This window comes from Lysobacter sp. H23M47, from assembly GCF_015209765.1.
Classification (GTDB): domain Bacteria; phylum Pseudomonadota; class Gammaproteobacteria; order Xanthomonadales; family Xanthomonadaceae; genus Novilysobacter; species Novilysobacter avium.
In genome coordinates, this window is record NZ_CP063658.1 from 1,134,904 (window position 1) to 1,250,246 (window position 115,343).

The 115,343-nt window shown below is 65.9% G+C and carries 99 protein-coding genes and 2 tRNA genes (2 of these 101 only partly in view); 43 read left to right on the forward strand and 58 right to left on the reverse strand.

Annotated elements, in window-relative coordinates; genetic code table 11:
* From INQ43_RS05205 to rnd, 4 genes are all read right to left on the reverse strand, one after another.
* Positions 1-1,363, reverse strand: the 5' portion of a protein-coding gene (locus tag INQ43_RS05205; protein ID WP_194037318.1) for a TldD/PmbA family protein. 272 nt of this gene lie to the left of the window's left edge; the window shows 1,363 of its 1,635 coding nt (coding positions 1-1,363); its start codon is at positions 1,361-1,363; its stop codon lies beyond the left edge, outside the window.
* 19 nt (positions 1,364-1,382) lie between these two features.
* Positions 1,383-3,017 carry a TldD/PmbA family protein gene (locus INQ43_RS05210; protein WP_194037319.1) on the reverse strand — a complete coding sequence of 545 codons (1,635 nt, stop codon included), beginning with the start codon at positions 3,015-3,017 and terminating at the stop codon, positions 1,383-1,385.
* 300 nt (positions 3,018-3,317) lie between these two features.
* Positions 3,318-3,393, reverse strand: a tRNA-Ala gene (locus tag INQ43_RS05215).
* A gap of 41 nt (positions 3,394-3,434) precedes the next feature.
* Positions 3,435-4,520 carry a ribonuclease D gene (gene rnd / locus INQ43_RS05220; protein WP_194037578.1) on the reverse strand — a complete coding sequence of 362 codons (1,086 nt, stop codon included), beginning with the start codon at positions 4,518-4,520 and terminating at the stop codon, positions 3,435-3,437.
* A 222-nt stretch (positions 4,521-4,742) separates the two neighbouring features.
* Between rnd and INQ43_RS05225 the strand changes: the two genes are divergently transcribed.
* Complete coding sequence (locus tag INQ43_RS05225; protein ID WP_228062627.1) at positions 4,743-6,581, forward strand: SUMF1/EgtB/PvdO family nonheme iron enzyme; 1,839 nt, start codon at positions 4,743-4,745, stop codon at positions 6,579-6,581.
* A gap of 34 nt (positions 6,582-6,615) precedes the next feature.
* Positions 6,616-7,533 carry a M48 family metallopeptidase gene (locus INQ43_RS05230; protein ID WP_194037320.1) on the forward strand — a complete coding sequence of 306 codons (918 nt, stop codon included), beginning with the start codon at positions 6,616-6,618 and terminating at the stop codon, positions 7,531-7,533.
* Between the two features lie 9 nt (positions 7,534-7,542).
* On the opposite strand, the gene phaR is transcribed toward INQ43_RS05230, so the two are convergent.
* From phaR to gluQRS, 3 genes are all read right to left on the reverse strand, one after another.
* Positions 7,543-8,031: a polyhydroxyalkanoate synthesis repressor PhaR gene (gene phaR, locus INQ43_RS05235; RefSeq protein ID WP_043958875.1), complete on the reverse strand. Its 489-nt coding sequence runs from the start codon at positions 8,029-8,031 to the stop codon at positions 7,543-7,545.
* Between the two features lie 83 nt (positions 8,032-8,114).
* Positions 8,115-8,855 carry an acetoacetyl-CoA reductase gene (phbB, locus tag INQ43_RS05240; protein WP_194035393.1) on the reverse strand — a complete coding sequence of 247 codons (741 nt, stop codon included), beginning with the start codon at positions 8,853-8,855 and terminating at the stop codon, positions 8,115-8,117.
* A 101-nt stretch (positions 8,856-8,956) separates the two neighbouring features.
* A complete protein-coding gene (gene gluQRS, locus INQ43_RS05245) occupies positions 8,957-9,883 on the reverse strand; it encodes a tRNA glutamyl-Q(34) synthetase GluQRS (protein ID WP_228062628.1) in 927 nt (308 codons plus the stop codon).
* 122 nt (positions 9,884-10,005) lie between these two features.
* Here gluQRS and htpX point away from each other — a divergent pair, with 122 nt between their 5' ends.
* The gene (gene htpX, locus INQ43_RS05250) at positions 10,006-10,908 is read left to right on the forward strand and encodes a protease HtpX (RefSeq protein ID WP_194035395.1); all 903 of its coding nucleotides are present in this window, start codon (positions 10,006-10,008) and stop codon (positions 10,906-10,908) included.
* A gap of 81 nt (positions 10,909-10,989) precedes the next feature.
* Here the strand turns inward: htpX and INQ43_RS05255 are convergent, their stop codons facing one another.
* The gene (locus INQ43_RS05255; protein WP_194037322.1) at positions 10,990-13,068 is read right to left on the reverse strand and encodes an EAL domain-containing protein; all 2,079 of its coding nucleotides are present in this window, start codon (positions 13,066-13,068) and stop codon (positions 10,990-10,992) included.
* Positions 13,069-13,169: 101 nt separating this feature from the next.
* The gene (gene epmB / locus INQ43_RS05260) at positions 13,170-14,222 is read right to left on the reverse strand and encodes an EF-P beta-lysylation protein EpmB (RefSeq protein ID WP_194037323.1); all 1,053 of its coding nucleotides are present in this window, start codon (positions 14,220-14,222) and stop codon (positions 13,170-13,172) included.
* 112 nt (positions 14,223-14,334) lie between these two features.
* Here epmB and efp point away from each other — a divergent pair, with 112 nt between their 5' ends.
* From efp to INQ43_RS05290, 6 genes are all read left to right on the forward strand, one after another.
* Positions 14,335-14,901, forward strand: a complete 567-nt coding sequence (efp, locus tag INQ43_RS05265; RefSeq protein ID WP_194035398.1) for an elongation factor P — start codon at positions 14,335-14,337, stop codon at positions 14,899-14,901.
* Positions 14,901-16,238 carry a TRZ/ATZ family hydrolase gene (locus INQ43_RS05270; RefSeq protein ID WP_194037324.1) on the forward strand — a complete coding sequence of 446 codons (1,338 nt, stop codon included), beginning with the start codon at positions 14,901-14,903 and terminating at the stop codon, positions 16,236-16,238. Before efp ends, INQ43_RS05270 begins: the two co-directional genes overlap by 1 nt.
* 19 nt (positions 16,239-16,257) lie before the next feature.
* A complete protein-coding gene (ubiG, locus tag INQ43_RS05275; protein ID WP_194037325.1) occupies positions 16,258-16,980 on the forward strand; it encodes a bifunctional 2-polyprenyl-6-hydroxyphenol methylase/3-demethylubiquinol 3-O-methyltransferase UbiG in 723 nt (240 codons plus the stop codon).
* 2 nt (positions 16,981-16,982) lie between these two features.
* Positions 16,983-17,651 carry a phosphoglycolate phosphatase gene (locus INQ43_RS05280; RefSeq protein ID WP_194035401.1) on the forward strand — a complete coding sequence of 223 codons (669 nt, stop codon included), beginning with the start codon at positions 16,983-16,985 and terminating at the stop codon, positions 17,649-17,651.
* Positions 17,648-18,403 (forward strand): squalene/phytoene synthase family protein, encoded by a 756-nt coding sequence (locus INQ43_RS05285; protein ID WP_194037326.1) that lies wholly within the window; start codon positions 17,648-17,650, stop codon positions 18,401-18,403. The genes INQ43_RS05280 and INQ43_RS05285 overlap by 4 nt, the downstream gene beginning before the upstream one ends.
* A gap of 196 nt (positions 18,404-18,599) precedes the next feature.
* Positions 18,600-20,276, forward strand: a complete 1,677-nt coding sequence (locus tag INQ43_RS05290) for a diguanylate cyclase (protein ID WP_194037327.1) — start codon at positions 18,600-18,602, stop codon at positions 20,274-20,276.
* Positions 20,277-20,291: 15 nt separating this feature from the next.
* On the opposite strand, the gene INQ43_RS05295 is transcribed toward INQ43_RS05290, so the two are convergent.
* From INQ43_RS05295 to yidD, 3 genes are read right to left on the reverse strand one after another with little or no spacing between them, the layout of a single operon-like run.
* Entirely contained in the window at positions 20,292-21,182 is an 891-nt protein-coding gene (locus INQ43_RS05295; RefSeq protein ID WP_194037328.1) for a M23 family metallopeptidase, read from the reverse strand.
* Positions 21,179-22,531 (reverse strand): dihydroorotase, encoded by a 1,353-nt coding sequence (locus INQ43_RS05300; RefSeq protein ID WP_194037329.1) that lies wholly within the window; start codon positions 22,529-22,531, stop codon positions 21,179-21,181. Before INQ43_RS05300 ends, INQ43_RS05295 begins: the two co-directional genes overlap by 4 nt.
* A gap of 26 nt (positions 22,532-22,557) precedes the next feature.
* Entirely contained in the window at positions 22,558-22,779 is a 222-nt protein-coding gene (gene yidD, locus INQ43_RS05305) for a membrane protein insertion efficiency factor YidD (RefSeq protein WP_200889942.1), read from the reverse strand.
* Positions 22,780-22,985: 206 nt separating this feature from the next.
* Here yidD and dksA point away from each other — a divergent pair, with 206 nt between their 5' ends.
* On the forward strand, positions 22,986-23,996 hold the full coding sequence (gene dksA / locus INQ43_RS05310) for an RNA polymerase-binding protein DksA (RefSeq protein WP_194037580.1): 1,011 nt from the start codon (positions 22,986-22,988) through the stop codon (positions 23,994-23,996).
* A gap of 90 nt (positions 23,997-24,086) precedes the next feature.
* Here the strand turns inward: dksA and INQ43_RS05315 are convergent, their stop codons facing one another.
* Together INQ43_RS05315 and cysS are read right to left on the reverse strand one after the other, a co-directional pair.
* On the reverse strand, positions 24,087-24,530 hold the full coding sequence (locus INQ43_RS05315; RefSeq protein ID WP_194037581.1) for a SufE family protein: 444 nt from the start codon (positions 24,528-24,530) through the stop codon (positions 24,087-24,089).
* Positions 24,531-24,580: 50 nt separating this feature from the next.
* Positions 24,581-26,005 carry a cysteine--tRNA ligase gene (gene cysS, locus INQ43_RS05320; protein ID WP_194037330.1) on the reverse strand — a complete coding sequence of 475 codons (1,425 nt, stop codon included), beginning with the start codon at positions 26,003-26,005 and terminating at the stop codon, positions 24,581-24,583.
* Positions 26,006-26,123: 118 nt separating this feature from the next.
* Here cysS and INQ43_RS05325 point away from each other — a divergent pair, with 118 nt between their 5' ends.
* The 7 genes from INQ43_RS05325 to argH all read left to right on the forward strand — a co-directional run bounded on the left by INQ43_RS05325 (position 26,124) and on the right by argH (position 33,950).
* Entirely contained in the window at positions 26,124-26,612 is a 489-nt protein-coding gene (locus INQ43_RS05325) for a hypothetical protein (protein ID WP_343221405.1), read from the forward strand.
* 293 nt (positions 26,613-26,905) lie between these two features.
* Entirely contained in the window at positions 26,906-27,937 is a 1,032-nt protein-coding gene (locus INQ43_RS05330; protein ID WP_194037331.1) for an N-acetylornithine carbamoyltransferase, read from the forward strand.
* Positions 27,934-29,133, forward strand: a complete 1,200-nt coding sequence (locus tag INQ43_RS05335; protein WP_194035408.1) for an argininosuccinate synthase — start codon at positions 27,934-27,936, stop codon at positions 29,131-29,133. The genes INQ43_RS05330 and INQ43_RS05335 overlap by 4 nt, the downstream gene beginning before the upstream one ends.
* Positions 29,123-30,217 (forward strand): acetylornithine deacetylase, encoded by a 1,095-nt coding sequence (locus tag INQ43_RS05340; RefSeq protein WP_194037332.1) that lies wholly within the window; start codon positions 29,123-29,125, stop codon positions 30,215-30,217. Before INQ43_RS05335 ends, INQ43_RS05340 begins: the two co-directional genes overlap by 11 nt.
* Positions 30,218-30,275: 58 nt before the next feature.
* Positions 30,276-31,658 (forward strand): acetylglutamate kinase, encoded by a 1,383-nt coding sequence (locus tag INQ43_RS05345; RefSeq protein ID WP_194037333.1) that lies wholly within the window; start codon positions 30,276-30,278, stop codon positions 31,656-31,658.
* Positions 31,655-32,608 carry an N-acetyl-gamma-glutamyl-phosphate reductase gene (gene argC / locus INQ43_RS05350; RefSeq protein ID WP_194037334.1) on the forward strand — a complete coding sequence of 318 codons (954 nt, stop codon included), beginning with the start codon at positions 31,655-31,657 and terminating at the stop codon, positions 32,606-32,608. Before INQ43_RS05345 ends, argC begins: the two co-directional genes overlap by 4 nt.
* 25 nt (positions 32,609-32,633) lie before the next feature.
* A complete protein-coding gene (gene argH / locus INQ43_RS05355) occupies positions 32,634-33,950 on the forward strand; it encodes an argininosuccinate lyase (RefSeq protein ID WP_194037335.1) in 1,317 nt (438 codons plus the stop codon).
* Here the strand turns inward: argH and INQ43_RS05360 are convergent.
* A complete protein-coding gene (locus INQ43_RS05360; RefSeq protein WP_194037336.1) occupies positions 33,941-35,125 on the reverse strand; it encodes a glutathionylspermidine synthase family protein in 1,185 nt (394 codons plus the stop codon). The two genes, argH and INQ43_RS05360, sit on opposite strands and share 10 nt — an antisense overlap.
* Positions 35,126-35,129: 4 nt before the next feature.
* Positions 35,130-35,672 carry a DUF1190 domain-containing protein gene (locus tag INQ43_RS05365; RefSeq protein ID WP_194037337.1) on the reverse strand — a complete coding sequence of 181 codons (543 nt, stop codon included), beginning with the start codon at positions 35,670-35,672 and terminating at the stop codon, positions 35,130-35,132.
* A gap of 406 nt (positions 35,673-36,078) precedes the next feature.
* Between INQ43_RS05365 and proB the strand changes: the two genes are divergently transcribed.
* The 3 genes from proB (at position 36,079) to INQ43_RS05380 (ending at position 41,582) form a co-directional block, all read left to right on the forward strand.
* Positions 36,079-37,224 carry a glutamate 5-kinase gene (proB, locus tag INQ43_RS05370; RefSeq protein WP_194037338.1) on the forward strand — a complete coding sequence of 382 codons (1,146 nt, stop codon included), beginning with the start codon at positions 36,079-36,081 and terminating at the stop codon, positions 37,222-37,224.
* A gap of 52 nt (positions 37,225-37,276) precedes the next feature.
* Entirely contained in the window at positions 37,277-38,551 is a 1,275-nt protein-coding gene (locus INQ43_RS05375) for a glutamate-5-semialdehyde dehydrogenase (RefSeq protein ID WP_194037339.1), read from the forward strand.
* Between the two features lie 148 nt (positions 38,552-38,699).
* Positions 38,700-41,582: a VWD domain-containing protein gene (locus INQ43_RS05380; RefSeq protein ID WP_194037340.1), complete on the forward strand. Its 2,883-nt coding sequence runs from the start codon at positions 38,700-38,702 to the stop codon at positions 41,580-41,582.
* 36 nt (positions 41,583-41,618) lie between these two features.
* Here INQ43_RS05380 and INQ43_RS05385 read toward each other — a convergent pair whose 3' ends face one another.
* The 14 genes from INQ43_RS05385 to INQ43_RS05450 form a co-directional block, all read right to left on the reverse strand.
* On the reverse strand, positions 41,619-43,985 hold the full coding sequence (locus INQ43_RS05385; RefSeq protein WP_194037341.1) for a xylulose 5-phosphate 3-epimerase: 2,367 nt from the start codon (positions 43,983-43,985) through the stop codon (positions 41,619-41,621).
* A 67-nt stretch (positions 43,986-44,052) separates the two neighbouring features.
* Positions 44,053-45,270 carry an acetate/propionate family kinase gene (locus INQ43_RS05390; RefSeq protein ID WP_194037342.1) on the reverse strand — a complete coding sequence of 406 codons (1,218 nt, stop codon included), beginning with the start codon at positions 45,268-45,270 and terminating at the stop codon, positions 44,053-44,055.
* 2 nt (positions 45,271-45,272) lie between these two features.
* The gene (locus INQ43_RS05395; RefSeq protein ID WP_194037343.1) at positions 45,273-46,565 is read right to left on the reverse strand and encodes a sorbosone dehydrogenase family protein; all 1,293 of its coding nucleotides are present in this window, start codon (positions 46,563-46,565) and stop codon (positions 45,273-45,275) included.
* Positions 46,562-46,996, reverse strand: a complete 435-nt coding sequence (locus INQ43_RS05400; protein ID WP_194035421.1) for a DUF2231 domain-containing protein — start codon at positions 46,994-46,996, stop codon at positions 46,562-46,564. Before INQ43_RS05400 ends, INQ43_RS05395 begins: the two co-directional genes overlap by 4 nt.
* Positions 46,997-47,117: 121 nt before the next feature.
* Positions 47,118-47,510 carry a cupin domain-containing protein gene (locus INQ43_RS05405; protein ID WP_194035422.1) on the reverse strand — a complete coding sequence of 131 codons (393 nt, stop codon included), beginning with the start codon at positions 47,508-47,510 and terminating at the stop codon, positions 47,118-47,120.
* A gap of 93 nt (positions 47,511-47,603) precedes the next feature.
* Positions 47,604-47,954 (reverse strand): tRNA-binding protein, encoded by a 351-nt coding sequence (locus tag INQ43_RS05410; protein ID WP_194035423.1) that lies wholly within the window; start codon positions 47,952-47,954, stop codon positions 47,604-47,606.
* Positions 47,955-48,048: 94 nt separating this feature from the next.
* Entirely contained in the window at positions 48,049-50,463 is a 2,415-nt protein-coding gene (locus INQ43_RS05415) for a CocE/NonD family hydrolase (protein ID WP_228062629.1), read from the reverse strand.
* Between the two features lie 420 nt (positions 50,464-50,883).
* The gene (locus INQ43_RS05420; RefSeq protein WP_194037344.1) at positions 50,884-51,369 is read right to left on the reverse strand and encodes a shikimate kinase; all 486 of its coding nucleotides are present in this window, start codon (positions 51,367-51,369) and stop codon (positions 50,884-50,886) included.
* A 116-nt stretch (positions 51,370-51,485) separates the two neighbouring features.
* Positions 51,486-52,094: an HAD family hydrolase gene (locus INQ43_RS05425; RefSeq protein ID WP_194037345.1), complete on the reverse strand. Its 609-nt coding sequence runs from the start codon at positions 52,092-52,094 to the stop codon at positions 51,486-51,488.
* A 149-nt stretch (positions 52,095-52,243) separates the two neighbouring features.
* Positions 52,244-52,582, reverse strand: a complete 339-nt coding sequence (locus INQ43_RS05430; protein ID WP_194037346.1) for a hypothetical protein — start codon at positions 52,580-52,582, stop codon at positions 52,244-52,246.
* A 57-nt stretch (positions 52,583-52,639) separates the two neighbouring features.
* Positions 52,640-53,092: a hypothetical protein gene (locus INQ43_RS05435; RefSeq protein WP_194037347.1), complete on the reverse strand. Its 453-nt coding sequence runs from the start codon at positions 53,090-53,092 to the stop codon at positions 52,640-52,642.
* A gap of 59 nt (positions 53,093-53,151) precedes the next feature.
* Positions 53,152-53,463, reverse strand: a complete 312-nt coding sequence (locus INQ43_RS05440; RefSeq protein ID WP_194037348.1) for an immunity 53 family protein — start codon at positions 53,461-53,463, stop codon at positions 53,152-53,154.
* A gap of 770 nt (positions 53,464-54,233) precedes the next feature.
* The gene (locus tag INQ43_RS05445) at positions 54,234-54,464 is read right to left on the reverse strand and encodes a hypothetical protein (protein WP_343221406.1); all 231 of its coding nucleotides are present in this window, start codon (positions 54,462-54,464) and stop codon (positions 54,234-54,236) included.
* 576 nt (positions 54,465-55,040) lie between these two features.
* Positions 55,041-55,439 carry a hypothetical protein gene (locus tag INQ43_RS05450; protein ID WP_194037349.1) on the reverse strand — a complete coding sequence of 133 codons (399 nt, stop codon included), beginning with the start codon at positions 55,437-55,439 and terminating at the stop codon, positions 55,041-55,043.
* Positions 55,440-55,765: 326 nt separating this feature from the next.
* Here INQ43_RS05450 and INQ43_RS05455 point away from each other — a divergent pair.
* The 3 genes from INQ43_RS05455 to INQ43_RS05465 all read left to right on the forward strand — a co-directional run bounded on the left by INQ43_RS05455 (position 55,766) and on the right by INQ43_RS05465 (position 59,304).
* A protein-coding gene (locus INQ43_RS05455; protein WP_194036671.1) for an IS3 family transposase occupies positions 55,766-56,880 on the forward strand; the annotation gives its coding sequence in 2 pieces (ribosomal slippage) (positions 55,766-56,018 and positions 56,018-56,880; 1,116 coding nt in all).
* Between the two features lie 66 nt (positions 56,881-56,946).
* Positions 56,947-57,804, forward strand: coding sequence for a transposase (locus INQ43_RS05460; protein ID WP_255518490.1), 858 nt, complete (start codon positions 56,947-56,949; stop codon positions 57,802-57,804).
* 385 nt (positions 57,805-58,189) lie between these two features.
* Positions 58,190-59,304 (forward strand): IS3 family transposase gene (locus INQ43_RS05465; RefSeq protein WP_194036671.1). Its coding sequence is split into 2 segments (ribosomal slippage): positions 58,190-58,442 and positions 58,442-59,304, totalling 1,116 coding nucleotides; the frame shifts between segments, so codons are not numbered across the junction.
* Positions 59,305-59,313: 9 nt separating this feature from the next.
* Here the strand turns inward: INQ43_RS05465 and INQ43_RS05470 are convergent.
* From INQ43_RS05470 to INQ43_RS05480, 3 genes are all read right to left on the reverse strand, one after another.
* Entirely contained in the window at positions 59,314-59,529 is a 216-nt protein-coding gene (locus tag INQ43_RS05470) for a hypothetical protein (RefSeq protein WP_194037351.1), read from the reverse strand.
* A 501-nt stretch (positions 59,530-60,030) separates the two neighbouring features.
* A complete protein-coding gene (locus INQ43_RS05475; RefSeq protein WP_194037352.1) occupies positions 60,031-60,333 on the reverse strand; it encodes an antibiotic biosynthesis monooxygenase in 303 nt (100 codons plus the stop codon).
* Positions 60,334-60,440: 107 nt separating this feature from the next.
* Complete coding sequence (locus INQ43_RS05480; protein ID WP_194037353.1) at positions 60,441-61,112, reverse strand: hypothetical protein; 672 nt, start codon at positions 61,110-61,112, stop codon at positions 60,441-60,443.
* 199 nt (positions 61,113-61,311) lie between these two features.
* Between INQ43_RS05480 and INQ43_RS05485 the strand changes: the two genes are divergently transcribed.
* On the forward strand, positions 61,312-62,271 hold the full coding sequence (locus INQ43_RS05485) for an IS110 family transposase (RefSeq protein WP_194037354.1): 960 nt from the start codon (positions 61,312-61,314) through the stop codon (positions 62,269-62,271).
* 1,017 nt (positions 62,272-63,288) lie between these two features.
* Here the strand turns inward: INQ43_RS05485 and INQ43_RS05490 are convergent.
* The 4 genes from INQ43_RS05490 to INQ43_RS05505 all read right to left on the reverse strand — a co-directional run bounded on the left by INQ43_RS05490 (position 63,289) and on the right by INQ43_RS05505 (position 65,063).
* Entirely contained in the window at positions 63,289-63,540 is a 252-nt protein-coding gene (locus tag INQ43_RS05490; RefSeq protein WP_194037355.1) for a hypothetical protein, read from the reverse strand.
* A gap of 123 nt (positions 63,541-63,663) precedes the next feature.
* The gene (locus INQ43_RS05495; protein ID WP_129135519.1) at positions 63,664-64,179 is read right to left on the reverse strand and encodes a GNAT family protein; all 516 of its coding nucleotides are present in this window, start codon (positions 64,177-64,179) and stop codon (positions 63,664-63,666) included.
* Between the two features lie 75 nt (positions 64,180-64,254).
* Positions 64,255-64,662, reverse strand: coding sequence for a hypothetical protein (locus INQ43_RS05500; protein ID WP_194037356.1), 408 nt, complete (start codon positions 64,660-64,662; stop codon positions 64,255-64,257).
* 324 nt (positions 64,663-64,986) lie between these two features.
* Positions 64,987-65,063 (reverse strand) — tRNA-Pro (locus tag INQ43_RS05505).
* A 136-nt stretch (positions 65,064-65,199) separates the two neighbouring features.
* Between INQ43_RS05505 and hisS the strand changes: the two genes are divergently transcribed.
* Positions 65,200-66,582 (forward strand): histidine--tRNA ligase, encoded by a 1,383-nt coding sequence (gene hisS, locus INQ43_RS05510; RefSeq protein WP_194037357.1) that lies wholly within the window; start codon positions 65,200-65,202, stop codon positions 66,580-66,582.
* Entirely contained in the window at positions 66,579-68,465 is a 1,887-nt protein-coding gene (locus INQ43_RS05515) for an aromatic amino acid lyase (protein WP_194037358.1), read from the forward strand. Before hisS ends, INQ43_RS05515 begins: the two co-directional genes overlap by 4 nt.
* Before the next feature lie 6 nt (positions 68,466-68,471).
* Here the strand turns inward: INQ43_RS05515 and INQ43_RS05520 are convergent, their stop codons facing one another.
* Complete coding sequence (locus INQ43_RS05520) at positions 68,472-70,346, reverse strand: diguanylate cyclase (RefSeq protein ID WP_194037359.1); 1,875 nt, start codon at positions 70,344-70,346, stop codon at positions 68,472-68,474.
* Positions 70,347-70,516: 170 nt separating this feature from the next.
* Here INQ43_RS05520 and INQ43_RS05525 point away from each other — a divergent pair, with 170 nt between their 5' ends.
* The 10 genes from INQ43_RS05525 (at position 70,517) to INQ43_RS05570 (ending at position 79,984) form a co-directional block, all read left to right on the forward strand.
* Positions 70,517-70,840, forward strand: coding sequence for a YerC/YecD family TrpR-related protein (locus INQ43_RS05525; RefSeq protein ID WP_194037360.1), 324 nt, complete (start codon positions 70,517-70,519; stop codon positions 70,838-70,840).
* 96 nt (positions 70,841-70,936) lie between these two features.
* Positions 70,937-71,848 (forward strand): ATP phosphoribosyltransferase, encoded by a 912-nt coding sequence (gene hisG / locus INQ43_RS05530; RefSeq protein WP_194035439.1) that lies wholly within the window; start codon positions 70,937-70,939, stop codon positions 71,846-71,848.
* The gene (gene hisD, locus INQ43_RS05535; protein WP_194037361.1) at positions 71,845-73,173 is read left to right on the forward strand and encodes a histidinol dehydrogenase; all 1,329 of its coding nucleotides are present in this window, start codon (positions 71,845-71,847) and stop codon (positions 73,171-73,173) included. The genes hisG and hisD overlap by 4 nt, the downstream gene beginning before the upstream one ends.
* Positions 73,170-74,285 (forward strand): histidinol-phosphate transaminase, encoded by a 1,116-nt coding sequence (gene hisC, locus INQ43_RS05540; RefSeq protein ID WP_194037362.1) that lies wholly within the window; start codon positions 73,170-73,172, stop codon positions 74,283-74,285. Before hisD ends, hisC begins: the two co-directional genes overlap by 4 nt.
* A 5-nt stretch (positions 74,286-74,290) precedes the next feature.
* On the forward strand, positions 74,291-75,364 hold the full coding sequence (hisB, locus tag INQ43_RS05545; RefSeq protein WP_194037583.1) for a bifunctional histidinol-phosphatase/imidazoleglycerol-phosphate dehydratase HisB: 1,074 nt from the start codon (positions 74,291-74,293) through the stop codon (positions 75,362-75,364).
* The gene (hisH, locus tag INQ43_RS05550) at positions 75,361-75,978 is read left to right on the forward strand and encodes an imidazole glycerol phosphate synthase subunit HisH (RefSeq protein ID WP_194037363.1); all 618 of its coding nucleotides are present in this window, start codon (positions 75,361-75,363) and stop codon (positions 75,976-75,978) included. Before hisB ends, hisH begins: the two co-directional genes overlap by 4 nt.
* 75 nt (positions 75,979-76,053) lie before the next feature.
* Positions 76,054-76,851: a 1-(5-phosphoribosyl)-5-[(5-phosphoribosylamino)methylideneamino]imidazole-4-carboxamide isomerase gene (gene hisA / locus INQ43_RS05555; RefSeq protein ID WP_194037364.1), complete on the forward strand. Its 798-nt coding sequence runs from the start codon at positions 76,054-76,056 to the stop codon at positions 76,849-76,851.
* Positions 76,845-77,624 (forward strand): imidazole glycerol phosphate synthase subunit HisF, encoded by a 780-nt coding sequence (hisF, locus tag INQ43_RS05560; protein WP_194037365.1) that lies wholly within the window; start codon positions 76,845-76,847, stop codon positions 77,622-77,624. The genes hisA and hisF overlap by 7 nt, the downstream gene beginning before the upstream one ends.
* Positions 77,611-78,228, forward strand: coding sequence for a bifunctional phosphoribosyl-AMP cyclohydrolase/phosphoribosyl-ATP diphosphatase HisIE (gene hisIE, locus INQ43_RS05565; protein ID WP_194037366.1), 618 nt, complete (start codon positions 77,611-77,613; stop codon positions 78,226-78,228). The genes hisF and hisIE overlap by 14 nt, the downstream gene beginning before the upstream one ends.
* 73 nt (positions 78,229-78,301) lie before the next feature.
* Positions 78,302-79,984 (forward strand): calcineurin-like phosphoesterase C-terminal domain-containing protein, encoded by a 1,683-nt coding sequence (locus INQ43_RS05570; RefSeq protein ID WP_194037367.1) that lies wholly within the window; start codon positions 78,302-78,304, stop codon positions 79,982-79,984.
* 18 nt (positions 79,985-80,002) lie between these two features.
* Here INQ43_RS05570 and mtnC read toward each other — a convergent pair whose 3' ends face one another.
* The 6 genes from mtnC to serA all read right to left on the reverse strand — a co-directional run bounded on the left by mtnC (position 80,003) and on the right by serA (position 86,231).
* A complete protein-coding gene (gene mtnC / locus INQ43_RS05575) occupies positions 80,003-80,710 on the reverse strand; it encodes an acireductone synthase (RefSeq protein ID WP_194037368.1) in 708 nt (235 codons plus the stop codon).
* Positions 80,707-81,264, reverse strand: a complete 558-nt coding sequence (locus INQ43_RS05580) for an acireductone dioxygenase (protein ID WP_194037369.1) — start codon at positions 81,262-81,264, stop codon at positions 80,707-80,709. Before INQ43_RS05580 ends, mtnC begins: the two co-directional genes overlap by 4 nt.
* The gene (locus INQ43_RS05585; protein ID WP_194035449.1) at positions 81,261-81,896 is read right to left on the reverse strand and encodes a methylthioribulose 1-phosphate dehydratase; all 636 of its coding nucleotides are present in this window, start codon (positions 81,894-81,896) and stop codon (positions 81,261-81,263) included. The genes INQ43_RS05580 and INQ43_RS05585 overlap by 4 nt, the downstream gene beginning before the upstream one ends.
* Before the next feature lie 52 nt (positions 81,897-81,948).
* Positions 81,949-83,301, reverse strand: a complete 1,353-nt coding sequence (locus INQ43_RS05590; protein WP_194037370.1) for a sodium-dependent transporter — start codon at positions 83,299-83,301, stop codon at positions 81,949-81,951.
* 26 nt (positions 83,302-83,327) lie between these two features.
* Positions 83,328-84,812 (reverse strand): Na+/H+ antiporter NhaC, encoded by a 1,485-nt coding sequence (gene nhaC, locus INQ43_RS05595; RefSeq protein WP_194037371.1) that lies wholly within the window; start codon positions 84,810-84,812, stop codon positions 83,328-83,330.
* A gap of 180 nt (positions 84,813-84,992) precedes the next feature.
* Complete coding sequence (gene serA / locus INQ43_RS05600; RefSeq protein WP_228062630.1) at positions 84,993-86,231, reverse strand: phosphoglycerate dehydrogenase; 1,239 nt, start codon at positions 86,229-86,231, stop codon at positions 84,993-84,995.
* A gap of 128 nt (positions 86,232-86,359) precedes the next feature.
* On the opposite strand from serA, the gene INQ43_RS05605 reads away from it, so the two are divergent.
* The 3 genes from INQ43_RS05605 to INQ43_RS05615 all read left to right on the forward strand — a co-directional run bounded on the left by INQ43_RS05605 (position 86,360) and on the right by INQ43_RS05615 (position 90,220).
* On the forward strand, positions 86,360-87,760 hold the full coding sequence (locus INQ43_RS05605) for an FAD-binding oxidoreductase (protein WP_194037373.1): 1,401 nt from the start codon (positions 86,360-86,362) through the stop codon (positions 87,758-87,760).
* 90 nt (positions 87,761-87,850) lie between these two features.
* Positions 87,851-88,171: a DUF2388 domain-containing protein gene (locus INQ43_RS05610; RefSeq protein WP_194037374.1), complete on the forward strand. Its 321-nt coding sequence runs from the start codon at positions 87,851-87,853 to the stop codon at positions 88,169-88,171.
* A gap of 102 nt (positions 88,172-88,273) precedes the next feature.
* Positions 88,274-90,220 carry a DUF4105 domain-containing protein gene (locus INQ43_RS05615; protein WP_228062631.1) on the forward strand — a complete coding sequence of 649 codons (1,947 nt, stop codon included), beginning with the start codon at positions 88,274-88,276 and terminating at the stop codon, positions 90,218-90,220.
* A gap of 105 nt (positions 90,221-90,325) precedes the next feature.
* On the opposite strand, the gene yeiP is transcribed toward INQ43_RS05615, so the two are convergent.
* The 6 genes from yeiP to INQ43_RS05645 form a co-directional block, all read right to left on the reverse strand.
* Positions 90,326-90,892: an elongation factor P-like protein YeiP gene (yeiP, locus tag INQ43_RS05620; RefSeq protein WP_194037375.1), complete on the reverse strand. Its 567-nt coding sequence runs from the start codon at positions 90,890-90,892 to the stop codon at positions 90,326-90,328.
* A complete protein-coding gene (locus tag INQ43_RS05625; protein ID WP_194035456.1) occupies positions 90,889-91,182 on the reverse strand; it encodes a hypothetical protein in 294 nt (97 codons plus the stop codon). The genes yeiP and INQ43_RS05625 overlap by 4 nt, the downstream gene beginning before the upstream one ends.
* Entirely contained in the window at positions 91,182-91,952 is a 771-nt protein-coding gene (locus tag INQ43_RS05630) for an SDR family NAD(P)-dependent oxidoreductase (protein WP_194035457.1), read from the reverse strand. Before INQ43_RS05630 ends, INQ43_RS05625 begins: the two co-directional genes overlap by 1 nt.
* A gap of 136 nt (positions 91,953-92,088) precedes the next feature.
* A complete protein-coding gene (locus INQ43_RS05635; RefSeq protein ID WP_194037376.1) occupies positions 92,089-92,976 on the reverse strand; it encodes a hydroxymethylglutaryl-CoA lyase in 888 nt (295 codons plus the stop codon).
* Positions 92,973-94,976, reverse strand: a complete 2,004-nt coding sequence (locus INQ43_RS05640; protein WP_194037377.1) for an acetyl/propionyl/methylcrotonyl-CoA carboxylase subunit alpha — start codon at positions 94,974-94,976, stop codon at positions 92,973-92,975. The genes INQ43_RS05635 and INQ43_RS05640 overlap by 4 nt, the downstream gene beginning before the upstream one ends.
* 41 nt (positions 94,977-95,017) lie before the next feature.
* On the reverse strand, positions 95,018-95,800 hold the full coding sequence (locus tag INQ43_RS05645) for an enoyl-CoA hydratase-related protein (RefSeq protein ID WP_194037378.1): 783 nt from the start codon (positions 95,798-95,800) through the stop codon (positions 95,018-95,020).
* Positions 95,801-95,924: 124 nt separating this feature from the next.
* Here INQ43_RS05645 and INQ43_RS05650 point away from each other — a divergent pair, with 124 nt between their 5' ends.
* A complete protein-coding gene (locus INQ43_RS05650) occupies positions 95,925-97,847 on the forward strand; it encodes a cytochrome c/FTR1 family iron permease (RefSeq protein WP_194037379.1) in 1,923 nt (640 codons plus the stop codon).
* A 4-nt stretch (positions 97,848-97,851) separates the two neighbouring features.
* On the opposite strand, the gene INQ43_RS05655 is transcribed toward INQ43_RS05650, so the two are convergent.
* Both INQ43_RS05655 and INQ43_RS05660 read right to left on the reverse strand, forming a co-directional pair.
* Positions 97,852-100,530: a serine/threonine-protein kinase gene (locus INQ43_RS05655; RefSeq protein WP_194037380.1), complete on the reverse strand. Its 2,679-nt coding sequence runs from the start codon at positions 100,528-100,530 to the stop codon at positions 97,852-97,854.
* 64 nt (positions 100,531-100,594) lie between these two features.
* Positions 100,595-101,203 carry an ECF-type sigma factor gene (locus tag INQ43_RS05660; protein WP_194037381.1) on the reverse strand — a complete coding sequence of 203 codons (609 nt, stop codon included), beginning with the start codon at positions 101,201-101,203 and terminating at the stop codon, positions 100,595-100,597.
* Positions 101,204-101,442: 239 nt separating this feature from the next.
* Here INQ43_RS05660 and INQ43_RS05665 point away from each other — a divergent pair, with 239 nt between their 5' ends.
* Positions 101,443-104,745 carry an ESPR-type extended signal peptide-containing protein gene (locus INQ43_RS05665; RefSeq protein WP_194037382.1) on the forward strand — a complete coding sequence of 1,101 codons (3,303 nt, stop codon included), beginning with the start codon at positions 101,443-101,445 and terminating at the stop codon, positions 104,743-104,745.
* A gap of 184 nt (positions 104,746-104,929) precedes the next feature.
* Here the strand turns inward: INQ43_RS05665 and INQ43_RS05670 are convergent, their stop codons facing one another.
* The 4 genes from INQ43_RS05670 to INQ43_RS05685 all read right to left on the reverse strand — a co-directional run bounded on the left by INQ43_RS05670 (position 104,930) and on the right by INQ43_RS05685 (position 109,065).
* Positions 104,930-106,540, reverse strand: coding sequence for a carboxyl transferase domain-containing protein (locus INQ43_RS05670; protein WP_194037383.1), 1,611 nt, complete (start codon positions 106,538-106,540; stop codon positions 104,930-104,932).
* A 136-nt stretch (positions 106,541-106,676) separates the two neighbouring features.
* The gene (locus tag INQ43_RS05675; RefSeq protein WP_194035466.1) at positions 106,677-107,156 is read right to left on the reverse strand and encodes a hypothetical protein; all 480 of its coding nucleotides are present in this window, start codon (positions 107,154-107,156) and stop codon (positions 106,677-106,679) included.
* A 195-nt stretch (positions 107,157-107,351) separates the two neighbouring features.
* Positions 107,352-107,729 carry a hypothetical protein gene (locus INQ43_RS05680; protein WP_194037384.1) on the reverse strand — a complete coding sequence of 126 codons (378 nt, stop codon included), beginning with the start codon at positions 107,727-107,729 and terminating at the stop codon, positions 107,352-107,354.
* A 160-nt stretch (positions 107,730-107,889) separates the two neighbouring features.
* On the reverse strand, positions 107,890-109,065 hold the full coding sequence (locus INQ43_RS05685) for a thiolase family protein (RefSeq protein WP_194037385.1): 1,176 nt from the start codon (positions 109,063-109,065) through the stop codon (positions 107,890-107,892).
* Positions 109,066-109,306: 241 nt separating this feature from the next.
* On the opposite strand from INQ43_RS05685, the gene INQ43_RS05690 reads away from it, so the two are divergent.
* Positions 109,307-112,150: an autotransporter serine protease gene (locus INQ43_RS05690; protein ID WP_194035469.1), complete on the forward strand. Its 2,844-nt coding sequence runs from the start codon at positions 109,307-109,309 to the stop codon at positions 112,148-112,150.
* 88 nt (positions 112,151-112,238) lie between these two features.
* Here the strand turns inward: INQ43_RS05690 and INQ43_RS05695 are convergent, their stop codons facing one another.
* Positions 112,239-113,411 carry an isovaleryl-CoA dehydrogenase gene (locus tag INQ43_RS05695; protein ID WP_194037386.1) on the reverse strand — a complete coding sequence of 391 codons (1,173 nt, stop codon included), beginning with the start codon at positions 113,409-113,411 and terminating at the stop codon, positions 112,239-112,241.
* 92 nt (positions 113,412-113,503) lie between these two features.
* The gene (locus tag INQ43_RS05700; protein WP_194037387.1) at positions 113,504-114,601 is read right to left on the reverse strand and encodes a Glu/Leu/Phe/Val dehydrogenase; all 1,098 of its coding nucleotides are present in this window, start codon (positions 114,599-114,601) and stop codon (positions 113,504-113,506) included.
* Between the two features lie 274 nt (positions 114,602-114,875).
* Between INQ43_RS05700 and INQ43_RS05705 the strand changes: the two genes are divergently transcribed.
* A protein-coding gene (locus INQ43_RS05705; protein ID WP_194037388.1) for a methylmalonyl-CoA mutase family protein crosses the window boundary here: on the forward strand, positions 114,876-115,343 show its beginning. The gene runs 3,201 nt beyond the window's last position; 468 of the gene's 3,669 nt are visible here — the first part of the coding sequence; the start codon lies at positions 114,876-114,878; its stop codon lies off the right edge, out of view.

Below are 115,343 nucleotides of genomic sequence, written 5' to 3' on the forward strand. Positions count from 1 at the left end.
GCTGGTCGATGGAGTAGGAGCCACGCCCGAAGATGTAGATCCCGTCGTCGATGTCCTTGATCATCTGCGCCGGCGAAAGCTCGGACTTGCCGGCCGCCAGCGAGACGTTGGGCATGCGCTGGAACTGCACGCTCGACCACGAGTCGGCGTAGGAGCAGCCGTGCGAGCATTCTTCGTCGATGATGTGGGCCTGGTCGCGGGTGGCCTGGTAATTGACCAGCACGCCGTCCTCGACGAGGTTCCAGCGCTTCGCCGCCACGCCCTCGTCATCGAAGCCGATCGCGCCGAGGGAGTGCGGCTGGGTCCGGTCGGCGACGAAGGTCACCTGGTCGCTGCCGTAGCGGTAATCGCCCGAGCGCCACTTGTCGAGCGTGGCGAAACTGGTGCCGGCGTAGTTGGCCTCGTAGCCGAGCACGCGGTCCAGTTCCAGCGGATGACCGACCGATTCATGGATGGTGAGGAACAGGTTGCTGGGGTCCAGCACGAGGTCGTATTTGCCCGGCTTGACGGACGGTGCCTTCAGCTTCGCCCTGGCGTCGCGCGCGGCAGCCGCGGCGTCGGCGACGATGTCGTAGGAATCCGAATACATCACCACGCCGCCGGGCAACTCGAAGCGGTGCTGCGACTTCGGGTCGAGGAACTCATAGCCCATCCCCATCGGCGAGGACAGCCCGTCGCGGCTGCGGAACTTGCCGCTGGCCTTGTCGATCGCGGTGACGGTGAAGGGCGTCCAGATGCGATGGATGTCCTGGTCGATGTAGGAGCCATCGGTGGAGGCGAAGTATTTCTGTTCGTTGACCTGGAACATCCGCGAGGCGACGAAGCTCGCACCGGCCGCGGTCGCCGCGGCATTGGCGGACATCAGCAGCTCGACCTTGTCCTTGATCGGTACTTCCATCGCGTTGCGCTGGATCGGCGTCGCCCAACTGACCTCGCCGACCCCGCGCGTCGGCGCCAACTGCACGGGTTCGGTGATCGTGCCGGCATTGGCCTTCGCGATCGCCAGCGCCTGCCGGGTCGCCTCGGCTACCGCATCGGTACCGAGCTGGTTGGTGGCGGAAAAACCCCAGGCGCCATTGGCCAGCACGCGGATGCCGACGCCGGTCGACTCGGTATTGACGACGTTCTCGACCTTGTCTTCGCGGGTCGTGATGAACTGGCGCAGGTAGCGGCCGATGCGCACGTCGCAATAGCCCGCGCCGCCGGCTTTGGCGGTATCCAGCGCGGTGTCGGCCAGGCGCTTCTTCAAGGCGGCATCGATACCGCCGGTCAGCTCCTCGGCGGCAATGGCCCGGCCGAACGCGGGCAGCAACAGCAGCCCGAGCCCTGCGCTGGAGGCCTTGAGGAAATCGCGGCGGTGCATCATCGCTCGTGCCCTTCCATCAACCCAGGTTGCGCGCGGTGTTGATCACGTTAACGCCGTTGAAGCGTGCGGTGCTGGAGCCATGGGATACCGTCGACACCTGCGAGGGCTGGCCCTTGCCGTCAAAGAACGACCCGCCGAAGCGGTAGTCGCTCTTGTCGCAGACCGCCGCGCAGGAATTCCAGAACTCCGGCGTCTGGATCTGGTAGGCGACGTCCTCGAGCATCCCGGTGATCCTGCCGTCCTCGATCTCATAGAACAGCTGGCCGCCGAACTGCGCGTTGTAGCGTTGCTGGTCGATCGAGAACGAGCCGTCGCCAATGATGTAGATGCCTTTCTCGACGTCCTTGATCATGTCCGCGACGCTGAGTTTTGCGTTGCCCGGGGCCATGGACACGTTGGGCATGCGCTGGAACTGCACGCTCGACCACGAGTCCGCGTAGGAGCAGCCGTGCGATGCGTCCTCGCCCAGCAGGTGGACCTGGTCGCGGGTCGCCTGCAGGTTCACCAGCTTGCCGTCCTTGATCAGGTCCCAGCGGCGGGTCTTTACGCCCTCATCGTCGTAGCCGACCGCGCCCAGGCTTCCGGGCTGGGTCTTGTCGGCGAAGATGTTGACGTTCTTGCTGCCGTACTGGAACCGGTCGCGGACCTTGTCCAGGCTGACGAAGCTGGTGCCGGCGTAGTTGGCTTCGTAGCCGAGCACGCGGTCCAGCTCGAGCGGATGGCCGACCGATTCGTGGATGGTCAGCCAGGTGTGCGAGGGGTCGAGCACCAGATCGTATTTGCCGGGCTTGACCGAAGGTGCCTTGAGCTTCTCCAACGTCTGCTTGGCGGCAGCGATCGCGTCGGCGCGCATGTCGTAGGACTGGCCGTAGGCGGTGACGCCGTTGGGCAGCACGAAGCGGCCCGAGGCGTCGCCGTCCAGGTATTCAAAGCCCATGCCCATCGGCGCTGACAGGCCGCTGCGGGTGCGGAACTTGCCGCTGGCCTTGTCGATCGCGGTGACCGTCATCGGCGCCCAGATCCGATGCACGTCCTGGTCGATGTAGGAGCCGTCGGTGGAGGCGAAATACTTCTGCTCGTTGACCAGGAACAGCATCGAATTGACGAAGCTGGCCCCCGCGCCCATCGCGTCGGCATTGACGCCCAGCAGGAGGTCGGCCTTTTCCTTGAGCGGCACGGCCATCGCATTCTTGCGGATGGGCGTCTTCCAGCTCACCTCGCCGAGTCCGGGCGTGGGGGCCAGGATTACCGGAGCCGTCTGCGTCTTCGCGTTGGCCTTGGCGATGGCCGTCGCCTGCCTGGCCGCCTCGGCGACACCCGCCGCGCCCATGTCGTTGGTCGCCGCGAAACCCCAGGCACCATCGGCGATGACCCGCACGCCGATGCCGGTGGATTCGGTATTGACCACGTTCTGGACCTTGTCCTCGCGGGTGATCACGAACTGGCGAAGGTAGCGGCCGATGCGGACATCGCAGTACGACGCGCCGCTGTCGGTTGCCGCCTGCAACGCCGTGTCGGCGAGCGATTTTTTCATCGCCACGTCGAGCGCAGGATCCAGAAGTGCCTCCGCTGCGATGGCGTGGCCCCATCCGGGGATCGCCAGACCGGCGACGCCGAGGCTGCTGAGAGTGAGAAACTGCCGTCTATCCATCGTTCATGCGCCACTGGTGTGCTCGACCCGCTTTGACGAACGCAAAGCGTTGGAGACAGGAGGGAGAACTGCGTGAATCGACTGTGGTGAGGAGTCCGGAAGGCGTCAAGTGACCTTCGGCACATCCAGCGGGACAGATCCCGATCCGGCGTGACTTGGCCTCATCACGCAAACAAACCACCGTCATTCGGACAGGAAGCCGGGTGACCCGTCTGATCCCGGTTGATGGCCCACACAGCAAAAAGCCCTGCACCGGTGGCAGGGCCTTTTACCGTCCCGGATGCGATCCGGACTGTTTCATGGTGGAGCGGAGGGGGATCGAACCCCTGACCTCCACGATGCGAACGTGGCGCTCTCCCAGCTGAGCTACCGCCCCATGAAATCGGAGCCAAGTCTAACGGCGCGGCGACGCCAGCGCTAGTGTTTCCCCTCCAGCAATGGCGTCAGCGCCGGCTCCAGCGCTTCCTGCCGCCAGCCGGCAAGCGCGTCTGGCCACTCGCCGTGGTCAAGCAGGCTTTCCAGGTGCTTGCGCGAGGCGAGCACGCCGGCCGGCAGGTCGAGTTCGACACTGAGCTTCGCGACGGCGTCCTGCAACGCGCGCAGGCGTGTTTTGTCGCGCTTCTCCGCCAGTCGCGCATCCGGTGCGTCCGCTTCGTCGTCGACAGGGGTGCGTAAGGCATTCCATATGATGTCGGTCAGTTTGCGCGGTGCCTTGGGATGGCCGTCGAGCAAGTCCTGCAGCGCTGCAGTGCCGGTGGGCTGCTCCCGCGCGACCAGCAAGGCCAGCTCGTTGTCGAGGATCCAGCCCCGCGGGCGGTCGGTCTCGCGTGCGTAGCGGTCGCGCCAGCGCAACAGCCGGATCGCGCTGCGTTGGGCATCGGGATCCAGGAACTGCGAGCCGCGCAGGGACAGGTGCGGCCAACGCTCCAGCCCGTCGGCATCCGCGTTGGCAAGCGTGCGCTCCGCGTCCGCAGCGAGCCAGTCGCGGCGGCCCTGCTTCTGCAGCATGCTTTCCAGCACATCGTGCAATTCGAACAGATGGCGGACGTCGTCGGCGGCGTATTCCAGCTGCGATGCCGACAGCGGTCGGCGCAGCCAGTCCGAGCGTGTCTCGCCCTTGGCCAGCGGCACGCCGGTGATGCTTTCCACCAGCTTCTGGTAACCCATGCCGCCGCCCACCCCGGTCAGCGAGGCCGCCAGCTGGGTATCGAAAAGCGGGCGCGGCAGCGCATCACACGCGTGCTTGAAGGCGACCAGGTCCTCGCTGGGGCTGTGCATGATCTTCAGGATCGTCGTATCGGCCAGGATCGCGGCGAGTGCTTCATTGATGCCCGGCGCCAGGCTGTCCACCAGCAGGATCTCGAGCTGTCCGTCGCGCTCCAGCGCGATCTGCACCAGCGCCAGTTTCGGCCAATAGGTGCGTTCGCGGATGAATTCGGTGTCCACCCCGATGCGCCGGGGTCCGTGGGCGAGGCTGGCGCTGAGCTGCTCGGGAGAGTCGATCCAGACGGGAGATGAGTCGGTGGGATGAGGCTTGGCGTTCTGGGAATCTGTCACGTGGAGTAGGCCGGAGACGGGAGTTGCCGGGAGCGGCGACAATAGCCTACTTTCAGCGTGCCCTTATCGGCGCGCCCCACCGCGACAGCCCACGGGCGAGGAGGACGATTGCGCAACCCAGTGCCAGCGGCATCGTCGCGCGCGAAGGGGGTGAAGGCTCGACTTGCAGTGAAAGCTTTGCTGTTGGTGGCCGTCCTGATCGGCTCGGCATGCTCGCGCTCCGGTGACGGTACATCGGTCGACCGTACTGCTCCGAGCGGGTCGGTTGCGACCGCCCCGGTGGTCACCATCGGCCCCGACGAGGCCGTGCCTGAGGTCGTGGTGTGGGAAGCGCCCGCCATCGATGTGGATGAGGAAAACACCGGGGAGCTGAAGGAGCTGGCTCGCGTCGCGCTGGAGGAAGGGCGTCTTTTTGGTGGCGAGGCCGATGCCATCCCGCTGTATCTCGCCCTCCGCCAGACGGCGCCGGAGGATGCCGAAATCCGCCAGGGCCTCGGCGATGCGCTCGACGCCCTGGTCGTCAGCGCCGGCGAGGCGCTTGCTGCCGTGGAAGATGATCCATCCGGCTTGCGCCAGGCACAGGAGGTCGGCTCGGTCGTCCGCGTCGTCGCTCCGGAGGATCCCCGGGTCATTGCCTATCTCGACCAGCTGCAGACGGTCGAGCGCGCCCAGGAAGCCAGCCTTCGCGGAGAGCGTGCACTGAACCAGGGCGATATCGGCGAAGTTGGCGATGGAGGAGCGATCGGCTGGTTCCGCCAGTCACTGGAGCTTCGGCCGCGAAATGCGCGGGCCTCCCAGGGGCTGGCCGCCGCGGAGAGCGCGCTCATCCGGCGCGCCGAAAAAGCGGCGGAAGACGATGACTACAACGCTGCAGAGACCTGGCTGGACCGCGCCGCAGAGGTCAGGCCTGACATGGGGACCGTGGATCGCGCACGCGGGCAGATCAACCGCGTGCGGCTCGCCCGCATCGGCAGCCTGCGTGACCAGGGCATCGCGGCCTTGAGCGCTGAAGGTGGCGTGGATGTCGCGCGCGGCCATCTGGCCAACCTCCTGCGCATCGCCCCGGAAGGCAACCCGGCAGCCGTGGAGCTGCGTGAGCGCATCGAGCTGGCCAGCCACTACGGCCTTTTCAGGCCGGGCCAGGTGTTCACCGAAGGGCTCCGACTGGGTGGGCGAGGGCCGGAGATGGTGGTGATCCCTCACGGTGGGTTCCGCATGGGCGCAAGCGAGGATGACGCGGCAGCCACGGATGCGGAGCGACCGGCGCGCAGCATACGCTTTGATCGCGGACTGGCCGTCGCGCAGCACGAAGTCACCGTCGCCGAGTTCCGTCGCTTCGTCACCGCCACCGGGCACACCACGCGTGCGGCGCGGCGCGGCTATTCCACTGTCTATGACGAACGCAGTGGCAACCTGGTGCGCCGCAACGGCGTGGACTGGCGACACGACTACACCGGGCGGCCGGCGGCGGATCAATTGCCTGTGATCCACGTCAGCGCCGGCGATGCCGATGCGTATGCCGAGTGGCTGGCCGATCAGACCGGGCATCGCTACCGGCTTCCGAGCGAGGCCGAATTCGAGTACATGTTGCGTGCGGGCAACCCGGGTCCTTATCCGTGGGGAGAAGGTTCGCCTCCGCCCGGCAGCGGCAACTACACCGGTGCCCTGGACGAGTCGCCCAGCGGTCGGCATTGGCGCAATGCTTTCCAGGATTACGGCGACGGTGCCTGGGGCCCCGCGCCGGCAGCAAGCTTCGCACCCAACGGCTACGGCCTGTTCGATATTGCCGGCAACGTCAGCGAGTGGGTCGGAGACTGCTGGCACGGGAGCTATCGGCGGGCGCCGTCATCGGCCAAGGCCTGGGTCAATCCCGGCTGCCGCGAGCGTGTGGTTCGCGGTGGTTCCTGGGCCAGCTCGCCGGAGCAGACCCGTTCCTCGTGGCGCCTGGGCAGTGACGCGAACACCACAAACGCGCGGGTAGGCTTCCGCGTGGTGCGCGAGATCTGAGCCGGCTGCACCCCGGCCCCTTTGAGGAAACACGATGAACACCGATCGCATGGGAAATCGGCCCGGACCCGGGCGCCGCCGCGGTGTGGGCGTCCGCTGGTGGATCCTGGTGGCGTTTGCTGCCTTCGCCGCATGGCAGTGGTTTGGCTCGGCCGAGACCGATCCATACACCGGCGAGACCGCGCATTACGGCGTCAGCACCAGTGAAGAGGTCGACCTGGGTGCGCAGGCGTACCGCCAGGTGCAGGCGGACGCGCAGGGCCAGGGGGCACTATTGCCGCCGGATGCGCCGGCCAGCCGCCAGATCCGGGAGATCGCCAACCGCCTGATCGAAAAGGTGCCGCAGGTGACCGCGGATCTCGCCGCGCAGAACCAGCAGCAGGCGCCTACCACCTACAAGGACTTCCAGTGGGATGTGAGCGTGATCCAGTCCGACGAGGCGAACGCTTTCTGCCTACCGGGCGGGAAGATGGCCGTCTACACCGGCCTGATGCCGATTACCCAGACCGAGGACGCGATGGCGGTCGTGATGGGGCACGAGATCGCCCACGCGTTGCTGCGGCACGGCTCGCAGCGAATGGCACAGCAGAACCTGGTGCAGATGGGCCAGATCGCGGCGAGCATGGCCGTGGACGGCATGGATCCGCAGCAGCAACAGGCGGTGATGGCTGCACTGGGCGCCGGCGCGCAATACGGGCTGATCCTGCCGTACGGTCGCAACCACGAAACCCAGGCAGATGAAGTCGGTCTGATGCTCGCTGCGGCGGCCTGCTACGACCCCCGTGCGGCGGTGCCGTTGTGGGAGCGGATGTCGAAGCTGGGGGGTGGTTCGCGCCCACCGGAATTCGCCTCCACCCATCCGGATCCGGACAACCGCATCCAGACCTTGCAGGGGCTCATGCCGCAGGCGGTGGGGTTCTACGAGAAGTACTGCGGCGGCGCGCTGCAGTAGGGGCTGTGATCAGGAATCCGACGGCTCGTCGGTCTTGCGCTCCGACCTGGGCGCCTGGCCGACGCTGGCCGAGAAGTTCTTCTGGAACTCTTTCCACAGGGTCATGTTGCGCTCGGTGAGCTGATTCATCATCGTCCACGGCGTCTGGCCCAGGACGTTGCCCATCTGCTTGCGGAACTGCTGCTGCTGGTCCAGAAACGCCTGCATCGACTGCTCCAGGTAACTGCCCATGTAGCCCTGCAGCGAGTCGCCATAGAAACGGATGATCTGGCTCAACAGCTCGGTGGAGAGCATCGGCTCTCCATCCTGCTCGTGCTCGGTGATGATCTGCAGCAGCACCTGGCGGGTGAGGTCATCGCCCGATCGCGCATCCACCACCTCGAACTCCTCGCCATCGACGATCAGCTGGCGCACATCCTCGATAGTGATGTAGCTCGAGATGCGGGTGTCGTAGAGACGCCGGTTGGGATACTTCTTGATGACACGCTTGGATGACATCGACAGGTCGCCTGCAGCAATGATGCCCCGCAGCATGGCGGAGCAACCGGAGCCTTGCAACATCGCCAGAGGTGCAGGCGAGGTTACCAACCCATGTATTGGCCACCGTTTGCCGACAGGTTCGCGCCGGTGATCCAGCCGGCCTCCTCGGGGATGAAGAAGCTGACCGCGTAGGCGATTTCATCGGGCGTACCGAGCCTGCCGGTGGGGATCTGGGCGATGATCTTCTCGCGGATTTCCTCCGGTACCGCCATCACCATCTCGGTGCCGATGTAGCCTGGCGATACCGTATTGACGGTGATCCCCATCCGCGCGTTTTCCTGTGCAAGCGAGATCGTGAAACCGTGCATGCCTGCCTTGGCCGCGGCGTAGTTGGCCTGCCCGTACTGGCCCTTCTGACCGTTGATCGAGCTGATCTGGACGATGCGGCCCCATTTGCGCTCACGCATACCTTCGATGACTGCGCGGGTGATGTTGAAGCACGAGTTGAGGTTGGTGCAGATCACCTCGTCCCATTGCTGCGACGTCATCCGGTGGAACGTGGCGTCGCGCGTGATGCCGGCGTTGTTGACGAGGATGTCGACCGGCCCGAGCTGTTTCTCGATGTCCCGGACCATGGCGGCGCCCTGCTCCGGGCAGGACACGTCGCCGGCGGCGAGGACGACGTCATACCCTTCTGCCTTCATCTTTTCCTGCCAGGCGCGTCCACGGGCCTCGTCGCGGTAGTTGGTCGCCACCTTGTGCCCCATCTTGCTGAGCCGCTTGACGATTGCGGTACCGATTCCGCCGGTACCTCCGGTGACCAGGGCGATGCGTTGCGACATGGTGTTCTCCTAGATGAGGGCCGGTGGGCTTCCGGGTGGGGCCAGGCGGGTGATGGCTGGCCCGGTGTTGTCGGAGTGGGGCCCTAAGGTGTATCAGAGCGTCAGCGTTTGTGCGAGGTCGCCGCCGGTTCACTCCGTGCTGGTTTGACCGGGATCCGGCCAGGTTCAAAGTTCGCGACGGCCTGTTCCAGGAGCGTCTCCACGTCGGCGGCGTCGAGCAGGCACGCGACATCCTGGCCCAGCATCCTCCACGCGCTGCGCAACGCGGGAATCGGGTCGGAAGGGTCCAGTGGGTGGGCCCGCTCGGACTTGGAGAGCTTCCTCCCGGCCGCATCGAGCAACAGCGGCAGGTGGGCGTAGCGTGGGGTCGGCAGACCCAGGGCACGTTGCAGGAGGATCTGGCGCGCGGTGGATCCGATCAGGTCCGCGCCCCGGACCACGTCGGTGATGCCCTGCGCTGCGTCGTCCACCACGACCGCCAGCTGATAGGCCCAGCATCCATCCGAGCGGCGGATGACGAAATCGCCGACCTCGCGATGGACGTCCTGCTGTACGTGTCCGCGGATCCGGTCGGTGAAGGAGATCGCGCTGTCATCGGCGACACGGAAGCGGGTCGCCGGGTCGCGCCGGTCCGATCGTGCCACGCAGCGGCGATGGATTCCCCCGACCGCGGCCAGTTGACTGCGGCTGCAGTGGCATTCGAAGGCGGCCCCGGCGTCGAGCAATTTTTCCAGTGCCTGCTGGTAGAGCGGTTCGCGGTGCGACTGGTATACGACCGGCGCGTCGGGGCGCAGCCCGAAAGCGCTCAACGCCGAGAGTTGCGCGGCGGCGGCGCCGGCGACTTCGCGGGTGCGGTCGACGTCCTCGATGCGGACCAGCCATTCACCGCCGGCCGAGCGGGCGAGCAGCCAGCTTCCGAGCGCGGACAGCAGCGAGCCCGCATGCAGTGGCCCGGTGGGTGAGGGCGCGAAGCGGCCGCGGTAGCCAGTTCGCGGCACGACCGCGCGCGGGTCCGGTCGGTCGGTCACCAAGTGCGCACAGTCCGGGTCTGACGCCATGGTGTCTCAGGATCGCTGGCTATTGAATTTGGCCTGAGCGTGCCACAGATTGCGGTACGGCTGCGCAACCCGCGCAGGTAAGGAAAGTGTCGATGTTCAAGCGGATCGGGTTGTTCCTGGCCACCAACCTGGCGGTGATGGTGCTGTTGGGCGTGGTATTGAGCGTGTTGCAGGGCGTTTTTGGCATCCGGCTGGGTGACAACGGCACCTTGCTGGTGTTCGCGATGATCTTCGGCTTTGGCGGTTCACTGATCTCGCTGATGATTTCCAAATGGGCGGCCAAGCGCTCCACCGGGGCACAGGTGATCGAGACGCCGCGCAACGAGGCCGAGCAGTGGCTGGTTGCCACGGTGCGCAGGCAGGCCGAGGCTGCCGGGATCAAGATGCCGGAGGTCGCGATCTATGAGGCGCCGGAGATCAATGCCTTCGCCACCGGACCGACCCGCAACAATTCGCTGGTGGCGGTATCCACCGGTCTGCTGGGCTCCATGAGCCGCGACGAGGCGGAAGCGGTGCTTGCGCACGAGGTCAGCCACGTTGCCAACGGCGACATGGTGACGATGGCGCTGGTGCAGGGCGTGCTCAACACGTTCGTGATCGTCGCGGCCCGCATCGTCGGACGCATCGTCGACAGCTACCTGAGCGGCAACCGCGAAAGCAGCGGCGTGGGCTTTGGCTACTACATCACCGTGTTCGTGCTGGACATGGTGTTTGGCCTGCTGGCGAACATGATCGCGATGTGGTTCTCGCGCTACCGCGAGTTCCGCGCCGATGCCGGCGGCGCCAGCCTGGCCGGTCGGGACAAGATGATTGCCGCGTTGCAGAAGCTCGGCCAGAACAACGGCGTCAATACCTTGCCCAATCAGGTGGCCGCGTTCGGGATCAGCGGCGCGGTCGGCCATGGCATGCGCCGCCTGCTGCTCAGCCACCCGCCGCTGGAGGAGCGAATCAACGCCCTGCGGGCGCGGGCGGACACGGTGCGCACGGTGGCCTGATCGACTCTTTTCAGCAAAAGGAAAACCCGCCATCTGGCGGGTTTTTCTGTTTGACCGCTTTGCTCCAGCGGCTGGGACCTCTCAACCGAAGGTGTAGTCCATCTCCGGCCCGGCGGCGGCAAGGAACTGGCCCTGCGCGTAATCGATTCCGGCAGCGAACAGCACGCTCATGCTGGCCGCGTCCTGGACGAATTCGGCGATCGTCTGTGGCCCGGTCTCGCGCGCCTTCGCTGCGATCTCGCGGATCCGTGCCTGGTATTCGGGGTTGGCCGGCAGGTCTTCCATATAGCTGCGGTCGAGCTTGAGGAACGCCGCGTCAAAGTGGCTCAGCAACTGGAAGGAGTTCAACCCGCTGCCGAACTGCTCCAGGCCTACGCGCACCCCGAGCCTGGCCATCTGCTGCTGGAAATCCTTGGCGGCCTTGAGGTGGGTGAATACCTTCGACTCGGGCAACTGCAGGACCAGCAGGGCGCCATCGGCCTCGAACTTGGCCAGACGTTCGGCGACGTGCTGGGCCAGGCTGTCGTCCTGCAGGGACACCTCACTGATGCGCACCATGAGGGTCGTGCGGTGACCGGCCTTCATGCGCGCGCCGATCGCATCGATGGCCTTGCCCACCACCCAGCGATCGATCTCCCACAACAGTCCGTGTTCCTCGGCAATGGGCAGGAACGCGGGCGGCGGCACCAGCTCGCCGTGTTCACCGAGCATGCGCAGGTAGGCGTCGTAGATCTCGATCGGCTCGCCGTGCAGGCCGATCAGCGGCTGGTAGTGCAGGGTGAAGCGGTCCCCGTCGATGGCGTCGCGGATCCGGGTGACCCAGGCCTCGATCCGCTCCTGCTCGGCACGGTCGACCGCTCCGGGGTCGAAGATGTCTATACGGTTGCCACCAACGGCCAGGTTGGCCTGCACGGTTTCATGCGCCTTGCCCAGCACTTCGGTGACGCTGGCGATCTTCTGCCCGATCTGGACGCCGCCGATGCTGACGGTGGCGGTGAGCGAATGCGCCTCGGTCTCCAGCACATGGTTGGCGAAGGCCGCGCGGATCGACTCGGCCAGCGCGGTGGTGTCGTGGTAGTCGCTGTCCGGGCGCAGGACGGCGAACTGGTGTTCGCCGAAGCGCGCGGCAATGTCGTTTTCGCCCAGCGCGCTCTGCAGCCGCTTAGCGCACGCGCCGATCAACTCATCGGCGGCGTCCAGCCCGATGTCCTGCAGCAGGTGGGCGTAGTGGTCGGGCTCGACCAGCAGGAAACCCTGGCGGCCCGCATCACGGGCGGCATCGGTAACCGCATCCTCCAACGTGCGCAGGAAGCTGGCACGATTCAGCAGGCCGGTGACCTGGTCGCGATGGCGCAGCTCCTCCACCTCGCGCGCCAGCTCCGGATCCAGCTCCTGGCGGCGCAGCACGACCTGCTGGCAGGCCTCGCCTTCGTAGCTGGCGGAGGTGAACTCCATCACCGCCGGGAAGCCGGTGCCGTCCAGCGTGCGCGCTTCGATCTCATGGCGCGGCGGCGGTGCCTCACCCTTGCCCAGCCGCTTCAACAGGTCGCGGAATTCGTCGATGTGCTGCGGCGCAATCAGGTCCAGCAAGGACATCCCCTCGATGTCCTCGAAGGACTCGAAGCCGAAGATCTCCAGGTAGGCGCTGTTGGCGCGGATGTGCATGCCCTCGTGCACGTAGGCGATCGGGTCGCGCGAGGAGTCGATCAACGCGTCGCAGCGGCGCTCGGTTTCGCGCACCTGCGATTCGAGCCGGCGCAGCGCGCGCCGGGCTTCCAGGTCACTCCACTCGCGGCGGATCACCGCTTCCATGTGCGCGGGCTGGTCACGCAGCACGGTGGCGTGGATTCCCAGGTTGCTCATCTCCAGCATCTGTTCGGCATCCATGGTCTCGACCATGGCCACCATCGGCAGGTCCTTGCCGCTGCTGCCCACCTGGGCAACCACCTGTTCCAGCGGGATCGCTTGCGAGCTTCGAGCCACCAGCAGCAGGTCCATGGGTTGGGTGGCGAGCAGCCCGGCGAGTGCGTCGGCGGTCTCCGGGCGGCTGGGACGCACTGCGATCCCGCTGTTGCGCAATGTGTTGGCGATGGCCTCGGCATCGTCGACGCTGTCGTCGACGATCATCAGGCGCAGCGTCTTGTCCTTCCCCAATTGCATGTGCATTCCTTCCCGGTGCTTGGAGGGCGAGTATCGCGCAAGAGTGTCACCCAAGACTTGCGTTGGGTCACTTCGTGCCTCCTGGCGTCCGGCGGACCGTGCTACCCAGCTTCCCAGCGGTCTCCGTCCATCACCGCAGCCAGGGGGCGTTTGCCGCTATCGCCGGCCACCTCGCGCACGAGGCGCGGGACCAGATAACCCGAGAGGCGCGTGGCCAGCTGGGCGTGCAGTTGCAGGGCGCGGTCATCGTCCACTTCGAAATGCGCGGCACCCTGCACGCGGTCCAGCTGGTGCAGGTAATAGGGCAGCACGCCTGCGGCGAACCCGCGCTCACTCAGGGCCGCCAGCGCATCCACCGAGTCGTTGACGCCGCGCAGCAGCACGGCCTGGTTGAGCACCGTGGCGCCGGCGCCGCGCAGTCGAGCGACCGCCGCGTCGACGCTTTCGTCGAACTCGTTGGCGTGGTTGGCGTGCAGCACGACCGCGACCGGCCAGGGCAGGTCGGCGAGCCATTGGACCAGTTCCGCATCGACCCGTTCGGGCAGCACCACCGGCAGCCGGGTATGGACGCGCAGGCGACGGATATGCGGAATGTCCGCCAGCGCGTCGGTGAGCGCGGCGAGTTTCGCGGTCGACAATGACCAAGGATCGCCGCCGGAAAGGATTACCTCGTTGATGTCCGGGTCGGCGGCGATCGCCGCGACCGCATCGCCCCAGCCTCCGATCGACGCGTTCTGCTCGGCGTAGGGGAAGTGGCGGCGGAAGCAGTAGCGGCAATTGATCGCGCAACTGCCGGTGGCGACCAGCAGGGCGCGGCCGAGGTACTTGCGGATCACCCCGGTGCCGGCGTTGGCCGGGCCGTCGCCCACGGCGTCCAGGCTGAACGCCGGACTGGGCTGCATCTCCGCATCCAGCGGCAGCACCTGACGCAGGAGGGGGTCGTGCGGATCGCCGCGGCTCATGCGAGCGATGAACCCGCGCGGCACGCGCAGCGCAAACTGGCTTGCTGCGGCGTCGCTGATGCCCAAGCGGTCAGGGTCCAGGCCGAGCAGCCCTGCCAGCTCGCGCGGATCGCGCACCGCGTCGCGCCACAACTGTTGCCAACGTTGCGGCGCGGGGTCTGGCTGTATGGGCGAGGGGCCTGCGGTTATCATTCGTATCCAGATTTGCCTGCAACCGGTCCACCGGGTGCAGCCGTCCATTCTAGCGGGCCGTCACACACGCGGCCCCGGCACCCGGCTTTCCACCACACTCCAGGAGTTCCCGATGGCCACCTATGGCTTGAACGACGTCAAGAACGGCCTGAAGATCCTCATCAATAATGAGCCTTGCGTCATTACTGATACGGACTTCATCAAGCCCGGCAAGGGCCAGGCTTTCACCCGCGTGAAGTACCGCAGCATCAAGACCGGGCGTACCCAGGAAGTCACCATGAAGGCGACCGACTCGCTGGAAGGCGCGGACGTGATGGATACGGACATGCAGTTCCTCTACACCGACGGTGAGCACTGGCACTTCATGGATCCGGAGTCGTTTGACCAGGTCCAGGCCGACAAGAATGGCGTGGGTGATGCGGCCAAGTGGCTCAAGGGCGAGGAAGACTGCGTCGTGACCCTGTGGAACGGCAACCCGATCTTTGTCTCGCCGCCCAACTTCGTCGACCTGAAGATCGTCGAGACCGATCCGGGCGTGCGTGGTGATACCTCCGGCGGCGGCGGCAAGCCGGCAACCCTGGAGACGGGCGCCGTCGTGCGCGTGCCGTTGTTCGTGGCCCAGGACGAGATCATCAAGGTCGACACGCGCTCCGGCGAATACGTCAGCCGGGTCAAGTAATGAGCGATACCGCGCCGCGCGAATGCGACCTGCTGATCGAGGCGGGCTGGGTGGTCCCGGTCGCACCCGGCAATGACGTGCTGGTGGATCACGCCGTCGCCATATCCAACGGCGCGATCGTCGGGTTGTTGCCGACGGCCGAGGCCAGGCAGCGTTTCCGCGCACGCGAAACGGTGGCGCGACCGGGCTCGGTGCTGATCCCCGGCCTGGTCAACGCGCACACGCACAACCCGATGACGCTGCTGCGCGGCATCGCCGATGACCTGCCCCTGATGGTGTGGCTGCAGGAGCACATCTGGCCCATCGAGGGCGAGGTCATCGGTCCGGAGTTCGTCGCCGACGGAGTGACCCTGGCCGTGGCGGAGATGCTTCGAGGCGGTACCACCTGCGCCAACGAGAACTACTTTTTCCCCGACGTGCAGGCAGCGACGTACCAGAAGCTCGGCTTCCGCGCGCGGGTCGGCCTGCCGGTCATCGATTTTCCCACCGCCTGGGCGAAGTCGGATGGGGAGTACTTCGATCGCGCCATCGATGTCCATGACCAGTGGCGGGATAACGCACTGGTGACGATGGCCTTCGTTCCGCACGCCCCCTACACCGTCTCCGATGCCAGCTTCGAGCGGATCCGGATGCTGTCCGACCAGCTCGACATCCCGGTGCACCTGCACACGCACGAGACCGCGCACGAGGTCGAGGAGTCGCTGCAGAAGTACGGCCAGCGTCCCTTGGCCCGCCTGGAACGGCTCGGCCTGGTCAATGACCGACTGATCGCCGTGCACATGACCTCATTGACCGATGCCGAGATCGGCCTGTGCGCCGAGCGCGGCGTCAGCGTGGTGCACTGCCCCGAATCCAACCTCAAGCTGGCATCCGGTTTCTGCCCCGTCGGCAAGCTGGAGCAGGCCGGCATCAACATCGCCATCGGCACCGACGGCGCGGCGAGCAACAACGATCTGGACATGTTCGGCGAGATGCGCACCGCCGCGCAGCTGGCCAAGGCCGTCGCTGGAGACGCGACCGCATTCAGTGCCGTCAGCGCGTTGCGGGCCGCGACCCTGGGCGGTGCGAGGGCGATGGGGCTGGAGGACAGCATCGGCTCGATAGAGGTGGGCAAACGTGCCGACCTGGCGTGCGTGGATCTGCAGCAGATCGAAACCCAGCCGCTGCACGACGTCGTCTCCCAGCTGGTGTATGCCACCGGCCGCCATCAGGTCACCGATGTCTGGATCGACGGCAAGACGCGCATGCAGCAGCGCGAACTGGTCGGCATGGATTGCCAGGCACTGATTGCCAACGCGCGCCAATGGCGCACCCGGATCGCCGCGATCCAAGCTTGAACACCCGGAGTTCCACCCGATGAGCACCACCGACAGCGTGCGCGATGACAACTTCAGCCAGGCCGAGCTGGACAAGTTCGGCGCTCTGGCCAGCCGCTGGTGGGATCCGCAGGGCCCGCAAAAAGCCCTGCACGCGCTCAATCCGCCGCGCCTGGCCTATGTGGCCAAGAGGGCGGCGCTGGCGGGGAAGCAGGTGCTGGACATTGGTTGTGGCGGCGGTTTGCTGAGCGAAGCCCTGGCAGGCGAGGGCGCACACGTCACCGCCATCGACCTGGCGCCCGAACTGATCAAGGTCGCCCGCCTGCATGCGCTGGAAAGTGGCGCGGAAGTAACCTACCGCCTGCAGTCGGCCGAGTCGCTGGCCGCCGAACTGCCCGGTCATTTCGATGCGGTCACCTGCATGGAGATGCTCGAGCACGTGCCCGATCCGGGCGCGGTCATCGAGGCCTGCGCGACCCTGCTCAAGCCCGGCGGCCAGCTGTTCCTGTCCACGCTCAACCGCACGCCGGCCGCGTTCGCGCTGGCGATCGTGGGCGCGGAGTATGTCGCCGGCGTGTTGCCCAAGGGCACCCACCGCTACCGCGACTTCATCAAGCCCTCCGAGCTGGGCAGCTGGCTGCGCGCGGCAGGACTGCAGCTGGAGGACGTCAGCGGCCTGATGTACGAGCCCTGGCGCAACGCCGCCCGCCTGACCAGCCGGACCGGGGTCAACTATCTGGCCGCTGCGCGCAAGGCGGCTTGAACGTGTTGTTCCCCAAGGTGGTCCTGTTCGACCTCGACGGTACCTTGCTGGACAGCGCGCCGGACATGCTGGCGACGATCAACGGCATGCGCGCGGCGCGCGGACATCAAGCGATGACGCTCGCCGAACTGCGTCCGCACGTTTCCAAGGGCGCCCGCGCCATGGCCGCAGCGGCGTTTCCAGAGGTTGATGCGGACGAACGGGAGAGCTGGATCCCGGAGTTCCTGAGTCGGTACGAGCAGGAGCTGGGACTGCATGGCGCTCCGTTCGACGGCATCGAGGCGGTGCTGGGAACGCTGGAGTCGGCCGGCACGGTCTGGGGCATCGTGACCAACAAACCCGAGTACCTGGCGCAGCGACTGATTCCCATGCTCGGCTGGCAGGAGCGCTGCGCGGTGCTGATCGGCGGCGACACCCTGGCTACCCGCAAGCCCGACCCGCTGCCGCTTGTGGTTGCCGCCGAGCGGATCGGCGTGCCCGCTGAGTCGTGTATCTACGTGGGCGATGACGAGCGCGACATCATCGCCGCGCGCGCCGCCGGGATGCCGTCGGTGGTGGCGCTGTGGGGTTACCGCCTGGATGGTGACGACCCGGCCGGGTGGGGGGGAGATGTCTTGCTGCGCGACCCGCATTCGCTCGCCGATCCGTCCAGCTGGCCGGCGATCCGATGAGCGACTCAGACAACGCCCCGGGTGATGAGCGTCCTGCCGACGCGCGTGATGATGGTTCGGCCGCGCTGGCCGACTTCCTCGCAAAGTGGCGCGGCCGGTGGCCCGAGTGGAGCATCGCGGAGGTATTCGTTCCCGCCGACCAGCGCGACGTAGCCCTAGCGTGGGCGACCTTGCAGCAGGAACTGGTCGACGCGGCCTGGGGCGGGTCCGACCCGATTCCCGGCAAGGCCAAGCTCGGATGGTGGCAGGAAGAATTGAGCGGCTGGACCCGGGGCGCACGCCGCCATCCCCTGGCCACCGTGCTCCAGGCCTTTCCGGCGCCGTGGCAATCGCTGGCGCATGCGCTGCCGGCACTGGCCGACGCGCGCGAACGACCGGCGAACGTCGCCGCCGCGTTCGATAGGCTGGCACCTTTCGCAAGCGCCGTGGCCCAGGTGGACAATGCCCTGTTTGATACGCGCGCCGTTCCCGGCGACGAGCGGGTGGTTGCGGCGAACCTGCTGCACTGGCGGATGGCCCACGAGGGCGACGGCGGCGTACCTCTGGACATGCTCGCCCGCGCCGCCGATGGGGATCCGGTCGCCGTGTGGGCAGCAGAGCTTCGCCGGCAATGGCCCACCACCCGCTCGGGCGCCCCTGTGCGACGGATCTGGTCGGCACTCGCTCGTGAGAGGCTGGCGACCCATGGTGCGACCGCGCCCTTGCCCGCGGTAAAGACGCTCTGGACCGCGTGGCGATCGGCCCGAGATTGAGCGGGGCGCGCATCCGCGTGAATCTCCTCCGCGCGTATCTCCTCGCGCCGCCCCGCGTTTGACGTTTTCGTGTGTTATTCGCCGTATTTGCCGGCTATGCTTCGGATCAGTGCGCGGGGGGCGTATGACACGATCGAAATCAACGGCGCAGTCGTACGGACTTCGGGGTTCGGTGACGCGAAGGCTGGCGGCGATCTTGCTGTTTCTGCTCCTGCCCGGCGTCGTGCTGGCGATCGCCGACGAGTCGCGAAGCGCGCCGCCGACCGGAACGCTGGCGCACGTCACGGTATCCCGCCTGGACCCCGAACCGGACGCTGCCGGCGTCATCGGCGGCGCGCTGGATGCCGAATTTGCACCCGTTGTCGGCGGCACGATCCACGAGTTCACACCGCGGCCGCGCTGGTGGAAGATCACCGCGGACCGATCGGTAAGTGCGAAGGAGCATCCGCAACTGGTGCTGCATTCGCCCGGCCACAACACGGTTGAAGCGTGGCTGCCGGGGAGCAGCGAGCCGGTTACCCGGGCGCTTCTCGGGCCTCATGCAGACCAGGGCTTTTCCAGTCGCGGACTGGTGTTCCCGCTTCCCTCCGGACTGCCTGCCGGAACCCCCATCTATGTCCACGTCCACTCGCCGGACAGCACGCCGATGGCGGTGTCGATCGAGTCCCTGCGCGACGTCCACCGTGCGGACCTGTCCCATGTTGCCTGGCGGGCCTTGCTGCTGGGCGGCCTCGCGTTGATGGCGCTGCTCGCCCTGGGCTTCTGGGTGGGAATCGGCGCGCGCGGTTACGCGTATCTGAGCCTCAGCATGCTTGCCCAGGTCGGGTTCTTTGCGACCCACAGCGGCGATATCCGCAGGGTGCCCGCGCTGGCGGCGCAATTGGGCGACGACTGGCGGCTGCCGCGTCTGTTTGTGGTTGCGGTCGCGGTTTTCAGCGTGGTTTTTCTCACCCGCTACATGGAGATGCGCGATCGCCAGCCGAAGCTGTGGAACATGCTGTTGGGCTGCACCGTCCTGTTCGCCCTGTTTGCACTGGGCACCTGGCTCAGCGAGGCTTACTGGGTGCCCGTGGTCGGCAACCTGATACTTCTGCTTGGAGCCGCGCTGATCCTGGTGGCGGCCGTGCACGGGTGCCTGCAACGCCGTCGCTCCGGCTACTTCGTGTTGGCGGCCTGGCTGCCGATGATGGTGCTGCTGATCGTGCGGGTGGGCGAGACCAGCGGCCTCTGGGCGGGCCCGCCGTGGCTGATGCATGCACTGCCGGGTGCGTTGCTGCTTGCCGGGCTGGTGTTCATGATCGGACTGAGCGATACCCTGCAGCAATTGCGCCGCGACCGTGACCGCGCCAGCCGCTTGGCGAGCGTGGATGTGCTGACCGGTGCGATGTCACGACCCGCGATCCAGAACCGCCTGAAAGCCTGCGTGGAGGAATCCCATCGCCGGAGGATCCCGTTGTCGGTAGTGTTTTTCGATATCGACCGGTTCAAGCGCATCAACGACGAGTATGGGCACGGTATCGGTGATTCATGCCTGAAAATCATCGCCCTGCGTACCCGCAACCGGCTGCGGACCTACGACAGTCTTGGTCGCTGGGGCGGAGACGAGTTGCTGGTGGTGTTGCCCGACACCCATCTGGAAGAGGCGATGGGCGTTGCGGAAAATCTCCGCTCGGCGGTCAACTGCCGGCCGCTTTCGATCGATGGCCACCTCTTCGATGCCTCGCTCAGCCTGGGTGTCGCCGAGCTCGCCGAGGGTGAAACCGCCGCTCAGCTCCTGGACCGCGTCGATGCGGCCTTGTACGCCAGCAAGGCTGCCGGCCGGGACCGGGTGACCGGTAGGGTGCCAGTGGTTGCAACCGCCGAGCCGGCATAACCGCGACTGCCGAAGTCAGTGCGAGCGCTCAAGCACCAGCAACGGATCCACGCGCACATCCAGCCAGTTCATGCCCCAGTGCAGGTGCGGCCCGGTCGCGCGCCCCGTCGCACCAACTGCGGCGATCACCTGCCCTTGCTCGACCCGGTCGCCCACTGCCACGTCCATGCGCGAAAGGTGGAGGAAGTTGGAGCTGACGCCGTGGCCATGGTCCAGCAGGACCGTCCCGCCGGTCAGGTACAGGTCGTCGGCAAAGGTCACCACGCCCGCGGCGGGCGCTTTCACGGGCGTGCCCGTCGGTACGGCGATGTCCATCCCGGAGTGGGCCGAGCCGGGAGTGCCGTTGTACACGCGCTGGTTGCCGAATCGGCCGCTGATGCGCCCCTCGACCGGCCAGATGAACGCCTGGGTGAAGTCCGTGCGGGCGTCCTCGCGCTTTCGTGCCGCGGTAACCAACGCCTGCTCACGCGCAATCCTTGCCGCGAGCGCCGGTGCCGGCTTCACCGTGCTGGGCGGCACGCCGTTGACGCGCTCGATCGGCCAATCGCGGGGCGTGATCAAGATCGTTGCCGTGGTTGGGGCGCCGGCGGGAGGCGTGACCTCGACGGTGGTGGTGTCTGCCGCATCACGCGCGATACCAAAGACCACAGTGCCGTACGGAGTCACCAGCAGGTCGCGCCCTGAATGTCTGACGCGGCTGCCGACGGGCACCTTGCCGATCACCAGCGAGCCCTGTTCTACGCTGCCTGGGAACACGACCTTCGCCGCACCTGCGGGAGAGGAGGGAGCGGCCGAGCGTGCATCTACTGGGGTCAGGTCCGCGGCCACCGCCCGGGCCGGGGTGATCGCACTGCTGCAGGCACACGCGGACAGGAGCGCCAGTGTGGCCGCGAAACAGGTCCTCATCGGTCAAACGCCAGACGCTGGCCATTTGGCGACCCGACCAGGCGTTCGCCGTCCCAGGCAAGCGTGCCGTTGACCCAGGTCGCGCCGATGCGGCTGTGGAAGGTTTTGCCTTCGAACGGTGACCAGCCGCATTTGGACAGCACGTCCTCGCGGCGGACGGTCAGCGGCACGTCGTCGATCAGAACCAGGTCGGCGGCATAGCCTTCGCGCAGGAAGCCGCGCTGGCTGACGTCAAACAGCTGGGCCGGTGCGTGGGCGAACTTCTGCACCACCTGCGCGGTCGTGAGGTGCCCCTCGTGGACCAGCTCGAGCGCCGCGTTGAGCGCGTACTGGACCAGTGGCAAACCGCTGGGAGCGCGGGTGTAGACGTTCTGCTTCTCTTCCAGCAGATGTGGCGCGTGGTCGGTCGCAAGCACGTCGATCACGTCATCGGCCAGCGCGCGGATGAGGGCCTCGCGATCGGCCGGGTCCTTGATCGCCGGGTTGCACTTGATCAGGTGGCCCAGCTCGGCGTAGTCGCTGCGGTCAAAGCGCAGGAAGTGGATGCAGGTCTCGGCGGTGATCTGCTTGCGGCTGCCGTCGGCGCGTATCAGCGGGCCGCGCTCGAACAACGCCAGCTCGTCAGCCGTCGAGATGTGCAGCACGTGCAGCCGGGTGCCATGGCGGCGCGCCAGCTCGATGGCCAGCCGGGTCGACTTGATGCACGCCTCGCGCGAGCGGATATCGGGATGGCACTCGGCCGGGATATCGTCGCCGTATTTCGCCTTGTAGACCGCGGTCGCCGCTTCGATCATCGGCGTGTCTTCACAGTGGGTGATGATCGGCGTGGGCACGTCGCGGAACACCGCATCCAGCACTTCCGGATCGTCGACCAGCATGTTCCCCGTGGACGCGCCCATGAACACCTTGACCCCGGGTGCCGAGCGCGGATCCAGGCGCTGGATCGCTTCCAGGTTGTCGGTGCTGGTGCCCAGGTAGAAGCCGTGGTTGCCCCAGACCCTGCCGGCGGCGCGCGCGTACTTGTCTTCAAGCGCGGTCGAGTCCAGCGTCGGCGGGCTGGTGTTGGGCATGTCCATGAAACTGGTCAGGCCGCCGGCGACGGCGGCGCCCGATTCGATGGCCATGTCGGCCTTGTATTCCATCCCGGGCTCGCGGAAGTGGACCTGGTCATCGATCATGCCGGGCAACAACCGGCGACCGGCGGCATCCACCACCGTCTCGCCGTGGCGGGCCGAGAGGCCCGGGGCGATCTCGGCGATGCGACCATCGGCAATGCGCAGGTCGGAGTCGAATTCGCGGCCTTCGTTGACCAGTCGGGCGTTGACGATGAGCGTGGCGGGGGATGGCATCGATGGAAGTCCTCGGAGATGGGGTGTCAGGACGCAGGTGGGACAGGATCATTGCCGCCCGGGTGCAGCGGATGGCAGCGCAGGATGCGGCGCAGTGCCAGCCAGCCGCCCTTGAACGCACCGAAGCGGGCAATGGCCTGCATCGCGTACTCTGAGCAGGTGGGATGGAATCGGCAGCGCGGCCCCAGCAGGGGACTGATCCAGCGCTTGTATCCTCGCAGCAACGCGATGAGCAGACGGTCAATCACGGAAGTTCATGTCAGGCAGTCATCACGCGCGAAATGTAGAATGGACGGAATAACCGCTCTGTCCAGCGGCAGCGATGGCCTTGCAGCCAGCGCCATATCGGTAGAAAACTTGCGGCATAGTCCTCGCGTAGTTGCCGCGGGTGCTGGGGCAGGGTATAACAGCGCGCTTTCCCGTCACAAGGGAATCGAAACAGGACAGGTGGCTCGTGGCCGTGAAAAAATCCGCGACGAAGGTCGCCAAGAAAACCAGAAACACGTCCGATCCGGCGTCAGGCAAGACGGCGTCCGCGAAGACGGCAAAGGCAAGCAAGGCCCCCGTCGCCACCAAGTCCGCCGCGGCCACGAAGCCGGTCGCCAAGTCCCCATCCAAGACGGCCCCTGCCAGCAAGGCGGCCGCGAAAAAGAAGGTAGCCAGTACCATCGACAGCAAGCCGAGTGCCAAGAAAACGACCACCAAATCCGCTGCAGCGACGAAGAAGGCTCCGGTAGCCAAGAAGGCCGCCGCCAAAAAGGTCGCCGTGAAGAAAGTTGCCGGGAAAAAGGAAGCGCCCGCCACGACCGCAGCGGCGACCCCCGCTCCGGCCAAGAAGGCGCCCGCCAAGAAGGCCGCAGTGAAAAAAGCTGCGAAGAGCACAGCCAAGGCGCCAGCCAAAACCGCCGCGCCGGCCAAGGAAACGGCGAAGTCCGCGGCTCCTGCCAAGCGCCGTTTGAGCAAGGTGGCCGTCGCGGTTGTAGGCAAATCGCAACCACCCGCGGTAAAGACCAAGTTCAAGGTCGTTCCGCACAAGATCGACAAGGCATCCGGTCGCCCCATCGTGCCGAAGGATTACTTCCCCTCGGACGATGAGGAGTACATGAGCGCCCTCCAGCTGGAGTACTTCCGCCAGCGCCTGCTGCAATGGCGCGATGATCTGGTGGAAGAGTCCAAGCAGACCATCGAGAACCTGAAGGAAGAGGTGCGCGACGTCGGCGACGAGGCCGAGCGTGCGACCCGCGAGACCGAGAACTCGCTGGAGCTGCGTACCCGTGACCGCTACCGCAAGCTGATAAGCAAGATCGACAGCACGCTCAAGCGGGTGGACACGGGTGATTACGGCTACTGCGTGGACACCGGTGAGGAAATCGGGCTGGAGCGCCTGGACGCGAGATTGACGGCCGAACGCACGATCGACGCCCAGGAACGTTGGGAGCACCTGCGCAAGCAGATGGGCGACTGATCCTGCGGCCATGCGCGGCGTGTTCCGCGCGAACGACGTATCCGGAACCCCGCCCACGGCGGGGTTTTCCGTTTTCACCCCAGCGGCAGGTCAGGCATCGCCCGAGGCTTGCGTAGCCGTCTCGCGGATGAAGGCGAGCAGCGCCGCCAGGCCGTTGTTGCGGGTGGGCGAAAGATGCTTGGCCAGGCCGATATCACCGATGTACTCGGCGTCGGTGGCGACGATCTCGCGGGCGCTGCGGCCGGAATAGACGCGCAGCGCGAGGTAGATGAGGCCGGAGACAATGGCCGAATCGCTGATCGCGTGGAAGTCGAGCCTGTCGGTATCGCCGCTGCGGACGATCCAGACCATCGACTGGCAACCGAGCAGGCGATGCTCTTCGGTCTTCAACTCGGCGGGAAGATCCGGCAGTTTCCGCCCCAGATCGATGAGGTACTGGTAGCGCTCCGACCAGTCGCCGAAGAACGCGAACTCGTCGCGAATCGCGGCTTGCGCTTCGGCGGCGCTGGCTTCCAGCGGGAAGGGTGTGGGCAGCTTGGCTTCAGTCACGGTACGACTCGCTTTCAAAAAAACGGATGTCCAGCTCAGGCACGTTTCCAACGCACGCCGGCCGGTGTGTCTTCCAGCACCACGCCTTCGGCAGCCAGCTGCTCGCGAATGGCGTCGGCGCGGGCAAAGTCCCTGGCGGCCTTGGCGGCGGTGCGTTCGTCGATCAGCGCCTGGATATGCGCATCCTCATCCCCGCCGCGGTTGAACCACGCCTCGGGCGACTGCTGCAGCAGGCCGAGGGCACGGCCGGCGGCGCGGAGCTTGCGGGCTTCTGCGATCAGATCCGTGAGCGTGTGCGAATCGTCGCGGCTTTCAGAATGAACGTAGTTGTTGCGTATCCCACGCGCGACCGAGGCGATGGATGCCAGTTCCGACAGCGCCTGCGGGGTGTTGAGGTCGTCGTCCAGCGCGGCTTCGATCGCGGCCGGTATCGGTGCATCGACTTTGCTGGCCGACGCGGAATCACCCGCCAGCGCATCGATGTCGCGCAGCGTGCCGTACAGGCGGTCCAGCGTGCGCGTGCAGCGCTCGATCAGCGCATCCGACCAGTCCAGTGGCTGGCGGTAGTGCGCGGAGAGCAGGGCGTAGCGCAGCGCTTCGGGCGGGTGTTTTCGCACCAGGTCATGCACGCGTTCGATGTTGCCGACCGACTTGCTCATCTTCGCGCCGTCGAAGTTGAGCATGCCGTTGTGCAGCCACCAGCGCGCGAACGGCTTGCCGCCGTGGGCGCACTCGCTCTGGGCGATCTCGTTTTCGTGATGCGGGAATTGCAGGTCCACGCCGCCGGCATGGATATCGATGGTCTCGCCCAGGTGCGCGGCGGCCATCGCGGAGCACTCGATGTGCCAGCCCGGACGGCCACGGCCCCACGGCGACTCCCAGCCCGGAAGCCCTTCGTCGGAAGGCTTCCACAGGACGAAGTCGCCGGCATCGCGCTTATAGGGCGCGACGTCCACGCGAGCGCCCGCCAGCATGTCCTCGATGTTGCGACGCGAGAGCTTGCCGTAGCCCTCGAAGCTGGAAACGGCAAACAGCACGTGGCCTTCGGCTGCGTAGGCATGCCCGGAGGCGATCAGCTGCTCGATCATCGCGATCATCGGGCCGATGTGCGCGGTCGCTTCCGGTTCGATGTCGGGCGGTGCGACGCCCAGCGCGGCCATGTCATCGCGGTAGGCGGCGGCGAAGCGGTCGGTGATGACCGAGATCGGCACCTGCTGCTCGCGAGCGGCCGCGTTGATCTTGTCATCCACGTCGGTGATGTTGCGGGCGTAGGTCAGCGCGCCGTAGCGCCGCCGCAGCAGGTCCGCCAGCACGCCGAACACCACGGGCCCGCGCGCATTGCCGATGTGGACGTAGTTGTAGACCGTCGGCCCGCAGACATACATGGTCGGGTTGCCCGGGTCGGTCGGCTGGAACGCTTCGAGCCGACGGCTCAGGCTGTTGTAGAGGTACAGGCTCATGGGGCACGGGAAAAGGACGTTGCGGCATTCTAGCGTTCGCAGGCGGAAGGTTCAGCCGCAGGACGGCATGCGCCACTACAGCAGTGATTCATTTGCGCCCTGTCGTTGCCGCATACACTTGGGCATCCTGCCGCCCGAGTCCGCCAACACGATGATGTGTCTCCGCCTGCTGCCCCTGTTGCTGTTTGCCGTGGCAGCGGCTCCCGCCAGCGCGCAGGACGTGACCCTGACCCAGTTGGAGAACGTGCGCTTCGCCTACGCGCAGGTGCTGCGGGTGACGCCGGTATACCAGACCCTCACCGCGACGGCGATGGTGGAGACCTGCACGCCAGACCCCGAGGACGAGGACGTCGGTTCGCGCCTGTCGCGGGTGGTGGGTGCGGTGCGGGGGGTGCTGGGTCGCCAGCCCGACGAACCCGAGGAAGCCGGCAACCGCGATTGCACGGTGGTGCCGGTCCGGCGCGAGTTCCAGCGTCCGATCGCCTACGACGTGGACTATGTCTACAAGGGCTCCAAGTACCGTTCCCGCCTGGCCGAGGATCCGGGCAACCGCCTGCGCATCCGCATCGGCGTGACCCCGGTTGTCAGCAGCAACCGTGAAAACTAGCCGGAGCGTGCGTGGATGCTTGCGGTGCCCGCCAGCGCATGCGAGGATCAGCGGTCAATGACTGCCCTCCGCGCCGACGCCGATATCCTGACCTCCGCCTACATGGCGGCAGGCATGACCTCGCGTGCGCGTCGACCGTTGCCCACCACTCCGGCCGGGTAGCTCATCGCACGTGCACGCAAAACAGGCGTGACAGACGAAAAAAGCCCAGCCACCGAGCTGGGTTTTTTTGTTCCCGGCTCCCGCACTTTCCGCCTCCTCCTTCAACCGCTCCATTACTTCCGGAATGACGCATGACCCCCAGGCACTTCCTCAATACCCAGGACTGGTCCCGCTCCGAGCTTGACGCCCTGCTGATCCAGGCAGCGGCGTTCAAGCGCGACAAGCTCGGCGACCAGCTCAAGGGCAAGTCGATCGCGCTGGTGTTCTTCAACCCGTCGATGCGTACGCGTACGAGTTTCGAACTGGGCGCGTTCCAGCTGGGAGCGCACGCGGTGGTGTTGCAGCCGGGCAAGGATGCATGGCCGATCGAGTTCGACCTGGGCACGGTGATGGACGGCGACACCGAGGAGCACATCGCGGAGGTCGCCCAGGTGCTGGGGCGCTATGTGGACATGATCGGCGTGCGTGCCTTCCCGAAGTTCGTCGACTGGTCCCTGGATCGCCAGGACCGGGTGTTGAAGGCGTTCGCTCGCTATTCGCCGGTGCCGGTGATCAACATGGAGACCATCACCCACCCGTGTCAGGAACTGGCCCACGTGATGGCGCTGCAGGAGCATTTCGGCACCGCCGACCTGCGCGGCAAAAAATTCGTGCTGACCTGGACCTACCACCCCAAGCCGCTCAACACCGCGGTCGCCAACTCGGCGCTGACCATTGCCACGCGCATGGGCATGGACGTGACCCTGCTGTGCCCGACACCCGACTACGTGCTCGATGAGCGCTACATGGGCTGGGCGGCGGACAACGTCGCCGAGAGCGGCGGCTCGCTGGCGGTCAGCCACGACATCACCAGCGCCTACACCGGCGCCGATGTGGTCTACGCCAAGAGCTGGGGCGCGCTGCCGTACTTCGGCAACTGGGCGCCGGAAAAACCCATCCGCGACCAGTACCGTCACTTCATGGTCGACGAGGCCAAGATGGCGCGGACCAACAACGGCGTCTTCAGCCACTGCCTGCCGCTGCGCCGCAACGTCAAGGCAACCGACGCGGTGATGGACTCGCCGCAGTGCATCGCGATCAACGAGGCCGAGAACCGGCTGCACGTGCAGAAGGCGATCATGTCGGCTCTGGCCGGCAACCACCCCACCGAGATCTTTCCATGACCGACAAGACCATCGTCCTCGCCTTTTCCGGCGGCCTCGACACCAGCTTCTGCGTGCCCTACCTGCAGGAGCGCGGCTGGCAGGTGCATACAGTGTTCGCCGATACCGGCGGCGTGGATGACGAGGAGCGCACCTTTATCGAGCAGCGCGCCGCCGAGCTGGGGGTTGCCTCCCACGTGACCGTGGATGGCGGGCCGGCGATCTGGGAAGGTTTCGTCAAGCCCTTCATCTGGGCAGGCGAGGGCTACCAGGCGCAGTACCCGTTGCTGGTATCGGATCGTTACCTGATCGTCGATGCCGCGCTGAAGCGCTGCGACGAGCTGGGGACCCGGGTCATCGCCCACGGCTGCACGGGCATGGGCAACGACCAGGTGCGCTTTGACCTGACGGTGAAGTCGCTGGGCGACTACGAGATCATCGCGCCGATCCGCGAGATCCAGAAAGAGCACACCGAGGTCCGCGCCTACGAGCAGAAGTACCTGGAAGACCGTGGCTTCGGCGTGCGCGCCAAGCAACAGGCCTACACGATCAACGAGAACCTGCTGGGCCTGACCATGTCGGGCGGCGAGATCGATCGCTGGCAGGCGCCCGGTGAAGGTGCCACCGGCTGGTGCAAGCCGCGCGCGCAATGGCCGCAGCAGCCGCTGCAGGTCCGGATCGGCTTCGAGGCTGGCGAGGCGGTCAGCCTGGACGGCGCCCGCATGCCCGGACACACCATGCTGGCGAAGCTCAACGCGCTGTTCGCGGAGTACGGCGTCGGCCGCGGGATCTATACCGGCGATACCACCATCGGCCTGAAGGGCCGGATCATCTACGAGGCACCGGGCCTGGCCGCACTGCAGACCGCGCATCGGGCGCTGGAAGAGGCGGTGCTGAGCAAGCACCAGAACCGCTTCAAGCCCGAGGTCGCGCGCAAGTGGGTCGAGCTGGTCTACGAGGGCTTCTTCCACGATCCGCTGAAAACCGACCTGGAAGCGTTCCTCGCGTCCAGCCAGGCGACCGTCAACGGTGAGGTTGTGGTGGAAACGCACGGCGGCAGCGTCACCGCGGTGGCGATCGATTCGCCGCACATCCTCAACGCCAAGGGCGCGACCTACGCCCAGGCCGCGGACTGGGGGGTGGCCGAGGCGGAAGGCTTCATCAAACTGTTGGGCATGAGCAGCACGCTGTGGGCCGAGGTCAACCGTGCTTCCTGAGGTCCTGCGCCATCTCGAAGCCCTGGTCGGCTTCGATACCCGCAATCCGCCGCGGGCGATCGGCACCGGCGGCATCTTCGATTACCTGCGCGCGCAGTTGCCGGGGTTCCGGATCGAGGTGACCGACCACGGCGACGGCGCGGTGTCGATGCTCGCCGTGCGCGGCCGGCCAACGCGGCTGTTCAACGTGCATCTGGATACCGTGCCGTCCTCGCCGGCGTGGAGCGCGGACCCGCACGTGCTGCGGATCGACGGCGGGCGCGCGGTGGGCCTGGGTGCCTGCGACATCAAGGGCGCGGCGGCCGGGCTGCTGGCGGCCGCGGCGGTCACCAGCGGCGACGCCGCCTTCCTGTTCAGCACCGACGAGGAAGCCAATGACCCGCGCTGCATCGCCGCCTTCCTGGGCAGCCGCCACGGCTTCCAGGAAGTGGTCGTTGCCGAGCCGACCAACTGCGAGGCCGTGCTGGCCCATCGCGGGATTGCCTCGGTGCTGGTCCAGTTCCAGGGCGCGGCCGGCCATGCCTCCGGCGCCAACGCCATCCACGCCAGCGCGCTGCACCAGGCGATGCGCTGGGGCAACCGCGCGCTGGATTTCGTCGCCGACCAGTCGCACCAGCGCTTCGGTGGCCTGACCGGGCTGCGCTTCAACATCGGCCGGGTCGAGGGCGGCATCAAGGCCAACATGATCGCGCCCAGCGCCGAGGTGCGCTTCGGTTTCCGCCCGCTGCCCTCGATGTCCATCGATGAGCTTCACCACCAGTTCGGCACGCTGTCCGAGCCGGGCGCAGTGGAGCGCTATCAGGAGACCTTTCGCGGACCGCCTTTGCCGTCGGGCGACATCGCCACCGCGGAAGACCGCCGCCTGCAAGCGCGCGACCTGGCCGAGGCGCTCGATCTGCCAATCGGTCCCGCGGTCGATTTCTGGACCGAGGCCTCGCTGTTCTCCGCCGCCGGGATGACCGCGATCGTCTACGGGCCCGGCCAAATCGCCCAGGCGCATACCGCCGACGAGTGGGTCGAGCTCGACCAGCTCGAGCGCTACGTCGAATCCATCCGCCGCATCCTGGACCAGCCGCCCACCTGAGTTCCGCTGCGCCGGCTCAAACGCGTCCTGATACCACCGCCCCCATCAACGAATCCCCATGACCATTCCGCCTTCCGCGAACGATATCCAGACCCGCCAGACTATCGTGCGCCTGCTGTCCAGCATGGCCAGCGCCAAGGAGATCAGCCAGTACCTGAAGCGCTTCTCCCAGCTCGATGCGGCGCGCTTTGCCGTGGTCAAGGTCGGCGGGGCCGTGCTGCGCGATGACCTCGACGCGCTCACCTCGTCGCTGGCCTTCCTGCAGGACGTGGGCCTGACCCCGATCGTCCTGCACGGCGCTGGGCCGCAGCTGGATGACGAGTTCGCCGCCGCGGGCATCGAGAAGCAGACGGTGAACGGCCTGCGGGTCACCACACCGGAGGCGCTGGCGATCGTGCGGCGCGTCTTCCACGCCCAGAACCTGCGCCTGGTGGAAGCCCTGCAGCGCGGTGGCGCGCGTGCCACGTCCATTGTTTCCGGGGTGTTCGAGGCGGACTTCCTGGACCGCGCCACGCTGGGCCTGGTCGGCGAGGTGACCCGGGTGCACCTGGCACCGATCCAGGCCAGCCTGCAGGCCGGTTCGATCCCGGTCATCGCCAGCCTGGGTGAAACCACCGGCGGCCAGATCCTCAACGTCAACGCGGATTTTGCCGCCAGCGAACTGGTCCAGGTGCTGCAGCCCTACAAGATCGTGTTCCTGACCGGGACCGGCGGTCTGCTCGACGATCAGGGCAGGATCATCGACTCGATCAACCTGTCCACCGAATACACCGACCTGATGAACCAGCCGTGGATCAACGGCGGCATGCGGGTGAAGATCCAGCAGGTCAAGGATCTGCTCGACAAGCTGCCGCCGTCCTCGTCGGTGTCGATCACCCAGCCCTCCGAGCTGGCCAAGGAGCTGTTCACCCACAAGGGCTCGGGCACCCTGGTCCGGCGCGGCGAGCGGGTGCTACAGGCCGACCGTTGGGAAGCCCTGGACCTGCCGCGCCTGCGCACGCTGATCGAGTCGGCGTTCGGCCGCCGGCTGGCGCCAGACTACTTCGAGCGCACCAGACTGCTGCGTGCCTACGTCAGCGAGAACTACCGCGCCGCGGTGGTGCTGACCGACGAGGAGGGCTACACCTACCTCGACAAATTCGCGGTGCTCGACGATGCCCAGGGCGAGGGCCTGGGCCGCGCGGTGTGGCAGGTAATGTGCGACCAGACGCCTCGGCTGTTCTGGCGCTCGCGGCACGGCAATCCGGTCAACGCGTTCTACTACGCGCAGTCCGACGGCCATTGCAAACAGGATCAATGGAAGGTGTTCTGGTACGGCCTGAACAATTTCGACGAGATCGCCCACTGCGTCGCCCACTGCGCCACCCGCAGCGCGACGCTGGTCGATCCGGCCGACGACGGCGTGGGTCCGTCCGCGGCCACCGCGGGAGTGGTGCCATGAGCATGCCAATCATCAACGTCGGCCTGATAGGCGCGCGCGGGCACACCGGCGCAGAGTTGATGCGCCTGATCGGCGGCCACCCGCGCTTCTCGCTGGGATTCGTGTCCTCGCGCGAGTTCGCCGGCCAGCGCGTGGCCGACCACCATGATGGCGCCGTCGGCGAACTGCGCTACCAGAGCTCCACACCCGATGCCGTCGCCACGGCCGGCATGGACGCCTACATCCTCGCCATGCCGAATGACAAGGCCGTCGATTATGTCGCTGCCCTGGGCGCCGGCGGAACCGATCCGGTGATCGTGGACCTGTCCGCCGACTACCGTTTTGACGCGGACTGGTATTACGGCCTGCCCGAGCTCACCCGGAAGAGTTACGAAGGCCAGCGCCGGATCAGCAATCCGGGCTGTTACGCGACCGCCATGCAACTGGTGCTTGCGCCCATGCTGGACGTGCTTGACGGCCCTGCGCAGTGCTTTGGCGTGTCGGGCTACTCGGGCGCGGGCACCACGCCTTCGGACCGCAACGATCCGGTGATGCTGCGCGACAACCTCATGCCGTACGCACTGGCCGGTCATATCCATGAGCGCGAAGTCAGCCATCGGCTCGGCCATCCGGTCGAGTTCATGCCGCACGTGGCGCCGCATTTCCGCGGCATCACCATGACGGCCAACATGCATCTGCAACGCACCTTTAGCCGCGACGAAGTGATTGCCCGCTACCGCGAGCGCTACGCCGACGAGCCGCTCGTACGAATCGTTGACGAGGCCCCGTGGGTGAGCGCGATCGCCGGCCGGCACCACGTCGACATCGGAGGGTTCACCCTGTCCGCAAACGGGCGCCGGCTGGTGGCCGTCGCCACCGAGGACAACCTGCTCAAGGGCGCCGCCACGCAGGCGATGCAGAACCTCAGCCGGGCCTTCGCGCTGCCCGAGCTGACCGGCATCCCGGTCTGATACGTCCCCGCAGGAAACCCAAGACATGACCCAGCTTCTCTGGCAGAAACCCGGCGTCCAGGTGGATGAGCGCATCCAGCATTTCTGCGCTGGCGCCGACGTGATCCTCGACCGCGAGTTCCTGCTGTTCGACATCCAGGCCAGCCGCGCCCATGCGCAGGGCCTGCAGATGATCGGCATCCTGGATGCGACCGAACTGGAAGCGATCGAGCGCGAACTGACCACCTTGGCCGACGACTTCGCCAGCGGCCGCTTCGTCCTCGACGAGACCTACGAGGATGGCCATTCGGCGATCGAGGCGCGCCTCATCGATCGGCTGGGCGATGCCGGGCGCAAGATCCACACCGGTCGCAGCCGCAACGACCAGGTACTGGTGGCGACGCGCCTGTGGCTGAAGGACCGACTGGCGCGCCTGCGCGAGCTCTGCCTGGAAACCGCCGGCATCGCGCTGACGCGGGCGGAGGTCGAGTCAGGGTTGCCGCTTCCGGGCTACACCCATATCCAGCGCGCGGTCGTGTCATCGGCGGGAATGTGGTGGTCGGCGTGGGCGGAGGCGTTCATCGACAACGCCGCGCGCTCCGACGACACCCTGGCCTGGGTGGATGCCAACCCGCTGGGCAGCGCCGCCGGCTACGGCGTGAACCTGCCGCTGGCGCGCGAGCACACCACGCAGGCGCTGGGCTTTGGGCGCATGCAGGTATCGGCGACCTACGCCCAGCTGTCGCGCGGCAAGTTCGAGATGGCGGCCATTGAAGCGCTGTCCAGCGGCATGCTCGACCTGCGCCGCCTGGCCTGGGACCTGAGCCTGTTTACCAGCGCGGAGTTTGGTTTTGTCACCCTGCCGCCGCAGTACACCACCGGCAGCTCGATCATGCCCAACAAGCGCAACCCGGATGTCATCGAACTGATGCGCGCCAGCTACGCGAGCGTCGCGGCCGCGCGCAGCGAGATCGAGCAGTTGCTGTCACTGCCGTCGGGCTACCACCGCGATCTGCAGTTCAGCAAGGGCGCGATTTTCCATGCCTTTGGTCGCGGGCTCGGCGCGCTGGAGCTGTTGCCCGACCTGCTGCGCAACCTGGAATGGAAACCCGAAGCGATGCGTGCGGCGCTGGAGCCATCGATGTACGCGACCGACCTGGCCGTGGACCTGGCACGGGCGGGTACGCCGTTCCGCGAAGCCTACCGCCAGGCCGCAGATCCGGCCCGTTGGGAAGCCGGCGATGCGGATGCCAGCGTGGCGGCGCGCGTGTCACCGGGAGCCTCCGGCGACCTGCGTCTTGACCTCCTGCGCGAGCGCCTGCACGCACTGGGCGGGCAGGCGGAAGGCGCGCCTCAGACGTAGATTTTCACGCTCGGCTGGACTTCGTCGATGATCGCGTGCGGGATGAACCGCGCGCTGTCGCGGGTGATCGCGCTGGCATCCTCGCGCACGCCGATTCCGCAGGGGTGGTCACCGACCACCCAGCTGCCGACCATCGGGTAGTTGCCCGAGAACTCCGGCAACGGATGCAGCGCCTGGCGGATGTTGGGGCCGCTGTAGGGCCCATCGCTCGCCTGCCAGCGCCCATCGGCCATGTGCATGGCGACGTTGGCGCCTTCGCGCGAGTGCAGGGGTTTGCGCACCCAGCCCTTTGCCAGCGCGGAGCCGTCATCGAAGTGCGACTCCAGCAGGTTGGGGTGTCCCGGATGGCGCTCCCACATCAGCGGCAGGATGCCTTTGTTGCTCAGCACCGCCTTCCACGCCGGCTCCAGCAAGTGCAGGCCAGAACCGGGCAGGGCGAGGCCGAACTCCTCGTCCATCAGGTCTTCCAGCGGATACAGCTTGAACAGGCTGCCGATCACCACGTCGTCGGTGTCGGTGAAGCGCCCGTCGGTGGACAGTCCAAGGTCCTCGATGGCGATGGATGCACCATGCAGCCCGGCCTGCGCCGCGCAATCGCGCAGGTAGCTCACCGTGCCCTGGTCTTCCTCCGAATCGCGCACCGCGGTGAAGTACAGCGGCGGCGGCAGTTGCGCGGCCAACTGGCCAAAGCGCTCCACCAGCGCCTCATGGATCGAGTTGAACTGGTCCGCATGACCGGGAAGCGCACCGCGGTTGCGCTGGTCCTCCAGCCACTGCCACTGGAAGAACGATGCCTCGAACAGCGACGTCGGGGTGTCGTAATTCAGTTCGTAGAGCTTGGCCGGGCCATGGCCGTCATAGGCGAAATCCAGGCGGCCGTAGAGGTGCGGGTCGCGCCGGCGCCAGCTCTCGGCGATCCAGTCCCGGAACGGTTCCGGGATTGCCAGCCGGGCCATCAGCTCGTCGCTGGCAACGACCTCGCCGACCAGGTCCAGCGCCATGGAGTGCAGTTCAAGACTGGGGTCTTCGATGTCGTCTTCGATCTGGCGCAAGGTGAAAGCGTAATAGGCGCTTTCATCCCAGTAGGGCTCGCCGTCGATGGTGTGGAAACGGAAGCCGGCCTCGTCCGCCCGCGCGCGCCAGTTGGAGCGCTCGGCAATGGCAACGCGCTTCACCCGGTCAACCGCCGGAGCTGGTGCGTTTGCGGCTCTTGTCGCCAAAGCCGCCGCGACTGGCGGTGACCGCGCGGTTGGGCTGGCTGGTGATCGGGGTCAGGGCGGTGCGGTTGGCGCCGGTCATGCCGGGCGATGCCGGACGCGCCCAGCCGTTGGCCTTGTCGCGGAACGCCGGCGCCGCCGCGGGTGCTGCAGCGGTGGCGCTGGCCGCTCGGCCCTGCAACATCTGCGACATGAAGAAGCCGGCCATCATCGGACCGATGAACGAGGTGCCCGAGCGCGTCTTCTGCTCCACGCATTGATCGGCGTCGTATTCCTGCTCGCACGCCTCCCGGCTGGCGAACTGCGGCGCGGAGTCGGCGGCCTGCTGCTGCGCGGTCTCGAACGCCTGCTGGCACGTGGACGACTCGCCGGTGGCGCGGGCGCAGTTGTCCACCGAGGTGTACACGCCTTCCTGCAGCTGTCCCTGCGGTTCCAGCTGGCATGCCGAGAACAGCAGCGGGGCGGCGCTCATCAACAGCAGCGCGGTGGTTTTCGATCGCTTCATGCCTGGAGTCCGGAGTGTCAGTGCTGAGCGGATCTTAGCCCATACCGGTGGCCCTCAAGGCGCGGTCGAGGGAAGCCGGGTTGGGTTGGCCACTCGACCCTGTTAGGCTTGCCTGCTTGTCGAATCCGGTTTTCCGGCGTCATCCACGGCGTACCGATGTTCGGATTCGCACTTCCTGCGCCTGGCTGGTGGACCAGTGCGCTACCGGGGCTGTTACCCGTCAAGCCTGTTGGCGCTTGGGTATCTGCGGGTCCTGGTTGCGACCTTGAACGGTCGCTGTTGGCGTGATCGATCGCCATGGGAAGTGCCCATCCGTTCGCGATTTCGCGACCCGTCAGTGTCATTGCCGAACGGCGATGTCGTGTCCCACCGCTGACAAATCACCCATGGAGTACTGGTTACAACGATGACTTCCGCATTTACCGAGCAACCCCTTCCCCCTTGGCAACGCGCTGTGATCAAGGTCGGCAGCAGTCTTTTGACCGACGGAAAAGGGGGGCTTGGAAAGCGCAACGCTGCCGCCCTGGCGGGCCTGATCGGCCATTTTGCCGATCAGGGGCGCGAGGTGCTGCTGGTGTCCTCGGGCGCCGTTGCCGCCGGGCGCGGACTGCTCGCCAACCACCATATGGGCGTGATCCAGCGCCAGGCCCTGGCGGCCATCGGGCAGACGCCGATGCTCGCGCTCTGGCAGGGACTGATGGAACAGCCGGTCGCCCAGGTCCTGCTCAGCCACGACGACCTGCGCAACCGCCGTCGCTACCTCAACGCGCAATCCACGCTGCGCGAGCTGCTGCGCATCGGTGCGCTGCCGATCATCAACGAGAACGACACCGTCGCGGTGGCCGAGCTCAAGCTGGGCGACAACGACAACTTGGCGGCCGCGGTGGCCACGATGGTCGAGGCCGACATCCTGTTGATCGCGACCGACACCAGCGGACTGTTTACCGGCCATCCGGTGGAAGACCCGGACGCCAAGCCGGTGCCGAAGATCGACGAGATCACCACCGACATCATGCGCATGACCTCCGGCGGTGCCGGCGAGCTGGGAACCGGCGGCATGTACACCAAGCTGGAGGCGGCGATCAAATGCGCCTCGGCCGGCATCGGCACGGCGCTGTTCTGCGGACATGACGCAAAGGCCATCGCCGCGCTGGCTGAGGACCGCCTGCTGGGCACCTACATCGAGCCGCACGGCGACCAACTGGTCGCGCGCAAGCAATGGCTGCGGCACACACCCCCAAGCGGCGGCGCGATCCGGATCGACCCCGGCGCGGTGGAAGCTCTTTGCGAGCACGGCGCCTCGCTGTTGCCGGGTGGCGTGATCGGCGTGGAAGGTGATTTCTCGCGCGACGCGATGGTCGACGTGCTTCCGGCGGAGGGCAACTGCAGGCTTGCGCGCGGACTGGTCCAGTACCAGTCCAGCGACCTGCGCCGCATCGCCGGCCACCACAGCAGCGACATCCAGAAGCTGCTCGGTTTCGACCATGGCCATTCGGTGATCCGCCGCGAGGACATGGTCCTGCTGGCGCCGACTTCAACAGCGGAGTTTTGAACACGCTTTCGACCCGGGTTTCGGGTCAACCAGACTTCAAGGAGAACTTTCGATGAGTGGATACGTCCGCGATCTTGCCCGGCGCGCCCGCGCCGCCTCCCACGTCATCGCCAAGCTGGACGCGCCCCGACGCGGCGCCATGCTCGCGGCGATGGCCAACGCGGTGGAGCAGGGCAGCAGCGATATTCTCAGCGCCAACGCACACGACATGGCGCGCGCCGAAAAGGCCGGCACGACCGGCGCAATGCTCGACCGCCTGCGCCTGGATGAGGGCCGGGTGGCCGACATCGTTGCCGCCATCCGCGAGATCGGCGAGCTTCCCGATCCGGTCGGCGAGGTGACCCGCAGCCAGACCATGCCCAACGGGCTGAAGGTCGAGAAGGTGCGCATTCCGCTGGGCCTGATCGCGATGATCTACGAGGCACGCCCGAACGTGACCGCCGACGCCGCCGCGCTGTGCCTGCGTGCCGGCAACGCGGTCCTGCTGCGCGGCGGCTCGGAGGCGCGTGACAGCAACATCGCCATCGCCGCCTGCCTGCACCGCGCGCTGCGCGAGCAGGACCTGCCGCCGGAGGCCGTGACCCTGGTCGAGGACACCGCGCGCGAACACGTCCTGGAGCTGCTCCAGCTGACCGACCTGATCGACCTGGCCATTCCGCGCGGTGGCGAGAAGCTGATCCATTTCGTTGCCGAGAACGCGCGCGTGCCCGTCATCAAGCACTACAAGGGCGTCTGCCACCTGTACGTGGACAAGGCCGCGGATCTGGACCTGGCGCTGCAGCTGGCCATCGACGGCAAGCTGTCGCGTCCGGGCGTGTGCAACGCGTTGGAGACCATGCTGGTGCACGGCGACATCGCCGCCGACTGGTTGCCCGGAGCCCTGCAGGACCTGCAATCGCGCGGCGCGGAAATCCGCGGCTGCAAGCGCACCCGCGAGTTGTTCCCGGATGCATCGCTGGCGACGGATGAGGATTACGACCGCGAGTTCCTCGCACCGGTGCTGGCGGTGAAGGTGGTCGACTCCATCGACGATGCGCTCGTCCACATCCAGACGTTCACCTCCGACCACACCGAGGTGATCGTCAGCCGCGACACCGATGCGGTGGACCGTTTCATCCGCGAGATCCGCAGCTCGGCCGTGGTCGTCAACGCGTCCTCGCGCTTCAACGACGGGGGCCAGCTCGGCCTGGGCGCGGAGATCGGCATCTCCACCACCCGCCTGCACGCCTACGGCCCGATGGGACTGGAGTCGCTGACCATCGAGCGTTACGTGGTGCGCGGCGAGGGCCAGGTACGCCACCCCGACGTGGTGGCCGCGCAGGCCTGACGCGCGCGAACGGCCGTATTACCTGCCTTGCCATACTTGGGTGGGCTGCTGTCCGCTTTGCCGATGGCCTGGCGTATACCTGTTGACGTGATGCCCGGGACCACTCCCGGGCTTGCGGCTCTCCACCACGGACAACAGGGAAGACCACATGTCTCAAAGGAACGCGCCGGCATCATCCGCCGGCCAGGGTTTTGGTGCGTTGGCAGTGTTGCTGCTCGCGCTGGGGACATTGGCCGGTTGCGGCGAGAAGGGCGCCGGCACTTCAGGATCGAGGGGATCCGGGAACGTGGCGGCGGTGTCCGCATCCGATGCGCGGATGGTCGAGGGCCCCTGGGTCCAGGACCTCTGGCTGTACGAGCGCGTCTCCACGTTTGATGCGGATGGCCAGCGGGTCGAACTGCTGGAAGAGATCCTCGCGAACCTTCCAGGTGAGCCGGACGCCGCGGTTCCACTGCCGCACGATGCGCAGTTCATCGCCTACCCGCAGTTGCGCCCGTGGCTGTCCGGCGGTGACGGCAGCCGGCGTGACGACGTCACCGTGATCGCAGGCCTGCTGCGGACACCCGACGGCGATGGGCTGGCGATTGTGGCCATGCCGGACCCGGATGCCGCCGCCCCGATCGGTCTGGATGACAGCGTCGAGCTCGACCTGACCTTCCTCGGCGACCGGCTCACACCGGACGATCCGATGAGCATCGATTTCGCCTTCCTGCAGGCCTTGCCCGGACAGGACCCGGCGGGTGCCGGAGCCTTGGAGGTGCTTGCTCACCGGATGGCGGAAAACCGCATCCGCTACTACGGCGAGGAAATCGACGGAGTGGAAGAGCCGCTTGCGTTCCAAGGCATGCTCGGCACTGCGGTAAAGGGCTCCACCCGATCCAGCACGCCGGCCAAGGCCGACCCGATGATGAAGGGGTTCCGCGACGGGCTGAAGGGCTGCCGCTTCGGACTGAAGTGTGTGCGCAAGTACTTTCAGAAGTTCGGTGGTGGCGCCTCCAAGAGCAACGACCTGATCCGTTGCAACCTCGGCGGCAATTGCTACGATCCGCCGCCACCACCCCCGCCGCCACGCTGCTTCGGTCGCTGCGGCGGTGTCCGCGGCGATCCCCACCTGAGCACCTTCGATGGTGCGAATCTCTCCATGCAGGCCGTGGGCGAATTCGTCGCCGTACGCGTGCCCAGGCTCGAAGTCCAGTTGCGCACGGCGCCGCGCCACTCCTCACGCACCGTGTCGGTGGTGACCGCCATGGCGATGGACATCGACGGCACCCGCGTATTGCTGGATACCGACCAGGGTGGCCTTCGTGTACAGATCGACGGCAAGGCCGTGCCCCATGGCGCGGACGGCGAAGTGCTGGAGTTTGCCACCGGCACGCTGACCCAGTTCCACCGCGCGGTGCAGATTGCAACGACCGACGGCCACCAGGTCATCGCCAACAGCCCATCCAGCGGTTTCATCGACTTCACCATGGAGTTGGCCGAGGGAGTTGCAGCGACCGGGTTGCTGGGCAACCACGACGGTGATCCGAAGAACGACTTCCGCACGCGCGACGGCAAGGTCCTCGCACAGCCGCTGGACAGCGAGAAGCTCTACAAGGTTTTCGCCGACGGGTGGCGGGTTGCCGATGACGAATCGCTGTTCAACTATCGCGACGGCGAATCCACTGCGACCTACACCGACCGGACGTTCCCGGAAAAGCACGTGACCCGCCAGAGCCTGCCGGCGGATCTGCTCAGGCGCGCCGAAGCCGTTTGCCGCGAGTCCGGTGTCGCGCTGCAGCCTTTCCTCGATCAGTGCATCTTCGACTACGCCGTGACCGGCGAGATGGCCTTCGTCTCCGCCGCACAGCGCAGCGCTACGATCGCCGGTGGCACGGCCGGGATGACCAGCGCGGCCCCGGGCGAGGCTGACAGGAAAGTCGAGCCAGCGGCGGGCCACGATCCCAACGCGCAGGCCACGCTGAAGGTGGCGGCAAGCGCGCCGGCCGGATCCACGGTGCGCGTTACCTGGGCCGGGCCCAACGAACCCCACGACTATATCGCTGTGGCACGCCCGGGCACACCGGGTCGCGAATCGGTGAATCACACCGGGACGGATGCGGGCAATCCGCTGCACCTGCTCCTGCCGGCGGAGGCGGGCAAGTGGGAGGTCAGGTATGTGCAGTACGAAGGACGCAAGGTGCTCGCCACCCAGGAGATCACCACGACGCCGCTGGAGGCGAGCGTGCAGGTTTCTGAGACCGCTCCGGCCGGGGCCAAGGTCAGCGTGCAATGGACGGGCCCCAATTACCCGCACGACGTTATTTCGGTGGTGCGCGCCGGCGCCCCCGGAAGGGAGTCGGTAAACCACACGCCGACCACCGCCGGCACGCCGCTGAATCTGCTCATGCCCGCGGATCCCGGTGAGTGGGAGGTTCGCTACGTGCAGTACCAGGACCACAAGGTGCTGGCCCGCACGAGCATCACCACCACTGCCCTGGAAGCCAAGCTGGACATCCCGGCGACCGCGCCCGCCGGCTCCACCATCGACGTCAGCTGGACCGGGCCGAACTACCCCTACGACCACGTCTCGGTAGTGCGTGCCGGCGCAGCGGGCAGGGACTCGGTGAACCACACGCCCACCGAGGCCGGCACACCGCTGAAACTGCAGCTGCCTGCGGAGCCCGGTGAGTGGGAGGTCCGCTATGTGCAGTACCAGGATCACAAGGTACTGGCACGCAAGTTGATCACCACCACGCCGGTGACCGCGAATCTTGAGGTCCCGGCGAGCGCGGCGGCGGGATCAAAAATAACCGTTGAATGGACGGGGCCGGGCTACCCCTATGACGTTATCGCGGTGGCCAAGCCCGGCACGGAGGGCAGAAGTTCGGTGGAGCACAGCCCGACCGGGGATGGCACCCCGCTTCAGGTCAAAGTGCCCGACGAACCGGGCACCTGGGAAGTCCGCTACGTGCAGTACCAGGACCACACGGTACTGGCGAGGAAAACGCTGACGGTCACGGCCGCCGAACCCCCCGAATCCGGCGACTAGCGCGGCAGGGCTCCCTCCATCTGCGGCGGCGGCCGATCACTGCCGCCGCAGGTCAGCCGGATTGCCCTTGCCATCGATCGCATCGAGCTGCGCGGGTTCGAGCAGCGCATCGCGTTTCCAGCTCGCCACGCTCGCTGCCGCATCCACGGCGTGCGCCCAGGTACAGCGGTTGGCGAACAGCATGCCCGGCACGTCCAGCGTGCCGCCGCGGCTGATGTAGCCAAGCGCGCGGGTCCTCGCACGGCCGCTGTCGATGCGGCGCAGGATGCCCAGCATCGGCTCGGGTCGGGTATGGGTGATGATCACCCGCGGCAGGTCGCGCGGGAACAGCGCGTCGACCGGGGCGTCGTCGTCGACGAATTCCGCTTCGATGTCATCGCGCGGAATACGCAGCCGGCCCGGCTCGAGGATCACGGTCACGCAGGCATGCTTGCCCCGATCGGCCAGCTGCTGCTGCGCCTTCATCGCCTCCTCCAGCTGGTAGGCGCCGAGCGCGACCAGCTGCACGTCTGCCTCAGCGGGATCGCCGACCAGATGGGCGGCGCCGTCGCGGACCAGTTGCCGGGTCATTTCCGCATCGAAGCGGTTTTCGACCTCGCGTTTGGAGATGATCACGCAGGCCACCTGGCCGCGGTGGGCGTACACGTCACGCAGTGCCGCGACCGCGGTATTGCCGTCGACCGGAAACAGCACGCGTGAGGTATCGGACATCTCTCCCAACAGCGCCTCGCCCATGGTCGGGTCCTGGTGGGACTGCTCGTTCTTGGCGTTTTCCCAGGTGTGCGAGGTGACGATCAATGGCACCGAGATCCAGCCGGGCTTTTGACCCACTTGGCGCTGGTGGCGGGCGAAGATGATTTCCTGCCGCAGCAGGCCGAGCATCTTCACCGCAAATGCCTCGTAGCTGACGATCAGGTTCAGCCCACCCTTGTTGCCCAGCGCCGCTGCCGCGACCGCTTCCTCGTTGAGCGCGGTAATCACCGCGCCGTACAGATGCTCTGGCACGCCAGGCTCGGGCTCATTGACCCGGTGCTTCAGCAGCTCAAGGGTGGCGCCCATCTTGTTGCTCGCCAGCTCGTCCGGGTTTCCCACGCGGATGCGCAGCTCTGGATTGCTGTTGGCCAGTTCGACAAACCAGCGGTCCAGTGTCGTCATCGCGCTGCCGTGGCTACCGGTAGTTTCCCAACGCGGCTCCGGGAGCTGCGGTGCAGCGGGGCGGCGATGGGCCATCGGGTGCGCACTTTCCAGCGCGCGCTCCTGCCCGGCATGGGTGGCGAACGCCTCCAGCGCAGCGTCCAGTTCGGCTGGCGGGACGAACAGGGCAGCCGAGCTTTCGTTGAACAACCGCCGGGTGGCGGCATCGGTATGCGGATTGCCGTCCAGCGGCAGATTGTGGGCGGCGTTGCTGTCGGCGCCGGGAAAGCCGAAGCCCTTTTCGGTCTCGGCAATGACGTAGGGCATCGGCGCCGGATAATGCTGGTCCGGATCGGCGACGAACCTGCGCAGCGCATCCTCGCTTTCGATGATCGCGCACGCGATTGCGGCGGGGTCCCGGCCATCCACGGTCACGGGCTCGAAGCCGTTGTGGCGGACGTCCTCGGCCAGCCATTCCGCGCCGCCCTGCTGCATGATCTGGGTGCGCTGCTCGATTCGGCGGCCGTTGAGGATCATCACGGGCACGGCGAGACCGCTGTCGTAGGCGCGCCACCAGCGCGGCGCCCAGTCCGGCCCGCGCTGCTCCTCGAACGCACCGTCACTGAGGAAGGCAACCAGCGATTCGCCGACCAGCGGCATGTGGATGTACTGCAGGCCGGCAAAGCCGAGGTAGCCGCCTTCCGATACCGCGCCCCCGGTGTTCGGCCCCGCGTGGCTGCCCAGTGGTACCGCCGGGAAGCCGTTCGCATCAATGGCGTAGGAATAGAAATCCCTGCACAGCTGCGAGAGGCCCTTCTCGCTGCGGTCGTAGCGCCCCTTCTGCGCCGGGGATACGTCGCCGGTCAATGCATTCACCGCCTCGATGGCCGCCACGCAATGGCCCTGGCCCATGATCCATGAGCGCGTGGTGCCGGTCAGCGCGTTGGCCAGCAGATAGGCCACGTAGGCCTGGACCATGTTGAGCGAGCCACCCGTGTGGCCCTCGGGGGTCGGCTTGAAGTCCTCGGCCGCCAGGGGCGCGTCCGACATGTCGACGCGTAGCGCATAGCTCATGTGCGCGACCACCTTCATCCCCGCGCACGTCACGCGGTCGGCGGCGGCGAGCAGCGTGTAAATGCCCGCCTCGTCCGCGCCTCCGGCAACGAGCCGGGACACGAGGACATCGACACGCTTGACGGTGTCGTCACGATGGACGATGGGGCCGTAGCCGGAAAGCCAATGCTGGCGCGGGTTGGAAAGGGTGTTCATGGGATAGGCCTTGTGTGGTGCCGAGAGGTTGCAATTGACGCGCGACGTGGTTGGAGCGTGCGCTCGATCAGGGCGGATGGTCGTTGGCCGCGAGCAGTTCACGGGCGTGGCGAGCGGCGATCCACTCCTCGTTGGTCGGTTCGACCGCAACGAGGACGCGACTGCCCGCCGCCGAGATGACCGGCGCGTCGATGGCGTTCGCGTCGGCGTCGAGCTTCACGCCCAGGTACGCCAGGTCGCAACACACCCGCTCACGGATGAAAACGCTGTGCTCACCGATGCCTGCGGTGAAGGCGAGCAGGTCCAAACCGCCGAGCACGGCGGCCATCGCGCCGATCTCTTTCACGATCCGACGCACGAACAGCGCGAGCGCGATCCTTGCGCGTTCGCCGGATTCGCCGGGATCGTCCTCGTGCTTGATCAGGACGCGCGGCTCCGAGGAAATGCCGGACACCCCGAGCAGGCCGGAGTCGTGGTACAGCGTGGACGCCACGTCCTCCAGCGAAAGCTTTTCCACCTCCATCAGGTAGAGCAGGGCGCCCGGATCGATGGAGCCCGTACGTGTGCCCATCATCAGTCCCTCGAGCGCAGAAAAGCCCATGGTGGTAGCGACACTTTGCAGGTCGTGCATTGCGCACAGGCTGGCGCCGCTGCCCAGGTGCGCGACGATGACCCGCCCGCGCGCCACTTCGCCATGACGCTCGGGCAGGGCGTGGCTCATGAACTCGTAGGACAGACCATGGAAGCCGTAGCGGCGCAGGCCGCGCTGCCACGCCGAATACGGCAGTGGCAGGATCTGCTCGACCTTGGGCAGGGTGTGATGGAAGGCGGTGTCGAAGCACGCGACCTGCACGATGTCAGGGCGCTGCTCCAGCAACAGGCGCATCGCCTCCAACGGAAACGGCTGGTGCAGAGGTGCCAGGGGGATGTAGCCGCGCAGGTCCTCCAGGACGGGCACGGTCACGATCATGGGATCGAAATACCGGGTCCCGCCGTGGACGACACGATGCGCCACCGCAATCACGCGACGCCCGTCCAGGCGCCGTGTGATGCGTTGCTGGATCAGCTCCAGCGCGGCGCTGTGCGGAATGGCCGGGTCCAGATCGACGGCAAACGGCTCGACCCCGGTTTCACCGAAATCCGGGGAAGAGCTGCCGATGCCCTGCACCTTGCCATTCCATAGCGGCGTTCGCGGCAGTGTCTCGGCATCGGCGGGAAATACGGCGAACTTGATGCTTGATGAGCCGCAGTTGAGGACGACGATGAGCGTATCGACGCGGTTCACGGCTAGCGCGTCGGCGTGATCCGCCAGATCGTGTTGGACAGGTCATCGGCAACAATCAGCGCGCCGCGCGGATCCACCGTCACGCCCACCGGCCGACCGCGGGTCTTTCCATCCTCGCCACGGAAACCGGTCACGAAGTCGATCGGATCACCGGACGGACGGCCCGCCGTAAAGGGAACGAACACGACCTTGTAACCGACGGGGTCCTTGCGGTTCCAGCTGCCGTGCTCACCGACGAATGCGCCTTCGGCAAACTGCGCGCCCATGACCGGCGAGGAAAAGTCCAGCCCCAGTGCAGCCACATGCGATCCCAGGCTGTAGTCCGGTGCAATCGCCGAGGCGACTTTATCCGGGTTCTGCGGCTTCACGCGTGGATCGACGTTCTGGCCCCAGTAGCTGTAGGGCCAGCCGTAAAAGCCGCCATCTCGGATCGAGCTGAGGTAATCGGGGACCAGGTTCGGGCCAAGCTCGTCACGCTCGTTGACCACGGCCCACAATTGGTCGGTTCCGGGCAGGATGGCCAGCGCCGTGGGGTTGCGCACGCCGGTGGCGTACGCGCGATGGGCGCCGGTCGCCGCATCGATCTGCCATATCGTGGCGCGGTCGACCTCGGCCACCATGCCGCGCTCTGTGATGTTGCTGTTGGAGCCGATCCCGACGTAAAGGAATCGCCCGTCGGGGCTGGCGGTCATTGCCTTGGTCCAGTGATGGTTGATCGCGGACGGCAGCGGGGTCACCGTGACCGGTGGCGCCTCGGCGCGGGTCTGCCCCTCGGTGTAATCAAAGCGCACCAGGGCGTCCTGGTTGGCGACATAGAGCGCGCCATCGATGAACGCCAGGCCGTATGGAGCATTGAGGTTCTCTGCGAACACCGTCTGCATCTCGTACGTGCCGTCGCCATCGGTGTCGCGCAACAGGGTCAGTCGATCTCCGCTCTCCACCGACGTGGTGCCCTTGGCCTTGATCGGACCCGCGATGAGGTCCTTGGGCTTCAAGGCGGGCGCATTGCCACCCTTGCCCTCGGCCACCAGGATGTCGCCGTTGGGCAGCACCAGCGTCTGTCGCGGGATCTTGAGTTCGGTCGCGATCGCACTGATGGAATAACCGTCCGGAACCATCGGGAGCTCATCGCCCCAGTTGGTCGGGTTGGCAATGGTCATGCGGGGAAGCAGCCCGCGCTGATGGTCGGGCAGGACCGGATCCGCGCCGTACTGTTCGGGATCGGGGTCGGTGCCGCCACAGGCCGACAGCGATAGGGCGGCCAGAACCGCGATGAGGAGGGAGGTGCGCTTCATGACAGTGCTCCGGTCCGGCGGGACATGGATGCTGCTCCGGCCGCGATGCAGGCGAGCAGGACGACGATGATCGACAAAACGAGCCCTTCCGGCATGCTCGCCCAGGCGTCCTTGGCGTGGACCAGCGCGTTGATGAAGCCGAGTATCCAGGTGATCAGCAGCAGCACCGGATACACCAGCCCCCGCGTCTGCCCGCCGTCGTTTCGGAAGAAGTCGACGAAACCCCACACGACGGCAAGCGCCGTCAGCACGAGTGCACCGGCGATCAACCACGACGCGAAGTTGTTCCACTGGATCTCGTAACTGGTGGAGTAGGCCCAATCGCTCAGCATCGCTGCGATGAAGAGGGTTATCGCGCCGCCCAACAAAAATGAGTGCAGAGGGGCAAGCCGGCCAGAAACTGCACGGGATCGATCAACGGTGGCTGCCATGGTGGTTGCTCCATAAGAGGACAGAAGGGAATGTTCACGGACACAACGTCGTGCCAGGAATCCATCGTGTCGACCTTAACGCGCGCGATGTGCGCGGAGCGTTAGCGGAGAAAGCTCACCGTCACCGGCCCAGCGGGCGATGCTCCGTCCCTGCACCGGGGGTCAGGAACACCATGGTGGTTGGTACGGACGTTCTTGCGGTGTGCCATACGTTCCGGGGTATGAGCACGTAACCTCCTGGCTCGGTCAGTTGCACGACCCGTTCCTGACCGACCTCCTCCAGCGCTACCGTTGCTGCCCCTGAGAGCAGCATGACCAGCTCTTCGCCTGCCGGATGACGTTCCCACATCGACCACGGCTCGGAGAAGCTGAATGCCGTCATCAGCCTGCCGTTATCGAGCTCCGGGTGTTTTCCGCCTGCGAGTTCCTTCCAGAATGCAGGCGACACGGTGACCATGTCCGCGCGCCCGTCATCGCGGAAGTGGAGATAACTGGTGAGGATGTCGGCAGGCATCAAGGAGCCCTCCACTTGCGATCAAGTCGCGGCGCTCGTCCACGCAAACTATTATCAACCCATGCTCAGGCAGCGTGTCGATGCATGCCCTTGCTAGAGCAGCCGCGTCCCAAGCGGAACGGGCTTATCGGGAACACATAGCGCCACGTTTCCATCCGCGTCGTGGAACCCGGTGACGAGGCACTCGGACATCAACGGCCCGATCTGCTTGCGGGGGAAATTGACGACGGCCACGACCAGGTTCCCTATCAACTCCTCAGGCTGGTAAAGCCCGGTGATCTGGGCGCTGGACTTCCTGACGCCGATCGCCTCGCCAAAGTCGACCTGCAACACGTAGGCCGGCTTGCGTGCTTCTTTGAATGGGTACGCGTCAACGATGCGGCCGACGCGAAGCTCGACCTTGAGGAAATCGTCGAAGGAGATAGGAGGCGTCGGTTCGGTCATGGGTGTTGTGACGCGGATGGGTGTTTGCCGGCGAGGGGGGTTGGGATGGTATCGAATGAGCGGTTTTGCATACTGCACGGGTACCAAGCGTGCTCTAACGTGAGATGGGAATCTCCAGGTAGCTGTCTGAATGCCAGGCAATCTCCAGAGGCTCCTCTGCATCGGCGATGGATTCGTCGCTGACGTCGCGGCCGGTGCCGTAGTTGATCTGGTGATACGGATTCAGGTTGACGTCCACCACAACCATCAGCCTACTGCCCCCTTGGAGTTGCCGGCTGACCAACAAGGAACGCTTGATTTCGATCGAGGTCTTTTCGCCGGGCTTCAGCAAGCTCCGATGGCTCATGTTATCCGCGAAACTCGCACGACCGAGATAATAGGAGAGCTGGAGTAGCGTCCCATCGGGCTGGACTTCGTACAGTACTGCGCCGAGATCGACGTCTCGCTTGTTGATGGTGACATTCAGCGCGCCGCTGAACATCCCATTCACTGAAATGGGTTCATCCAACGGTTCGCTGACAAATGCCAGTCCCGTGGACGAGGCTTCCTTGCCCTTTATGGGAGCAGGGTAGTAGTCGTTATGGGAGGCGCCGCGATCTGCGAGGTCCACCACCTGTTCGAGGCTGGCAGACTTTGCCGGCAAGCGGCCTGTCAAGCGGAAACGTTTTTCACCAGCCGGTTCGTTCGTCAGATACAGCTTCAGTATTTCAGTGCTCATGGCGTCCAGTGAGCGTGCGTGCCGCCAGACATTGGCCCCCATGACTTGGTAATTGACGCGGTCCTTGAGCAGAGCAGGCCGTGCGCCGTCGCGCAGCACGTGATCCAGCCATTGGAAGGTGAGCTCCTGCGTATCGAACTGCGCGACCGGATCCAACGTGTAGCCACGAAGCTCGCGCGGCTTCCGGCGGGACTGCGCGCTGAAATGGTCGTATGGGCCCACTATCAGATAATGCTCGCCGTTCTTGTTGTACTTGAGGTGCTCGGTGAGGTAGTGCAGGGCGGAGATCTGCCCATCGTCGTAGTAGCCGGTAATCGACAGCACTGGGATGTCGATGCGCGCGTAGTCCTGCCGGTAGGGTGCCTTCGCCTGCCAGTAAGAGTCGTACGCGGGGTGATCCAGCCATCGCTGCAGCAGCGGATTGGGCGTGCCGTCGACCTTGTCAATCTCGCGGTACGGGCGCCCGCTCGCGTACCATTTGTTATTCAGGGCATCCCACCTGTCGGGATCTCGATACACATCGTTGTCGAGCGACTTGTTGTTGCTGACGTAGAAGCCCCAACCGTAGTTGGCGTTGAGGAAGACGTTGTTCCACATCGGCAACCCGAGCCCGGGCATCGCGGCGACGTACGCCACGATCGTTTTCAGCGCCGGATGGAGCCGCTTGGTAGCCGCCCAGGCCGTGTAACCCGAGTAGCTGCCCCCGTACATGCCGACGTCGCCGTTGCTCCATGGCTGACGACTGGTCCAGTCGATGACGGCGTAGGTGTCGTCCACCTCGTGTTCGTAGGGCTCCACGGGGTCGGGGCTCAAGCGCTTGCCCCGGGTATCGGCGACGACACCGACATATCCATGGGCAGCAGCTGTCTCGGCAGCCTGCCTGTTGCCGGTCTCGTCAGTATATATGGTGAAGAGCAGCGCAGTGGGCAGCGGTCCCTGGGCGCTTCGCGGTCGCACCACGAGGGCCGAAAGCGTTCCGCCATCGGGCGTGTGGATCAGCACGTCGTCGGCTACCTCGTAGCGTTGTTCCTTCTCGGCGGCGATGAGGCCGGGCAACATCGCCTGCGTTTCCACATTCATCTGTTGTGCGAGATAGGCGCGGACGAGCTTTATTGCATCCGCCTCCGACAGGTCATCCTCAGCCGCCCCACTGAGTGCATCCGCCAGGTTCCGCTCATGCACGAAACCGGGCGTCTCGAGCCAGTAGGTGACGTCCGAGGCTTCCAGGTCGCTGAGTCCAGCGAAGGCGGCGCGGAACGCCGCGCCGTAAATATTTTTGAAATCGCCTTCATCGGGCAACATCACTGTCCGGGCAGTTGCATAGATCTCCAGCGCCACCAGTACCGGCTCAGTGCTCGAAGAGCCTTCCGATGGCGTTTCATGGAGCTCGGCGAGCGTAGCCAGGGCGGTTGCGGGATCTGCGGAAACCAGTTGAAGGCGCAGCAGGTTGTCGAGATAGCGTCGGCGGTCATTCTCAACGTAGCTCGTCGTGACCTGCCTGGCGAGCTGCGGCATGACCACCGCAAGCTGGTCGGTATCATCCGGCCTAGTGGGAAGCTTGAGCCCGTATGCAGGCGACTCGGTCGTCCGGATGGGTTCTGAGAGCTGGGGTGGAGGGAGAACGGGCGCCAACGCGCAGCCCGCAAGGAGCAAAAATAATCCTGCCACTGCAAGGTGTCGGGTCACTGGCTTCCCCTGACAGATGTCTGTTTTGGTATGACGCGTTACGGGAATGTCGCACTTGATCAGTACAATTAACCCCACGGTGATGATGAGATCGGTAGCGCGCAAGTGCCAGTCCATTGACGAGTAGCCAAATGCCTATTGCGACAGCTGCGCCTATGCCCACACGCTGTGCTCCCTCCACCGCGGTTGATGTGACTGCGTCTGGCCCCATGCCGTCGCGAAGGAACCAGATCAGATACAAATTGGATAGCAGCGTGGCTGATGAAATGCAGAGAACTGCAAAAAGGGACGGGTGCGACGCACTAGCTAACGACCACAGGAGCGCAGCTCCGCTCCCTCCTAGCATCCAGGGCATTGCGCCTATCAGAATCTGCATATGTGGTCTAACACCGTAGTTAAGCCGACCCCCAACGCGCAGGCCGGTGGTTGGTGGGAATTGAACCACGAGTCTGCTTGGAGATGGGACTTCGGGACTTCGGCTTGAACGCCCAGTTAGGCGCGCGCCGCAGTTGCTGGGACGATTCATCACGCGACTGTGTTGCCACTGAGGCGCTCGCTCTTGGGACCCGCGAAAGAATCAAACATTTGGCGGTGGGCCCGGTACGACCACTGGTCTTGCCGCTGATAGTAGCCCGTAACCCACGCTTGCAGGTTCTCTAGCATCTGGTCTTGCACTTCTTTCGACGCGTACTTGTGAGGCTCCCAAGGACGCCTGCGGTTGTGCTCCAAGCACGTCTCAAGGCCCGGATTAAGGAAAACAAGCTCTGTGCAATGGAGGGCCGCAGCTTGAACGAGCTCGCCGTAGCAACCCTCGATGACCCAGCAGCTGTGCTCGGAAAGGAACGCCGCCAAGGACGCGGCAATCGCATCAGGTGGGCGTTGGACTGCGACTTTGCCGGTCTCCCAGACGATGGAATCGAGGTCGAGAAGGGCCAGCTCATGCTGCGCGGCCAACTGCTTAGCCAAGGTGCTTTTGCCAGAGCCGGAATTACCGAAAACGAGAAACCTCATAGCGGCCTAAACACCGTAGTTAAGCCGGCCCCCAACGCGTTGGCCGGATGCTGATGGTAATGCAACTACGACTCTGCCTGGAAATGAGACTTCGGGGGCTCGGCTTGAACGACCAGTTAGAGCCCATCCACTGCGCCGACCTCTTTCCCGCAATAGTACCTACGTGTCGCCATACTCAGGAGATCTTTGTCCTCTGGTGTGTCGCCATAGGCGTAGATCTCGCTGAAGTTCAACAGATCGTAGCGTTCACGAACACGCCGCGCTTTTTCCTCCAGGACGCATTGCTCTCCCACATAGCGCCCAGTCAGAACTCCATCGTGCTCTTGAAGTGCGGAGCAGATGAGCTCTAGGCCATGCTGGCGGCACCAAGGTGCCAGATAGGTATCGAGGCCACCGGATACGACCACCACCTTGTGACCTTGCGCTTTGTGCCAAGAAATCCGGTGCATCATCTCTGGTCGAACCGTAGCGGGCAGAAAGTTACGAGCGAACTCTTGTCCGTGCGCTCTGAGTGCAGCAACCGTGGTCCCGGTGTAGCCGAAGCGAACGATGGCGCGACGGACAGATGTGCCTGAGACAAGCCCCAACCTATAGCCGACAATCAGAGGGGCCAAGAGGAGCTGCCCGAGGATAAGCCGCGCTGGGGAGATAGAGCACCTTAGAAAGTCCGGCATGGTCTCTCTCGTCGTGATCGTTCCGTCGAAGTCGAAGAGAGCTAGTGTCATTTGATGGGCGCTAACACCGTAGTTAAGCCGACCCCCGACAAGTAAGCCGGAGGTTGGCGGAAATCGAGCAAGGACTATGCCTGGAAATAAGACTTCGGGGGTTCGGCTTGAACGACCTGTTAGGCGTTTGTCGCACTTGATGTGTAAATTCACCCCCCGAGCTCACGCAGCCTAGCCTCAACTGCTGCACGATCAACATACTGGACTAAGAACGACCACCTAGCTTTTGACACGGCCCTGAGCACCGCGTATGTAGTGGCCGCTCCCAGCGCAAGAGCGAACAGCGGCTCGACAGCACGAATTACCGGATGGCTAAAGAACGCCAAGTCGAGCCAAGAAATTGCAAAGCCAGCCACGACTGCAGCCACTAAGTAGAGCGCGAATGGCCTCTTCCTGGCAACGTAAAGCGGCCTTTCGTCCAAAGACTTGAGCACGGACTGTAATACCGCGCGCTCGATCTTGGTTGTGTCTGCGGCAGAGTTGGGCATGGGGCCTAACACCAGAATTAAGCCGAACCGCGAAGCGGTTTCGGCTTGAATGAATTCTTAGGCCTCACGCAGTTGAAGTGAGTCAATAATTGGCGCGAATGACTCAGCGGAGGCTACGCGGTCGCTGCAATCATAGTCATGAAATGTTGCTCGAAGAACAAATTTGGCGGCGGCAAGTTGTTTGCCCGATACACGGTAAGAACGTTCATGGTTGATACCCTCCCAGAAACCTATGACCGGGGATTCAGAGTCGCTGATGCTGCGGTTGAGCAGCTCCCAGTTCTCACTCTTTGGGAGGAAAGAGGCGATCTCTGTTGTCTGGAAGGTCTCCACCAACTCTCTAGAGCCACGCAACTCTTGGTCTGACATTAGCCAAAGACTGATGTAGAGCCCCTTGTCGCCGTGAGGCGATTCAAAGTACAGGGCCTCACTACCTTCAGATTTATCAATCCAGTCGCCGGGGAACGCGACTGTCCAGTGGTCTGTAGTGAATCTGTCGAAATCTGCCATGTGAGGCCTAACACTCGAATTAAGCCGCGCCACGAAGTGGCGTCGGCTTGAATGAATGGTTAGGCCGCAACCCCGGCCCAGTGCAAAAACACATTGATGATCTCGCTGAGCTTGAGCGGCCCGCCGCCGGCACTGAACCTGTTGTCTTCCACCTTGCAGAAGATCCACTCGTGTCCGCTGGTCTCCGCCTCATTGAACATGCCGTAGTGAACGGGATCGAACGGCTTTCCCTCCAGCCGTGTACCGGTTAGGTCGATTTCCAGGTTCCAGCCTGGGTTGTCCAACGTATCGATCCGGACGCCATAGGTGTGCTCCCAGTCGTCGTCGCACTGCTGGAGGTACCACTGCTGGAGAAGGGCGAGACTATCCATTGCGGCCTAACACCAAAATTAAGCCGCACCGCGAAGCGGCGTCGGCTTGAATGAATGGTTAGCTGTCATTTCCGATGCCACAACTGTACGAGTCGATGGTGGTCGTGTACTCAAGCCGGCTGATCTTCTGGTCAAAACGATATTTCGCTGCAGCAAGCCTTGTTGAGACGTCACAAGGGCGGTCTCTAGATGACTCAAGAATCTCGACGCGGTCAACGACGCCGCCGGCCATCACATGCAGCTTGACTGTCACAGAGCAAGTAAAGCCTTTTGGCTTCTTGTCACAGGCGTGCGGTGGCAGCGGGACGGGTTCAATGTGGGCAGGACGAACCACGCCACTGCTAGTCGCTGCCAGTGGGGCTAGTATTAGTAGGGTGGCCGCAATGTTTCTCATGACAGCTAACGCCAGAAATAAGCCGCTGCGTCAGCGGTCGGCTTGATTGACCAGTTAGACCTCAGCCCAACGCCCGGTTTAAAGACCATTGAGCACCACGTAAGCGCTGATACCTACCACTCCTACAAGCGAAAGTACGGCGAGCCAGAATCCAAGGGGCTCAGCTTTACGAGTAGCAACCTGCCCATTGATGTAGACGAAGTCACGCCTGAAGCTTCGCCAGAGGTAGCGAAGACAGAAAACTGCCCAGACGCCAAAGCCAATCCGAATTAGAACATCAAGTGCAAGAAGTGTGGCTTCGCGATTCATGAGGTCTAACACTAGAATTAAGCCGTGCCGCGAACCGGCATCGGCTTGAATGACTTGTTAGCCGCCACTACAGCAGCCTCGTACCAAGTGGAACTGCCTGATCGGGCACGCAGAGCGCGACCTCCCCCTGCTCATTATGGAACCCGGTCACCAGACACTCGGACATTAAAGGGCCTACCTGCTTGCGAGGGAAGTTGACGACGGCTACCACCAGCTTGCCGACAAGCTCCTCAGGTCGGTAGAGCGCCGTGATCTGTGCGCTGGACTTCTTGACGCCAAGGTTCTTGCCGAAGTCCACGTGCAAGACATAGGCGGCTTTCGCGCTTCCGCAAACACCGACGCGCTTACGACCCGGCCAACGCGCAGCTCAACTTTCAGGAAATCGTCGAAGCTAATGGTTTCCACGCAGCTCTCTCTCACAGCGGCTAACGCCAGAGTTAAGCCGAGCCGCGTAGTGGAGCGAAGCACATGGCAAGCTTTACCTGCCATGTGGTTTGCGTAACGAAGCGGCTTCGGCTTGAACGACTTGTTAGGCCGCCGCACGCCGAGCTTGTGCCCGATCTTGCGACAGCCCAACCCCTGCGCCGAACAGTACAACAAGTCTGGCCGAACGGCCTGAGGCTGGCACTGGGCGGGGCCGAAGCCAGAACCAGCGACTCGCGTGGCCAAGAACTCTCACAGCGCTCTATCCGAAGTCGACTCGGCCGGTCGAATCTTGCAGAGCGTCGCGCCCGTCCGAAGCCGAGGTGCTGCGGGGCTGACTGCCGATGCCTGTGTCGCGCGTGCGAGGTGCAAACGCTGTGGACAAGCGAGGCGCTACAGATCGCCTGGAACCCGGCAACAACAGTGCGGGAAACAAGGCCTAACACCCAAGTTAAGCCGAGCCGCGAAGCGGCTTCGGCTTGAACGCATTGTTAGGCCGCAGCTTGCGGTACGCCAGCGATGCTAGGAACGCGCCGAGAAGCCAAGCAGCGAGCGTCTTTGCACCGAAAGTAAGCAGGCCCGCTAGTGCCATTGCGAGGAGCGTGGTGCCAAAAAACGAGGCTAGGGCCAAGGGAGCATTGGCCCGAAGAATATGCACGGCGATGAGGTGAACCACTAACGCCACCAGCGTTGCCCCTAGCCCAAGAACGACCAAGATCTCCCAAGCCGCCAATGAAGCCCACGACGGCATCACGAACGCGTTGGTGTATCCGAGCGCGCGTAGCGAAAAGAAGTAGGTGGCGATGCCCGACACTGCGCCGGCGAGAATGCTCTTGAGTGGTCCTTGCATGACTCTCTCCCTGAGGCCTAACACCTTATGTCTTGAAGTTCCCCTACGCTGAGCGCCGAGAGCCCGGCATGCGCGCCCGATAACACCTCGGTGTCAGCCCACCGTAATTCAGCAGGGGCCGCATGCCGGATCTCGCGCCCTGCGCCCGAACAGTTGCTCGAGGTTTCCCTCGAACTGATAAGCGTGGGCCTCGGACGCGATGCTCTCGACCCGCCAACTGTATCGGAGAATCGACATGACGGCAGTGGGGATCCGTAAGCTTCCCCATTCAGTAGACAACCCATAAGTAGAGCTTTCTGGCATCTTCCCCTCAGCCAGGAGGTTCCATGAAGAAGTCCCGTTTCACCGAGTCCCAGATCGTCTCGATCCTCAAGCAGGCCGATGCCGGCTTGCCCGTCAAGGACATCTGCCGGCAGGCCGGCATCAGCACGCCGACGTACTACAACTGGAAGTCGAAGTACGGCGGCCTTGAGGCGTCGGAGCTGCGGCGGGTAAAGGATCTGGAGGCCGAGAACAGCAGGCTCAAACGCATGTATGCGGAGCTGGCGCTGGACAACGCGGCGATGAAGGATCTGATTGCAAAAAAACTGTAGGGCCGGAGCAGAAGCGCGAGGCGGTGCGGTACCTGGTCGAGGTGCACGCGCGGCCACTGCGCCGGTCCTGTGCATGCGTGGGCCTGTCGCGTGCGGCTTGGTACCGCCCGCCGCTGGACTGGACGGTGCGCGATGCCGAAGTGATCGCCGCGCTGGCGGAACTGGTCGAGGAGCGCCCGGCCCGCGGTTTCTGGAAGTGCCGCAAGCTGCTGCACCGTCGCCGGCCGGAGTGGAACCACAAGCGAATCTATCGGGTGTACAAGGCCATGAAACTCAACCTGCGACGGCCCGTGAAGCGCCGCCTGCCCAAACGCCAGCGGGTGCCGCTGTACGTGCCACGGCTGCCAGATATGGTCTGGTCGGCGGACTTCATGTCTGACGCACTGGCGTGCGGTCGGCGATTCCGCACCTTCAACGTGGTCGACGATTTCAACCGCGAGGCGCTGCACATTGAAGTCGACACATCGATCAACTCCGCCCGCCTGGTGCGCATCTTCGAGCAGCTCAAGCGCGACCACGGCCTGCCGCAGGTGCTGCGCACCGACAACGGCCCCGAGTTCCTGGGCGAGACGTTCATCCAGTGGGCAAAGGCCAACGGCATGGCCATCCGGTATATCCAGCCCGGCAAGCCCAACCAGAATGCCTACATCGAACGCTTCAACCGGACCCTCCGCGAAGAGGTTCTGGACCAGCACCTCTTCGCCCGCCTCGACGATGTTCGCGAGGCGGCGTACTGGTGGATGCTCGAGTACAACGAAGAACGCCCCCACGATTCCCTCGGCGATTTGACGCCGGCGGAGTACCGCCAACGCCAAGCTGGAAACTCTACTTTTGAAGTGTCTACTTGACGGGGAAGCTTACGGATCGACGTGGGCAAGGCCAGCCTGGATCTGGCTGTTAACGGACAGGCAGCGGTGACCCGCTATCCCAATACCAGGGCGGGGATCACCAAGGCGGTCAAGCGACTGCGAACGTTGAAGGCCACCCGGATCGTAGTGGAAGCCACCGGCGGCTACGAAGAGCCGCTGCTGGAAGCGTGCTGCGATGGTGGCTTGTGGATCGCACGGGTGAACCCGCGCCAGGCGCGGGACTTTGCCCGGGCCACCGGTGAATTGGCCAAGACCGATGCCATCGATGCCCGCCTGCTGGCACTGATGGCCGACCTGTTTGCGGATCGTCTGCGTTGCCATGTGGCATTGCCGCTCTGGCAGCGCGAACTGCGGGGCTGGCTGCGTCGACGCAGCCAGGTTGTCATGACATTGCAGGCACAGAAACAACAGTCCGCGATGGCCCCCAGCGAGGTGCGCAAGCTCGTGGCTCGAACCATCGCTGCGCTGGTGCGCGAACAGGCTGCGATCGATGCCGCCATCCGTACTCTGGTTAAAGAACACGCCACACCGGCGGTTCAATCCAGCAAAGGGTTGGGTCCGGTGTTCCAGGCGACCGTGCTCGCCTTGCTTCCCGAACTTGGGCACTTGGATCGCAGGCAGATCGCAAAGCTGGTGGGCGTGGCACCAATGAATCGCGACAGTGGACAAGGTTCCGGCAAACGTCGCATCCGCGGCGGCCGATCCTCGGTGCGAGTCGCGCTGTATATGGCCACGTTGGCGGCGGTGCGCTGGGATCCGATGATGAAAGCGCATTACTTGCAGCTACGGGAGCGCGGCAAGCTGGGCAAGATCGCTCTGGTGGCCTGCATGCGCAAGCTGCTGGGAATCGTCAATGCCAGGCGACGCGACGAGCTGCGAGCGGAGGGGCATGCGATGGTCTGAGCAGCAGGACTGCAAGACAGTTGCTGAGTTAAGCCGAGCCACGAAGTGGCTTCGGCTTGAACGAATTGTTAGGCCACGGCCATCAGTTGCAATAGGTCTGATTGCCGTAAGTAGTGCAGGTGCGGCTATTGCCACTACTGTCAGTGGTGTAGTTGGTATTGCCGTAACGCGTGGTGGTGGCGCTATTACCTTGGTTGTCGTTGGTGTAAGTAGTGTTGCCGTAAGTCTGACTTGTGGTTCCGTACCCATCACTATCGTTGCGGTACGTGGTGTTTCCGTAGGCTTGGTAAGTACCGCTTGTGCCAGACGTGTCGTAAGCTTCCCCATTCAGTAGACAACCCATAAGTAGAGCTTTCTGGCATCTTCCCCTCAGCCAGGAGGTTCCATGAAGAAGTCCCGTTTCACCGAGTCCCAGATCGTCTCGATCCTCAAGCAGGCCGATGCCGGCTTGCCCGTCAAGGACATCTGCCGGCAGGCCGGCATCAGCACGCCGACGTACTACAACTGGAAGTCGAAGTACGGCGGCCTTGAGGCGTCGGAGCTGCGGCGGGTAAAGGATCTGGAGGCCGAGAACAGCAGGCTCAAACGCATGTATGCGGAGCTGGCGCTGGACAACGCGGCGATGAAGGATCTGATTGCAAAAAAACTGTAGGGCCGGAGCAGAAGCGCGAGGCGGTGCGGTACCTGGTCGAGGTGCACGCGCGGCCACTGCGCCGGTCCTGTGCATGCGTGGGCCTGTCGCGTGCGGCTTGGTACCGCCCGCCGCTGGACTGGACGGTGCGCGATGCCGAAGTGATCGCCGCGCTGGCGGAACTGGTCGAGGAGCGCCCGGCCCGCGGTTTCTGGAAGTGCCGCAAGCTGCTGCACCGTCGCCGGCCGGAGTGGAACCACAAGCGAATCTATCGGGTGTACAAGGCCATGAAACTCAACCTGCGACGGCCCGTGAAGCGCCGCCTGCCCAAACGCCAGCGGGTGCCGCTGTACGTGCCACGGCTGCCAGATATGGTCTGGTCGGCGGACTTCATGTCTGACGCACTGGCGTGCGGTCGGCGATTCCGCACCTTCAACGTGGTCGACGATTTCAACCGCGAGGCGCTGCACATTGAAGTCGACACATCGATCAACTCCGCCCGCCTGGTGCGCATCTTCGAGCAGCTCAAGCGCGACCACGGCCTGCCGCAGGTGCTGCGCACCGACAACGGCCCCGAGTTCCTGGGCGAGACGTTCATCCAGTGGGCAAAGGCCAACGGCATGGCCATCCGGTATATCCAGCCCGGCAAGCCCAACCAGAATGCCTACATCGAACGCTTCAACCGGACCCTCCGCGAAGAGGTTCTGGACCAGCACCTCTTCGCCCGCCTCGACGATGTTCGCGAGGCGGCGTACTGGTGGATGCTCGAGTACAACGAAGAACGCCCCCACGATTCCCTCGGCGATTTGACGCCGGCGGAGTACCGCCAACGCCAAGCTGGAAACTCTACTTTTGAAGTGTCTACTTGACGGGGAAGCTTACGCGAACAGCGGCTCGACAGCACGAATGACCGGATGGCTAAAGAACGCCAAGTCGAGCCAAGAAATTGCAAAGCCAGCCACGACTGCAGCCACTAAGTAGAGCGCGAATGGCCTCTTCCTGGCAACGTAAAGCGGCTTTTCGTCCAAAGACTTGAGCACGGACTGTAATACCGCGCGCTCGATCTTGGTTGTGTCTGCGGCAGAGTTGGGCATGGGGCCTAACACCGTAGTTAAGCCGACCCCCGACACGTAGAGCGGAGGTTGGCGGAAATAGAACAACGACTCTGCCTGGAAATGGACTTCGGGGGTTCGGCTTGAACTGCCAGTTAGGTTGCAACCGTAGCCGAGAAAGATCACTTGCGAAAGGCCCAGCTGGGAGCAACGCGAGAAACGGTGCCTTCGCCCGATGAGCTGCCCTGCGCGGGCTTGCACGGTTGCCGCGTTGTGCCCGAGCGAGAACCCTGCGGCGCAGGCCTGCAGATGTCTCCGCTGACTCCGGCGGAGCGGTCCAATCATGTGTTGCGGGACCAGAAACTATGGTGAAGCGACTCAAACAATCGCTACGACAACGCATGGCCACACATTATGCTTTTACTGCGGCCTAACGCCTGAGTTAAGCCGACTTGCGTAGTGGAGCCAAAGCCATGGCAAGCTCTTTCTGCCATGGCTTTGGTGTAACGAAGCAAGTTCGGCTTGAACGAATTGTTAGGCTTGCTAGCCGGGTAGCTTTGCCGCAAGTACATCAACTTTTTCGATGGATGGGGGCTCGGAGAACAACTCACCTGTCTTTGCCATTAACGCTGCTGCGACCTTGCCGGAGAGATGGGCTTGCCGACCCGCTTCATTCGGGAAAGCATCAAAGATTCCGAAAGTGCTTGGCCCAAGGCGAATGCCAAACCAAGCAGTGGTGGCAGGCTCCTCATTAACGATGGGAAGGCCGCTCATAAGGAAGCTCTCAACCTCTTTCTCTTTTCCGGGTTTCGCTTCAAGGCGAACGAACAAGGCTACTTTGACCATGACATGTCTCCTGTTGTTACAACGACATCACGATACGCGATGTTCTCTTGCAAGCCTAACACCAGAATTAAGCCGCGCTGCGAAGCAGCGTCGGCTTGAATGAATTGTTAGAGCGCGGGCTCTGAGATGAAGTCAAGGAAGGCGTCTCCAAGCTCGGTGGTACGTTTCCCGGCTAGTCCCTGCCCGGTCATCATCACGTGCAACCCAACATTGTCTAGAAGGCCTCGCGCGATGAGATCATTCCATACCTGTCCGTAGGCCTGTCGCTTGCCCTTGAGGTTCGGCATCCCTTGCTCAATGACGGACGACAACGCGCCCATCATTACGTTAGATGTGTTTGGAGGCGTCTGGAAGAACTTGAGTAGCTGTACGTGAAGCTCCGAGAAGGCGTCGATGTACTCAAGGAATATCTGCTGTAGAGATTCTTCGGGGGCCTTGCCAGAAGCAATGTTGAACAAGGCATTGCGAAGGGCCTCTCGCTTCTCTTGACGGTGTGTGCGGATAGCTATCTGCGAAGCATGCAGCACTGCTGAAACAAACTCTTCGTGCTCGCTGAGCTGCCCGATGTCAACGCCGCGGCTCTCCAATTCAATGAGCTTCTCACCAACGTAGCCCATCCACTCAACGCGACGCTTCTCGATAGGCGGCTGCACGATGTGCTGGAACAGCTCAGCACCCGGACCCCCGATCATTGGAATTGCCGATATTCCAGCTTTAGCCAAGGCATGGGCGGTGTCGCCTTTGCTTGGCTTCGGTGGTTGCAATTTGTCAGAAGCCATGATGTGTCCTGAGCGCTCTAACACCTTATGTCTTGAAGTTCCCCTACGCTGAGCGCCGAGAGCCCGGCATGCGCGCCCGATAACACCTCGGTGTCAGCCCACCGTAATTCAGCAGGGGCCGCATGCCGGATCTCGCGCCCTGCGCCCGAACAGTTGCTCGAGGTTTCCCTCGAACTGATAAGCGTGGGCCTCGGACGCGATGCTCTCGACCCGCCAACTGTATCGGAGAATCGACATGACGGCAGTGGGGATCGACGTGGGCAAGGCCAGCCTGGATCTGGCTGTTAACGGACAGGCAGCGGTGACCCGCTATCCCAATACCAGGGCGGGGATCACCAAGGCGGTCAAGCGACTGCGAACGTTGAAGGCCACCCGGATCGTAGTGGAAGCCACCGGCGGCTACGAAGAGCCGCTGCTGGAAGCGTGCTGCGATGGTGGCTTGTGGATCGCACGGGTGAACCCGCGCCAGGCGCGGGACTTTGCCCGGGCCACCGGTGAATTGGCCAAGACCGATGCCATCGATGCCCGCCTGCTGGCACTGATGGCCGACCTGTTTGCGGATCGTCTGCGTTGCCATGTGGCATTGCCGCTCTGGCAGCGCGAACTGCGAGGCTGGCTGCGTCGACGCAGCCAGGTTGTCATGACATTGCAGGCACAGAAACAACAGTCCGCGATGGCCCCCAGCGAGGTGCGCAAGCTCGTGGCTCGAACCATCGCTGCGCTGGTGCGCGAACAGGCTGCGATCGATGCCGCCATCCGTACTCTGGTTAAAGAACACGCCACACCGGCGGTTCAATCCAGCAAAGGGTTGGGTCCGGTGTTCCAGGCGACCGTGCTCGCCTTGCTTCCCGAACTTGGGCACTTGGATCGCAGGCAGATCGCAAAGCTGGTGGGCGTGGCACCAATGAATCGCGACAGTGGACAAGGTTCCGGCAAACGTCGCATCCGCGGCGGCCGATCCTCGGTGCGAGTCGCACTGTATATGGCCACGTTGGCGGCGGTGCGCTGGGATCCGATGATGAAAGCGCATTACTTGCAGCTACGGGAGCGCGGCAAGCTGGGCAAGATCGCTCTGGTGGCCTGCATGCGCAAGCTGCTGGGAATCGTCAATGCCAGGCGACGCGACGAGCTGCGAGCGGAGGGGCATGCGATGGTCTGAGCAGCAGGACTGCAAGACAGTTGCTGAATTAAGCCGCGCCGCGAAGCGGTGTCGGCTTGAATGAATTGTTAGACCGCCGCGACGCTACTCGGTGGTCTCTGTTATGTTTGCGGAGGGACACGCTCTGCGCGCCTCAAAGAATACCCAATCTATGCGCGGCTGGTGAAAGCATACGGAGTTTCCTCCGACGAGAGTGAGAGCGACAGGTCCTTGGTGTGCCTGATAGATGGCAGTGACCTGGCAGGTAGCCATCAGTGCTTTGGCCTCGTCAAGCGGAATCAGCTTATCGCCGCAGCGCCAAGGCAGAGGAGCCTTGGCCGGCTCGTGGGGCGTCTGACACGCAGGAACTCCGAGCAGCATCCCGGAGATGGTCAGAATAGCCAGCAGAGCTTTCATGCGGTCTAACACCTGGGTTAAGCCGCGCCGCGCAGTGGCGAAAGCTTTGCGCTAGCGTAGCGCAGGCGCAAAGGTGAAGCTACGAAGCGGTGTCGGCTTGAACGAATAGTTAGGTGCTGAGGGTGCTGACCAAGGCCCAGCAGAAGATTCCAGTGCCCGCGATGAGAAGTCCGTAGAGGGCAAACATTGGACTTCTCTGCGAGATTGCGAATGCGACAAATGCCTCCCGGGGATCTCGACCACCGGCTATAGCGAAAAGTGGAAGAATGAGAAGTGGAGCAGTGAAGCCGAACCCCGCCCCAAGTCCGAAGCCACGCCAATCGTTGTCTTGGAAATAACCCTCTGTGTACGCCAATATCCCTGCGATGATCCCAGTGAAAAAGACAATGTTTGACATCCAAATAGCTGCGCGATTCTGGCGAAGTAGCGTCTTGGATTGCTTGCGGTTGCATACGGTTGGAACCCATCTTGACCATGCAGCGCATAGCCAAGTAGCGAGTGTGCCTCCGATTACGCCGCTTATTGCTGGTCCCCAAGATTCCATGATCTGTCAGTTCAGCACCTAACACCAGAATTAAGCCGTGCCGCAAAGCGGCATCGGCTTGAATGAATTGTTAGAACTCACACCTCGACTTCCCAACGCGATGCAAAGGAATTCTGCGTCTCCTCAACAGAGATGATCTTGTGAACATGGAAGTTCCTGGTGCCGCCCTTGGCAACGTCATAGCAGAAGAACTTCTCAGTACCAGCAGTTGTGCGATAGCTGTACGGCTCCGCCTCTCGTGTCTCGATGCTACCGTCATCTTCTCGCGCGGTGATGATCACCGTATGCAGATTGCGGCCGGCTGAAGCGATTGTGTCTTTGATGCTCATGTAACTCTCCCCGTGAGTTCTAACACCTAAGCTAAGCCGCGCCGCAGCGGGGCGTGAAGCACATGGAAAGCTGTACCTGCCATGTGGTTTGCGCCCCGATGCGGAGTCGGCTTGAGCGCGTTGTTAGGCACCGTGCCGTTCGAAGTGAAGCACGTCGTGCCACTGGCCAGAGAGCCAGAAGCTCTGGCTTGAATGGCCGAATTGCACAAAGCCGTTTCGCAGAAGCACTTTGGCCGAGGCTTCGTTCCCTACACGAACTGCGGCCTCGACTCGGTGAAGCCGGAGCCGCACAAAAGCATAATCTAGCGCAAGCCGAACTGCCTCAGTCGCGTAGCCTTTGCCGCCATGGTCTTGGGCTACGCGATAGCCCAGTTCCGCGCTATGGAAGTGGTCGCCACGGACCCGGGTAAGGTTGACACGGGCGACAAGGTGGCCCGACCCGTTTCTCGCGAGGAACTGATACGCGCTGCCCTCTGCTGCTTCGGCCTGAGCAACTGCGATCGCCTTTGCGATTCCGCCCGGCTCATAGAAGGATGTCGCCCTCGCATTAATATGTGATTCGAAGAACGCCCGGTTTGTGAACTCAAACTGCCCCAAGTCCTGTTCGTCCTCGGCCGTGGGTGCAGATAGCGACAGCATATGGGAGGGGCCTAACACCAGAGTTAAGCCGTGCCGCGAAGCGGCAGCGGCTTGAACGAATCGTTAGGCCGCGCCTTAGGGCCCATAGATCTTTGGAAAGTGCTTGGCAATGTGTTGATCAAGTTCGCCACTGACTGAAAGTTGACCGAGCACGAGCGCGCAACTCCGATCGTTGACAATCTCATTTATGTATTCGTTGCGCTCCGGCTGAGCTAAGGCAATTTCCTTATTCTTGCGCCTGATGTCATTCCAGTCGCTAAATGACAGGTAAGATCTATTTCTGATCTTCATGCTCTCAAACGCTTCGGTAATGTTTGCTGCGCTTGCTGGATAGCTCGCAGCACACTTGCCAACAAGGTCGTCTGTGAAGTGGAGATTGAATGCACCCATGATAGGCCCGGTAGCCTGCCCATGAGATGGGCTTGGCGCACAAAGAGCCATCAGAGCATAGAGGGTGATCGCAAGACTTCGAAGATTATTCATGAGCGGCCTAACACCTATTCGGCACCAGATTGGTGCCTATTCCCTGTGTCTAATCCCGAAGTCCGGGTCTTCTTTTTGAGTGGCTGCACCCGATAAATCAGTGGGTTACCCCAACTCGAGGTGCATAACACTTGTGTCTAATCCCGGCTCAGCCCTAGACGTCGTTCCCCGGCCGAAATATCGCATTACGTCCGCTCGAGCGCAATCGCGCCCGCGCTGTGTCCGCTTGGCTGCGCTGGAGCGACCATCCCTTTCCCCAAAGGCACAAAAAAACCGGCACATGGCCGGCTTTTGCTTTCTGCCTTGCAGCGCGTGGCTGGCAAGTGGTCGGGGAGACAGGATTCGAACCTGCGACTTCTACGTCCCGAACGTAGCGCTCTACCAGGCTGAGCTACACCCCGACTGCAGAGCCGGTGATTGTAAGCACCGTCACCGGACTGCGCAAGGGCCCGGGTGCCGCGCCCGGGCCGGCATGGAGGGGGCCGGGCCGCTAAACTGTGCACCATCTATCGCGACGTTCTGTCACTGGAGTCCTGCTTGATCAAGCCGCGTACGCCTCCCGGGATCATGGAGCTGCTGCCCCGTGACCAGATTGCCTTCCAGCGCATGCTCGACGTCATCCGCCGCAACTACGAGCGCTTCGGCTTCCTGCCGGTGGAGACGCCGGTCATGGAGCTGTCGGACGTGCTGCTGACCAAGTCCGGTGGCGAGACCGAGCGTCAGGTCTATTTCGTCCAGTCCACCGGCGCGCTCGAGAAGGCTGCCGTCGGCGGGGAGGGCGTTCCTGAGCTGGCGCTGCGTTTCGACCTGACGGTGCCGCTGGCGCGATACGTCGCCGAGCACGAGCACGATCTGACGTTCCCGTTCCGCCGTTACCAGATGCAGCGGGTGTATCGCGGCGAGCGCGCGCAGCGCGGGCGGTTCCGCGAGTTCTACCAGTGCGACATCGACGTGATCGGCAAGGATGCGCTGTCGGTGCGCTACGACGCCGAGATCCCCGCCGTCATCCACGCGGTGTTTTCCGAGCTGGCGATCGGCAGGTTCACCATCCAGTTGAACAACCGCAAGCTGCTGCGTGGCTTCTTCGAGGCCCAGGGCGTCGCCGATGGCGAGCTGCAGGCGCGGGTGTTGCGCGAGGTCGACAAGATCGACAAGCGCGGTCCCGACTATGTGCGGGAGACGCTGACAGGTCCGGACTTCGGCCTGCCTGCAGCGGCCGTCGACAACATCCTGACCTTCGTCCAGGTTCGCTCGAGCTCGCACGCCGACGCGCTGGCGCAGCTGGATGCGCTGGGCGAGCGCAACGAGGCGCTGCGCGAGGGCATCACCGAGCTGCGTGAGGTGCTGGCGCTGGTCCGGGCGATGGGCGTTCCCGAGTCCGACTACGCGCTCAATTTCTCCATCGCGCGCGGCCTCGATTACTACACCGGCACCGTTTACGAGACCACGCTGGATGACTACCCCCAGATCGGGTCGATCTGTTCCGGCGGCCGCTATGAGGATCTCGCCAGCCACTACACCAAATCGAAATTGCCGGGCGTCGGCATTTCCATCGGCCTCACCCGGCTGTTCTGGCAGCTGCGCGAGGCCGGCCTGGTGGAGACCGCCGCCAGCTCGGTGCAGGTGCTGGTGACGCAGATGGACAGCGGCTCGCTGCCGGACTGCCTGGCGATCGCCAACGACCTGCGCCATGCCGGCATCAACACCGAGGTGGTGATGGAGGCGTCCAAGCTGGCGCGCCAGTTCAAGTACGCCGACCGCGCCGGCATCCGCTTCGTGGTCGTGCTGGGCGAGGACGAGATGGCCAAGGGCACGGTGACGGTCAAGGACCTGCGCCGCGCCGATCAGTTCGAGGTCGAGCGGGGGGAGCTGGCGCGCGCGCTGCGGGTCGAGCTGGCCCAGCCGGAGGTGCAGCGATGAAGCCGGTCCGTCTTGACGGGCGCTCGCTGACGCGGGGCGGGCTGGTCGCGGTTGCCCATGGCGCGCACGTCGAGCTCGCTGCCGAGCAGTTGCCCGCCGTCGCCCGCGCCGCCGATTTCCTGGCCGAGCAGGTGCGCCGGGAGGAGCCCATCTACGGTGTGTCCACCGGCTTTGGCAGCAACGCCGACCGCCTGCTGGGTGCGCGTCGCGTGCGCGAGGCGCTGCCCGGCGAGGAGCCGACCGGCGAGAGCCTGCACGCGGAACTGCAGCGCAACCTGATCGTCACCCACGCCGTCTGCGTGGGCGAACCGTTCCCGGCCGACGTGGTGCGCGCGATGCTGTGCATCCGCATCAACACGCTGATGCGTGGTCACTCCGGCGTCCGGGTGGAGACCCTGCAGGCGCTGGTGGCGATGCTCAACGCAGGCATCGTGCCGGTGGTGCCGCAGCTGGGTTCCGTCGGTGCCTCGGGCGACCTCGCGCCGTTGTCGCATCTCGCCATCGTGCTGCTGGGCGGTGGCGAGGCGTTCTATCAGGGCGAGCGCATCAGCGGCGCCGACGCGCTGGAACGCGCGGGCCTGGCGCCGGTCACGCTGTCGTACAAGGAAGGGCTGGCGCTCAACAACGGCACCGCGCAGATGCTCGCCTGCGGCGTGCTGGCGCTGTCCAGACTGGAGGATCTGCTGGACACGGCCGACCTCGCCGCGGCGATGACCATTGATGCCTTCGCCGGACGCCTGGGCGCGTTTGCCGGGAAGGTCCACGAGTTGCGGCCGCATCCCGGTCAGGTCGAAGTCGCCGCGCACCTGCGCAAGCTGCTGGAAGGTTCCACCCTGTCGGATATTCCCTATCACCTGGTCCCGACGTTCAAGCCGTGGACGGCGCAGAGCTGGGACACGCCGGAGGCGCAGGCGCTGCGATTCGACATCGGCTGGAACTGGGTTCCGCTGGACCAGCGCCACGGGCGCGAGAAGTTCTACACCCGCTTTCGTCCGTTCAAGGGCGGCAAGAAGCACCAGCCGCAGGACAGCTACTCGCTGCGTTGCATCCCGCAGGTGCATGGCGCGGTCCGCGACGCGGTTGCCCAGGCCGCGCGCGTGCTGGACATCGAACTCAACGCGCTGACCGACAACCCGATCATCTTCCCCGACGCCGATGCCGAGCACGTCGAGCAGCAGGTGATTTCCGCCGGCCACTTCCACGGCATGCCGCTCGCGCTGGCGATGAGCTACGTCAAGGCGGCCATCCCGGTGCTGGCGAGCATCTCCGAGCGCCGCCTCAACAAGCTGGTCGATCCCGCCACCAACGACGGCCTGCCGGCTTTCCTGATCGGCAACGAGGACGCCACCGAGTCGGGCTTCATGATCGTGCAGTACACCGCCGCGGCGATCGTCAACGACCTCACCAGCCGCGCGATGCCGGCCTCGGTGTATTCCATCCCCACCAGCGCCAATGCCGAGGACCACGTATCCATGGGCGCCAACGAGGCGCGCCACGTGCTGGCGATGGCCGATGACCTGGGCAAGGTGCTGGGCCTGGAGCTGTATACCGCTGCCCAGGCGCTGGACCTGCGCACCGACATGATCAACGCTGCCCGCGAGCTGGCCCGACAGGGCGACGCTGAAGCGCTGGCGGCGAAAATCCAGGGTGCCCCGCGCAATGCCGAAGATCATGCGGCGTTCCTGGCCGAGGTGGATGCCCTGCGCGGAGAGCTGGCGGAGGCGGAGGCCTTCCATCCAGGCGACGCGGTGGCCGCGGCGCATGCCGCGATCCGGGCGCGGATCCCGTTCCTGGAGCGCGACCGCGCCCTGGATCGCGATGTCGCGGCTGCGGTGCAACTGGTCGTGGACGGCGACGTGCTGGCGGCTGCGCGCAGCAGCTGAACCGCGTCAGATGGCGGGCGTCGGCTGGTCGACGTCCCAGCGCACGCAATTGCGCCCTTCCGCTTTCGCCCGGTACAGCGCATCGTCGGCCTGTTGCAGGGCGGCGGCGACCTGGGTGCTGCCGTCCAGGTCCAGCTGGTGCACGCCGATGCTGGCGGTGAGGTGGATCGTCAAGCCGGCCGTTTCGCACGGCGCTTGATCCAGCCCGTGGCGCAGACCCTCGGCGACGCGCATGGCTGCCTCGCGGTCCTTGCCGGGCAGGGCGACGACGAACTCCTCACCGCCGAATCGCGCGAACAGCGCACTGTGCTCGCGCAAGGCCTGGCCGAGCACGTGCGAGCTGAAACGCAGGCACTCGTCGCCGACCAGGTGGCCATGCTGGTCGTTGATCTCCTTGAAGTGGTCCAGGTCGATCATCAGCAGTGAGAGCGGCTGGTGCAAACGGTGCGCCTCGGTCATCAACTGCTGGAACCGGTCCATGAAATGCGCGCGTGTGTGCAGGCCGGTGAGGCTGTCGCGCTGGCTGGATTCACGCAGGCGGGCGTGTGCGTGGCCGAGTTGGTCCAGCGCCAGGCGAAGCTCCGAGGTGCGCTGCTCGACCTTCTGCGCCAGTTCTTCCCGACCCGCGCGGATGATCCGCTCGTTCTCGTGCCGCAGCGCTGAGTAGCGATAACTGAGCGCGATGGACAGCAGCAGCATCTCGGTCGCCGAGCCGATCTGCACGCCGTATTCGGTGATGAAGGTTTTCGGCAACACCCCAAACGCCAGCGCGGCGAACATTCCCGTGCCAAGGAGGAACAATCCCCAGGCGAGCAGGAAGATGCGCCCCGGCTTGTAGCCGCGCGCGGTCACCACGATCGACTCAATGGCGATCCAGGCGATGCTGACGAACACGGCGGCCGAGGCGACCGGCGTCGCAATGCGGTAAGGGAGCCAGATGGACGCGATTCCCCAGGCCACAAAGAACGCGATCATCGCCAGGCCGATCAGGTCCCCGAGCCGCCAACGCGTGCGCAACTCCAGGAAGTAGCGGGCGAACTGCTGCATGCCAACCTGGGCCAGGCAGATCGACAGCGGCACGGCCTTGTCGGCCAGCCACGGTGATTTCGGCCACAGGTATTCAAAGCCCAGGCCGTTGAGCGTGAACAGCACCAGCCCGAACGCGGAGATGTGCAGCAGGTACCAGAAGTAGCTGGGGTCCCGCAGCCGCAGCCACAGCACCAGGTTGTAGAAAAACAGCGCGAGCAGGATGCCGTAGTACAGGCCGATGCCGAACTGGGCGTCGCGCGACACCTCGGCGAACGCGCCCGGGGTGTACAGCCACAGCGGTACCTGCATCGAACTCTGGCTGCTGATGCGCACCAGCAGGTCCACCGGCGGCCCGGGTGGCACGTTGATCAAGAAATTCGGCGTGCGATAGCGGATGCTGCGTGCCTCGAAGGGCAGCGCGTCTCCGCCGACGTGGGTGTCGACGCGGCCATCGGCATGCAGCGTGTGCACCTCGATGTGGTCGCTCAGGGCGTATTTCTGCACCAGCAGCCAGCGGGGCTCCCGCGCGTTGGAGTTGACAATGCGCGTGTGGAACCAGAGCGCGCCGGGCTGGAAGCCAAAGGCGGTCTTGTTGCCTGGCAGCGGGACGAATCCGCCGGAATCCAGCACCTTGCGTGCGGCGGCGAGGTCGTCCTGGCCTTCCAGATCGTGATAGACACTGACGTAGGGCGTGAGCTCAAGGCGCGAGGTCTGAATGTCGAGCTGCAGGACGGGGCGGGTCTCGACGGGATCGCTGGTGGCAGTGGGAGCCGCATGCAAAGCCACGGACACGCTCGCGAGTGCCAGCCACGCCAGCACGCCGCCCCATCCCGACAGCCTCCTGCCCTTCATCGGATATCCCCGTTTCTGCCTTTGCGATCTCCTGCTCGCCGACCCGCACGCGTGCCGCGACTGCGACAGGCGGTGCCTGTCCCCAACAGAATCCTACCCCTGCAACACCCTTGACGGAACAAGGGACGTGCAATAACGTAATAGCACGTTATTACATTGTTACAACCCACATGAAGCCACAAGCAAGCAATTCGCACGATGCGGCAGACGACCTCGACGCACTTTCCGTTGCGCTTGTCGCCCTGCAAAGCCGCGACGACGTGCGCGCCTTTCTGCTCGATCTGTGCACCCCGGCGGAGCTTGAAGCCATGACCGGGCGCTGGCGGGTCGTTCCGCTGTTGTTGCAGGGCATCCCGTATCGCGAGATCCATTCGCGCACGCAGGTCAGCGTCACCACCATCGGGCGGGTGGCCCGGACCATCGATCATGGCGCCGGCGGCTATGCCGCGGCGATCCGCCATATCGAGCCGGAGTTGCATCCAGGCGGCGCCTGAGCTCCCCGCCGCTTCACCCTCGCTGTTTCGCTCCTCCCCCCCATTTCGTCATTGCGTTGCTGCCCACGGGCACGATGCACGCTTCCGGATTTCCCAATGACCCCACCCGTTCCCGCCGGCCGCGACCGCCTGCGCATCGCCATCCAGAAAAACGGCCGCCTCGCCGAGCCCGCGCGGGCCTTGCTTGCCTCCTGCGGCATGAGCTGGCGGGAAAGCCGTGACCGGCTGTTCTGCTACGGCGAATCGCTGCCGGTGGACCTGCTTCTGGTCCGCGATGACGACATTCCCGGACTGATCGCCGACGGCGTCTGCGACCTGGGCATCGTCGGGCGCAACGTGATGGCCGAGCAGGACGGCGCCCGGCGCGCCTCCGGGGCCGCGCCGGCATTCAGGGAATGGCGCGCGCTGGGTTTTGGCGACTGCCACCTGGCGCTGGCGATCCCCGAAGGCGAGGCGTGGGAGTCTCCGGCGCAGCTGGCGGGCAAGCGCATTGCGACCAGCTATCCTGCGCTTCTTTCCGAATGGCTGGCGCGTGAGGGCGTCCAGGCCGAGGTGGTGCTGCTGTCCGGTTCGGTGGAGATCGCGCCGCGGTTGGGGCAGGCGGACGCGATCTGCGATCTGGTATCCAGCGGCGCGACCCTGGCGGCGAACCAGTTGAAGCCGGTGGTCACGCTGTTCGAGAGCGAGGCGGTGCTTGCCGGCCCGATGCAGGATCTGGATGCCGCGCGCGGCGAGTTGGTGGAGCTGTTGCTGCGCCGTCTGGACGGCGCGCTGCGGATCCGCAACAGCAAGCTGCTGCTGTTCCAGGCCAGGCGTGAAAGCCTGCCGGAGCTGCTGCCGTTGCTGCCCGATGCCGAGGCGCCCACCGTCATGCAGGTCGACGGCGCGGATCGTTTGGCGTTGCAGGCCCTGTGCCACGGCCACCTCACCTGGCAGCGGCTGGAGGACCTCAAACGCGCCGGCGCCATGGGCCTGATGGTGTTGCCGGTGGAAGGGATGCTGGCATGAGCCGCGCATCCATCGCGGCGATCGGCCCGCAGAACCGTCTGCAGTGGGACTCGCTGGACAGTGCCGCACGCGCGAACGCGCTGCGGCGACCGGCGCAGGTGGATGGCGCCAAGACGGCAGCCGCGGTGACGGCGTTGATCGAGGAAGTCCGCGTCGGTGGCGACGCGGCCCTTCGAGCGTTGACCGCCCGTTTTGATGGCGTTGACATCGACACCCTCGCGGTCTCCGCGGAAGAGTTTGCCAAGGCACAAGCGGAAATCGCGCCGGCCCTGCGCAATGCCATCGTCGAAGCAGGCGCCCGGATCGAGCAGTTCCACGCTGCCGGCATGACCCAGCCGTATGCGGTGGATACCGCAGCGGGCGTGCGCTGCGAGCGGGTGCTGCGGCCGATCCAGCGGGTCGGCCTGTACGTGCCGGCGGGCTCCGCGCCGCTGCCGTCCACTGCGCTGATGCTGGGCATTCCGGCGCGGCTGGCCGGTTGCCGCGATGTCGTGCTGTGCACGCCGCCACGGGCCGACGGCAGCGTCGATCCGGCCGTGCTGGTAGCGGCCGCAAGCTGCGGCATCGACCGGGTGCTCAAGCTCGGCGGCGTGCAGGCCATCGCCGCCATGGCGCTGGGAACCGAAAGCGTACCGGCGTGCGACAAGCTGTTCGGTCCCGGCAATGCGTATGTAACCGAGGCCAAGCGCCAGGTCGCGCAGATGGAGCGTGGCGTCGGCATCGACATGCCGGCAGGACCGTCGGAGGTGCTGGTCATCGCCGATGCCGGCGCGAACCCGGAATTCGTCGCCGCCGACCTGTTGTCCCAGGCCGAGCACGGCCCGGATTCCCAGGTGATCCTGATCAGCGACGACGGCAGTCTGATCGAGCGCGTCATTGCGCAGATCGAGGCGCAGCTGCTGGAGCTGCCACGGGTCGAGACCGCGCGCCGGGCACTGCGGTCGGCGCGGATGATTCAGGTGGTGACGCTGGAGGACGCCTTCGCGATCAGCAACGCGTACGCGCCTGAGCACCTGATCCTCGCCCTGCGCGACGCCCGCCGGTGGCTGCCGTCGGTGAGCGTTGCGGGCTCGGTGTTTCTCGGCGACTGGGCACCCGAGGCGCTTGGCGATTACTGCAGCGGCACCAACCACGTCCTGCCGACCAGCGGCGCGGCCCGGTTCGTCGGTGGGCTCAACGTCGCAAGCTTCCAGCTCGCGATCACGGTGCAGGAAGTGGACCGGCAGGGCCTGCGCGCGATTGGTCCCTGCGCGGTCGAACTGGCCAGCGCGGAGGGTCTGGACGCCCATCGCCTGGCGGTCTCGCGCCGCTTGGACGCGGCATGAGCGCGTCCGCCGTGAAAGCTGACCCGATGCGGCTGGTGCGCGAGGACCTCGCCGGATTTGCCGGTTACGCGTCGGCCCGCACCGCCGCGTTGGACGGGAACACCTGGCTCAACGCCAACGAATCCCCGTCGCCCAATGCCGCCGATCCCGACGGGGCGCTGCGTCGCTATCCCGATCCGCAACCGGCCGCCCTGCGCGCGCTGCTGGCGGGGCTGTACGGGTGCGACGCCGGCCGCCTGCTGGTCGGGCGCGGCAGTGATGAGGCCATCGACCTGCTCGTCCGCGCGCTGTGCCGGCCAGGCGCCGACGCGGTGCTGGTCACCCCGCCGACCTTCGGGATGTACGCCGTGAGTGCTCGCTTGCACGGCACCGCGGTGATCGAGGTTCCGCTGCTGGACAACGAAGCGTCGGATCGCCCGATCGGCTTCGAAGCCGATTTCGCGGCGATCGAGCGTGCGGCAACCGCGGGTCCGGTCAAGATCGTTTTCCTCTGTTCGCCGGGCAATCCGACCGGCTCTGCACTGCCGCTGGACCGCATCGAGGCGCTGGCGCTTGCGTTGCAGGACCGCGCACTGGTCGTGGTCGACGAGGCTTACGGGGAGTTCAGCGAGGTCGCCTCGGCGGCGTCCCTGATCGACCGTCAACCCAATATCGCCGTGCTGCGGACGCTGTCCAAGGCGCACGCACTGGCTGGTGCGCGGATCGGCAGCGTGATCGCCGACGCCGGCCTGATCGCGGTGCTCCGTCGCTGCCAGGCGCCGTATCCCTTGCCAACGCCGTGCATCGATTTTGCCTGCCGGTCGCTGTCGGCCGAGGCGATCGCGCGCACAGATGCGGGCGTCGCCCAGGTCCTCGCCGAGCGCGAGCGCCTGCACGCGGCGCTGACCGACAGCGCAGCCGTCCGGCGGGTGTATCCGTCGCAGGCCAACTTCCTGCTGGTGCGGTTCCACGAGCCCGACGCCGCGATGGCGCGCCTGCTTGCCGCCGGCATCGTCGTCCGCGATCAACGCGCCGCCAGCGGACTTGGCGATGCGCTGCGGATCACCGTCGGTACCCGTGACCAGAACAACCGCGTCATCGACGCCATCAACACTTTGGAGCGCACGCAATGAGTGGTCTGACCCCGATCCTGTTCGTGGATCGTGACGGCACCCTGATCGAGGAGCCGCACGATTTCCAGCTCGACAGCCTGTGCAAGCTGCGCTTCGTCCGCGACGTCGTGCCGGCGATGCTGAAGTTGCGCGACGCCGGCTATGAGTTCGTGATGGTCACCAACCAGGACGGCCTGGGCACCGACGCATTCCCGCAGGAGGCGTTCGACGGTCCGCAGCAGCTGATGATGCAGATCCTCGAGAGCCAGGGCATCACCTTCCGCGAGGTGCTGATCGACACCAGTTGGCCGGCCGACAACGCGCCCACGCGCAAGCCGGGAATCGGCTTGGCCCTGCACCTGCTGAAGGACCGCGGAATCGACTGGAAGCGCTCGGCGATGGTTGGCGACCGGGAAACCGACAACGGCTTCGCCCATAACATGGGCATCCGCGGGTTCCAGCTGCGTACCGAGCGGTTCGGCGGTGAGTGGCACTGGCCCGGCATCGCCCATGAGCTGGCCGATGCGCCACGCCGCGCGGTGGTCACCCGCGACACCCGCGAGACCCGCGTCCGGGTCGAGGTCGACCTGGACCGCGTCGCCGAGCCGCAGGTCTCGACCGGCCTGGGGTTCTTCGACCACATGCTCGAGCAGATCGGCAAGCACGGCGGTTTCGCGCTGCAGCTGGAGTGCGAGGGTGACCTGCACGTGGACGAGCACCACACCATCGAGGACAGCGCGCTGGCGCTGGGCCAGGCGCTGCGTGAGGCCCTGGGCGACAAGCGCGGCATCGGTCGCTACGGATTCACCCTGCCGATGGACGAGACGCTGGCCAGCGCCGCGCTGGATTTCTCGGGTCGGCCCTATTTCGTCTTTGACGGCGAGTTTCAGCGCGAGATGATCGGCGACATGCCGACCGAACTGGTGCCGCATTTCTTCCGATCCCTGTGCGAAGGCGGCGCGATCAACCTCAACCTGTCGGTCCACGGCGACAACGACCACCACAAGGTCGAGGCGGGGTTCAAGGCGGTCGCGCGCACCCTGCGCCAGGCGATCCGGCGCGAAGGCCGGGAACTGCCGAGCACCAAGGGAACACTGTGAGCGCAACGGTTCTGGTCGATGCAGGCGGTGCCAACCTGGGATCGGTGCGCTACGCGCTCGAGCGCCTGGGCGCGGACGTCCGGGTCAGCCGCGACCCGCAGGAAATTGCGACGGCAGAACGGGTGATCCTGCCCGGCGTCGGCGCCGCGGCGTCCGGCATGGCCCGACTGCGCGAGCGCGATCTGGTCGGCGTATTGCGCGGGCTGACCCAGCCCCTGCTGGGCATCTGCCTGGGGATGCAGTTGCTTTACCAGGGCTCGGAGGAGGGCGATGTCGAGTGTCTCGGGCTGATTCCGGGCACGGTGCGGAAACTGGCCGCATCGCCTGCCACCGTCGCCAGTCCCACCATCCGGGTGCCGCACATGGGCTGGAATACCCTGCAGTTTTCCCAGGATGATCCGCTGCTGGAAGGCATCGCGGAGGGCGCGCACGTGTATTTCGTCCACAGCTACGCCGCGCCGGTCGACGAGCGGACGCTGGCGACGTGCCAACACGGCAGCACGTTCTCCGCGGTGGTGCGCAGCGGCAACCGCTACGGGGCGCAGTTCCATCCCGAGCGCTCGTCAACGGTGGGCATCCGACTGCTCGCCAACTTCCTGAAGATCACTGCGTGAGCGGGCGCGCGCCCGTTTGCCCATCGCCGCTTCGTCTCACGATGTGCCACACCCATGATTCCCGGAGTTGATTGCATGCCTTCCCTCGAACCGCGTCCTGCCGTCGTAGTGGCCCGGCCCACCCCGGACGCATTCGTCGTCTATCCGGCCATCGACGTGCGCGACGGCCGCGTGGTCCGTCTGCAGCAGGGCGACTACGACCGCGAAACCCGCTACCCCGACCAGCCAGCCATCGTTGCCAGGCGTTATTCCGATACGGCCGCGTCCTGGCTGCATCTGGTCGATCTCGACGCGGCGCGTGCGGGCGGCTACACACTGCAACAGCTGTTGCGCAAACTGAAGCAGACGGCGAAGCTGCAGATCCAGACCGGCGGTGGCGTCCGCACCGAGTCCGATGTCGAGGCGATCCTGGAGGCCGGTGCGGACCGTGTCGTCGTCGGCTCGCTGGCGGTGCGCGAGCCGGACCAGGTGATCGGCTGGATCCACCGTTTCGGCCCCGAGCGCATCACCGTCGCGCTGGACGCACGCCAGGACGAAGACGGGCGCTGGCAATTGCCGACCGCCGGCTGGACCCGCGCCAGCGATGTCTCGCTGGAAATCCTGCTGGCGCGCTACGCCGGCGAAGGCCTGCGCCACCTGCTGTGCACCGACATCGCCCGCGACGGGATGATGGCCGGCCCCAACCTGGATTTCTATCGCCACCTGCTATCGCTGGCACCGGACATGCAGTTGCAGGCCTCCGGCGGCGTGCGCGACACCGCCGACATCGCTGCGGTGCGCGACGCGGGCTGCAGCGGCGCGATCCTGGGCAAGGCGCTGCTGGACGGTCGACTGGACCTGGCGTCGGCGCTGGCCGAGGAGCGTCCATGCTGAGCCGGCGGATCATCCCCTGCCTGGACGTCGCCGATGGCCGCGTCGTCAAGGGCGTGCGTTTCCGCGACCACGTCGATGTCGGCGATATCGTCGAGCTGGCCATGCGTTACCGCGATGCCGGCGCCGATGAGCTGGTGTTCTACGACATCACCGCCAGTCCGCAGGGACGCCACGTGGACAAGGGCTGGGTCGAGCGGATCGCGCGCGTCATCGACATCCCGTTCTGCGTCGCGGGCGGCATCCGCAGCGTGGCGGATGCCCGCAAGGTGCTGCACGCCGGCGCCGACAAGATCTCGGTCAACACGCCGGCGCTGCAACGGCCTGAACTGGTGGCCGAGCTGGCCGACGCGTTCGGCGTCCAGTGCGTCGTCGTGGGCGTGGACAGCCTGCGCGATGAGGACGGCCAGTGGCGCGTGCGCCAGTTCACCGGCGACGTGCAGCGCACCCGGGCGCTTTCGAAGACCACGCTGGAGTGGGTCGCGCAGGTGCAGGAGCTGGGCGCGGGTGAGATCGTGCTCAACTGCATGAGCAGCGACGGCGTGCGCGAGGGCTACGATATCGAACAGTTGCAGCGCGTGCGCGAGGTCTGCGCGGTGCCGCTGATTGCGTCCGGCGGGGCGGGGACTTCCGGGCACTTCCTCGACCTGTTCCGGCGTGTCGACGTCGACGGTGCGCTTGCCGCCAGCGTCTTTCATTCCGGCGCCGTCGCCATTCCCGAACTCAAGCAGTACCTGCACGCGCAGGGCATCGAGGTGCGTCATGCCGTTTCCTGATCCCGACTCGCTCGCCTGGGACCCCGCCAGCGGTCTGCTGCCCGCCATCGTGCAGGACGCGTATACCCTGCGCGTGCTGATGCTCGGCTACATGGACCGCGCCGCGCTGCAGACCACTCGCGAGACCGGCAAGGTCAGCTTCTACAGCCGCAGCAGGCAGCAGGCCTGGACCAAGGGCGAGACCTCGGGCAATTTCCTCAACCTGGTCTCGCTGCACGCGGACTGCGACGATGACACCCTGCTGGTGCTGGCGCGGCCGCAGGGACCGACCTGCCACCTTGACCGCGCCAGTTGCTTCCCCGACGCGCCGGGCAACCTGCTGGCCGAGCTCGATGATGTCGTTCGCCAGCGCGAGCTCGAGCGGCCCGCCGGAAGCTATACGACCGGCCTGTTCGAAAGCGGCATCCGTCGCATCGCGCAGAAGGTCGGCGAGGAGGGCGTGGAGACTGCACTCGCCGCCGTGGCCGAGGACGACGAGGCGCTGTCAGGTGAGGCGGCTGACCTGATCTTCCATTTGATGGTGCTGCTGCGCGCGCGCGGGCTTTCGCTGGACGCCGCGATTGCCGTGATGCGCGAGCGCCACCGCGCCGACCGCGCCGGTTGAGTGCGGCTGCGGGGCTCGCCTGGCGTTCGGCGCTGCTAGGCTTCGATCCTGTCTCTGCAACGGAACGGCCCGCATGCGCGCATCCCTCCATCCCTCGGCTCGTCCACCTCACCGCCGTGTGCTGCTGATCCGGCCGACATTCGCGGCGCTGGGCCTGGCTGCAGCGCTGGTCTGCACACCGCTGCTGGCTTCCGCGCAGGCGCCGGCCGTCGCGAAGCAAGGCGCGGACTTCACCGGCGTGGTCTACGCCGACACCAACGGCAACGGCCAGCGCGACCCGGGGGAGGCGGGCGTGGCCGGGGTCAAGCTCTCCAACGGCCGCGACATCGTCCGCAGCGCCGTTGACGGCAGCTACCGGATCACCGTCCGCCCGGGTGACACGGTGTTCGCAGTGAAGCCCGCGGACTACGCCTTCGCCACCCGCGCCGACGGGCTGCCGGCGTTCTGGCAGCACTATTTTCCGGCCGGCTCGCCCGAGCTCCAGTACGGCGGCATCCCCGCCGACACGCGCCTGAGCATGGACGTGGCCCTGCAGCCCAGCCCGGGGCCGGCGGGCGATCTGCAGGTGCTGTTGATGGCCGACCCGCAGGTGAAATCGCTGGTCGACGTTGACTACTACGACCGCGACATCCTGGACACGATCCGCAAGGACGCCCCCGCGCAACTGGGACTGAGCCTGGGCGACATCGTTGATGACGATCTCTCGCTGTACCCGTCAATCAACGCCCGCACCGCGACACTGGGCGTGCCCTGGCTGCACGCGCCGGGCAATCACGACATGGACCTGGACGCTGCCTCCGATGCCGACTCGACGCTGACCTTCCGCCGGGTTTTCGGCCCGGACACCGTGGCCTGGGAGGAGCGCGGCACGGCGGTCATCCTGCTCGACGACGTCATCCATCTGCCCGGCGCCGGCTACGTCGGTGGCCTGCGCGAGGACCAGTTCGCCTTCCTCGAGGCCTACCTGCCCACGCTGGCCCCGGATACCCGGCTGGTGGTGGGCGCCCACATCCCGTTCTTCAACACCGCGGCCGCGACCGGTGCGGAGACCTTCCGCGCCGCCGACCGGCAGCGGCTGTTCCGGCTGCTGCAGCGCTTCGACAAGGTGCTGCTGCTCAGCGGCCACACCCACGTCCAGCAACACTTCCGCCACGGCGCCGCCGAGGGCTGGAACGGTTCCCGTCCGCTGCATGAATACAACGTCGGCGCGGCCTGTGGCGCGTTCTGGTCCGGGGTCAAGGACGAGGCGGGCATCCCCGATTCGATGATGGCCGACGGCACGCCCAACGGGTATGCGCGGCTGAAGATCGGCCCGTCCGGCGACTACGCCCTGAGCTGGCATCCGGCGCGCCTGCCGGCCAACCAGCCCGGATTCACCCAGGCCATGGCGCTGCACGCACCGCGCGTGTTGCGGCGCGGCGCCTATCCGGCCTGGGGCGCGTACGCCAACGTGTTCATGGGCATGGACGACAGCCAGGTCGAGTACCGCGTGGGCGACGGTGAATGGAAGCCCATGCGCAAGGTGGTGCAGGCCGATCCCCGCCTGCTGGTCGAGAACGTCCGCGACGACGAGGCGGCCACGCTGCGCGGCTTCGACCGCTCACCCGAAGCCAAGCCGAGCCGCCACCTCTGGCGCGGCGCGCTGCCCACCGACCTGCCGATCGGCGAGCACCGGGTCGAGGTACGGACGAACGATCGCTGGCTCGGCGAACAGACGGCGCACACGACCTACCGGTTGCAGGACGCGAGCGAATAAGGCGCCAGGCGGCGCGGCTCAAACGGCCGGATCGATGCCCTCGAAGGATTCCAGCCGGCGATGGCCGTTGGCCGCGTCGGCGTCGCGCGCCTCCGGATAGTCCTCGCGGCGGTCAATCAGGACCGTGTCCATGCCCGCGGTGCGCGCGGCGTCCAGCTCGGCGACCACGTCGGACAGGAACAGCACGCGCGCCGCCGGGACGTCGATCTCGGAGGCGATGCGGTCGTAGCTGCGGAAATCGCGTTTCTCGCCGACCTCGGTATCGAACCACCCGGAAAACAGCCCGGTGAGGTCGCCGGCATCGCTGTGGCCGAAAAACAGCCGTTGTGCCGGCACGCTGCCCGACGAGAAGACATACAGCGGAACACCGTCGGCGTGCCAGCGCTGCAGCGCCTGCGCCGCATCCGGGTAGATGTGCGCGGTGAAGTCGCCGTTGCGGTAACCGTCGGCCCAGATCATTCCCTGCAGGGCCTTGAGCGCGGTGTGCTTGCGGTCCTCGTCGATCCAGCCCTGCATGACCTCGGCAATCATCGCGTCCTGGCACATGCCGCCCAGTTCGGTGGCGACCAGGTCCAGCCACTTGCGCACCGCCGGCTCGTGCCCGCGGACCTTGACGAAGGCGGGCAGGGCGCGGCGGGCAAACGGGAACAGCACTTCCTTGACGAAGGAGATGCTGCTGGTCGTGCCCTCGATATCGGTGAGGATCACCCGGTTTGACGTGGTCACTTCGCCGGGCTCCCTTCATGACGCGGAAAGCGGCCAGCGATGTCGGTGCCGGTGAAATGGCCGATCCAGCCGTCGGGTTGCTTGAAGAAGCGGATGGCGACGAAGTCCGGCTCTGCGCCCATGTCGAACCAGTGCGGCGTGCCGTCGGGCACGGAGATCAGGTCGCCCTGTTCGCACAGCACCTCGTACACCCTGTCATCCACGTGCAGGGTAAACAGCCCCGAGCCGGCGACGAAGAAGCGCACCTCGTCTTCCTTGTGGAAGTGCTCCTCGAGGAAGGTCTTGCGGATTTCGGCGCGCTTGGGGTTGTCGGGACCGACACTGGCGACATCGACGCTCTGGAAGCCGTGTTCGGCGACGAGCCGGTCGATGTCGGTCCTGTAGGCGGCGAGGATCTTCTCGGGAGCATCGCCGCCGCTGACCTCGTCGCTGGTTTCCCAGCGCTCGAAGGCTACCCCGATGGCCGCCAGCTCGCGCGCAATTTCCGCGTGGTCGCTGGTGGATGACACCGCGGTCGCAGGGTCGCGGTCGGTGAAAATACGCAGGCGGCTCATCGTTGCAGCTTCCTCAGTTCCAGTTCGCATCCCAGCAGGAAATCAAACGCCTCCAGGTGGCGTCGCGCCTCCACCATGTCACGCCCCCAGGCATACAGGCCGTGACCATCGATCAGGTAGCCCCACATGGTCTGGCGGTCGAGCAGCGCGTCCACCTGGTCGGCCAGGGTGGGCATGTGCTGGCTGTTGGGCAGCACCGGCAGCTCGATCGCGGCTTCGTGGGTGGTGTTGCCGTGGAAGGCCTTGAGCATCTCATAGCCTTCCAGCCGCACTTTGCCGGCAGGGGCGTAGAGGCGCGAAGCAACGGTCTGGTTCTGCGAGTGCGTATGCAACACGCAGCCGACCTCGGCAAAGCGGCGGTACAGACGGGTGTGCAGCAGGGTCTCGGCCGAGGAGCGTCGCTCGGTGGCCACCGCGTTGCCCTCGAGGTCGACCACCATGATGCCGTCGGCGGTCAGCTCGCCCTTGTCGCCGCCGGACACGGTGATGGCGACATGGTGCGCGTCCAGGCGCTGGGAGAAGTTGCTGCTGGTGGCCGGCGTCCAGCCAGCCGAGGCTATATCGCGGACGTTGCGCGCCAGCTCATCGGCGCGTGCGGCAAACAGCTGCGGATCGTAGGGGTATGGCTTCATCCGGCCAGTTTATCGGATGCCCGTGCGAGCCACGCCTGGCGCCCACGCTCTGTCAGAGCACGACGTTCAGCAGCACGATGAATACCAACAGCGGCGCCACGATGCGCACTACCCAGCGCCAGGTGGTGAACACCGCAGGGGAGATGCCCGCAAGCTGCTCGCGCAGCACCGTCTCCTTCAGCGCCCAACCCGCGAACAGGGCGATCAGCAGGCCGCCCAGCGGCAGCATGATGTCGTTGGCGAGCAGTTCGATCAGGCCCATCAGGTCGCGATCGAGCATGCGCACGTGCGACCAGATGTTGAACGAGAACACCGTCGCCAGACCGATCAGCCAGCACACCCCGGCGACCATCAGCGAGCCGCGCTTGCGGGGCACGCCTCGACGCTCGACCAGGAACGCGGTGGCAGGCTCCAGCAGCGAGATCGACGAGGTCCACGCCGCCACGAACAGCAGCCCGAAGAACATCAGGCCGTAGATCACGCCGCCCGTCATCACATCGAAGGCCAGCGGCAACGAGGTGAAGATCAGTCCCGGGCCGCCGCCGTGCGGATCGATGCCGAAACCAATCACGATCGGGAAGATGGCCAGGCCTGCAAGCAGGGCGATCGCGGTGTCCGCCAGGGCGACGATGGCGCCGGTCTTGGGGATGGAGATGTCCTTGGGCAGGTAGGCGCCGTAGGTCATCATCGTGCACATGCCAAGGCTGAGCGAGAAGAACGCCTGGCCCATCGCCGACATCATCATGCCGGCATTGACCTTGGAGAAGTCGGGCTCGAACAGGAAGCTAGCCGCCTTGCCCAAATGGCCGGTGGTGGCGCCATAGGCGACCAGTGCCAGCAGGGTCAGCAGCAGCGCGGGCATCAGGAAACGCACTGCGCGCTCCAGACCCTTCTCCACGCCCAGCCCAACCACGCCCACCGTCAGGCCCATGAACACGGCATGCCAGCCGGCCAGCTCCCACGGGTTGGCCAGCAGCTCGGAGAAGGTCGCGGCCGGGTCGGTGATGTGGGCACCGCCGAAGGCCTGCATCAGGTACAGCCAGCTGTAGTGCAGCGTCCAGCCGCCGACCACGCTGTAGAAACTCAAAATCAGGATGCCTGCGACGATGCCGATCCAGCCGATGCTGATCCAGCCCTTGGCCGCCCCGGTTTCCCTGGTCAGCGCGACCAGCGTGGTGATCGGGCTGCGGCGGCCGTGGCGGCCGATCAGGATCTCCGCGATCAGGATCGGCAGGCCGACCAGGGCGATGCACATCAGATACACCAGCACGAACGCGCCGCCGCCGTTGTCGGAGGCCAGGTACGGGAACCGCCAGATGTTTCCAAGGCCGACGGCCGAGCCGGTCGCTGCGAGGATGAAGGCGGTTCGCGAGGACCACATACCGTGGATCGAGGTCTTTTCCATTCAAGCAGTACCTTGTTGAGTAGCGTTCAGCGGGCCGGTGACGGAACCGGCGCCGGGCTTGCGGTGCGGGGTAGCATCAGGATCTTGAAGCCGGCGTAGGCGGAGACGACCGCCACCAGCGGACCGACGAGATTGAAGAAGGCGTAGGGCAGGTAATCCATGGTCGCCACGCCAAGCGTGGCAGCCATGTAGGCGCCGCAGGTGTTCCACGGCACCAGCGGCGAGGTGATCGTGCCGCCGTCTTCCAGCGCGCGCGACAGATTGACGGGAGCGAGGCCGCGGCGCTTGTATTCAGGCGCGAACAGCCGCCCGGTGAGCACGATCGCCATGTACTGGTCGGCGGCGACGATGTTCGCGCCGATGGCGGTGGCCAGGGTCGCGGCGATCAGTGAGCCGGCCGACCTGGCCGCCTTGAGTACGCTGCGGATCATCCGCTCAAGCAGTCCGGCGCGCTCCATGACGGCGCCAAAGCCCATCGCGCAGATGATCAGCCAGATGGTGTTGAGCATGCTGATCATGCCGCCACGGCTGAGCAGGTCATCCACCGGGCCCACGCCGGTCTGGCCGTGATAGCCGTCGAACATCGCCGTCCAGGCTCCCGCCAGCAGCGCCATCGGCCGCGACAGCGCCTCGTTGTCGGCCAACTGGAGCACCACGTCGGGCTGGAAGACCACCGCGAACACCGCACCCAGCAGTGCGCCGATCAGGATCGACGGGTAGGCCGGGAAGCCGGTGATGGCCAGGGCGAACACCACCACCATCGGTATCAAAAGGTGCGCGCCGAGAGAGAACTGCTGACCCAGTACCTGCGGCAGGTTGCCGAAGGCCTGGTCGGTCGCCAGCTCGCGGGCCTCGCCCAGGCCGATCACGGTGAACAGGATCAGGGCGATGACGATGCTCGGTACCGTGGTCCACAGCATGTGGCGGATGTGCGAGAACAACTCGCTGCCGGCCGCGGCGGGCGCGATGTTGGTGGTGTCCGACAGCGGCGAGATCTTGTCACCGAAATAGCCGCCGGAGATCACCGCCCCGGCCGTCACTGCCGGTGACATGTCCAGGCCCTGGGCGACACCGATCAGCGCCACGCCCAGTGTCCCGGCGACGGTCCAGGAGCTGCCGATCACCAGCCCGACGATCGCGCAGATCAGGCACGCGGCGGGATAGAAGTAGGACGGATGGAGCAGCTTGAGGCCGTAGACGATCATCGTCGGCACGGTGCCGCTGAGGATCCAGGTGCCGATCAGCGCGCCCACCGCCAGCAGGATGAAGATCGGCCCGATCGCCAGCGAGATGCCGTGGACCATCCCTTCCTGGATGTCGTCCCACTTCAGACCGTTGCGGATGCCGATGATCGCCGCGACACCGCCCGCCAGCATCAGCGATACCTGGTTGGCTCCCGAGGAGGCATTGTCGGAAAACAGGTAGACGCCGGTCGCCAGCGCGATGGCAAGGCACAGCAGCGGCAACAGGGACTGGAACAGCGATGGCTGGCGAACCGGTCGTGGGCTCATGCAGCCGACCTGATCAACAAGCGAGTCTTTGACATGGATTCCCCAACGACTGTTCAGTGGCGACGGTGGCTGCGTTCTGTCACGTCGCGCGAGCAGCGTGCGGGCCAGTGGCGGATCACCTTACCCCAGTGGTGAAACGGGCGGCAAGCCGCGCGCGCGCTGGCCGGGACATGCGCGTGCTCAGTAGAGAATGCGGGTGCGCAGCGTGCCCGGAATCGCCTTCAACAGGCTCTTCAGCTCGTCGCCCTGCGCTCCCGTCGCGCTCACATCGATCACGACGTAGCCGACCTCGGGGTTGGTGCGCAGGTACTGGCCGTCGATGTTGAGGCCGAGCTGGGAGAAGATCTCGTTGATCCGCGACAGCACGCCAGGCACGTTGCGGTGGATATGTAGCAACCGCAGGCTGCCCTCATGCCCTGGCAGGGTGACTTCGGGGAAGTTCACCGCCGACAGGGTGGTGCCGTTGTCGCTGTAGCGGACCAGTTTTGCCGCTACCTCCAGGCCGATGTTGTCCTGCGCCTCCAGCGTGCTGCCACCGACGTGCGGGGTCAGGATCACGTTGTCGATGCCCACCAGCGGACTGCTGAAGAGGTCCTGGTTGCTGCCCGGCTCGACCGGGAATACGTCGACCGCTGCGCCGCCAAGCCGACCGTCCCGGAGCGCGGCGGCGAGTGCGTCCACGTCGACCACGGTGCCGCGTGCGGCGTTGATGAGGTGCGCGCCCGGACGCATCCGCGCGATCTGCGCGGCGCCGATCATGTTGCGCGTGGCCGGAGTCTCGGGCACGTGCAGGGTCACCACGTCGCTTCGCTCCAGCAGGTCCCCCAGGTTGGCAGTGGGATGCGCGTTGCCCAGCGTCAACTTGTCCTCGATGTCATGGAACAGCACGTGCATCCCCAGCGCCTCGGCGATCACCCCGACCTGGGTGCCGATGTGGCCGTAGCCGACGATGCCGATGGTCTTGCCGCGCGCCTCGTGGCTGCCGGTGGCGCTCTTGATCCAGCCGCCGCGATGGCAGGCGGCATTCTTCTGCGGGATTCCGCGCAACAGCATGATGGTTTCGGCGATCACCAGCTCGGCGACGCTGCGGGTGTTGGAGTAGGGCGCGTTGAACACCGGGATTCCGGCCAGTTCGGCGGCTTCAAGGTCGACCTGGCTGGTGCCGATGCAGAAGCAGCCGATCGCGATCAGGCGCGGGGCGTGGGCGAGCACGTCTGCCGTCAGGTGCGTGCGCGAGCGGATGCCGACGATGTGCGCCTCGGCGATCTCGCGCTTGAGCTGGTCTTCTGGCAGCGCCTTGTCGTGCTGCACGATCTGCGAGTAGCCGGCTTCGCGGAACCGCTCCACCGCGTTCTGGCTGACGCCCTCCAGCAACAGGACGCGGATGTCGGTTTTCGGGTAGGACGTCTTCTTGGTCACGGCGGCTGCAGGGGGAAAGTGGACTCCGAATATCGCAGAAACGGCGTGCGTTTGCTGCGACGCAGCACTGGACGTGGCCGACGGGCTGCTGGCACGCTGCATGGGACGTCCTTGAAGGCCTGGCCACAATGAGTTCTCCAGTCACCGCATCCCTGCTTGCCGCCGTGCCCGGGCTGGTGCTCAAAACCGATCCCGCCGATCTGCAGCATTACGGCCGCGACTGGACCCGGCGCTGGATCCCGGCGCCGCTGGCGATCGCGTTTCCCGAAACCGCGCAGCAGGTGCAGGCGATCGTGCGCTGGGCGCGTGTCGAAGGCGTGGCGATCGTGCCTTCGGGCGGGCGCACCGGGCTGTCCGGCGGTGCCGTGGCGGCGCATGGCGAGCTGGTCCTCAGCCTGGAGCGCATGGCGAAGGTGCTCGGCTTCGACGCGGTGGACCGCACGCTGACGGTGCAGGCCGGCACCCCGCTGGAAGCGGTGCACAACGCCGCGCGCGAGCAGGGCCTGTCCTACCCGGTCGACTTCGCCTCGCGCGGCTCGTGCTCCATCGGCGGCACCATCGCGACCAATGCCGGCGGCATCCGGGTGATCCGCTACGGCAACACGCGCGAGTGGATCGCCGGCCTGAAGGTGGTCACCGGCGCCGGCGAACTGCTTGAGCTCAACCGCTCGTTGATCAAGAACTCCAGTGGCTATGACCTGCGGCATCTGTTCATCGGCTCGGAAGGCACGCTGGGGATCGTGGTGGAGGCCACCCTGCGGCTGACGGCGCTGCCCGCGCCGACCAACGTGATGTTGCTGGCGCTGCCGTCCTTCGAGGCGCTGATGGACGTGTTCGCGATACTGCGCAGCCATCTCGCGCTGGAGGCGTTCGAGTTCTTTACCGACCGCGCGCTGGCGCACGTGCTCGCGCATGGCGCGCAGGCCCCTTTTGCCGAGGTCCATCCCTATTACGTGGTGGCCGAGTTCGAGGCGGCCGACGAGGCGCAGGAAGCCGCCGCGCTGGCCGCGTTCGAAGCCTGCGCAGAGGCGGGCCTGGTCAGCGACGCCGTGCTGAGCAGCAGCGACGCGCAGGCCGCGCAGCTGTGGCGCCTGCGCGAAGGCATCACCGAAAGCCTGGCCGCGTTCCGTCCCTACAAGAACGATGTCTCGGTGCGCGTCTCGGCCATGCCGGCGTTCCTGGCCGAGGCGCAAGCGCGGCTGACGGCGGGCTACCCCGACTTCGAGGTCGTCTGGTTCGGCCATATCGGCGATGGCAACCTGCACATCAACGTGCTCACCCCCGAGGGCATGGGGGAGGCGGAGTTCGTCGCGCGTTGCAGCGAGCTCACAGCCACGCTGGCCGACATCCTCCAGCGCCATGGCGGCAGTATCTCCGCCGAGCACGGCATCGGGCTGGTCAAGAAGCCGTGGCTGGAGAGCACTCGCAGCGCGGAGGAAATCGCAGTGATGCGCGGCATCCGCCAGGTGCTCGACCCGTCGGGAATCATGAATCCCGGCAAGTTGTTCGACAGCCACCCCGGGGCGTAGGTGGCTCTGCGCTGCGCCGGGCATGCGGATCGCGCGCTGCAGCGGTACCCTCTGCGCGCAACGCTCTTTTTCGCCACGAGTCTTCCGCCAATGATCCGATTCCGCCTGCTAGCTGTCCTGGTGCTCTGCACCGCCTCCGCCGGCGCGTTTGCGTCCGCCACGTCCACGACCTCCGACGCGATCAGCGGCGCGGTGAAGGGAACGTCCAACGGCGTGTCGGCCAGCAGCGGGTCCTTCAGCGACGACCGCATCGTGCTGGCTGCCCGTGATGATGCGGCGAGCTTCGTCGCCAGCGACGGCGCGATCCGCGGCGTCCAGCTGGAGGCGGCACTGGCGCTGCTGCGCGCCGAACTGCCGCAGGCGGACGGGGCCAGTGACCTTGCGCTGGCACAGGCGATCCTCGCGTTCTGATCGGCGCCCTGGGGTGCCTGTGATTTGCGGCCGCGGTGCATCTCGCCGTCTTACCGGGTATCTGCAAGGCCGTGCATCGTTGCGGCGGATAAGGCGCTTGGCGTGAACCGGGTTGCCCGTCGGATCACGCGTGTATGCGGCCTGGTGCTGGCGGCGGGATTGTGGTGGCCGTGGGGCGCCGCCCACGCCGGGTTGCGGCTGGAACTCGATGCCGACGGCCTCAGCGCACAGCAGGTGGCCGCCACCCAGGGCCTGCTGGACGACGCGCGCAGCCGCTTGCCGCCCTCACTGGTGGCGCAGACAGACCGGACCCTTACTGTTCGGTGGAGCGACCGGTTGCCGCATGCGACCACCGGCCGCGCGCGGTCCCGGGCGCTGCTGCTCAACCGGCGACTGCTGCCAATGCTGGAGGCGGAACTGGCCGCTTCGTCCGACGAGGTGGACGCGTCGCAGAAGCGCGTCGCTCGCGGCGCCAATCCGGCGCAGCAAACACCGCATCCATCTGCCGCAGGCCGGAACGCACGCACCGAGATACTGGCGACCCTGCTGCACGAGGTGGCGCATTTCCACGACCGCCACACGGGGCTTTCCGCGGATCCGCGTCTGCTGGATCTCGCCGGTTGGCAGGTCAAGGTCAAGCGGCCGCGCGCCCGCGCGTCGGAGAACCCGTTCGTTGACCGCACGCCCGATCCGTATGAGCTGACCAGCCCACGCGAGTTCGTCGCGGTCAACCTGGAACACTTCCTGCTCGACCCGGAGTACGCCTGCCGCCGCCCGGCGCTGCACCGCTATTTCAGCGCGCACTTCGGCTGGGCGCCGCCGCACGAGGACTGCTCGCCGGGCTTCACCTATCTTGCGGTGGATGCCGACGGCGATATCGCGGGCGAGGACGCCGCGCTGGCGACGCTGGACCCGGCCCGGGTGACCTCGGTCGAATACCTGCTGGCCGAGGGCAACAGCGAGCCGATGAGCCGCTGGGGCCACAGCATGCTGCGTCTGGTCGTGTGCGCGCCTGGGCGGCCGCCGGGGCCGGACTGCCGGCTGGATCTGCAACACCATCTGGTGCTGTCGTTCCGCGCCTTTGTCGACGACGTGCAACTGTCCAGCTGGCGCGGCCTGACGGGTTCGTATCCCTCGCGCCTGTTCGTGCTGCCGCTGGCACAGGTGGTCGACGAGTACACGCGCGACCAGATGCGCGGGCTGCAGTCCATTCCATTGCATCTGGAGCGCGAGGAGATCGCCGCGCTGCTGGAGCGTGCAGCCCGGCTGCACTGGAGCTACGACGGGCGCTACTACTTCATCAGCAACAACTGCGCGGTGGAGACGTTCAAGCTGCTGCACGATGGCGTCCCGCGGCTGGCGCAGCCGCGCATCGATGCCATCACGCCGACGGGTCTGTTGCGCAAGCTCGAACGAGCCGATATCGCCGATGCCGGCGTGCTTGAGGTCGCCGCGGAAGCGCGGCGGCTCGGTTATCGGTTCGACTCCCTGCGCGAGCGCTACCAGGCCATGTTCGAGATCGCGCGCGGCGAACTGGCGCTGCCGCAAACGAGGGTGGAAGACTGGTTCGCGCTGGGTGCTGCCGTCCGCCGCGCCCGTTTTGATGACGCCGGCACCCGCGCGACGGCGTCGCTGCTGTTGCTGGAAGAGTCGGCGCGGCGTCGGCAGCTGGTGTTGGCCAGACAGGAGTTGAAACGCCGTTTCCTGGGTTGGCGCGGTGACCCGGAGGCGGGCGCGTTCGCGGACGTCGACGCCACACTGCAGCAGATCCTTGCTGACAGCGGGTTCCTCAGTCGACCGGCCATGCTCTTCGCCGGCAAGCCGGGCTACGGTCTGCCGCAGCCAGCGGAAATCGACGCGCTGCAAACCGACGCCGCCACCCGAACCCGGCGCCTGGCGGCATTGGGCAACCAATTGAGCTCACGGGTGGAGGCGCTGCTGGATCCCGCCATGCGCGACGAGCTCGCGGCGACAGGAGACAACCTGCAGTCGCTGCGCGCCCAGATGGGTCGGCTCAACCGCGCGGCCGGCGGGCTGGAACTGCCGTAAGCCGCAGCTCGTGGCATCGTTGCCACGCGACCGACTCGACCCGTCACCTGCCGCGGTCGCGGCCACAGCGGCAGCAGCCTGCAAGTGACGGATCGTTGGCTCCGCTCAGTCCGCGCGGCCGGCAAACTCGCCGCTGCTGGTGCTGACCAGCACTCGCTCGCCGGTGGCGATGTACTCGGGAACCATGATCTCCAGGCCGGTCGACAGGCGCGCCGGCTTGGGCCGCTTGGTCGCCGTGCCGCCCTTGAGCTCGGGCGGCGTCTCGATGACTTCCATCGCCACGCTCGCCGGCAACTGCAGCCCGACCGGCAGGTCGTCGATGATCTGCATGTAGCAACCCGACAGGTCGTCGACGATGTAGCCGGCGTCGTCGCCGACCGTCGCCGCGTCCAGCGTGTAGGGCGTGTAGTCCTCGTCGTCCAGGAACACGAACGCGTCGCCGTCCTTGTAGGAGTAGGTGACCTGGCGCCGGCTGAGCTCGACTTCCCTGAGCTCGTCGTCGCCGCCCAGGCTCAGGTCGAACTTGTTGCCGCCGGGCACCGAGTACATGGTGAAGCGGAACTTGACGTTGCCGCCGCGGCCCTGCGCAGCGCTGCGCTCGATGTCGCGCACCTGGTAGACGGTGCCGTTGTGCTCGACCACGTTTCCTTTCTTGACGTCGTAGGCTTTCATTCTTGTTCTTCTGCAGGTGGAAGCGCACGGTAGATGCGCTCGTTGAGGATCCAGGTGATCGCTGCCCAGGCCGTGCCGCCAAACGCGCACAGCACCGCGGCGACGCCGATCAACAGTTCAAAGCGGGGGTTGCCGAAGCCGAATTTCGACCACATCAGCACGGCCATCAGCGCGAACATGCCGCCGCCCCAGACCAGCAGGCCACGCACCACCACGAACCGGCGCATGCCGCGTGCACGGATGGCCGGCCAGCGCCGCGCCAGCCGGGACGTGCGCCGGCCGCCGGGCATCACTTGGGCGCCAGGCGCGTCGCCCCATCCAGGCGGATGGTCTCACCATTGAGGTAGGTGTTGCCGAGGATGTAGGCGACCAGGTCGGCGAACTCCTCCGGCTTGCCCAGGCGCGAGGGGAACGGGATCGTGGCGGCCAGCGATTCCTGCACGGCCTCGGGCATGCCGTCCACCATCGGGGTCCAGAACACGCCCGGGGCGATGGTCATCACGCGGATGCCGAACCTCGACAGCTCGCGCGCCATCGGCAGCGTCATGCCGACCACGCCGCCCTTGGAGGCGGAGTAGGCAGCCTGGCCGATCTGGCCCTCGTAGGCCGCCACGGAGGCGGTGTTGACGATCACGCCGCGCTCGCCGTCGGTACCGGGCTCGTTGTTCTGCATCACGTCGGCGGCCGCCTTGGCGACGTTGAAGCTGCCGACCAGGTTGACCATCACCGTGGTCTGGAAGCGTGACAGCGGCATCGGCCCGTCGCGACCGAGTACGCGGCCGGCGCCCAGGATGCCGGCGCAGTTGACGGCGACGTTGAGGCCACCCAGGAAGTCGCGCGCATTGGCGACGTTTTCCACCACGAGCGCTTCGTCGGACACATCGGTGGCGAAGAAACGCGCATTGGACTCGCCCAATTCAGCGACGGCCTCCGCGCCCTTGTCGGCGTTGACGTCAAACAGCGCGACCTTCGCGCCCTGGCCAACCAGGTGGCGGGCGACGGCCAGGCCGAGGCCGGAGACACCGCCGGTGATGATGGCGCGGGTATCGGAGAGCTTCATGCGGGATCCTGCGGACGAAAGACCGTGATTCTAGGACATTCGTCCGCCGACATTTGCCTCGGCGCAGGCGGGTGTGGTCTCCGCTGGCGCGCTTGGCCGTGCGGTCCGTCGGCCGCAATCAACCGTGATGTCGCCGTCAGGCCAGCGCACGGCCAACCTTGCTGCCGGTTTCGCGCCCCAGCAGCGTGGCCAGCCACCGCCCCGTTTCCGCCAGCAGCGCCAGGTCGACGCCGGTCTCGACGCCCAGCCCCTGCAGCATGTAGACGACGTCCTCGCTGGCGACATTGCCGCTGGCACCCTTGGCGTACGGACAACCGCCCACGCCCGACACCGCCGAGTCCACCACGCCGACGCCTTCCTCCAGGCAGGCGAGGATATTGGCCAGTGCCTGCCCGTAGGTGTCGTGGAAATGCACCGCCAGTGCGTCCATCGGCACTTCGCTGGCGACCGCACGCAGCATCGCTCGCGCCTTGCCGGGCGTGCCGATGCCGATGGTGTCGCCCAAGGACACCTCGTAGCATCCCATCTGGTGCAGCTCGCGGGCGACGCGGACCACCTCGGCGACCGGCACCTCGCCCTGGTAAGGGCAGCCCAGCACCGTGGACACGTAGCCGCGGACCCTGATGCCATCGGCCTTCGCGCGCGCCATCACCGGCTCGAACCGGGCCAGCGACTCGGCGATGGAGGCATTGATGTTCTTCTGGTTGAACGCCTCCGAGGCCGCGCTGAATACCGCGATCTCCTCCACGCCCACGGCCAGCGCGCGCTCGTAGCCGCGCTCGTTGGGCACCAGCACCGGATAGTGGATGCCGGGCTTGCGGGTGATCCCGGCGAACACCTCGGCGGCGTCGGCCAGCTGCGGTACCCATTTGGGGCTGACGAAGCTGGTCGCCTCGATGCTCTGCAGGCCGGTCGCCGACAGCCGGTCGATCAGCGCGATCTTGTCGGCGGTCGCGACGATCGTCTTCTCGTTCTGCAGCCCGTCGCGCGCACCGACCTCGACGATGCGTACCGCGGGCTTCATGGCGCCGACTCCAGTGCCACCAGCACGGCGTCGGCTTCGACGAAGTCGCCCGTCGCCGCGCGCACCTCGGCGACGGTGCCGTCGCGGGGCGCCTTCAGGCTCAGCTCCATCTTCATCGCCTCGATCACCATCACTTCCTGGCCCTCGGTCACGGCGTCACCAGCCGCCGCGCGCACAACGACCACGCGGCCCGGCATCGGGGCGACGACATTGTCGGCCGCCGCGCCTGCGCCGGTTGCCTCGTGCTGGTACATCGCCATCGGCTGCAGGCGCAGGCGGCGGGTGCCGTCATGCACCACCACGTGGGCGTCCTGGTCCAGCACCTCGAAACGGCGCGCGCGATCGCCAATGCGCAGGCTCAACGCGCTGCAGCTGCGGCGCGCGCCACTGACCTGATGGCTCTGGCCGTCGTGCTCGATGCGGTACTCGCCGTTGCTGCCGCTGGCGTGGACTTCGATGCGTTGCTCGCCATGACCAAACGCCATGCTGCGCTGGCTGCCGTGGGCCAGCCGCCAGCCATCGGCAATCGCCCACGGCGATCCCGGATCCGGGGACTGCGCAGCGCGATGCCGGCTGTCGTCCTCCTGGGCGAGCAGGCGGGCAGTGGCGGCGGCCAGCAACAGATCGGTATCCACCGGTCCGGTCGGCGACAGGAATTCGTCCAAGTGCCGGTCCAGATAACCGGTGTCGATCGTACCCTCGACCACGACCGGATGGCGGACCAGCCGCTCCAGGAACGCGATGTTGGATTTCGGCCCGGTGATCTCGCAGCGCGACAGGGCGTCACGCATGCGGGCGAGGGCGCGGGTGCGGTCGCTGTCATGGACGATCAGCTTGGCGATCATCGGGTCGTAGAAGATCGTCACCGTATCGCCCTCGACCACGCCCGAGTCCACCCGCACGTGCGCATCGGGTGAGGGCAGGCGCAGGCGCTCCAGGCGGCCGGAGCCCGGCAGGAAGCCGGCTTCCGGATCCTCCGCGTACAGGCGCACCTCGATCGCGTGCCCGTTGCGACCGATGTCGACCTGGGCGAGCGGCAGGGGCATACCCGCGGCCACCTGCAGCTGCCACGCGACCAGGTCCAGGCCGGTGATCATCTCGGTGACCGGATGCTCGACCTGCAGGCGGGTGTTGATCTCCATGAAGTAGAAACGGCCGTCCTGGCCGACGATGAACTCGACCGTGCCGGCGTTGACGTAGTTGATGGCCTTCGCCGCGAGCACGGCGGCCGCGCCCATCTCCTGGCGCAGCTGCGGGGTCAGGAACGGTGAGGGCGATTCCTCCATCACCTTCTGGTAGCGGCGCTGGGCCGAGCACTCGCGCTCGTTGAGGTGGATGGCGTTGCCGGCGTCGTCGCCGAACACCTGGATCTCGATATGCCGCGGCTTCTCGACGTAGCGCTCCAGCAGCACGCGGTCGCGCCCGAACGCGTTCTTCGCCTCGCGTTGGCAGGACGCCAGGTTGGCCGCGAACTCGCCTGACTCGCGCACGATGCGCATGCCCTTGCCGCCGCCGCCGTGGGCCGCCTTGATCATCAGCGGGTAGCCGATCCGGTCCGCTTCGGCGTGCAGATGGGCGGGATCCTGATCCTCGCCGGTGTAGCCCGGGACCACCGGCACACCGGCGGCGGCCATGAGGTCCTTGGCGCCGGCCTTGCTGCCCATCTTGCGCATCGAGGCCGCCTTGGGGCCGATGAAGGCGATGCCCGCGGACTCGACGGCGTCGGCGAAGTCGGCGTTCTCCGACAGGAACCCGTAGCCCGGGTGGATCGCCTGGGCGCCGGTGCGCGTGGCCACCTCGATGATCGCCTCGCCGCGCAGGTAGCTCTCCGGCGGCGTCGGCCCACCGATGCAATAGGCCTCGTCGGCCTGGCGCACGTGCTGCGCGTCGGCATCGGCCGTCGAGTACACCGCCACCGTGCGGATGCCCAGTTGACGGCAGGTGCGGATGACCCGGCAGGCGATTTCGCCGCGGTTGGCGATCAGGATCTTGGTGAACATGGCGGGCCTCGTGGCGGCGGCTGTCTGGTGGGGCAAGGTGCTCACTGGCACCACGCCGGCTTACGCTTGTCGAGGAAGGCGGTGAGCCCTTCCTGGCCCTCGGGCGATACCCGCAGGCGGGCGATCAGGTCGGCGTTGTCGGAGTCGTGGGCGGCGCCGTCCGCGTGCGAGGCGACCTGGCGCACCAGCGCCTTGGCGTGGGCTGATGCGATCGGGCCGGCCTTCAGCAGCAACGCGACCTGTCGATCCACCGCGGCGTCGAGCTCATCGGCAGCGACCGCTTCGTGCAACAGTCCCATGCGCCGCGCCTGTTCGGCGCCGAAGATCTCGGCCGAGGCGAACCAGCGCCGCGCCTGGCGGGCGCCGATGGCCTCGATCACATAGGGCGAGATCACCGCCGGCAACAGGCCCAGCTTGCTTTCGGTCAGGCCAAACTTCGCCTCGCCGGCGCCGATGGCGATATCGCAACACGCAACCAGCCCGACGCCGCCGCCGAACGCCGCGCCCTGGACCCGGGCGATGGTCGGCTTGGGCAACTCATTCAAGGTCCGCATCAGGCGCGCCAGGGCCAGCGAATCCTCCCGGTTCTCCGCCTCGCTCGCCGCCGCCATCCCACGCATCCAGTTGAGGTCGGCGCCGGCGGAAAACGAGGCGCCCGCGCCCTCCAGCACCACGACCCGGACGCTGTCATCGGCGGCCAGCGCATCCAGCGCGCCGGTGAGCGCGGCGATCAGCATGGCGTCGAACGCGTTGTGGACGTCCGGGCGATTCATGCGCAGGCGGGCCACCGGGCCCTGGCGAACATTCAGCAGCGGATTGGTCATCGGGATTCGCGTGTTCGGGAAGCCGTCAATGATAGCTGCCGCGCCTTGCGGGCGTGATCACAGATGCGACCGGTTCTCATTTCTGCAGTAGAATCGGTGTTTGCCCGCCACGCGTTGCCACCCGATGCCCACTGTCCTGCGTTGCCTGCTCATCTTCGTGTTGCTGTGCCTGCCGCTTCAAGCCCGCGCATCCACGGCGGATGTACAGACGGCCTGGCGATTGCTGGACTACATCGCCGTGGACTATGCCGAGGCGGTGGCCGATGGCGAGGTCGTCGATCCGGCCGAGTTCCAGGAGATGGTGGAATTCTCCGCGTCCGCCCGTGAGCGGATCCAGTCCCTTGACGCCACCGCCGCGCAGCCGCGGCTGCTGGATGAGGCGGAACGCCTGCAGGCGGCCATCGCGGCCCACGAACCGCCTGAGGCCGTCGCCAAGCTGTCACGCGGGCTGGCCAGCGACCTGATCGCTGCCTACCCGGTCCCGCTCGCACCGACCGCCCCGCCTGACATGGCCGTCGCCGCCGGCCTGTACCAGCAGCAATGCGCCAGTTGCCACGGCGACACCGGCGGCGGCGACGGCCCGGCCAGCGTCGGCCTTGATCCCCCGGCGATCGATTTCACCGACCGTGGCCGTGCGCGCGAGCGCAGCGTGTTCGCGCTCTACCAAGTGATCGAGCAGGGGCTGGAAGGCACCAGCATGGCCAGTTACGCCCACCTGCCAGCCGACGAGCGCTGGGCGCTGTCGTTCTACATCGGCCAGTTCGCCTACCCCGAATCGCAGGCCGCCGCGGGCGAAAAGCTGTGGAACGAGGACGCTTCGTTGCGCGCGTCGATCCCGGATCTGGCGGCGCTGACCCAGATCACCCCGGCGGCGCTCGCGAACGACGTCGGTGAGGAGACCGCCCAGGCCATCACCGCCTACCTGCGCCGGCATCCTGAAGCAGTGGACGCACCGGTCGTCGCCGAAGGGCAGCTCGCGTTCGCCCGCAGCCGTCTGGCCGAAAGCGTCGCCGCCTATGCCGCCGGCGATCAGCCCAAGGCTCGTGACCTCGCACTGTCCGCGTACCTGGACGGCTTTGAGCCGATCGAACCGCTGCTGGCCGCGCGCGACCGTGCCCTGATGGCCCGCATCGAGGCGGCCATGGGCGAGTTGCGCTCGCGCATCGGTTCTTCCGCCAGCGTGGAAGCGGTCCAGGAGCAGGTGCAGGTCGTCGACAGCCTCTTCGCCGAAGCCGAGCACGCACTCGCTCCCGGGATGGCCAACAACGCGTCGGCCTTCGTCGGCGCGTTCACCATTCTGGTGCGCGAAGGCCTTGAGGCGCTGCTGATCCTGATTGCGATGGTCGCGTTCCTGCGCAAGGCCAACCGGACCGAGGTCATGCCCTATGTGCATGGCGGCTGGATCAGCGCACTCGTGGCCGGCGGCGTCACCTGGTTCGTGGCGACCTATGTGGTCAGCATCAGCGGGGCCAGTCGTGAGCTGACGGAAGGCTTCGCCGCGCTGTTTGCCGCGGTCGTGCTGCTGTTTGTCGGCATCTGGATGCACGGCAAGAGTCAGGCCGGCGCGTGGCAGCGCTACATCAACGACAAGCTCTCGCACGCGCTGTCCAAACGTTCGGCGTGGTTCCTGTTTGTGCTCTCGTTCGTCGTGGTGTACCGCGAGGTCTTCGAGACGGTGCTGTTCTACATCGCGCTGTGGAGCCAGGGCAACGGCATGGCGGTCCTGGCCGGCGGCGGGCTGGGTGCGGCCGTGCTGGTGGTGATCGCGGTGGCCATGCTCCGCTTCAGCCAGCGCCTGCCGGTCGGTCAGTTCTTCTCGATCAGCTCGATCCTGATCGCGGTCGTGGCCGTGGTGCTGGCCGGCAAGGGCATCGCCGCCCTGCAGGAAGCGGGCTGGGTGTCGGTATCAACGCTCTCGATCCCGCGCGTCGCGCTGCTGGGTATCTACCCGACCCTGCAGAGCGTGCTGGCGCAACTGGTGACGCTGGCGGTACTGGTGGCGGGGTTCTGGTTCAACCGGCGCTCCGCGGTGCCCAGCGCCGCGTGATTACTTACCGGGTTGCGATGTCTCCCGCATCGCCCAACGCCATCAGTCGCTTCTTTGCGTCCAAGGTGTGTTGATCGTCTTCGCCCCGCGCCTTCCGCAGGGCGCTGTAGCCCTCATCCAGCAGGCCCGAAGCGGCATCAAGCTTGCCTTGCCGGGCAAGTGCGGCGCCCAACAGGCTTCGGGCCTCGGCCAGTTCCCAGTGGTCTTCGGGAAGGATTTTTTCGCGGATGCGCACTGCATCGCCAAGTGATTCTGCGGCAAGGCCGGGCTTGCCCGCGCTCAGGTACATCTGGCCCAGGTTGAGGATCATCGACGCAGTCCATGGATGCTCCGGGCCCGCGCCCTCGCGGCAGATCTCGATCGCCTCGTGGTAAAGCGGCTCGGCGCGGGCGAAATCCTCCTGTTCGCGGTAGAGGTTGGCCAGGTTGTTGAGGGTGGTGGCGATGTACGGATGGTCCGGCTTCAGGGACTTGCGACGCATGGCCAGTGCCTCCAGGTACATCGGTTCCGCCTCGTCGTAGCGCTGCTGCTTGGTGAGGACACTGGCCAGCTGGGTCATTGCGAGTGCGATCGACGGGTGCTCGCTGTCGTCATACAGCTTGCGCTTCATCGCCAGGGATTCGCGCAGCAGCGCCTCGGCTTCCGCAAAGCGCTGTGTCTTGCTCAGCAGGACGCCGAGGTTGTTCATCACATTGGCGAGATCGGGATGGACAGGCCCCTGCAGCTCGCGCCGCTGCGACAGCACATCACGGTAGTGTTCTTCGGCCTCGCCGAATTTCCCCTGGCCCACCAGCAGCACAGCCAGGTTGTTGCGGGCGGTCATCTGCGCTTCGGGCTCGGTGAGTGCCGTTTCGGTTGCGAATGCAAGTGCTGCGCGATGGACTGACTCGGCCTCGTCACGCTTGCCTTGACGGACCAGTGCCGCGCCCAGGTCGTTGCGCGTAGCCGCCACCAACATCGGATCTGGATGCGGCTGTGCCAGGCGTTGCTCAAGCACTTGCCGAAGGAGGGTCTCAGCTTCCTCGTTCTTCCCGCGGCGCATCGCCAGCGTGGCGATGGCCTGCATCGTTTCCAGCGTTTCGCGATGACCGGTTCCCTGGCGCGTGCGTTGCACGTCCAGGGCGCGGGTCAGGAAGGTTTCCGCCTTGTCGTATTTTCCCAGGCTGGTGTAGACGGTGCCGATGATGGCCTCCATCCTGGCGCGCACGTCGGGCTGCCCGGCGAGCTCGCCCCCGATCCTGTTCGAGGCCTGGTCCAGCACCTCGCGCACGCTGGTTTCCTCTCCGCGCGCCTGCGCGGGATCGGCCGATTCCAGCATGCTGACCAGAAGTCCGCTGACCTGCGTGGCCTTGGCCGCTTCGGTGCGCGCGAGGTCGCGCTCATGGGTGATGCGGCTCACGTGCAGCGACGCCAGCACCACGCCCGCGCCCACGGCCAGCAGCGCCGTTGCGACACCGTAGCGGTGCTGGCGCAGGAACACGCTGCTCCGGTAGGCGGCGGAGGGGTGCCGCGCGCTGACAATGTCGCCGCCAAGATGGCGCCTGATGTCCTCGGCCATCTGCCCGACGGAGAGGTAGCGTTGCTCCGGATCGTTCTGGATCGCCTTCAGCACGATGCTGTCGAGATCGCCGCGTAACTGCCGTGCAAGCTGCCTGGGTGTGCTGCCCCGGCGCGCGGCAACGGCAGCATCCATGCGCCTTGCAGTCACGCTGGGCAGGGCAGGGGCGCCTGCCAGTATCGCCTCCTGCATGTCCTTTGCGGTGGACACGGCAGTGCCAAACGGATGCGTGCCGGTCAGCAGCTCGTGGAGCAGCAGGCCCAGTGCGTAAACATCCGAGGACGTCGTGGCCGGTTCGCCGCGAATCTGCTCCGGCGCGGCGTAGCGGGGCGTCAGGATCCGGTCGCCGTACTCGGTAGGCGCACGTGCGGTGAGGCCAGTCGCTGGCAACGGTCTGGACCCAGGTTCGCGATTCCCCCGGCGCACGGCGTCGCCACCGTCATCACCGAGTCCTTGCTCGATGATCCTGGCGATGCCGAAGTCGAGCAGCTTCACGGATGGATGGCCCTGATCGTCCTCCTGCACCATGACGTTGCCAGGCTTCAGGTCGCGATGGATGACCAGATTCCGATGCGCATGCGCAACCGCCGCGCACACCTCGCGGAACAGTCCCAGCCGGCGCCGGACGTCCAGGCGCTTCTGGTCCGCGTAGTCGGTGATTTCCTCGCCAGCGATGTATTCCATGACGAAATAAGGGCGTCCGTCGGCGAGGCTTCCGCCGTCGAGAAGATACGCAATGCCCGGGTGTTTCAGCTGGGCCAGGATGCGGCGCTCGTCCCGGAATCGCGCAAGCAGGCGCTCGCTGACACTGTCGCGTACCACCTTGATTGCGACGGTTTGCTCGAACTGGCCGTCATCGCGCTGGCCCAGGTACACGGTCCCCATTCCGCCCTGACCGATCTCGCCGGCAATGCGATAGGCACCCACGCGTGTGGGAGCAATCTCGTCCTGAGTCAGCGTGGCGCCAAGATCGTCGAAATAGCTGCTCGCGTCGGCATCCAGCGCAATCAGGCGATCGACCTCGGCGCGCAGTCCGGGGTCACCGTTGCAGGCGGAATCCAGCCATGCCTCCCGCTCGTCCACGGCGACGGCGGACAGATCGGCAAACAGTTGCTTTGCACGCAACCAGCGGTTTCTTTCTGTGGGTTTCTCCGACTCGCCAGAGATGCTCATCGCCGCATGCCGTTATTCATGCTGCGTGACCGGTCAAGTCGGCGCGCAGTTCACCATAAAGCCAGGCGCGCGCTGCGCTCCAGTCGCGGCTGACGGTGCGGCGGGTGACCCCCAGGGCTTCGGCGGTATCCTCCGCACTCAGACCGCCGAACACGCGGCACTCCACGACCTGGGCGGCGCGTGGGTCCATGAGCTGCAGTCGGTCAAGGGCTTCATCCAGCGCCAACAACTCCTCACTGCGTTGCGGCGATACCAGCAACACATCGTCCAACGGCAGCGCTTCATTGCCGCTGCCACGCTTTTGGGCCGCGTGACGCTGCGCGTAGTTGATCAGCAGTTGGCGCATGGCACTGGATGCCGTGGCCAGGAAGTGGGAACGGCTTTCATAACTGGCCCCGCTGCTGACCAGTTTCAGATAGGCCTCGTGCACCAGTGCGGTGGTGTTCAGCGTCTCGTTGCCGCGCCAGCGCGAGCGGTGGTGGCGCGCGATGCGATGCAACGCCCCGTACACCCGCGCGAACACTTCATCGCGGTCTCCGGTGTCAACGCCGGAGGCCTCATCGGGCTGCAGCGCATTGAGCAGGCGGGTGACATCCCCGGCCAGATCATCCGTTTTTGAAACCATGAGCCCCTCCCTGGAACACGGTCCAATCTAGGCAATGCGACCCGTCCACGCAAACCCGTGTCCTCCTTTGCGCGCGATTTCTGTAGTCATCCAATGAGAGGGGTAATACGGGCCTCGCCCTGGTTTGGCTACGGAATGGACGCACTCGGTGCTCCAGATGCAAACCCCTTTCGAAGTCGTCTGCGCGGTCGCTTCCGGCGCCCGGCAGACCCTGATTACTGATCGAGGGGTACAAAAGCATGAACAAGATTTTCAGCAGGATATGGAGTGCATCGCGCGGCCAGATGGTGGTCGCCTCGGAGCTGGCATCGGGGGGGCGTGGCGCAACGGTGCGACGTGCGCCGGTGACAGCCAGGCAATCGGTCATGAGCATCGCGGTGCTGCTGGGGCTGTCAGCGCTGGCCTCTCCCGTCTGGGCTGCCGACAACGTGATCTGCGAAGACACTGACGGGAACCCGTCAGGCGCCATCACGGGAGGGGGTGATTTTGCGATCTCATGCGGCAAGTCGTCTGAATCCGGTGACCGTGGGGTCGCCCTCGGGGCGCTTGCCACCGCCACCGGTTGGTGGGGCGTCGCGCTGGGCAGCCAGAGCGGAGCAACCGCCGAGCAAAGTACCGCCCTGGGCTCAAACGCCGAGGCGACGGGTAGCTTCGCTCTTGCCGCAGGCGCCCAGACAGAAGCCTCCGGGTTTGCGGCGTCTGCGTTCGGCAGCTCTGCCCACGCGGTGGGCGAAGACTCCCTCGCTCTGGGTGCCCAATCCGGCGCCGATGCCGCTGGCTCGGTGGCGCTGGGTTCCGATTCGTACGCCGGCGAGAGTAACGTGGTGTCCTTCGGGCACAGTGTCGGAGATCCGCGCCTGAATATCACCGGCGGGACGTGGTACTCCGACTTGAATCGGCGGCTGATCCACGTGGCTGACGGCATCGACGACACCGACGCGGTGAACCTGGGGCAGATGAAAAGCTTTGCGTCGCCGTATTTCATCGCCGACGGTGGCATGGACACCACGGTGCCCCACGCAACCGGCTTGAGTACTGCAGGGGGCGTGTCCAGCCTGGCCATAGGTGACTCAAGTGCCTACGGCTACGACAGCTCCGCCGACGGTGAGAGTACGGCGATCGGCACCAACAGCTCGGCCAAAAGCCAAAGTGTTGCGGTCGGCCATGACGCCGACGCTGCCAGCCCCGAGGCAACTGCCGTGGGGCACGGTGCCACGGCCGCCAACGATGGCGCCACGACCGTGGGATTCAGCGCCGGTGCGAGCGGTGAGTACAGTGTTGCGGTCGGCGGCCACAGTGCTGCCAGCGCGGACGCGACCACCGCTGTAGGCGGATGGATCGACAAGAACGGCGACGGCATTGTCGACGCGGACGAAATCACCCTGGCATCGGGACCCAACAGCAGCGCATTCGGCAACGGGGCACAGGCGACAAGCATCAATTCCACCGCACTGGGCGCCTTGAGCAGTGCAGCCGCGTCTTCGCTGGCGGTGGGTAGCCGCAGCGATGCCTCGGGGAGCGCCAGCTCCGCCCTCGGCGCGTCCGCTTCTGCGACCGGTTCGAATGGGACCGCCGTTGGGACGGGCAGCAGGGCCCACGCCGATTTCGCTACCGCACTTGGCGCGCGCAGCCTCGCCACTGGGGAATCGGCCACCGCCGTTGGCAGCTGGATCGACAAGAACGGCGACAACATCATCAATCCCGACGAAGTGGCCTTGGCATCGGGCCTGGAGAGCAGCGCCTTCGGCAGCGCTGCGCAGGCAAGCGGGGAGGCCAGTACCGCCATGGGTGCAGACAGCCGCGCGAGTGGCTTTGGCGGCACCGCCACGGGTGCACGCAGCCGGGCCGATGGCTACGGCGGCACTGCCACGGGTCTGAACAGCAACGCATCGGGTGCGAGAAGTACGGCCACGGGCTACTACAGCAGTGCGACTGGACAGGCAGCCATAGCCGCAGGCTACGGCAGTGAAGCCCACGGCGAGTTCGCCATCGCCATCGGCAACTTCGCCAAAAGCGATGCCCAGGATTCCATGGCCTTGGGCGCGACCAGCCGTGCCAGCGGCCTCAACAGTGTCGCCCTGGGCAACGAGTCGGTGGCTGGCAGTACCGGCGTAGTCTCCTTTGGACACGCTGCCGGCGACCTTGATTTTGCAGGCAACGCTTACGGCAGCGACCTCGAACGTCGTCTGATCAACGTCGCCGACGGCATCGACAACACCGACGCGGTGAACCTGGGCCAGCTGGATGCCGCCATCGCCGGGCTGTCCGGGGGCGGAACCCCCAATGCGGTGGCCTACGATAGCGCGTCCCGCACCGACCTCACGCTGGGCGGCAGCGGCGGCACGGTGATCCACAACCTCGCCGATGGCACGGCCGCTGATGACGCGGTCAACAAGGGCCAGCTGGATGCGGCTATCGCCGGCGTTTCCGGCGGAGGTGCGGCCAACCCCCACCTTGCCACCGACGGCAGCGCTTCGGATCCAGCGTCGGTTGCGCCCGGATCACGCGGGGTCGCACTGGGTGCCGGCGCCGAAGCCGGCGGCAACCACGGTACCGCGGTGGGTGGCGACAGCTACGCCGCCGGGGACAACGACACCGCGATCGGTGGCAATGCCCGGGTCAATGCCGACGGCAGTACCGCGGTCGGCGCCAACACGGTGATCGACGCTGCGGCGACGAATGCGGTCGCGGTTGGTGAGGCCGCCTCCGTCACAGCCGCAGACGCGGTCGCCCTGGGACAGGGGTCGGTGGCAGATCAGGCCAACACCGTCTCCGTCGGCGCCGCTGGCAGCGAGCGTCGGGTCGTCAATGTGGCCGACGCTACCGGGGCGAACGACGCGGTCAACAAGGGCCAGATGGATGCCGGTGACGCTCAGGCGCTGGCGGATGCCCAGGCCTACGTCGACAGCCAGATCATCTCGGCAGGCAGCATCACCGAGTCGCAGGTGCAGGACATCGCCGACGCGGGCGACGCCGCCACGTTGTCGTCGGCGCAGAACTACGCGGACACCGGCGACGCAGCCATGTTGTCGTCGGCGCAGGACTACGCTGATGCGGGCGACGAAGCCACGCTGTCCTCGGCGCAGGGTTACGCCGACGCGGGCGACGCAGTCACGTTGTCGTCAGCGCAAGGCTATGCGGACGCCGGCGACGCCGCCACGCTTGCCACGGCGCAGGGTTACGCCGACACGCGCAGCAGCGTCGCTGTGTCCTCGGCCAATGCCTATACCGACCAGAGGATCACCGAGATGGCGGTCGGCATGGACGAGTTCCGCCGCGACGTCGATGACCGCTTCCACAACACGGACCAGCGCATTGGTCGTCTGGGAGCCATGAGCGCCGCGTCCACGCAGATGGCGATCAACGCGGCGGGTGCGCGGGGCAAGGGAAAGCTCGCAGCCGGCTTCGGCTTCGAGAGCGGCCACGCAGCGATGTCCGTCGGCTATGCGGCACCGCTGGGTGAGCGCACAACCGTCAGCTTCGGTGGCGCGTTCAGCGGGTCACAGAAATCCGTTGGCTTTGGTTTTGGTGTCGATCTCTGACACCGCGCAGCTCGCGGCCCTTCCTCCTCGTCTGATCCTCTCCGTACCCCGGAGCCGGACGGGAGGGTGGGCCGCACCCGATCATCGATCTCAACGCGGTACACAGACGCAGGCCTCGACCGCCTGCCTCTGCCGCCTGATGGTCCGAATACTCAGCGACAGGCTGCGGACGCGGAAAACGCGCCTACATCCGGAATACGCCAAACCGGGTTGACGAGGCAATCGGCGCATTGAGCGATGCCGACAGGCCCAGGCCGAGGACGCGCCGGGTGTCGGCGGGATCGATGATCCCGTCGTCCCACAGACGGGCGGTGGCGTAGTACGGATTGCCCTGGCTTTCGTACTGGTCGAGGATCGGCGCCTTGAACGCGGCTTCCTCCTCCGCGCTCCAGTCACCACCGCGTGCCTCGATGCCGTCCCGGCGCACGGTGGCCAGCACGCTGGCCGCCTGCTCGCCGCCCATCACGCTGATGCGGGCGTTGGGCCACATCCACAGGAAACGGCCGCCGTACGCGCGGCCGCACATGGCGTAGTTGCCGGCGCCAAAGCTGCCGCCGATCACCACGGTGAACTTGGGCACGTGCGAGCACGCCACGGCGGTGACCATCTTTGCCCCATCCTTGGCGATGCCGGCCTGCTCGTACTTCTTGCCGACCATGAAACCGGTGATGTTCTGCAGGAACACCAGCGGGATGCCGCGCTGGTTGCACAGCTCGATGAAGTGCGCGCCCTTGAGCGCGCTCTCGGCAAACAGGATGCCGTTGTTGGCGACGATCCCGACCGGGTAGCCGTGGATGTGGGCGAAGCCGGTCACCAGGGTCTTGCCGTAGCGCGCCTTGAACTCCTGGAACTCGCTGCCGTCGACAATGCGCGCGATGACCTCACGGATCTCGAACGGGCGTCGGGTGTCTTTCGGCACCACACCGTACAGCTCGTGCGCGGCAAACAAGGGCTCGCGCACCGGTTGCACGGCGACCGGCAGGGTCTTCTTCCGGTTGAGGCTGCCGACGATGTCGCGGGCGATCTGCAGGGCGTGGCGGTCATCCTCGGCGAAGTGGTCGGCCACGCCCGAGATCGACGTATGCACATCCGCGCCGCCCAGGGTCTCGGCATCGACCACCTCTCCGGTGGCGGCCTTCACCAGCGGCGGGCCGCCGAGAAAAATCGTCCCCTGTTCCTTGACGATGATCGACTCGTCGCTCATCGCCGGCACATACGCTCCACCCGCGGTGCAGCTGCCCATGACCACCGCGATCTGCGGAATGTTCTCGGCGCTCATCCGCGCCTGGTTGTAGAAGATCCGGCCGAAGTGTTCCTTGTCCGGGAATACCTCGTCCTGCAGCGGCAGGAATGCGCCGCCCGAATCGACCAGATAGATGCAGGGCAGATGGTTTTCGCGGGCAATTTCCTGCGCGCGAAGGTGCTTCTTCACCGTCATCGGAAAATAGGTGCCGCCTTTTACCGTCGCATCGTTGGCCACGACGATCACTTCCTGTCCCATCACGCGGCCGATGCCGCAGACCAGGCCGGCGGCCGGTGCGTCGCCGTCGTACATCTCTTCGGCGGCCAGCGCGGCGATCTCCAGAAACGGCGAGCCCGGGTCGAGCAGGGCAGTGATGCGGTCCCGGACCAACAATTTTCCCCGGCCCGTGTGGCGCTCACGCGACTTTGCACCACCGCCTTCCGCGGCCCGAACCAGGCGTGCGTCCAGCTCGTCCACCAGGGCGCGATGCCAGGCGACGTTCTCCTGGAAATCCTGCGAGCGGGGATCGAGTGCTGAGGTCAGAACGGGCATGGCAACCGGCCGATAGTGAGTTGACCGCACAGGATACCGGACGCGTCCGCGGCGTCGGCGCAGGTTTCGGGAGCGCAGACAGAACAAGGCCCGCGGATGCGGGCCTTGTGGCTACTGCCAAGCGTTCAAAGACGGATCAGTTCTTGCGGGCCTTCTCGGCAGCCGCGCGCGCAGCTTCGGCTTCCGCCTCGGCCTTCTCGCGCTTCATGCGCTCGGCGACGCTGTCGGCAGCACTGCCGATCGTGTCAGCGGCGCTGGCCTTGCCTTCCTCATACGACTCCTTGATCGAATCGCCCGCTTCGTCAGCGGCTACGGCAGCTTCGTCGGCAGCGCGGCGGGTGGAATCGGCGGCGTTGGCCGCAGCGGCGCGGGTGGAATCGGCCGCATCGCGGGCCGCAGCACCGGTCGCGTCAGCCGCGTCCCGCGCGGACTCGGCGGCGGAGTCAAGACTGCGGGCGGCAGCGTCCGACGCGGAATCGGCGGCGGAGGCTGCGTGATCACCAGCGGCGCGGGCTTCAGCGGCCGCTTCCTTACGATCCTGCTCGGCCTGCGGGTTGCTGCAGGCCGTCAGGGCAAACATGCTGGCGGCAAACATCAGGGTGATCTTGTGATTCATGGAAAGCTCCTGGAAAGTCGGCAGGGTAACTGCGTCGTACGCCGGTTCTGCCGGCGGGAAAACTATCCGATGCGCGTCGGGAAAATGATGTGAAGGAGCGCGCCGTATTTGAATGCAAGCAGAACAACGCGCATAAAAAAACCGCCGGAATTACCCGGCGGTTTCTTCAAGCTTGAACCTTACAAAGCGGCAGTATTACTGGCCGTCGTTGTTGGTCTTCGCGTCGGCAGCAGCAGCGGCTTCTTCAGCAGCGTCCTTGGCCTGCTCGGCGGAATCCGCCATGTTCTCGGCAGCGTCAGCGGCGTCGTCGGCAGCGGTCATATCACCGGCAGCGGCGGCGGCGTCGGCCGAAGTAGCGGCAGCGTCAGCAGCCGAAGCGGCGGTGTCAGCAGCAGCCTGGGCAGCGTCGGTAGCCATCGCGTCGCCAGTGGCGGCGGCGTTGGCAGCGGCTTCCTGCGCCTCGTTGGCGGCGGTGGCCGCTTCCTGGGCAGAGCTGTCAGCCTGCTGGGTGTTGGAGCAAGCAGCCAGGGCCAGGCCCATAGCGAGGGCGATCAGCGCCTTGTTCAAAGTCATGGTGTATTCCTCGTCTTAAGAAAAATTCGGCAGCACGCAATCGCGTACCGCTAACATGATGACGACACGTCAGCCTGTGTCAAGCGGCAGGCCTTCCTTTTTTCGTCAATTTATCGTTAACTGTTGGGCTGCCGTTCGGTATTGACAGTCGGGCGTGAAATCAGGGGAGCTCGATGGCAATCGCTGTCGCTTCGCCGCCGCCGATGCAGAGCGATGCAACACCGCGTTTTCCGCCGCTCGCGCGCAGCGCATTGATCAGCGTAACCACCAGTCGCGCGCCGCTGGCACCGATCGGATGACCCAGTGCAACGGCGCCGCCGTGCACGTTGACCTTCTCGCGTGGAATGCCCAGATCCTTGATCGGAGCCATCGCCACGCAGGAGAACGCTTCGTTGATCTCGAACAGGTCGACGTCGCCGACGCTCCACCCGGCTTTCTCGAGCACGTTCTTGATCGCGGTTACCGGCGCAGTGGTGAACCACTCCGGTGCCTGGGAATGGGTGGCGTGGGCAACGATGCGCGCCAACGGGGTCAGGCGACGTGCGGAGGCGTCCTCGGCCGACATCAGCAGGGTCGCCGCCGCGCCGTCGGAGATCTTCGAGGAGGAGGCTGCGGTCAACACGCCTTCCTTGCCAAAGGCGGCACGCAGGCCGGGAATCCGGGCGGTGTCGATCTTGCCGGGCTCCTCGTCGGTATCCACCACCACTTCGCCCTTGCGCGTCTTGACGGTGACCGGAACGATCTCGTCCTTGAACGCGCCATCGGCCTGGGCGGCCTTTGCGCGGTCCACGCTCTCGGTGGAGTAGGCGTCGAGCGCTTCGCGGTCGAAACCGTACTCGTTGCAGGCCATGTCGCCAAACACGCCCATCGCCTTGCCGTCGTACGGGTTGGTCAGGCCGTCGTAGGCCATGTGGTCGATGAACTCGGCGCTACCGTAGCGGATGCCGGTGCGCGAACCGTTGAGCAGGTGCGGGGCGTTGGTCATCGACTCCATGCCGCCGGCAACGACAACCTTGGCCGACCCGGCCTTGATCAGGTCATGGCCGAACATGATCGCCTTCATGCCCGAGCCGCAGACCTTGTTGATGGTGGTGCAGCCGGCGGAGGCGGGCAGGCCGGCATTGAGCGCGGCCTGGCGCGCGGGTGCCTGGCCCAGACCGGCGGGCAGCACGCAGCCCATGATCACCTCGTCCACCTGGTCGGCGGCGACGCCGCCATGCTCGAGGGCGCCGGTGATGACGGCCGAGCCGAGGGCCGGCGTCGGCACACCGGTGAACTGGCCGAGGAAGGAACCGATGGCGGTGCGCTTGGCACCGACGATGACGACGTCGCTCATGACGGACTCCAATTTGGGACGGGCCGGAAGAGACTTCCGGTGCCCCCCGATTATGCGTGGAGATGCTGCACTGCGGCAAACCGGCGAAGAAAGTGTGCGACCCGTCCCGTATCAGGTCGACGGTTGAACGCGTGCGCGCAGCCGCGTGATCGATGATTGTGGGGGAGGCATGAATGCACTAATACTGGTGTCCTTGTGGCGCGTTGCGCCGTCGATTGCCGACCATTGAGGGGGAGACCTTATGAAGTCGCACGCATCCCAGCGCGCCCGCGCATGGAAACTGGGCCTGGCCGGGGCCGGGTTGGTTGCGCTTACCGCCTGTGGCGGGGGCGGTGGTGGCGGCACTGTCATCCGCCCCGAACCACCACCGTCGCCGCCGCCGGTTCCGCCACCGGATGAGGAGCCCGTACCAGGCCCCCAGCCCGACTTTGACGCCCATCTGGTACTCACCAACACCGACGCCGCGCACGCCGCGGGTTTCACCGGTAAAGGGGTAACGATCGGGCTGCTCGACAGCGGCATCCGCCGCGACCACCCGACGCTGGACGGCCGGGTCACGCGAAGCTTCGTTTACCTCGACCCGCGCACCAACAACCTCAACGTCGATGACGTGCTCGGACACGGGACGATCGTGGCCCAGTTGGCCGGCGGCCGTCCGTTTGGCGATTGGCCCGGTGGCATCGCGCCGGACGCCACGTTTGTCTCCGCGCGGATCATCTCGGATGCGCCTCCATCCGACGACGGATCCGGCAAGGGCAACGAGGTGTCGGACGGCTCATGGCTGGGCGACATCCACGAGGACCTCATCACCGGTGGCGCGCGGATCTCCAACAACTCCTGGGGCGGTCTGTACTGGACCGGCGGCGACACGGTCACCCGTACCTTTGTCAACGCGCTCAAGCCGTTCGTCGTGGACTGGGGCGGTCTGGTCGTGTTCGCGACCGGCAACGAGGGCTTCGACAACCCCAGCGACACGGCGGCCCTGCCCAGCCTGGGCGCGGGCGCCGAGATCCTCGAGCGCGGCTGGCTCGCGGTTGCCGCACTGAACACCCTGGAGCCGACCAAGCTGGCGGATTACTCCAACGCCTGTGGCATCGCCCAGAACTACTGCCTGGTCGCGCCGGGCAGCGTCGTCTTCACCGATGTGCTGGACCCGCCGGGCGATCCGTCCTACTGGGTAGGCTCAGGTACCTCGTTTGCGGCGCCGCAGGTATCGGGTGCGGCAGCGGTGGTCTGGGAGGCGTTCCCGTACTTCTCGAACGACGAGGTGCGGCAGACCCTGCTGGGCACCGCGGTCGACCTGGGCGCGCCCGGCGTGGATCCGATCTTCGGCCACGGCCTGCTGGACGTTGGCAAGGCCGCCAAGGGTCCTGGCCGGCTGGACTGGGGCCAGATGAGCGCGGCGTTCGATGGCGGCCGATCGGTCTGGTCCAACGACCTCACCGGCGCGGGCGGCATCACCAAGACCGGCGACGGCGATCTGGACCTGACCGGGAAGAACAGCTACCGCGGCAAGACGATCGTCAACGAAGGCTCGCTGGCGTCAATGTTCGACATTCCCGGCGACGCGGAGATTGGCCATGACGGCCTGCTGTTGCTCGATGGCATCTCGGTGAAGGGTTCGCTGCGCAACGAGGGCATCGCGGCGTTCTACGGCGAGGATGCCACGGGCACCGTGCACACCATCGGTGGTGACTTCACCCAGACGAGCACGGGTGTTTTCGCCTTCGACCTGGGCTCGTCCGTGAAGGTCACGGGCCGGGCGACGGTCGCCGGCGAGGTGCTGGTTACCGGCGTCACCGATGGCTACGTGCGCTCGGCTCGGGAGACTTTCCTGACCGCCGACGGCGGGCTCTCGGGCGCGTTCTCGAAAGTGTCCGCCAGCAACAACCTTTTCCTGCAGGCAACGCTGGGGCACGACTTTGAAAGCGCGTGGCTGGACATCCAGCGGCTGGATATCCTCAGCTCCGCGCAGTCATTGCGCCTGAGCCCGACCGCGATCAGCGGGGCCGCCAGAGTCGAGGACGCGTTCCGCGGCCTCGATCGCGACGGCGCGGGGGTGATTGGACCGGCCGGTCCGGGCGCGATGGGCGGCTTCATCACCGGGGCCGGGGCGATCCAGTCCATCGCGTCGGCGGCAGGCGCGGAGCGCACGCTGGCGAGCCTGTCCGGCGAGATGCACGCAGCCGACACCGCGTTCGCCACGATGGCGATGGACGATGGCCGCCACGCGCTCGAGTCGCGCCTGGACGGGCTCTCCGGCGGCAACGTGGTCAGCCTGGGCAGCTGGGCGAGCCGGCAGGGCGGCGAGCGCGCGATGTGGTCGCAGTCGCGGTTGGACGCCAACTCCTGGCTGCTGGGCCACGACCAGCGCATCGGGCGCAACCTGACCCTGGGCTTCGCCTTCGGCCAGACCGACGGCTACGCGCACAACCCGCTGCGCCAGGACCGCGAGCACAACCGCCAGTACGAGAGCCAGCTCTACGCCGCCTGGGAGTTCGATGGCAGCTACCTGCTGGGTCGCTTCGCAGCCGGCCGCATGGACCGCAGCACCCAGCGCGAGATCGTGCTGGGGAGCCAGAGCCATGGCGTCGCGGCGGATTACGCCAGCCGCTACTCGAGCTTCGGCGTGCAGGCGGGCCACCGGTTCGCGTTGGGCGCCGGCACCCTGACCCCGTACGTGGGCACCGAGACCCTGCAAATGGATCGCGACGGTTTCAGTGAGCAGGGTGCGGTCGGGTTCGGCCTGACCACCGGCGACTCGCAGCTGGATGCAACGCGGGCGCTGGCGGGTGTGCGCCTGCAGCAGCCGTGGCAGTTGGGCGGCCTGAAGCTGACCGTGCAGGGCCGGCTGGAATGGCAGCGCCTGCTGTCGCAGTCGGGTACCGCAATCGACGCGCGGTTTACCGGCATGGATGCGTGGTCGCCGATCACCGGCGGCGGGCTGGCGAAGGAAACCACCGTCCTCGGCTTCGGCCTGCGCAGCGATCTGCCGCTGGGTCGGCTGGGCTTCGATCTGGATGTGCGCAACGAAAACGGGCGCACCTGGACGGGTGCCTACGCCAACTGGACGGTCGGGTTCTGACCTGACCAACCCGGCGCGTGGCCTGCATGGCTGCGCGCCGGAGCGGTGGTTTCCGACGGGCAGCAGCGCTGCCCGTTATTGCTGGCGATCAGCTGCGGTCGTCGAACAGCTCGCGGCCGATCAGCATGCGCCGGATCTCGTTGGTGCCGGCGCCAATGGCATACAGCTTGGCGTCACGCAGGATCCGCCCGGCCGGGTACTCATTGATGTAACCGTTGCCGCCCAGGGTCTGGATGACTTCCAGCCCGACCTGCACCGCCGCCTCGCTGGCGTGCAGCAGGCAGGACGCGGCATCCACCCGGCTGCGATGGCCGGCGTCGTAATCGCGCGCGACCTGGTAGGCGAAGGCGCGGCTGGACTGCAGCGCGGTGTACATGTCGGCCATCTTGGCCTGCATGATCCCGAAGGTGCCGATGGGTGCATCGAACTGGCGACGCTCGCGGACGTAGGGCAGGGCGATGTCCATGGCGTCCTGCATCAGCCCGATCGGGCCGCCGGTCAGCACCAGGCGCTCGGTGTTCAGGCCGCTCATCAACACCTTGACGCCCAGGTTGACCTCGCCGAGCACGTTCTCGACCGGGATCTCGCAGTTCTGGAAGACCAGCTCGCAGGTGTTGGAGCCGCGCATGCCCAGCTTGTCGAGCTTCTGCGCGGTGCTGAAACCCGGCATGTCGCGCTCGACGATGAAGGCGGTCATGCACTTGCTGCCAGCATCCTTGCCCGCGGTGCGCATGTAGACGACCAGCACGTCGGCCTCCGGGCCGTTGGTGATCCACATCTTGTTGCCATTGGCGACCCAGACGTCGTCGCCACCTTCGACAGAGCGAAGCTCGGCGTGGCAGCTCATCGATCCGACCACGTCGGAACCGGCGCCGGGCTCGCTCATGGCCAGCGCGCCTTTCCACTCGCCGCTGCACAGCTTGGGCAGGTACTTGCGGCGCTGGGCCTCGTTGCCGTTGAGGTAGAGGTTGTTGACGCACAGGTTGGAATGGGCGCCGTAGCTCAGGCCGACCGAACCGGACGCGCGGGAGATCTCTTCCATGGCGACCAGGTGGGCCAGGTAGCCCATGCCGCTGCCGCCGTATTCGGGGTCGACGGTCAGGCCGAGCAGGCCCATCTCGCCGAGCTTCGGCCACAGGTCCTGCGGGAACGCATTGTCTTCGTCGATCTGTTGCGCGCGCGGCGCGATCTCGGCTTCGGCAAACCGGCGCACGGCGTCGCGCAGCGCGTCGATCTCGTCACCCAGCGGAAAAGCACGCATCCCAAAACTCCTGTGTGTTTGAAAGCACGACGGGGCACATGGCCCCGTCGCGTTGTTCCCTTACCGGTCGCCGCAGATCAGCTGCGGGCGCGTCAGCTGCGGACGCGACCCTTGAAGCGCGGGGTGCCACGGCCCATCGGCAGCTTCAGCTTGCCGATCGAGGCGATGCGCTCCTCGCCCAGGCGGTCAGCGGCCTTGTAGGTCGGGATGCCGTCGCGGTCGGCGATTTCGAAGATACGGGTCAGGTTGTGGTAGATCGTCCGCATCATGCGCATCGCACGCTCGCGGTTGTAACCGTCGATCTCCAGCGAGACGTTCATTACGCCGCCGGCGTTGACCGCGTAATCGGGTGCGTAGAGGATGCCGCGCTTCTGCACTTCCTCGCCCATCGCGTCGCTGGCCAGCTGGTTGTTGGCCGAGCCGCAGATGACCTTGGCCTTCAGGCGCTCCAGGGTCTCCTCGTTGATCGTGCCGCCCAGCGCGCACGGCGAGTACACGTCGGCGGGGACGTCGTAGATCTCGTCCAGGCCCACGGCCTCGGCGCCGTACTCGTTGACGGCCTTGTCGATCAGGCCCTGGTTGATGTCGGTGACGAAGATCTTCGCGCCGCGCTCCTTGAGCAGCTTCACAAACTCCATGCCAACGTGGCCCAGGCCCTGCACCGCGTAGCTGTACTTGCCGACTTCCTCATCGCCGAAGCGCTTGTTCAGCGACGCCATCAGGCCCTGCAGGGTGCCGTAGGCGGTGAACGGCGAGGGGTCGCCGGAGCCGCCGTGGACCTGGTGCACGCCGGTGACGTACTCGGTCTCGCGGAACACGAACTCCATGTCGTTGACGTCGATGCCGACGTCCTCGGCGGTGATGTAGCGGCCGCCCAGGGTCTCCACGAAGTGGCCGAACGCGCGGAACAGCATCTCCGACTTGTCGGTGGCCGGGTTGCCGATGATCACGGCCTTGCCGCCGCCCAGGTTCAGGCCGGCGACCGCGTTCTTGTAGGTCATGCCGCGGCTCAGGCGCAGGACGTCATTGAGCGCCTCGGCCTCGGACTTGTAGGGCCACATGCGGGTGCCGCCCAGCGCGGGGCCCAGAGTGGTGTTGTGGATGGCGATGATCGCCTTCAGGCCGGCATCCTTGTTGTGGCAAAACACCACCTGCTCGTGGCCGCTGGTGTCGAGGGTTTCAAAAATCATCAAGAGCTCCGGGTCGGCGGTGATTGCGCGGGTGCGCTGGCGCCAAGATTCGTGTAAGTCATTGAATCCGCGTGGATTCGCCAATGCAGGCCGAGTGTTTCCCGGTCGCAGGGGCGCTAGTCTAATCGAATCGCGGCGGCGTCTAATGCTGCGCTGCGGCATTCGCGCATTCAGGAAGTTGGCGCCCTCCGGCGCGCGCAAACCCCGGCGCGGAGGCCCAGGGGCGGCACGCTACAATCACGCCAAACCCCTTTGCCCGCACGGATCGAGCGTCATGAGTACTCCTGCCAGCCAGCTTTCCCAGCCCGCCACCGCCACCAACTCGGCCACCGCCCGCACGCCACTGCGGTTTGTCACCGCCGCCAGCCTGTTTGACGGCCACGACGCGGCGATCAACATCATGCGCCGGCTGATCCAGTCGCTCGGCGCGGAGGTCATCCACCTGGGCCACAACCGCTCGGTGGAGGACGTGGTGCGCGCGGCGCTGCAGGAGGACGCCGACGCGATCGCGCTGTCGTCCTATCAGGGCGGCCACGTGGAGTACCTCAAGTACATGGTCGACATGCTCAAGGAGCGTGGCGCGGCGCACATCAAGGTCTTCGCCGGTGGCGGCGGCACCATCACGCCCGAGGAGATCCGCGAGCTGCAGGCCTACGGCGTGGAGCGCATCTACCACCCCAACGACGGGATGAAGATGGGCCTGGTGGAGATGATCGAGGACGTGGTGAAGCGCGCCGAGGAC

Coding starts and splice junctions, on each gene's coding strand:
- INQ43_RS05330 (WP_194037331.1), top strand. CDS start 26,906: ATGACCCCCAGGCACTTCCTCAATACCCAGGACTGGTCCCGCTCCGAG.
- INQ43_RS05500 (WP_194037356.1), bottom strand. CDS start 64,662: ATGAATAATCTTCGAAGTCTTGCGATCACCCTCTATGCTCTGATGGCT.
- htpX (WP_194035395.1), top strand. CDS start 10,006: ATGTTCAAGCGGATCGGGTTGTTCCTGGCCACCAACCTGGCGGTGATG.
- INQ43_RS05450 (WP_194037349.1), bottom strand. CDS start 55,439: ATGCAAGGACCACTCAAGAGCATTCTCGCCGGCGCAGTGTCGGGCATC.
- INQ43_RS05485 (WP_194037354.1), top strand. CDS start 61,312: ATGCTCTCGACCCGCCAACTGTATCGGAGAATCGACATGACGGCAGTG.
- hisG (WP_194035439.1), top strand. CDS start 70,937: ATGACCCCACCCGTTCCCGCCGGCCGCGACCGCCTGCGCATCGCCATC.
- INQ43_RS05230 (WP_194037320.1), top strand. CDS start 6,616: ATGAACACCGATCGCATGGGAAATCGGCCCGGACCCGGGCGCCGCCGC.
- efp (WP_194035398.1), top strand. CDS start 14,335: ATGGCCACCTATGGCTTGAACGACGTCAAGAACGGCCTGAAGATCCTC.
- INQ43_RS05645 (WP_194037378.1), bottom strand. CDS start 95,800: ATGACCAATCCGCTGCTGAATGTTCGCCAGGGCCCGGTGGCCCGCCTG.
- INQ43_RS05435 (WP_194037347.1), bottom strand. CDS start 53,092: ATGGCAGATTTCGACAGATTCACTACAGACCACTGGACAGTCGCGTTC.
- INQ43_RS05695 (WP_194037386.1), bottom strand. CDS start 113,411: ATGCGTGCTTTTCCGCTGGGTGACGAGATCGACGCGCTGCGCGACGCC.
- INQ43_RS05515 (WP_194037358.1), top strand. CDS start 66,579: ATGAAGCCGGTCCGTCTTGACGGGCGCTCGCTGACGCGGGGCGGGCTG.
- cysS (WP_194037330.1), bottom strand. CDS start 26,005: ATGAGCCTGTACCTCTACAACAGCCTGAGCCGTCGGCTCGAAGCGTTC.
- ubiG (WP_194037325.1), top strand. CDS start 16,258: ATGAGCACCACCGACAGCGTGCGCGATGACAACTTCAGCCAGGCCGAG.
- INQ43_RS05700 (WP_194037387.1), bottom strand. CDS start 114,601: ATGATTTTTGAAACCCTCGACACCAGCGGCCACGAGCAGGTGGTGTTT.
- INQ43_RS05640 (WP_194037377.1), bottom strand. CDS start 94,976: ATGTTCACCAAGATCCTGATCGCCAACCGCGGCGAAATCGCCTGCCGG.
- hisA (WP_194037364.1), top strand. CDS start 76,054: ATGCCTTCCCTCGAACCGCGTCCTGCCGTCGTAGTGGCCCGGCCCACC.
- phbB (WP_194035393.1), bottom strand. CDS start 8,855: ATGTCGCAACGCATCGCCCTGGTCACCGGAGGTACCGGCGGAATCGGT.
- argC (WP_194037334.1), top strand. CDS start 31,655: ATGAGCATGCCAATCATCAACGTCGGCCTGATAGGCGCGCGCGGGCAC.
- INQ43_RS05430 (WP_194037346.1), bottom strand. CDS start 52,582: ATGCCCAACTCTGCCGCAGACACAACCAAGATCGAGCGCGCGGTATTA.
- hisD (WP_194037361.1), top strand. CDS start 71,845: ATGAGCCGCGCATCCATCGCGGCGATCGGCCCGCAGAACCGTCTGCAG.
- INQ43_RS05660 (WP_194037381.1), bottom strand. CDS start 101,203: ATGGTTTCAAAAACGGATGATCTGGCCGGGGATGTCACCCGCCTGCTC.
- INQ43_RS05405 (WP_194035422.1), bottom strand. CDS start 47,510: ATGCCTGCCGACATCCTCACCAGTTATCTCCACTTCCGCGATGACGGG.
- INQ43_RS05475 (WP_194037352.1), bottom strand. CDS start 60,333: ATGGTCAAAGTAGCCTTGTTCGTTCGCCTTGAAGCGAAACCCGGAAAA.
- INQ43_RS05410 (WP_194035423.1), bottom strand. CDS start 47,954: ATGACCGAACCGACGCCTCCTATCTCCTTCGACGATTTCCTCAAGGTC.
- proB (WP_194037338.1), top strand. CDS start 36,079: ATGACTTCCGCATTTACCGAGCAACCCCTTCCCCCTTGGCAACGCGCT.
- INQ43_RS05610 (WP_194037374.1), top strand. CDS start 87,851: ATGATCCGATTCCGCCTGCTAGCTGTCCTGGTGCTCTGCACCGCCTCC.
- INQ43_RS05670 (WP_194037383.1), bottom strand. CDS start 106,540: ATGCCCGTTCTGACCTCAGCACTCGATCCCCGCTCGCAGGATTTCCAG.
- INQ43_RS05590 (WP_194037370.1), bottom strand. CDS start 83,301: ATGGAAAAGACCTCGATCCACGGTATGTGGTCCTCGCGAACCGCCTTC.
- INQ43_RS05520 (WP_194037359.1), bottom strand. CDS start 70,346: ATGAAGGGCAGGAGGCTGTCGGGATGGGGCGGCGTGCTGGCGTGGCTG.
- INQ43_RS05295 (WP_194037328.1), bottom strand. CDS start 21,182: ATGAGGACCTGTTTCGCGGCCACACTGGCGCTCCTGTCCGCGTGTGCC.
- nhaC (WP_194037371.1), bottom strand. CDS start 84,812: ATGAGCCCACGACCGGTTCGCCAGCCATCGCTGTTCCAGTCCCTGTTG.
- INQ43_RS05495 (WP_129135519.1), bottom strand. CDS start 64,179: ATGCTGTCGCTATCTGCACCCACGGCCGAGGACGAACAGGACTTGGGG.
- INQ43_RS05625 (WP_194035456.1), bottom strand. CDS start 91,182: ATGCCCGGCGGCCGGCGCACGTCCCGGCTGGCGCGGCGCTGGCCGGCC.
- epmB (WP_194037323.1), bottom strand. CDS start 14,222: ATGATAACCGCAGGCCCCTCGCCCATACAGCCAGACCCCGCGCCGCAA.
- INQ43_RS05210 (WP_194037319.1), bottom strand. CDS start 3,017: ATGGATAGACGGCAGTTTCTCACTCTCAGCAGCCTCGGCGTCGCCGGT.
- hisC (WP_194037362.1), top strand. CDS start 73,170: ATGAGCGCGTCCGCCGTGAAAGCTGACCCGATGCGGCTGGTGCGCGAG.
- INQ43_RS05490 (WP_194037355.1), bottom strand. CDS start 63,540: ATGAGCATCAAAGACACAATCGCTTCAGCCGGCCGCAATCTGCATACG.
- INQ43_RS05425 (WP_194037345.1), bottom strand. CDS start 52,094: ATGACACTAGCTCTCTTCGACTTCGACGGAACGATCACGACGAGAGAG.
- INQ43_RS05255 (WP_194037322.1), bottom strand. CDS start 13,068: ATGCAATTGGGGAAGGACAAGACGCTGCGCCTGATGATCGTCGACGAC.
- INQ43_RS05605 (WP_194037373.1), top strand. CDS start 86,360: ATGAGTTCTCCAGTCACCGCATCCCTGCTTGCCGCCGTGCCCGGGCTG.
- INQ43_RS05650 (WP_194037379.1), top strand. CDS start 95,925: ATGCCCACTGTCCTGCGTTGCCTGCTCATCTTCGTGTTGCTGTGCCTG.
- INQ43_RS05335 (WP_194035408.1), top strand. CDS start 27,934: ATGACCGACAAGACCATCGTCCTCGCCTTTTCCGGCGGCCTCGACACC.
- INQ43_RS05300 (WP_194037329.1), bottom strand. CDS start 22,531: ATGCCATCCCCCGCCACGCTCATCGTCAACGCCCGACTGGTCAACGAA.
- phaR (WP_043958875.1), bottom strand. CDS start 8,031: ATGTCATCCAAGCGTGTCATCAAGAAGTATCCCAACCGGCGTCTCTAC.
- INQ43_RS05380 (WP_194037340.1), top strand. CDS start 38,700: ATGTCTCAAAGGAACGCGCCGGCATCATCCGCCGGCCAGGGTTTTGGT.
- INQ43_RS05665 (WP_194037382.1), top strand. CDS start 101,443: ATGAACAAGATTTTCAGCAGGATATGGAGTGCATCGCGCGGCCAGATG.
- INQ43_RS05420 (WP_194037344.1), bottom strand. CDS start 51,369: ATGAGGTTTCTCGTTTTCGGTAATTCCGGCTCTGGCAAAAGCACCTTG.
- INQ43_RS05525 (WP_194037360.1), top strand. CDS start 70,517: ATGAAGCCACAAGCAAGCAATTCGCACGATGCGGCAGACGACCTCGAC.
- INQ43_RS05440 (WP_194037348.1), bottom strand. CDS start 53,463: ATGGATAGTCTCGCCCTTCTCCAGCAGTGGTACCTCCAGCAGTGCGAC.
- INQ43_RS05270 (WP_194037324.1), top strand. CDS start 14,901: ATGAGCGATACCGCGCCGCGCGAATGCGACCTGCTGATCGAGGCGGGC.
- INQ43_RS05680 (WP_194037384.1), bottom strand. CDS start 107,729: ATGACTTTGAACAAGGCGCTGATCGCCCTCGCTATGGGCCTGGCCCTG.
- INQ43_RS05345 (WP_194037333.1), top strand. CDS start 30,276: ATGACCATTCCGCCTTCCGCGAACGATATCCAGACCCGCCAGACTATC.
- INQ43_RS05585 (WP_194035449.1), bottom strand. CDS start 81,896: ATGAAGCCATACCCCTACGATCCGCAGCTGTTTGCCGCACGCGCCGAT.
- INQ43_RS05630 (WP_194035457.1), bottom strand. CDS start 91,952: ATGAAGCTCTCCGATACCCGCGCCATCATCACCGGCGGTGTCTCCGGC.
- INQ43_RS05690 (WP_194035469.1), top strand. CDS start 109,307: ATGAAGTCGCACGCATCCCAGCGCGCCCGCGCATGGAAACTGGGCCTG.
- INQ43_RS05470 (WP_194037351.1), bottom strand. CDS start 59,529: ATGCCCAACTCTGCCGCAGACACAACCAAGATCGAGCGCGCGGTATTA.
- INQ43_RS05685 (WP_194037385.1), bottom strand. CDS start 109,065: ATGAGCGACGTCGTCATCGTCGGTGCCAAGCGCACCGCCATCGGTTCC.
- argH (WP_194037335.1), top strand. CDS start 32,634: ATGACCCAGCTTCTCTGGCAGAAACCCGGCGTCCAGGTGGATGAGCGC.
- INQ43_RS05375 (WP_194037339.1), top strand. CDS start 37,277: ATGAGTGGATACGTCCGCGATCTTGCCCGGCGCGCCCGCGCCGCCTCC.
- INQ43_RS05480 (WP_194037353.1), bottom strand. CDS start 61,112: ATGGCTTCTGACAAATTGCAACCACCGAAGCCAAGCAAAGGCGACACC.
- INQ43_RS05285 (WP_194037326.1), top strand. CDS start 17,648: ATGAGCGACTCAGACAACGCCCCGGGTGATGAGCGTCCTGCCGACGCG.
- yeiP (WP_194037375.1), bottom strand. CDS start 90,892: ATGAAAGCCTACGACGTCAAGAAAGGAAACGTGGTCGAGCACAACGGC.
- INQ43_RS05365 (WP_194037337.1), bottom strand. CDS start 35,672: ATGAAGCGATCGAAAACCACCGCGCTGCTGTTGATGAGCGCCGCCCCG.
- INQ43_RS05400 (WP_194035421.1), bottom strand. CDS start 46,996: ATGGCAGCCACCGTTGATCGATCCCGTGCAGTTTCTGGCCGGCTTGCC.
- INQ43_RS05385 (WP_194037341.1), bottom strand. CDS start 43,985: ATGAACACCCTTTCCAACCCGCGCCAGCATTGGCTTTCCGGCTACGGC.
- INQ43_RS05580 (WP_194037369.1), bottom strand. CDS start 81,264: ATGAGCCGCCTGCGTATTTTCACCGACCGCGACCCTGCGACCGCGGTG.
- hisIE (WP_194037366.1), top strand. CDS start 77,611: ATGCCGTTTCCTGATCCCGACTCGCTCGCCTGGGACCCCGCCAGCGGT.
- INQ43_RS05395 (WP_194037343.1), bottom strand. CDS start 46,565: ATGAAGCGCACCTCCCTCCTCATCGCGGTTCTGGCCGCCCTATCGCTG.
- hisF (WP_194037365.1), top strand. CDS start 76,845: ATGCTGAGCCGGCGGATCATCCCCTGCCTGGACGTCGCCGATGGCCGC.
- INQ43_RS05635 (WP_194037376.1), bottom strand. CDS start 92,976: ATGAAGCCCGCGGTACGCATCGTCGAGGTCGGTGCGCGCGACGGGCTG.
- INQ43_RS05675 (WP_194035466.1), bottom strand. CDS start 107,156: ATGAATCACAAGATCACCCTGATGTTTGCCGCCAGCATGTTTGCCCTG.
- INQ43_RS05570 (WP_194037367.1), top strand. CDS start 78,302: ATGCGCGCATCCCTCCATCCCTCGGCTCGTCCACCTCACCGCCGTGTG.